Genomic DNA, 115,343 nt, shown 5'->3' with positions numbered 1-115,343 from the left:
ATTCTACCGCAAGACGCTTATGCCCAGTGGCTCTCCCCGGATGAACAGCCAGCAGATGCCCTTCAATCCCTCCTTATCCCTTATCCCGGTGAGGAGATGGAGGCGTACCCAGTATCGAGGTTCGTCAATCGTCCCACAAATGATTCGCCAGAATGTATTGCACCACTTGAGACGAATGATCTCCGACTATTTTAGATCTCACAATGCGTCGTAATCAGGCGACTTGGGAGATTGCCTAACAACTGAACGCTACAAATATGGGAAAGGAATTATGTCAAAACCGATCAAAGATCAGATGCTCTTTATGTATCGCAAGATGATAGAAATCCGTCAATTTGAAGAAGCCGCTGGAACGCTTTATCAGAGCGGTCAACTCCCCGGTTTTCTCCACCTCTATATCGGTGAAGAAGCCACAGCAGTTGGGGTCTGTGCCCATTTGCAAGATGACGATTACATCACGAGTACCCATCGCGGGCATGGCCATCTCATCGCCAAAGGGGGGAAACGCGATCGGATGATGGCGGAGTTATTCGCTCGCACAACCGGCTATTGCAAAGGCAAAGGTGGCTCAATGCACATCGCCGATAAGGAAACGGGCATTCTCGGTGCCAACGGCGTTGTCGGTGCTGGTATTCCGCTTGCAGCGGGGGCAGCACTCTCTGCCAAACTCCGCGGCACGAAGCAAGTTGCAGTGTCCTTCTTCGGTGACGGCGCAACGAACCAAGGTGTCTTCCACGAGACGCTCAATCTCGCCGCTGTCTGGGAACTTCCTGCTATCTTCGTTTGTGAAAACAACCGATTCGGTATGGGAACACCCCAACGGGAACACCAACGCGTAGAGGATATTGCTGCTGTCCGTGCCCCTGCCTACGATATGCCCGGCATCACTGTCGATGGAAACGATGTGCTTAAGGTGTATGCGGCAGCAGGTGAAGCCGTCATACGGGCCCGAGACGGCGGCGGACCGACGCTCCTCAACTGTGATACCTATAGATTCCGAGGACATCATATCGGTGATCCAGGAACCTCCTACCGAGACCGCGAAGAGGTTCAAGAGCAGGAACGGCTACGCGATCCAATTCGTCGACTCGCACAAGTTCTCATCGAAGAAGAGGGCATTAGCCAAGAAGAACTCTCAGCACTTGAGGAAGAACTCTCAAACGAACTTGACGCAGCACTTGAGTTTGCCAAAAACAGCCCTGAACCGCTTCCCGAGGATGCTTTGAACGACCTCTATGCAGGTTCCATTCAGCCATAATTAAGCGTCTACACCTTCTCAAAACAGAGAGTCGGAGGTTAAACATGCATAGCGCAACGACGACAAGCGAAATGTCTCCATCAGAACTTGCCAAATGCAGAGAAAACCTCAAACGCCAATGGGAAAACCGTCGGGTTGATGAGGCACTACTTCGACGCGCATGGGAGACAGCACATCGCGTCGCCACTGTACTCTATCAAAATTACGGTGCCGAAAAAGTGGCGGTTTTCGGCTCCCTCGCTGAGCGGGGATGGTTTACCAAGCATTCAGATATTGATATCATGGTCTGGGGACTCTCATATAACAAATGTCTGGAAGCACTCTGGCAGACAGATGATTTGGGTTCCGAGTTTAAAATTGACATTATAGACTTTGAAACGTCCAGCGGGCTTTTTCGCAAGCGGGTTATGAGCCAAGCAATTCCTATTAAGAAAGGAGAAAGGGACGTTCTCAAATTGATGAACCAAACATACTCCGCAGTATCCATGGAAACCAGAGAAATTTACCAGATGAGTCAAATCAAACTTGTCCAACGCATTTCCGATGAACGCACAAAAATAGAACGAACCGTTCAAGGCATTGCGAATGCGTTACAAGATATTGAGAAAGCACCTCCTAACTACAAGAAATATATAGAAAGGACAATCGCTACCGATCTCGCCGATGTCTACAGAGGCATTGAGCGGATCTTTGAGCGGATCGCCCGTGAAGTAGATATGCACACACCCCGAGGAAGCCGGTGGCATAATGACCTCCTCGAACAGATGGGAGAGCGACAACCAGAACGTCCGCCTGTGATCTCTCAGGAAACTTTGCCAAAATTAAAAGAACTTTTAGACTTCCGACACAAAGTCAATAACATTTATAGCGACGAACTGATTTACGAAAAAGCCGAGGAACACGCAAAACCGATTGCAGAACTTTTTGCAACCGTTTTTGAAGAACTGGATACATTTGCTGCTTTTCTAACCGAAACCCACGAGTCAGATGCGAAAAGATGAACGCCCGAAATCGCACGGGGTCACATGGAAATCTATTGCCATTACGCTCGTGCTGATTCCATTTAATTTTTACTGGATCATCGCGGGCGAAGTTGGACTCGTCGGTTACGCGCTGAATACGTACGCGGTCCCCTTCTACAACGTTGTTTTCGTCGTATGCGCTTTTACCCTCCTCAATTTCACCGCTCGTCGCCGCTTATTCACGGACGCGGAACTCCTCACGATATACATCCTCCTTAGCACAGCATGCGCTTTCCCCTCCATTACATTGATGACGATCCTCGTCACGACTGTTGGGCACGCTTTCTGGTTTGCAACCCCCGAAAATGAATGGAAGCAGCTTTTCTGGGACCATCTGCCGAGATGGCTTCTTGTGGACGATCCCAAGGTATTGGTGGGATACTATAAAGGGGAATCCAACCTCTCCACATTGGAGATCATCGGAGCATGGTTAGTGCCAACGCTCTCTTGGGCGGGATTCATGACGGTTCTGGTTCTCGTGATGCTGTGTATTAACGTCATTCTACGGAAACAGTGGGTCGAACGCGAACGCCTCGCCTACCCAATCACGCAGATTGCCTTCCACGTTACCCATAACACGAAATCACTGTTCTCACACCGCATCACTTGGCTCGGTTTTGGCATCGCGGCAGGCATTGCGATTCTCAACGGCTTCAGCTTTCTCTATCCGACACTTCCCACTTTACCCATCAAACGGATCGGTGGTTGGCGCGGATTTGGGCATCTGTTCACAGAAAAGCCGTGGAACGCTATCGGGGGTATCAGCATGTCCTATTACCCATTCGTCATCGGACTTGGACTCCTAATGCCGTTAGACCTTTCGTTCTCCAGCTGGTTCTTCTTCTTTTTCTACAAAGCACAGTTGGTAATGACGAGTGCGGTCGGACTGTCGAGTCTACCTGGGTTCCCATATATCGATCGGCAGTGCTTCGGTGCTGCGATCGGAATTTTCATCTCTGTGTTAGTGTTAAACCTCCGCCATTTTCGTGGGGTCCTCCGCATCGTACGCCACCGTACAGGTGAAGATGCTGACGAACCGATCCCATATAGATATGCACTGTGGGGGATCGTTGGTGGCTTGGCAATACTCTTTATTTTCTCCAGACGGATTGGCATGTCGTTTTGGCTAATTCCACTGTTCTTCGCAATCTATTTTATTATTGTGTTGGTACTGACACGGATGCGCGCTGAACAAGGGTTTCCCGTGCATGCCATGGAAAACATGCCGAACCATCACATCCTTGTTGACGCTTTCGGCACCCGGATGTTAGGCACAAACAACCTCGTTGCCTTGACGCTCTACCGATGGTTCAATCGGAGTTACACAAGCAATCCGATGCCGCATCAGTTAGAGGGATTCAAACTCTCAGAACGTTCCGGTATTGCGCCGAGGCGGTTATTCTTCGCACTATTAGGAATTTCAGCGTTCGCTGCCGTGATGGTATTTGGCGTTATCCTCTTCCTCTACTATACTTACGGCGCGTTAAACATGAGCGGCAGCAGCGGTTGGTCAACGGGTTTCGGCGGACGTGTTTTTAACGGACTCCAAGGTTGGCTCTATTACCCGACAGAGCCGAATTTCTACGCCACGGGCGGTATCGCATTTGGCTTACTTTTTTCGACCCTTTTGATGTTTATGCGGGCGCGTTTTTTCTGGTGGCCGTTCCATCCGATTGGATTCGTTGTCTCCAGCGATTGGGGGATGCGGTATCTATGGAGTTGTATGCTGGTGAGTTCGATTATCAAATGGAGCGTTTTGAAGATTGGTGGACCACGCGCATCGCAGCAATTAGTGATGTTCGCGATTGGGTTGATGTTAGGAGACTTTACGGTCGGCGGTATCTGGAGCCTCGTGAGTGTGGTGACGCAGCAACCGATGTATAATTTCTGGCCTTAATTTTTATTTTCTTCGTGAAATATACGTGAATATGGTTTTAACTTAACGGTATATTTTTGAGCAATTCGCCTTAAAAATGTTACACCAGTGTAACATTTTGTGTCCAGCGTGGAACGTTAGAGAACCCAGTCCCCGTAAGGGTTTGTTGATGTTTAATTTTCTGTTAGAAAAAAAATAATTTGGCGAAAAGTGTAACATTTTTGAGTTAGTGGTCAGCGGTCAGCAATCAGCAATCAGTGGTTGATAGTCAGTCAGAAACTTATGTATCTGCTGAAAACATTTGTGTCGGTTTCCGCGACAGTGTTTTGGAGATTGATACAACATTTACCTCTTTGGAAAGTATTATGATATATTATACTTTTTTTGCTAATCTATGTCAAGTTAAAAAAATAAATTAAAAGCATTAGTCTGTGCTTCTCTAATCCTGCCAATCCCAAAATCCTGATTCAGAAAACTCAGAACCCCAATTAATTGAGACAATAAGTTCCAGGGTTCTTCTGTCTCTTTTTTATTGCACGCCAAACCATTTCGTGCTATCCTATTCTTCAAGGAGATTAGGACATGCATCAACCCACAGCCCCCCATCGCACAACAAAAGATTTATCGCCCGAAGAATTAGCGGAATACCGCCAACGGCTCGATCAGCACCTTCAAAATCGGGAGGTAGATGAGGCGTTGCTGCAACGCGCATGGCAAACAGCACATCGGGTCGCAGCGATGCTCTATAAAGACTTCGGGGCAACACAAATTGCTGTGTTCGGGTCGCTTGCCGAGCGAGATTGGTTCTCAAAGTGGTCGGATATCGATATGGTTGTCTGGGGACTTTCGGGTGATACGTATCTCAGCGCGGTATGGGAAACCAGAAATTTTAGCCCTGAATTCAAAATTGATGTTATTAACTTTAGATAGTGCTAAAGGACGTTTTCGAGAGCAGATTGAGAAACAAGCTCTTCCTATTCAAGATAGGCAAACAAATTCTCACCAACAACTTGACTTTGGAGTAAAAAGTGAGTTGGACTCCGAAGCATATAAGCGGAAGTTAGGTCTGCGTATCGCTGAAAATCTTGAAGATATAGAACAGATTGTCGAGAAAATCACACAAAATTTTCAAAAAATGCAAACAGCCCCTGCTGAATATCAGGACGCTTGCAAAGCCACGCTTGACTTATACCTTTTCCGTTTCTACGCGCGGTTGGAAAACATTTTCCGACGTATTGCTCGACAAATCGATATGGATGTCATGAGGGGGCGAGGTCCACATAAAGACCTATTAGCACAAATGGCAGAAGCGAGACCATTACGTCCGTCTCTGATTTCCCAGCAAAGCGTTATAAACTTAGTGCCGTTTTTAAAATTTCGCTATCGGTTTGAGCATCTTTACCACTTTGAATTGAGCTTCAAGGAAACGGTAGAAAATGCTAAGCGGGTCCGCGCAGTATTTGATAGCCTTTCGGAAGAATTGAATGCCTTCATTGCTTGCTTAAAAAAAGAAAAAAATGACTGAACAAACTCTACTCCAACAAATCACAGACTTCTGCTCCCTGCTCCGACAGATGGGAGTCAACGTAACGACAACCAATCAACTCAGTTGGTGCCAGAGCGTCCAATTGATAGACATCGGTGATCGGGACGCGTTTTATCACACAGCGCGGACAAATCTCATCTCTCAAGACACCGACCGTGAAATATTCGATCTCGCTTTCAGTCTGTTTTGGCGATACCCGCGCACAGAATTTGAAGCCGTTGACACAGAAAGCGAAACATCTGAACCGTCAAGTCTCCAAGACCTTTCCGATATAAGCGATGAACAGGACATACTCGAACAGTGGCTGGACGCCGAAACAGAAGATGACGCGGAAGGCGAAGAAGACGACTCAACGGCTTATAGTGTGGAAGAGGTCCTGAGCCGAAAGGACTTTAGCGAGTTCACAACAGAGGATATGGAGAAAGCACGGGAGATCGTCGCGAAATTAGCCGCAATCTTGGCGACAAGACTGAGCCGCCGAAAGGTCGTCGGCAAAAAGGGCAAAATTATAGACTTCCGGCGGGGTTGGCGAAAGAGTCTCGCACACGGCGGCGAACCGCTCGAATTAATTCGGAAACAACAAAAAATTAAGAAGACAAAGATCCTGCTCCTCTGCGATGTCAGCGGCTCTATGGACTGCTACGCTAAATTTCTTATTCAATTTATATACGGCATGCAGAAAGAGTTAAAGGAAGTGGAGGTCGCAGTTTTCAGCACACATCTGACAGACATTACGGGACTCCTTCGGCGGAAAGGGTTAGCGGAGGGCTTAAATGAAGTGGCAAATGTCGTGCCAGATTGGTCGGGCGGCACAAAAATCGGTGAAAGTTTGCTGGAATTCTACCGACAGTTCGCGCCCTCCCTCTCGGCATATCGTTCAGTGGTCATCCTCATTAGCGACGGTTGGGACCGAGGCGATGTGGAAGTGCTGCGTCACTCAATGGAGATGTTGCATCGGCATGCCTATCGGTTGATTTGGCTCAATCCGTTGCTCGGTAGTGACGGCTATCAACCGATCTGTCGGGGCATCCGCACGGCGTTGCCCTATGTAGACTATTTTCTCCCAGCACACAATTTGGAAAGCCTTGCAGAACTCACAAAAATACTAATCCCTCTCTGGGCACAATAGCAGAAAGAACAGCAAAACAATCTTATATTCAAGAAAATGAGGAAATCTAACTATGCAAGTTCAAGCGGCAGTGATGCTCCAACCCGGTCAGATAGAAATCCGCGAATTTGAGAAACCGACACCTGCAGAGGATGCACTTCTGTTACAGGTCGATAGAGTCGGCATCTGTGGAAGTGATAAACACATGTATCTCGGGCACACTGCCCTGAAATTTCCGGTCATCCCAGGACATGAGGTTGTCGGGACGGTGGCAGAGATTGGTAAAGATGCAAATCAGGCTATGAACGTGATAGGTGGTCCGATCAAAGCAGGCGATCGCGTAACCGTTGTGCCGGGATCAAAAAACTGCGGTAGATGCTACTACTGCCTACACGTTCCAGGTCGTCCAACGCTGTGTTCCGGGCGGACGATCTATGGATTTAGCAACAGCGAAACCCCGCCCTATCTGAACGGCGAATTTTCTGAGTATACCTACATTCACGGAAATTCTTGGGTCTATAAGATGCCGGAAAGTATCCCTGATGCAATTCAGGTGTTGACAGAACCGGTAGCCGTAGCAACGCGCGCCGTTGAACGCGCTTGTGCGCCTGGAGTGCCACAAGTCGGCGACGGATACAGCATCGGAAATCGGGTTGCGGTTCTCGGATGCGGCCCAATCGGTCTGCTGGTTGTCGCAGTACTGCGTGATAGCGGTGCTGGTACCATCATTGCCACTGATCTCGTCGATAGTCGGTTAGAAATGGCGAAACAGATGGGGGCAGACGTTGTTATCAACGTTGGGAACACTACACCTGAAGAACGGATTGAACAGATACAAGACCTCACAAGTGGTGTCGGTGTGGATATCGCGATTGAGTGCGCTGGATTGCCGATGGTTTTCTCTGAAGCATTAGATGTCGTGCGACGCGGCGGGAAGGTTATCGAAGTTGGACACTATACAGATTCTGGGGATACCCAAGTCCGTCCGCATCAAATTTGTAATAAGGACCTGGATGTCTGCGGTGTGTGGGCATATCCACAAATCCAGTTTCAGACAGCGTTGGATTTCCTTCAGATAACACGCGCCCCGTTGGATGAACTGATAACGCATCATCTGCCGTTATACCAATTGGAAAAAGGCATTGACATGCTTGGACAAGAAGGTGTTTACAAGGTTGTGATTGAGCCACAATTGTAGCAAATAGGGCGTTCGCTACGCTTGACCGCTAACCAAAATCATAGGTAGGACGAAAAATGAAGAATCATAGAGGTATGCACATATTGATATATTGCTATATGCTGCTGTATTTCGGAATCGGGCTTAAAGTGGCTGCTTTTGCCGATAGCGAAGCATCTCCTGTCAAAGGTCTCCCTTCCTATGAGGCATCGGAGGAGCCGCCTCTCTATAAAACCATCGAAAGTGCGAAAACCTACATTGTGCAACATCAGAACCGAGATGGTGGTTGGCCCCTGGTCCCCGGCGGAGAGAGCAATGTTGAGAACACAGCGTTCGCGATTTGGGGGTTAATCGATGCCGGATGGGGGACAGGATCTCAGGTAATCAGAACTGGCGTTATGTACCTCAGGAACACCCAGTGGGACAACGGGAGTTGGAACAACAACACTGCCCATACCGTTTTTGCGCTCGTGGCTTTAGCAACAGCAGAAACCGATCCAGAAATCCGTTTTAAAGGGCTTCAATGGCTAAAAAAAGCACAAAATCCAACGGGTGCTTGGGGGAAAAAAGAACGTAGTGCTGACAATGTGCTTTATACCGCCGCTGTTTTAGCAGGTTTCAGGCGGCTCGGTTTCAAACAGAACTTTGCCCCTGTCTCCAAAGGGGCAGATTGGCTTGCAGAAAGTATCAACTATGACAGCGGTTGGGCACTACAACGCGGCACGCAGTCGGATATTTTCGTCACATCTTGGGTGATACAAGGTTTAGAACCCGTTTACGACATCGATGCCCAAATCGCGTGGCTAAAGCAGCTACAGAACAATGACGGCGGATTCGGCAGATATAAAAACAGTCCCAGCGATCCCGAAATTACCGCCATCGCGGTTATGGCACTCGCCGCCGGAAACGACCCACTTAACACCCGTCGTGTCTCTATCAACTACTTGACAAGTATCCGGCAGGAAGACGGCAGCTTCATCAGCAATACACCTATAGAACTAACAAAACCGGTTGCTAATTTGCAGTCAACCAGTTTTGTCCTTATCGCTATTCACGCGAAAACCGCAGATGAATTGGCTCTGGAGTGAGAGTGATAGACACCCCCGAAATGCAGCTACCGCGTCTCGTCAGCACCACCGGTGCCTCGCCACACCAGGGCCCCCGGCATAACATAGTGTTCACCTTTGGTTATCTGAGCGACCTGACGTTGGAAACTATCCGTCATGGAACTACTTTGCATGGAAGTGACACCGCCAATCACATAAACCTTTGCCCGGGCACCGCGACACACTGAAATCGCTTGCCCGACGCTATATCCTTTTTCGGTGCGTTTGCTCGTTGGTTCGTCTGTGACAATGATAAGGATGAGGTCTCGTCCCGGTTCTGTCTGAAGTTTCGGTACCCCTTCAATGACCGCATCCAAGAGATGCTCATCCCCAGTTTTTGGGAGGCGAAAAAGCGATCTTACCTCTTCGGAATCCAACGGCGGCTTGGTCACAACAATAGTACTTTCGCCGCCACCGACTGCCGCCCAAAACCGGATCATCCCAAACCGATAATCCAATCCTGCCGACTTAAACACAGAGACCATCTGATCCAAACCGTCACAGGCAGCATCCGTCTTGGTTTCCATACTTAGACTATAATCGAAAATGAACACAACATCCACGGTTCCTGGACGACTCTCAACAAGATTCTCCGCAATGCGCTTGAATATCCCATCCACGCGAAGTATGGCTTTATCCGCAATTGTCTCGCCACTCTGGATCCGTTGCCCATCCATCCGACGCTGGTTCGAGTCAATCGGATACCATTTTCCGTTCGTCTCATCTGTGAGTTCTGCTTGGACCCGTTCGCTAATGCCGATGAAATTGAGTTGAACGTCGTTTCGACGGGACAACTTGATAATCTGTTCTCCAATCCTGTTTTTCGCTTTTGCGTCTGTCCATGAAGTCCGCATGCGAGAGTTAGTAACCACGACAAATTGGGTTGTAACCCCATCACGGAATTCCAACTCGTTCAGACCCTTCACGACTGCATCGAGTCCATATCCAGATTGAACGTTATTTCCGGATTCAACCTGCATGTCCTGGAGTACGTTGGTAACGCTGAGATAGTCAAACGTCCACGGCTGCAGTGCCACACGCGGTTCACCTTGCACTGAGTGGAAACTCACCAGCGCGAATCTATAGTCGATCGTCTTTGCCTCTATAACAGCAAGCATATCGACAATCTTCTTTTCAAGATCAAAGAGATGTCCCGCCATCCGTTTGCTACCATCAACAACGAATACAATATCTACTTTCGGGTTTTGGGCGTGCTGTGTTGTCCGTTGCGCAATATCTTTAAGACTCGCACCTATATCTGCCTTGAGTACATCCTTTTTTTCCTTGGCACTTGGATCAACCATTATCCTGTGTCTGCGCCGGGGTGGACGAATCTGCGCTGCCGCCTGCAGTGCGCCTACTAACATACTAATTACACACAAGCAACATATCCACTGTCTTTTCATACGATCTCCAAATTAAAATTTAATAAAATAGGTAGCGACTTAAACTAATACGTATCCAAGTCAATCTCCTCCTCGCTAAACCGAAGGTGCGCCTGATTGATTAATTCAACAACAGCATCCCACTGCTTTCGCGTTTCGTCAGAAATACCTTCCCTCTCAAGTGCTTCAGCAAATTTAAGGAGCGTTTCGCTAAACTTGTCCTGCAGGTAGACATACTCTTCCGTCTGATCTGCATTTTTCGGTGGTTCAAAGTTTGAAATGCTCTTTGCATATCTGGCGAGCCGTTTCGCTGCTGCAATCGCTTTCGTCTTGCTCTCCTTTTCATCGAAGTAGTCAACGACCACGAAATAGTCATCTATCATCAACATCATGAGTGCTTTAAGGTCTTCGACTTCAGGCATATCTTGCGCTGGCGTATCAGGTTCTGGTGTCCGCTCTACCTCCGGTTCCGATTTCTTTTTTGAAAAGAGAGCATAACTCATCACCAAGGTCTTTTTAGGCAGCAAAGCGACTGCGTTTGCAGCATCCTCATGCCCGTTAATAGTCTCAACGTCCACCCCAACCTTGAAAGTGTCGTCTATACCCATACCGATGAATTGTCCGAGAGATTCTGGACTCGCAATCGCGTTGGATTCCTGATGCTCGTAGATTTCTACTTTCACCACTTTTCCCGTCATATCCAGTCCGACAGCACCTTTAATAACACCGCCTGGTCCGTCAGCATTCGCAAACAATACCAAGCCCATAGGTCTCTTTTCAGCACTGATCGGAATATAGAAAACCTGTTTCTGATCTTCCGCCAGAAGTTTAGCACCAAGTTCTTTTTCGATTACAGCAATCTGGTCCGCTGTAAGTGTAGCATTTCTCAGAACGAATTTTTCCGCTTCCGGAAAGATAGCCATTAGTTTTGGATCCGATAACTCCGCTTCATCGGCGTTACCAATCCATGGCACGCTTACTATGAAAACGACAAATGCTAACAACATATTCGCACGGAATTGGCGGTTGATTTGAAAACACATTTACAGGCTCCTTATCGGCGATTGTTACAAAAATCTGATTGCTATGCGTCGTCAGTTATACCAATTCTAATTGATAATTCCTCTTAAAAGGTTGACTATTTTTCAGCGATGCTCGGTGCGGTTAGAAACCGCACCTACCGGGTGTGGTGTGAGTGGGTTCGGTTAATGCGAGATAAACTTTTAGAAATGGTATTAGTTTGATACAAATCTTTTTTTTCTATCTCTGTAAGTCTACCAGAAATGTCTATTTTTACAAGGGTTTTTGTTAGATTTCTATTTAACCACCTACAACCCCAAGACCTCTAACCGGAAGCTGATACTATGACGACCTAACGATAACACTTCAATGTCAGGTCTGGTAGGCACACTCACCCTAGGTCTTAAATAACTGAATTGATAACTAAACGATCCATATAACTGAGCGACTCCAAAGATGCTATCAATAAGTCTTCTGTTAACTCCAATAGACACCTCCGCCCCAAAAGTATTTTGGATGTTAGCGGGCGCAGCGAACTTTTCAGTAAATGCGTAGAAATTCGTTCCGAACCCAATAAAGGGTGCCCATTTCCCACGCCCACTCAGTGTCAGCATCACCCCAACGGTCTCCACACTCAACATGCCAAACGGTAAGATATCAGCGTTTCCGCCGCGAGTATCGACAACATAACTACTAAACGGAACAGAGAACCGAAGTGCAGGCGTTAATTGAAATCCGATAGTGAATTCGTCAGTGCGCGCTATCTCCAATTCGTTATCAGTGATCGTTAATCCGCGACCAACGCTTACGACACCGCCTTTTGCGACATGCAAGTACTTTTCAAGTTCAAGTGCAGCATCAACAGTTGGCAACTCTATAAGAGCAAGGAGTAAACAGATGCTGAATGTTATTAGAAGTTTCATGATTTCTCCAATGTATCAAAATCTTCTCTATCGTTGGCGAACCCAGTGCTCAAGCGGATAGAAAAGAGAAAATAAAACAGGGGCTAAGATAAGGTTAGCCACTGTTGCAGAAACCATACCGCCAAAAGTAGGCACTGCAATGGGCTTCATCAATTCCGCCCCGGTAGTCGTGCTAATTTCTGCTAACATGATTGGTAATAACGCCAAAATTGTCGTTGCTGTGGTCATGACGATCGGACGGACGCGCAATAAGCCAGCATTAATCACGGCTTCGTCAATCGGTTCACCGCCTCGGACGCGTTCCAGTAGGTATTCAATTAAAACTATGCCATCTTCTACAGCTATGCCAAATAAGGCTATATACCCCACCCAAACTGCCGTACTGTATTTAATGGCATAACCACCGCCGAGTGCCTCTGGTATGTATTGCATCAACCACTGCATCCACATGCCACCGATAAATGCGAAAGGAATCGCAAGGAAGATTGAAAACATCGCAGAAGGCGACTTGAACTGGAGGTATAGCAATATGAAGATGACAGCAATACACACCGGGACGACAATTGCCAACCGACTGCGAGCTTCCAGTTCAGCTTCATACTGACCACTAAAAGCGTAGAAGTAGCCTTGCGGTAAAGTCGGTTTAATCTTTTCATCAAGCGTCTTTTGCGCTAACGCCACGAAGTCAACCAGCCCAATGGTGTCAACATCTACATCACAAAAGACGCGAGAAAAGAGTAGTGTATTTTCGCTTGCAATCTTCGCTGGTCCCGGTCGTCTTTCAATCGTTACAAGTTGCTCAAGCGGAATATGAAGCCCTTTCGGTGCTGGCACGAGAACACGTTTGAGTGCTTCAACATTATCCCGTAGCTCCCTCATGTAGCGGATACGAATCGGAAACCGCTCCCGCCCCTCAACGGTATAGGTTAAATTCATACCACCGATTGCTGTCATGATGATTTGCTGGACTGTTCGGATTTGGATGCCGTAGCGCGCCGCCGCCTCTCTGTTGATGTGAAATTCAAGGTGCGGCTTATTTCCAATGCGTTCGGCATAGGGACCCTGCGCCCCTTCAAGTTTAAGGAGCTCCTGCTCAATCCGTACGGCAATCTCTTCAATCTTCGCGAGGTCCTTACCAAACACTTTGATTCCGATTGGGGTTTGTATACCCGTTGCGAGCATATCCACGCGATTGCGGATGGGCTGCGTCATAATAGGTGAAACGCCCGGCATTCGGGTCGCCTCTGTCAGCTCGGTGATAAGTTCGTTGCGGTTTTTTGTACGGAAGTAAGTCTTATGCTCGAGGGTCGGCTCAATTTCCTCGGCGATCTGATGCAGTTTCACTTCAGTCTCAGATTCGCCAATCTTGACCTGTTCCAACCCCATTCCCGCCATCCGTTCTTCAGAGAGAAGCTCTTCCAAAAGGATCCGTAACAACCAGACCCGATAAAGTTTTTCGCGCTCGTCAATTGACAGATAAGAGTTGTGGTACGTTGTCGCCAAGGTATCAAATCGCTTTATGGCGGCTTTAGCAATGTTATCCGAAAAATCAGCGTTAATATGACCGGCGTGTTCCTCACTCATAAGACCGCCACGTTTTAAGCGTTGAACGAGGTGATCCACAAGCCCCGTCGTCGCGCTATGTTTAACAGCACGCCGGGGCCATTCTGCTGGATCAACTATATTGACAATGGTTTCAAACATGCCAATTGGAGCGGGATCGGTTGCTGTTGTCGCGCGCCCTAACTTTCCAACGACGAGTGAAACCTCCGGGAATCGATTCATAATCAAATCCTGTTTTGTCATCACATCTTTGGCTTGCGTAATCGAGGCACCCGGGAGCAGCACCGGCATAAATAGCAGTGCCCCTTCGTTAAGTGGCGGCATGAATTCTTGCCCAATATTCTTATAGAAAGGCGTTAGTGGTATACTCGCGATAAAAATCAACACTGCCAAAACAACAACCGCGAGTTTTGTCCAAATATTTTTTACAGCCAACTGGATAACCGGACGATAGATGGTTCTGAGCAACCAAGTAATCCCATCCGCTAACTTTCTCAGAGGCCAACCGAGCAACGCCAGAAGTTGTGACACTCGCTTGGAAACCGTCCCTGTCCGGGTCCGCGTCGGATCTGTGATTAGAAACGACGCTAAAACGGGTACAAAACTAATCGCCAAGAGGGCTGCACCGAGCATCGCAAATGTTTTTGTATAGGCAAGCGGCTTGAAAAGCTTACCCGCCTGACCCGTAAGAGAGAAAACAGGTATGAACGCAACAATAACAATAAGCATTGCAAAGAAGATAGGGGGCCCCACCTCCTTGGCAGCACGGGTTGCAACTTGCAGCTTGCTTTCACCAGGATGCGGTTCCCGCAAAAGTCTCGCGATATTTTCCGTCATCACAATACCGGCATCCACCATGACACCAATCGCGATGGCAATACCACCCATCGACATGATATTTGATGGTAGACCAATAATTCGCATGCCCACAAACGAAAGCAGAACTCCCATCGGCAAGACAAGTGCTATTATCAGGCTACTTGAAACTTGTCCCAAGAATAGCAGGATAACAATTGCCGCAACGATGATTTCCTCTGTCAGCGTTTCCTTCAGCGTGTCCGTTGCACGGTGAATGAGATCACTCCGGTCATAGAACGGAACAATTCGGACCCCCGGTGGAAGTCCAGGTGTGAGTTCTGCTATTTTCGCCTTGACGTTCTCAATAACACGCAGTGGATTATCACCGTATCGCATGAGTACGACACCACCGGTCGCTGGAATGCCCGCTTTGTCTAAAGCACCACGCCTAAAATCGGGACCTTCGCTAACTGTCCCAAGGTTTTTGACGTAGATCGGAACGCCATTGTGTTCCTTAACAACGATGTTTTCTATGTCCTCAATGCTTTTGATAAAACCCAAGCCCCGAATCAGGAATTCCATCCCGCCTTCCTCAATAACCTTAGCACCAACATCAAGGTTGCTCCCTCGGACGGCGTTGTAAACCGCCGACAGCGGCACATCATACGCTAACAAAGTGTTTGGATCGATGTCGATCTGATACTGTTTGACGTATCCACCAACCGAAGCGATCTCGGAAACGCCATCAGCAGAGGCGAGATAGTAACGAACCGTCCAGTCTTGGAGCGTCCGAAGTTCATGAAGTTCTAAATTGGAGGCGATAAGTTCCTCCCCATCTTCTGGACAGGTGCCCGGATCGGCATAGCGTTCTGTCGGATGCTTAGGGCAATAATATCCGTTCTCAACAGTGTACCAAAACACCTGTCCGACCCCCGTTGCATCGGGACCGAGGACCGGTACAACCCCCTCCGGCATGTCTTTTTGGGCGAGATTCATTCGCTCCAATACCCGTGTGCGAGCCCAATAAAAATCGACATCATCTTTAAAGATTATATTGATATAACCAAAGCTAAACATTGAAGTCGAGCGAACATCTTTGACATCGGGAATCCCAAGCATGGTAATACTCAACGGATAGATAACTTGATCCTCGATATCCCTTGGGCTTCTTCCGGGCCAATCTGCAAAGACAATAACTTGGTTTTCACCGATGTCCGGCATAGCATCAATTGGTGTGCGGTTCAATGCCCACCAACCCGCCATGGTGACAAAGACAAAGATAACCAATACCAAGAGGCGATTTTTCATGCAGATTTCAATAACTCGGTTAATCATATTGCCACCCACTTCTTATAAGCGTGCTCTGCCAATCGCATTGTCTCTTATAGTGAATGTTATAATTTTAATGAGACACTCTGTCGGGGTTACAAACCCCTCCTACAGCATGTTTTGAACCTAATGCTTTGTCAGGTCAAAGTTGAAGTATAGCAGTCGCGAGCACAGCTCGCTCCTACAAAAAACCACGACGCAGTGGGCAATCTAAGCGTGTTCTAAATAATTCTTACCCTCATTTTAGAGTGGACAGAACACTAATAGTCTGTCAACCTTCAAATAATGGGGAAACCCCGGTTCGTAGTAGTGCGATTTATCGCACGTCAGGAACGGGCAATGAATGGTTTCCCTACTACAAACTGCCTCTCAGTTTAGATGTGACAGAACACTAAAATGTCTCTTTAATGTTGATGGACAGGCGGTTTTGATTCTTCACCGCCGAGCGCGCCACCATAAGCACCTGATGCAGAACCCGTCAATTGCGTCTGTGAGTCTATCAGGAAATTGCCATGCGTAACAACCATATCGCCAGGGGTAAGCTCACTAACGATGGGATAGTATCGGCGTTTGGTTTGCGAACCATCCGATGTTCCCCAAGCTTCAGGGCCCACCTCAACTTCAATCTGTTCATAACCCGATTTGCCACGATCCACGAAGACTATCTTCCGTAAACCCGTGTTAATGACCGCACTCTTAGGAACAGTTAAGACTTCACCGGTCATAAGAAGTGGCTTTCCATCACGCGAACATAGCCCCGGTACAGTCGCATACTCATCGGGATGGTCAGGACATACATATTTGAAAATCAGTGGTGGCAGATCTGAATGGACGGTTGGTTGATGTGTATGGAAATGGGTGTCAGTTCCTGTCGCCGTCGGCTGTTTTTCAACGAGATCCATGCCACAGATAGGACATTCTCCGAATTCTTCAGACTGCACTTCAGGATGCATCGGACACGTCCAAACAGTTGCTGGAGTTTCTGCCGGTGCAGATACCTCCGCTCTTTCAACGAGATCCATACCGCAGATAGAGCATTCACTGAATTCCTCAGATTGTACCTCAGGATGCATCGGGCAGACCCACTTTCCCTCTACTTCAGACCCCATGATATCGGAATGTGTCAGCTCCAGATCCATACCACATATTTCACATTCAGTGGGATGTTCAGAAGTAATCCATGGATGCATCGGGCAGGCATACGGTGCTTGAGAGATCGCGCCATGGGTATAGATTTCTGCAAGTGTCGGTTTTATCTGAAGCGTTACATACATCCCTGGACGGAGTCGTCCAGTCGGATTAGGCACCTCTATTTGAACTTTCTGGGTCCGTGTTTGTGTGTCAAAGAATGGATAAATGTAAGTAACTTTGCCAGAAAATGTTTGCCCAGGCATTGACTGTGTCGTAATTTCAACCGCTTGCCCCATGTAAATCCACGGCAGTTCATATTCGTAAACATCCGCCATAATCCATAAACTACTGAGATCCGCAATACGGTAAAGATTCATACCTCTGTTTACATGTTGACCTTGGCTCACGTTCATGTGAACTACGGTACCAGCCATCGGAGCGAACAGTGGTAAAGTTGTACTGACTTCCCCACGGTTACGAATATCCTCAATCTGGTTTAAGGTTAATCCGTACAATTCAAGTTTGGACTTCGCAGCGACAAGTGTTTGTTCAACTGATTTGCGAAGTTGCACGTATTCTGTATTCTGAAGTTCCTCAATACTTTTAAGTGCTGTCAGATATTCTTCTTGTGCTGTGACTAATTCCGGGCTGTAGATAGACAAAAGTTCGTCCCCCTCACGCACCTTGATACCGGTAAAGTCAATGTGCAAGTCCTCAATCCATCCGGAGATTCGTGTTGAAGCATAAGCCATACGCGTCTCGTTATAATCCAAAACACCAACGGTTCGGATTTCACGCGATACCTCTCGGAAAACGACCGGCTCGGTGCGCACCGGAATTAACGCCTTCTGTTGTTCAGTGAGTTCTAACCCTGAACCTTCGTAGATAGGAATCAGATCCATCTTACAAACCGGACAACTACCGGGTTCTGGCATTTTGACCGTGGGGTGCATAACACAAGTCCAGAACCGAATCGCTTTTGCTTCATCTGAGGATGCTACCATTGACGCATGGTCAGCGTGTTCATCCATACCCGATAGGTCCTTCGATACTGAGTCATGTTCTTCACTAACACGATGCGCCATTTCAGCGTTCTCTTGCTGATTACAGCCGAATATAAAAAGCACGGTAATTATCAGTGCGGTTGCAAGGTAGAAATTTTTATACATTTTGTGAACTCCTTGTATTGTCCGTGTTTTGCTTTACGGATTAGACGCGCGTCTCTCAAAAGAAATTAGCAACGAATACACGCTAAGATTCTATACAAGAAAAGACTATTCTCGAGTCAATGGATGCTTTGGTAATATTATCCCAACTGCCTGTTCTAACTGGGCGAGATGTTGGCGATAATCGCGCAATGCTCGCTGTTCTTCAATCCTCAAATTTAATAAAGTACGTTGCGCGTCAAGAAAACTCAAAAAGTCAATTTGTGCCGCTTGGTAAGCCGTGTTCGAGGCATCCAACGCCTGCCGTGCCTGCGGCAGCAGCGTCTGTCGATAGAGCCGAATACTCCGATTTGCTGTTTCCATAGCGAAATGATGTTTTTTCACAACAAAGCGAAGATCGCTTTCGAGTTTCTCAACCTGATGCGTCATCGCTTCAATCTTGACATCCATTTCATGGATATACGAACCTCGATGTGCGAACCATGCCGTATTTGCTGGATTCAATGTACGTCTCGTGGAAAATGTCATCGGCATTTTTTCTTTGTGTTTTAAGTCTCCCATACTCCGGCTTTCAAAGTAACTCGGACCGAGAGTCGGGTCAGGATATGTCATTTGCTTCGCCATTTCCACCACCAAACCCATCTTACTGATTGTCAACTTCTGTTTTTGGATTTCCTGACGTTTCTCAACTGATAACGGATACAACTCAGCCAAAGTAGGTATAACGCTACTCTCTTCAATTAGCACTGGAACTCCTAACGGCAAATCCGCAGAAACGTTCAACAACGTATTAAGACGCGCAATAACAGTCTCCCGCTGTTGTTCGAGCGTAATAATTGTATTCGCCAATTTCGATAACTCTACCTGCGCCATAATAACGTTTGAATATTTGCCCCGTCCTACGCGAAACTTTGTCTGAGCAATAGCAATCATCTGCTCCAGCAATTTTTGATTTTCTTCGTTAATACGGATCGCCTCAGTAACAAAAAGATAATCGTAGTAAGCTAACCTGATTTCGGTCACCAGATCACGCAGAGCGATTTCAAACTCTTTTTCCGCAATTAGTACATCCTCAGTAATAATCTGTCCTTTTAATGCTAAGGTCCCCGGGAACGGAAATTTCATTGCCATCATCTCTTTATGCTGTTTCGGTCCAACTTTCGTATCCAGTTGTTTTGTGAAGGCGTTATACTGGCGTAACACGTTCTCTAAGTAAGCAGCCTGCGGATATCTTTTCAGTATCGCCCGAATTTTTTCTCGGATAGATTTCAACCCTGGGTTCCACTCGTACCCGAATGCCACAAGGAGTTCCAACGTAATCGGCTCAGCAAGCCGCGCCTGCGCTGCTTCAGGAGACGCTGCCAATTGACGATAAGCTTTCACAGGGTCTGTTGAAACATCGTAAAACAGATTTGGCATCGGTGTCTCACTTTCTAATCGCGCTTGCCACTCTTTCTGATATTTCAACACCTCTGCTTCAATTTCGCTGAGAAACGGGTCCGGTTCCACAATCGGTTCGTTCTCAGCATCAGCAATCTTCTCTTCTATCTCCGTATAGTAATATACTGGTTGCGTTAACGCAGTGTCACGCAATTCTTGGTACGTTTCCAGTTGATGATTCGCACATCCACCTACCAGAATAGTGAACATCATAAGGCTGATGAATAAGGGAACAGAACATTCCCGATAGTGAAAAAAGTAGCGATACAGTGTGCTGAAAATGGCGTTACGTTGAACGTGTCTGAACAACACAACCATTCGAGCAAATAGATATTGCAGTCTGTCTCTACTGCGTAGTCTGTGAATCATCAATCCTTCCCCCGACGAGCTGCTCTAACCGAGCGAGGTTCTGCTGATAGTCCGCAATCGCACGCAGGCGAGCGAGATTAAAATTCAACCAGACGCTCTGCGTCTCAAGAAACCCAGTAATGCTTTTGGGACCTTCTTGGTGCCATGTCTCAGCAACTTCAATAGCAGTACCTGCTTGTGGGATAAGCGTGGTCTCATAGAGTTCAACGAGCCGTCGCGCGTTCTCAAGTCGAAAATAAATCTTTCGGAGGGCAACCCGCGTTGTATCCTCAAGGGAATGCTTGTTCGCCTTAACGACCTCATGATTTTGCTGAGCTTCTCGAACCTTGCTACTATTCTTTAGATCCGACCACGGAATTGTTATACCAAAACCGATGGTGAACGGATTTTTACCACTACCAAGGGTGTCCTGCATCAAGGCTTTACCCGTTTCTATTGTCATTAAATCAAGCTTAAGCATGGGTTTGGTTTGAAGTTCTGCAAGTGCAATCCCCTCGCTAGCTTTCTCAATGCTTAATCCGGCAATCCGTAATTCCTGCCGTTTTGACAATGCTTGTTTCTCTATATCAACCAATCCTACATCAAGCGGTTCGTACGGAACAGGCATTGTCGGACCCAGTGCCGTTGCTGAAGGAATCGATAGAATTCCTGTGATGTTTGCATGTTCAACGCGTTGTAACTCCTCCAGCAGGATAAGATCATATTCCAATTGCGCGAGTTGGCTCTGTGCATTCAGGACATCATTGAGCACAGCCTTGCCTTCGGCATAACGAGTGGTGGCAATCGTGAGAATAGAGGCTACCAGTTCGTGATTCTGTCGCGTCAACTCGACTGCCCGTTGGAGATATGCCAACTCGTGGTAACCCAGTTTCAATTCAACAATAAGATCACGTATCACCTGTTCGTGCTTGACTCGCTCAATCTCAATTGCCTTCTTGATGACCTCCCCTGCCGTATCAAGCGTACCAGGGTACGGAAATGTCTGTGAAAAACTAACCCGATGACGCTGAGGCCCCACGCGCGTCTCCACGCTTCGCAAAAAGTAACCATACATGAACATCGGATCAGGCAATGCTGTTACTTGCAGGTATTGCTCAATTGTCGCCTGCCACCGCGCTTTTGCAGCTTTAACTTTTGGACTTCGCTCAACAGCAGCCCGAATTAAACTTGGCAGTTCAAGCGTCTCAGCAAACAGCGTCGTCCCATCAGTTTGCTCCGGCGTTGGCACTGTCTGCGTCATTCCGTATGCCTCCATTTGTACCAGAATACCAAACATCAGCACACTTCCAATAATGACGACTGCGACTTGGTAAAGCACACTAACTTTACGCATCATCGTCTCCTTGTTAATAGTCCTCAGCTAACAGCAATCAGCAGAGAGTGTAACTTTAACAGAAACCCTTTTACTGAAGGCTGAAAGCCGAAGACTGAAAGTCACTAAAGTGAAATTTTAACAGCAGGACTCGTCACCCGAATGCGAACCTTGTGTTCATCACCCGTTGGCATAGCGATAAACCCTTCGTAGGTGCGAGTCATTTTACCATATTTCAGCAATGTCATCTTCGTCTCCCCTTCGGCATTGGTAACCTGAAGGGCGAGCTTCACATCGCCTAACGTAGCCTCTCCGTGACCTTGTATCGGGTACACACTGAAATAGTGTGTTTTTCCCTTAATCTCATCGGCTTTTATCATGCCTCCCATTCCCATGTGAGACATCATTCCTTTATAAGCATCCGTAGTTAACACGTTGAGATCGAAAGTCAAATTTCCTACTGAAATCGTTTGGAGGAACTTATCTGGATCCGCCTTAAACATCTCTGCCTGCATGTCGTTGCAGAAATAGTAGACTTTTCCGTCCTGTTCAACTTTAACCATTGCCGAAGGCTTCATCATCATGCCATCAACTACACAACGTACTTTGTCGTCATCAGCAGCCATGTGATTACCATGCTGATGAGCCTCATGTTCTTTGTGCGCTTCCTCCGCATTAAGCGAAAAGATCGAGAACAGCAGCACAGTTAGAACTGCCAAGAAAGATGCGATGATTCGCCGCGTCAACTTCGTTTTCATACGTTACTCCTTTTTTGCGCTGCCTCAGTGGTTGTCAGACTTCTGACGGGATTAGAAGAGTGTACTGACAAACAGAAGGCTGCATTGTTTTCCGTTGAAAATTAAAATGAGTAGGTTGTGGTCAAAGAAACCAAATTGCCAAATTCAATCGCATCACCTTCATCATAAAGAGTCTCTTGCGTCAGTGGAAACATAACGTTGGCAGACACAACAATGCCATCTAATGTTGCCAAGGACATACCAAGTGCTGCCATGCTATAACGCAGTCCGGTATTAATATCACGCTCCCCATCCCAAATGGCAGCGGATTGATAAAATCCGAGATAGTTTCCATTAAATGAAAGCCAATCAAAGAGACGATACATAAAACCGGCTGTATAGCTTAACTCCACTGGACCTCGATACGTCTTGCTATTTTCATAGAACGGAAACGTGCCACGTGTCGAAGCAGTGATCATCATACCCCGATAGAGAGGTAAACTGTATCGCAAATTAACAATTGGGTTAAAGGTACCAGTGCCGAATTGGATATGGAGGTGTTCGATGCCGGCATCCCCAAGTTTCCATGGATTTTCTTCTGTTCTACCGGTTGGAATTGTCGTGCCTAACCGGGCAAACAATATATCACCTGCTTTAAAAAGCCCACGAAACTTATAGCCTAAGAACAAATCTGAATCCGCAAGCCCGGTATAGGTTTCATTCCGATGATGGATGTCTCTACTCCGCAAAATGGCTTGCTTATCTTCGGTAGTCACCGGATCAATCCACTCAATGCTTGCTCTTTGGTCTTTGACCGCATACGGAACATTTGCCTGCAACATCCATTGATCGTTAAGCAAGTATTGTAACCCAACATCAATCCGGTAAGTACTCAACGCCACACGGTGTCTATGCAAAGGAGCATCTATTATCTCTCCTGCTGCAGACAGCCCTGTTGACGCTCGATGCCCACCTCGTGCATCAGGCGAAACCAACATATTGACATTTACTTGAAATTGCTCTATCTCTTTTGAAGCCAAACTGACTTCACTCATCATACCGCTTGGCGGTAAGACGGGATTGCTTCAAGCTGGGCAACTCTCTTGTGCGAATCCGAAAGAGACAAAAACCCAACTGAACAACATCACGCAGAAAAACAAACGCATTTTCATAATTTGTAATTTATACCATCCATAAAATATTGTAGCGCAGCAAGACACAAGACTTCTCACTACAGATCTATTAGCAGTTCCCGGCACAAATTTTCACTCAAAGAGAACGCGGGAAAACGATATGTAAAAGTATTGGTAATAGTAATAAAGGATAGGTGAATGCTTCAGGAATTTTTTGGAAACTCACCTAAGACAGGATAGATGGAGGACCTCTACGGGATAGAGAGTGGTCGGGGAAAAACGTGGAAATTAAAGGTATGCGGAGCGTTTGGAGTGACTCCGACGGTGTGATAGGTAAAGTCGCTGAGATAGGAAGGATTGAGACGAGCGACCGTCCGATCAATTCACGGAATTCGGACGTGTTGTGCCTGTCATCTGGAATCACAAGTTCTAAATTGGTCGAGCAACACAATTTACCGCTTTCCGACGGTATTTCGGCTCCATCCGCTGCGCCTGTCTTGGTACTCCGGCAGCAGCTTGATTGGACTTCTACAGTTCCGGGCAGGACCTTTTGAGATCCATCGTGACAGAACTTCTGTTCAAAAGCCGAGCATAGAAGCGGGCATACCGAATAAACATACAATAGTCCTACAAGTAGAATGAGAACTTGTCGATGTCTCTGCAACATTGCTCAATCAACTCCGCTATTTCATCAGAAAGTGGGAACCAAATAAACGCTTTAGGGTATTATACACCAAAATCTCAAAAAGTTGCAAAAAAAAATCAGGCAGCCGAATGGACCTCAATTTCATTCTTTTCTCATGAGATATTAAGTTGGTCAACTTTGCCAGGATGAGCATCGTTTTTTAGAGGACCGTCACATTATGTGGAATCTCTACGGCGCGGCGCTCGAATATCCAATAAATGCCCAAATTCAAGTTGCATCGCAGAGAAAAATAAGATATACTATACCATAAGTATCTGCGCTGAGTTTGTGATATTCTCAAATGCCACTTTCTATCAGAAAAGAGAAACAGAGATCGGAATCAAGCTGGTGTAGTTTAAATCAAGACGGAGGCAATCTCATGCCGTATATTAAAATTCCAAAGGAATGGGAAATTCCTGAAAATCAGGCAACATCTGAATCAGATTATATCAATCGTCGGAAGTTCATTAAAGATTTGGGATTAGCGGGCGCGGGTGCGTTACTCTTTTCGAGTTCAAACGCCTGTGCACAGAACAAAGGGGTCGAAAAACAGTTAGAGCCGTATCGTGCACAGAAACTTAATGCTGAAAATAATCCGAACTTTACAGTAGATAGACAGATGACCGACGAAGTTGTTGCTGCTACCTATAACAACTATTATGAGTTCACCACCTCCAAGAGCGGTGTTTGGAAAGAAGTGAAGAAATTCAAAACACGGCCTTGGGAAATCGAAATATCAGGACTCGTCGAAAAACCGATGACCTTGGATATTGATGATTTAATCAAACAGATGCCGTTGGAAGAGAGAATCTATCGTTTTCGGTGCGTTGAAGCATGGGCAATGGTGGTCCCTTGGATCGGCTTCCCGATGAAAGCACTCCTTGAAAAAGTTCAGCCAACAGCGGATGCCAAATATGTGCGAATGCTCACATTCATGGATTCAGAGGTAGCACCGCAACAACGCAATTTGCGCTATCCGTGGCCCTATTATGAAGGACTCACATTGGCTGAAGCGATGAATGACTTGACAATACTCACTGTCGGCATTTACGGACACATCCTACCGCCACAGCACGGGGCACCTATCCGGCTCATCGTACCTTGGAAGTATGGGTTCAAAAGTATTAAATCTATTGTTAGCATTGAATTGACAAACAAGAAGCCACGCACTTTTTGGAATACGCTTGCACCGCGGGAGTACGACTTTGAGGCGAACGTCAATCCGAACGTGCCGCATCCGCGGTGGTCACAAGCCAGTGAGAGAATGATTGGAACCGGAGAAAGGCTCCCAACAATGATTTACAACGGTTACGGCAGCGCAGTCGCTCATCTTTATCCGTAGGTTTCGTGGTGAACCTCACGCGTGTTGGGAGGGACGGGTGACTAAATATGAAAAACCTTATTCTTTTCCTATTACTACTGCCGATACTTTCAGCATCAGCCACTTGGGAATCAGTAGAGAGCCCACATTTTCGAGTCTACTATCGAGAAGGGACAGCGGATCCAGTGTCAATTCTTCAGATTGCAGAAGAGTTTTACGCTGAAATGCCGCAGCTCACCAGTCGTATGTCGCCAGGAATAATTGACATCTGGGTCTGTGATACACAGAAAGCATTTCAGGCTTCTGTTCACGCACCCATTCAGGATTGGGCGGTCGGGTGTGCCTTTCCGCTGAGTCGCCGGATTGTTATCCAAAACCCAAAACATATAGCTCTTGCCAAACTACAGTTAGTGCAAGTCCTTCGCCACGAAATCGCACACGTCCTCTTTGGACAGTGTACACGCAAAGCCGTTAAAGAGATCCCCTTGTGGTTCGTGGAGGGTATTGCCATCTATTTTGCTGATGAATGGGTGCCGAGTCGCCACGGAACACTACTCAAACACATATTCTCGAAATCTATACTGCCACTTCAGGAATTGGAGCGAAGTTTCCCGCGTTCGCAAATGGGTGCCGATTTGGCTTACGCCGAAAGCCAAGACGCTGTCCGTTGGTTAGTTGAAGTCAAAGGTAGAGAGGCATTGTTTGACATTATTGCGAAGCTTCATGCTGGTCGTAATTTCAACACTGCTTTTGAAGACGTAGTTGGATGGAATCTCGCCACCTACGATGTCCGTTGGCGCGAATCGTTGATGGAGCGTTACCGATGGGCATCTCTTTTTTCCAACTCATACATCTTATGGGGTGGACTCGGCGGTCTCGCGCTCCTCGGCTATCTTGTCTGTTGGAGCCGCAGACGGCGTCACCTCAATAAACTCGCGCAACAGGAAGATACTGTGGACGCATTCTTTAAGGTTTAAGGATCGATGAACGCCCCTATAGTTTACACCATCCTCTGTTTTTCGCTCGCTTCAATAGCAATAGCACAACCCAAACGGCTTGCAGAATACCCTAATCAATTGACACGCGATGGACACATCGTTGTTCTACCTGATCACGGCACTGTCTATATTGTTTCTGATCTGCACGCACATTGGGACGATTTTAACCAGTGGTTACGACTCACAAACCTCATCGAGCGGATTCAAGCAGGTGAAGACGTTTACGGACTAATACTTGGAGATGCGGTCGACTATAAGCCAGATGAACCGAGGCACCCTCCTTATGGCGATATACGTATTGTTGACCGGATAACCGAACTCCGAAGGCAACTCGGCGATAATGGTAACAAGCTTATCTATGTTCGAGGAAATCATGAGTTCGCCGCAGCAGACACCTACGCAATGCTGAAAAAGATGGGGATGACCGTAGAAAACCGACCTGAAGTGATCCGGGCATTATACGCCAGTCCGTCGGGTGCTTATTATGAACAGTTCAACTTCATCGAAAGAATGACCGATGCACACTACGAATTCCTTATGAGTTTGCCAACAGTTGTTATTGGAAAAAATGGCTTCGTTGGTATTCATGCTGGACCGGCACGTCTTGTCACAAGTCTCACCGACCTCGTTGCTCCAAACCCTAAAACTTTGGAAGAACTCCTCTGGCACCGTCCAGAAATCGCATATAGTGGTGGATATACTTTAAGGCACATTGAAAAATTTCTTAAAACTGTTCAGGGAAACCTTCTTGTCGTTGGACACACACCCATCAGTTATTTCCCAAGAAAAAACGTCAGAGATGGCATAGCAACCTTCGGAGAAAGCCAACTCACCTTTTCAACGGGTTACAGCGGGCCACCGGGAGTTCCGACATATATTGAGATTGACTTGGCAGAGACCTATCCGTCTGTACACGCCTTGAAATTAGGCGTGAACATCCACCATCTTTATAACGATACTGGGAAGTGAAACGGTAGCACCAGTATACCGCCGCAGGAAAGACACCCGTCATGCGACCACTCATTTATATTATGACTCCCGTGCTGATTCTCACTATCCTTCTTGCCTCTCGTTTTGTAACATGGGACGCAATAAAAGGGGAAAATCCACAAGCACAGGAATACGTCCAAAAAGGGACCCTATCGCTCAGAACATGGAAAATTCCGCAGGCTATAGCGGCATTCACACAAGCAGTTGAAATTGAGCCACGGTATGCGGAAGCCTATGTGAAACGTGGTCTTGCCTATTACCGCGCTGGAGACTATAAAACAGCAATAGCGGATTACACCCGAACTTTAGAACTCAAACGATACCAAGCAGACGCTTATGCAAGTCGCGGCGATGCGTATCGTGCCTTGGATGACGCGCAGCGTGCTATCGCAGACTATACCGCCTCTCTAAAAAAAAGGTGGAGTCCACGTGTCATGGGGAAACGCGCACAAACCCATCTTGAACATGGCGATGTTCAAAATGCGCTCGCCGATTATGATACTGTGATTAAGCGGCAGCCCAGTGCAGTAACGTACTACTCCCGCGGTAATACCCACTTTCAACTTTTCACCCAAGGTGATAAAGACCGTTTAAAACTTGCATTGGCAGACCTGGACCGAGCCATCGCTTTGGAGCCACGGTTTGCTCGCGCTTACATGAGCCGTGGGCTAATTCGCGAACACTCACGGGCACATACATCAGCAATTGCCGACTATACACACGCCTTAGAACTTCTTACTGAAACAATCCAAACGTGGCAAGGTGATCCTAACGCCCTCATACAAGCCCACTATTGGCGTGCCTTAATCTACCAGAAACTCGGCGAAGTTGCTAAGGTAGAAAAAGAGATCCATGAGGCAAACAGACGTATTTTCAGTTTTTTTGTTGAAAAACTTCAAAAAATGTGATATATTATATAGAGTGAGGTACTTATGCATTACTGCTCAGTTTCCTCCGTTTTCATGTGGGCTCTTCCGTATTGCACACACAGAATATCTTACAGCTACTCACACGTTCATTGCTAAGTTTTCAATGGGAGGCTATTAGAATTAATATGACCGGAGATGCGTTGGGTTTAATTGAAACGAGAGGCTTGGTTGGTACTATCGAAGCCGCCGATGCGATGGTGAAAGCAGCAAATGTCCAACTTGTCGGCTATGAACAAGTTGGAGGGGGTTACGTAACCGTCATGGTTCGTGGTGATGTCGGCGCAGTAAAAGCTGCAACGGATGCTGGTGCCGAAGCCGCTGCACGTGTAGGTGAAGTTGTCTCTGTTCACGTGATTCCACGTCCGCACGCTGACGTTGAAACCATCTTAAGCAAAGCGTAAACTATTTGTTAATCGGGATTTCCTAACCAAAAAGGCGAATCACAAATGCCAGACCAAGCCCTTATTGAGTTGATTACCCGCCGTGTCGTCAATAGACTGACGACAGATCAGGCGTGTAGCGGTTGTGCTTTGCGAACCTGTGATGCGGGGAATCGCGCATGCGATGCCGTTGCACAGCAGCAGCAGATTCCAGTCGGGGTCTCCGCAAGACATGCCCATGTAACACAGGAGCACCTCGAAATCCTCTATGGTGCTGGACATCAACTCACTGTCTACGCCCCGCTCTATCAGCCTGGAGCATTCGCGGCAAATGAAACAGTAACTATCGTTGGAAAACGGATGCGGGCTATCGAAGCCGTTCGCATTCTCGGTCCCGTACGGGACTACTCTCAAGTCGAAGTTGCACAAACGGAAGCAATTCGACTCGGATTAAACCCACCTATTCGAGACTCCGGCGACCTTGCTGGTGCCGAACCGATTACGCTCATCGGTCCGGCAGGAAGCGTCTATTTGGAAGAAGGCGCGATCTGCGCAACACGACACATTCACATGACGCCTAAAGAGGCTGAGGCTCTTGGTATCCACGAGAATGATCTTCTGAAAGTACGCTTTCCCGGTGAGCGCGCTTTAACACTTGAAAACGTTCGTCCGAAGATCTCTGAGGGATATGCGCTCCAAATGCACTTGGATACCGATGACTCCAACGCCGCTGGTCTGAAAGGCGGCGAACCTGTCGAAATCGTGAGCGATGCAGGATAAAATTCGCAGATTTCCTATAGTTTTGAACTAACATGAATCATGAACTGATTGACCAGATTAGGAAAGTCGTAGAGAAGGTACTACAAGAGCAGACAACTACTACGACGCAGGCTGTACACGAAAAACAACTACTCGCTATCTTTGGTGCTACACAATTTGAATTGGATGAGCCCCTCAAGCAGCTTCAGATATGCCAGCAGAATGGGTGGAAAATTACAATAATTCTGTCCGAACTCGCAACTAAAGTCATAAATCTTGAATCGATTCATGCTGCGTTTGGTGAAGATAACACTTTGGAGGAAAATGCGCTCAGCGATATATCAGCTTTTGTGGCGACCTATCAGCAAATCGTCCTCCCTGTCTTTTCGCATCCAATGGTCGCGAAACTTGCGTTAAGATTGGTGGATACACCGTGTAGTTATCTCGTTTTTGAAGCACTCTCTAAAGGAAAGAAGGTTATAGCCGCCTCCGACGCACTTAATCAAGGTGAGACTTCTACAAAAATCGGTGCTATCGAAGCTGAATATGTAAACCTTTTGTCCGAACTTGGCGTTCAATTGGTCCCGATGATGCAAATTGCCGAATTCGTCACGGAGAAAACAGACAGTTCACCTGCCACTTCGGAAAAGTCTTTGATTAGTGCATCGACTATTTCAAATCTGGATGCGAATGTGCGCGAGTTAGTTTATCCAAACGGCGCGATCATTACGCCGCTCGCCCGGGAACATGCCAAAAAAAGAGGAATTAAACTGATTCCTAAAGATTGAAAGTGGAACGAATTAATCCTTGACAATTCTTGAAGGAAATTGTATCATTTTTGCAACACTTTGAAGATAATACTTAAAAATCCTAATGCTTTAGCTTTGGGTCAGTCCTGCGTGTTTCGTGCGGGAGTATCTAAAAGGTGATTTGAGACAAGTGTCCCTACACTGTAAGCCGAACCGAAGTCCACATTGCGATGGCAATCAACTGGCACCGTATGTGTAGCGTTAAACACCGATAGTGAGAATTGGCGGATCCCCAGAGGGACAAGTTGCGGTAAACCTGAGTCGCCCAAGAGCTATCTTCATCAGAGAACCGAGATAGAAAAAATCATGACGAAAAGAAAAGAAACCCTCGCGGTAGGGCATACCGAGAGGCTAAACGCTTCTGGAGCAGAAGTAAGACCCAAAATTACGTCAGACACTTCGGTGGGTATGGCAGGCGGGCATACTGCGTTGAAGGAAGAATCCTACTCCTTTAGGTGTGGGAGGGTCAAGATAGGAGGATTCTCATGAAGACCCGGATTTCCGTTTTTAGCGCATTATGCGTGATCAGTTGTTTTCTATTTGTTGGGTTGCTAAGCCCCATTGCTGCGGATTACGATTACTATGCAGATCGGCTCAGTCGTGAGCACCGCGTAGCAAATGAGGTCGATGAGTGGATAGAACGAGGCAGCGCGACGATTACTGCGAGTCCGCGCTTTGAAGATGGCATAAGACTCACCGCATGGGCAAATTCTGCGCAGAACACTGATGATTACGAATTCGCGATTGCAAGTGCGGTATACCTCTTTGAAATTCCAAGCGGAACACAGTATATTGAGGTTCTGGTGCGATATCGCGGAGAACCGCATCGTTTAGAGATTGAGGACTATGAAGAGCCCATCGCTGGACGTGCTTGGATTCGCAACACCAAGCGAGAGGCAACACGACGCGGCTACTATGATGAAAACGCCAGTGAGACGCGTTACGGCGACACTTTCGTTCTTCGAGCGAAAAACCGATCCGAACGCATCAAAATTCCGGCTGTGGGTCATGTCAAAGATGGATGGATGGAACTACACATCGTTGCTGAAGGGGGCGAACAGATTGACGTAGAGCATATTGAAGTATCCAGCTATCGCAGGCAGCCGAAAGTTAGAGTAATTCAACGATACACGCCGACATATCGTTGGCGCCCATGGCACCGTTATACTTATCTCTACTTTTACGATGGTCCAGTCTATTACGCGACAGACTACGACTACTACCTCCGATGGAGTTATCCGATCTACGATCATCACTATCTCTCCATTCGTTCGTATTATGGGGGATACCTCGGACGCTACCGTGGCTATTATCCGAGTTCGTATTATCGCTACTACTCCCCGTATTATGGCTCTTACCACTCGTACTACCGTGGCACACCGAAAGTTTATCAGCGACGGACTCGGTTGAATAAGTGGAGCACGCAGCATGAGTCAACGCGTCGGCAATACAGTCGGAGCCGATTGTCGGCAAACAGTCGACAGGCAGACCGTTCAGTAGTTCGGAGAAGTGTTCGCACGACACTCGAAAACCACCGGAAACAGACGCCGGCAACAACAGAGCGGGTTGCGCGTCGGACAATTATTGCGCAGAAACAGCGCGCCCTTGCCTCTGCCTCAACGCTCCGCCAAAGTAGCGTAAGACAGAGTGTTTATGCTCCAGAAAACACGGTCAGTAAACAGCGGCGTTATCCTGATGACACAACACGGAGCGTGAATCGCTACAGCAGGTCTATAGAGACGCGGCGGACAACACCGCTTTATAGACGCCCGGCTACTACATCGTCAAGCCGCTCGTACTCTTCAAGTACAAGCAGCGGCTCCGCCTCAAGGTATAGGAGCACGACTTCAAGTTCTAACACCTCACGCGCAAACACAAGCGTTAGCCGTTCAAGAACAACAAGCACATCACGTGAGAGAACAAGCGTCAGCCGCTCAGCAAGTTCGTCAAGATCACGTACATCAGCAAGTTCGTCAAGATCACGTACAAGTGTCAGCCGTTCTACTGCCACAAAGACGCGGACGCGTCCAACGACCTCAAGCTCCAGCGTATCACGCAGTAGTTCAAGTAGTAATGATGACGATGATAAACGGAGCAGTAGCAGTAGTAGCAGTCGGAGCCGTACAACAGAACGGACGAAACGCCGACGGTAAGATATTCATGGAAGTTAAGATGGACTTCGCGCAACCTCTTGGAAGCGTGAAGTCCAGACACCTACACATTAGATGCGATTTTTGCGAGTTTTTCTAATTATTTTACTACTATTTTTTACCCTTCATGCCAGTTTTGCACAGGAGGCTGAAAATAGTACGGACTCGGAGCAGAAAACAGTTGACACCGAGGAAGAGGTCGAACTTGTTTCGCCAATCGGTGCGATGGTTCGTTCCGCCGTTTTCCCAGGGTGGGGACAATTTTATAGCCGCAGCTACTTCCGAGGTAGCTTGACTGTTCTCGGAGTAGGCGGTTCTGCTATCGGTGCCTTGCTGGCACAGAGATCTTTTAATAATCGTTACAATGACTACGCAACGTATGCCAGTTTAAATCCCCATGACGAAGCCGGGGTATTAGAAAGATACGACTACGCAAATCAACGCTACAAACTCAGAACATTTTTTATGTATACCGGGATTGGTATCTGGGTCTATAGCCTCATCGACTCTTATGTGAGTTCAAACTTCTATAATGCTACCACCTTGGTCGAATCCATCCAGCAAGATGCAAAAGACATGGAAAAATTGGGGATTGAAATCGGTGCCACCCCTTCACATCTTTATTTTGGTATTGTTAAAACTTTTTAAATTTAAAGGGAGAACATCCATTATGTTCAGGAGTTTGATAAAAATCGGAGGTATACTCATTTTACTCATAGGTTTTATGGGGTGTGGGGATGCCGAAAAAGTCGGTCAGGTTCCACCTGAAGAACTCCTTCAAATTAATAAAGTCTTAGAACGGTGGCGTGAAGGTTATGAAACCGAAGATGTTAATGCTTACATCAACACCTTTTGGGAAGATGGTTTCCTTTACGTTTCCGACATGGGGACAGACGGGGACAAGACAGATGATCTGGAATTTGACGACATCCGCCAAGAACGTGATGCCGCGACTCGCGTTTTCGAGCAGTTTCAGGATATTGAGATAGAACTCTCCGCTCCGCCAGAAATTTCCATGAATGAAGATGGCAATCGAGCAGAAGTGCGGAATCACTATAGAATTCAAGGATTCGTTGCAGACGGTCAGTCGCTTGAAGGTGGATTCACCGGATGGTTCGCTGAAGGTGACAATCTTTTCATTTTTGAAAAAAGAAATGAGGAATGGCGGATAACCGAATGGCACGACGAAGCCTTTAATGACGCAGAAATTCGCGTTGCTAATAACCTATAGATGGAAGAGAAGGAGGGGTAATTTCTAGTCCATACGCGGGGCAGAAATTCTGTATATCCATGTCGCAACAGGAGGCACACCTACGTGACTATTTTCAACTCATCCGAAAACACACCTTTACATTCTGCCTAAGTATTCTGCTGGTATTAGGAACTGCCTTAGTTATTTCACTCCGTTTGCCTAAAACGTATGCTGCCTCCACTCTAATGTTGCTTGTCCAACCCAGTGCAACGCCTTCTCTTCCTTCAGCAAATCTCTTTCAAAGCGTCCTCTCTGGTGGTATTGACCGCCGGGAAATGGAAACAATCAGTGCCCGCTTCTCCACAGAATCAATGCTGAAAACAGCAATCGAGAATCTTGAAGAAAACGGGAACGCGGACGCAGTCGCTCTCCTCCCACCGATCGGCAAACTCAAACGAATGCTGAAGGCACAACTAAACCCAGATTCTGATTATATCCATCTTTCGATCGCTTTGACTGAAGCAGAAGGGGGAGAGCGCAATGCAGCACTTCTTGTCAATCAACTCGCGCAAGACATGAAAACCTTGCGGCGTGGAGATGAAGAAACGAAACTTAGAAAACGCATGGAATTTCTTGAAGAAAAACAAGGAGAAATTCAAACTCAAATAAAAAAGGACTTAGATACCCTTCTACAATTCGTTCGACAAAATGGTAGTTCAGAGACATGGGTCCCAACGTTTACCAATTTGCTGGAACGTTACGCCAATGTTCGCGAAAATATTGAAACAAATCAGCAACAAGCCTATGCAACGCGTATCCATATCGCGTATCTGCAGGAACAATTAAGCCTCCTACCCGAACAAGCACAACTCTCCGAAACCACCACCTATGACCCTATCTGGCTCTTTCAGCAAGAGAAACTTTTTAACCTCGAATCACAGCGTGTCGCTGACAAAGAAAAAGTAGGAAAGACCCCCTCGGAATTGAAAGGGCTTGACGCACAAATCGCTGATATTCAGCAGAAAAACACACAAATCTCACCTAAGACCACTACCGTTACCTCCGGTCCCTCTGCACATTATACTTATATAAAGAACCAGTTGATAACGTTCATCCCAAGCCTCTCGCGTTATGAAAATGCAGCGAAACGCCTCAAGCAAGAACTCGATACATTAGAAACTGAACTAGCGCAATTACTGGAAAAAATCCCGGAAAACCAGATTATTCTAACGCAAATGGGAGCCAAAATTCAGAAGACTAACGCCCTTGCTGAAGAAATTGCCAAACGTTCACTTGAAGCTGAGATATTATATGCCGAATCCAAGTTAACATCTTCTCGCAATCAGGTAGGAGACATCGAAATCATCGATCGTGCTGTGCCGAGGAAGATTCCTGTCAGTCCACAACTCAGATTCATTCTTGTTATTGCTGGAATCGGCGGAACGGTTCTTGGGATCACAACTGTTTTACTTCTTGAATATTTCAGTAAAACCGCTGTAAGTTGAGAGATTTAAATGAGGTGTTACGCAACATTTGTGGTTTCAGTTTCAGAATTTTGAAAAAAAAATATCATTTTTTCTCAAAATATGGTATAATATATAGTATGTCTAACACACAGTGATTTGTTAAGCCCACAGCATAGGCAAAATTTTTATGAAGTTATGCTTGGGTTTTCGATACTCTTAATCCGTACCTTAAGACAAAACGATTTCACTATTGATTCGCTGCTGTCTCAGACAACAGCAGCATTTGAAACTCTTCAAGGCTCACGATTCGTGTATTTTGATTGGCTTTGCTGGTACAATTTTTCAGAACGCTTTCTCGATATTGATTGCCTGCCTTAGAACGGATTAAAAGACGAATGTAAACAGCATTGATATATTTAAAACTTGAAAATATATTACATTTTCGGTATGATATGCAAAAATCACCCTAATGAATATATTTTTCCTGTTAAAAACTTGACAGAAATTCAAATCAGTGCTACTTTAAAAACCAAGAACAGTTTTGTGGCGTTTCACCGCGTGTTTAACTTCCGCAAGACTAACCCTTAATTTGTTGTGAAGGAGACTTGCTTTCTATACGCTTGGCGCGGGATCCAGAATTTTGAGGCGACCGTACAGCAGTAACCGAGAACCCTGAATTGAAATGCTGTTAGTTTTACTAACGATATTTTAACCTTTTCGTTTACAAGTAAAGCAGTTTTCATCCATTTTTAAGGTTTTTTGTTCGGAGACCGGGGTAGATACAGCGAAAAAGCAAGCAATGCTTATATCACTGTTTTGTTGCCCAAACTTCCGATTCACTATTTCCAAGGAGGAAAAACAAAGTAATGAACAGGCTAAAACAATCAATTGATGTTTTACTTGTAGCGACCTGTATCCTGAGTGCTTTTGTGCTTTACGGTTGTGGTGCACAGAGCCTTGGTCCACAAGAACCCCTATTACCAACGATTGAGGGGAGTTCTAAATTTTCAGCGCGGTTCCAGTTGGAAGAAGAACCCCAGTTCTTCTATGACCTGTTTGGTAAAGAGCTGCTTGAAGGTAACGAGGTCTACAACTATCGTGAGCAGAAAGAGTTCGACCAAAACGGTGAATTGTTTGTTGGTTGGACGGGTCAGCTTGATAGTGAGAGATTCTCGGCACAGTTAGATAGAACTGTTTTAACTGAAGACAGTTTCCGGGGCAGATATACCGAGTTTGCCATCGGTGATAGCATGCGTTTCAAGCCCTCTACGTTATTTCCAAACCGTTATATCCTCTATAAAACCGAGTTTGATGGACTTCGTTGGGATATCTCCTTTGCACAGGAGCGCCATCTCTTTACACTTATTAACTCTCGTATCTCCAACCCTGTCCAATTGACAGATGCAGCGGCAAACCTCGCACCGACTCTCGGACGTCGGAACGGTTTAAATGAAGACGCTGGAGTGCGGCACATTGAAAATGCACGCCTCATGGGTTTCCGGGCACAAGGTCTTTTGGGCGATATTTTCCGCGTTGGGTTTACTTATGTCAATCTTCATAAAGAACATCCAGAGCGCGTTGAAAACCCAATGATGGGTACCGTCGCAAATACGCCTCCGGAAACTATTTCTGTCGTCTTCCGCGACGATTCGCCTGAAGACAATCATGGCTCCGTTACACAATTCTCCGGATACGATGAAAACTTACACAGTGAAAACCTACAGGGTGGTGTCGGTGCAGCTTTCAAAGGCATGACAATTACTGTGGTTACACAAGAATTGGAAGATTTAACACCCGAAGAAATTGAAGAAGGTGTCAATCCGAAAGCACAACCCGCACAAACGGAAACAATTGAAGTTTTTTCCAGCGATGTCACGCCAATTGATGTGGGTGGACTTCCCTCTGACGTGCGTTCGTCTGGGGACTGGGCGATTGTTGACGGCTTTAATAAGATGAGATATGACTTGGTCTTTGCAGACCACGGTATTGAAGCTCGCACCGTTCAGTCCGTTGTTTTTGACATGGTGGTAGCAGGTGACTACAATATCGCCGTCATCGGCTTCAGTGAGGCAAACAGAGCGGCTGAAGGGGCGGATCCGTTTGCTGAAGAGTGGATTAAAACCGAAGACGGTCATATTGAAATGCCATACCGTGATGTTATTCAAGCCCCCGGTAACTACGGGCAATCTTCCGATTATACCAGTAACCGGGCAAACCTTTACGATAATCCAGATGCTTGGACAGGTGAAGGCAGACCGCGTAAAGTCAGCTACCGCTATGGTGCAGCACGTGCAGCAGTCCTCTATGGACTCGATCTTGAAGGAACCATCGGTAACGTCTTCCTTCGTGCTCACTACTCCATTAATGGGAAATATAAACAGTATCCGACAATCCCCAAAGAGCAGATTGGATTTAGTAGACTTAAACCCACTATCCTCGGCGAAGATGGTGAGGAAGAAACGGGTATCTCTATTGATCCAGCAACAGGCTTACCTTTAGATCGAAACGGGATACCTACCTATTCCGAAACCGAAGGTGAACGATTTGAAGCCAGGTTAGGCGGAGACGGAACTGATGAAGGCGGAGACGGCGAAATGGGTAGAGAATCCGCATGGTTCATCCATCTCAGGTCTCGCTTCGGAAAGTTGTACCTTGAAGGTGTCTACTATCATATTGATCCGGGGTACACCACAACCTACCTCAATTTCGGTGCCAATACCGATAGGGATCAACCCTACACCCTGGAAAGAACACCTGAGTCCCAAGCTGAAAGAGACCCGTGGGATGAAGTCAATTACGCCCTCATTGAGGATGACGATGATGATGACGACTGGCCCGATGATATCGACTTCGACGGAGTCCTGCCACGCGCTGATGACAGAGACCAGAACGGAGTCCTTGACTTCCAAGAAGATTTCCTCATCTTTGATGCTGACCCGCCAGTGTTTACTGACCTCGTTGACCTCAACAACAACGGGACTATCGACTCACTTGAGGATGACTTTGAACCACAATATGAGTACGGAATAGACAGAGAAGGATACCATGTCTTCGCTGAATATGACCTCCTTGATAACCTTTCACTCAAAGTCGGATGGCTCAATGAGAGTCAAGTCTCAAGCCGCCGGCAGAACGATTCCAGGTATCTACATGTTACCTATCAACGGGACATTCCAGATTTTGGAACCGTCCTTTTCCAAAACCGATTCGTGCGAGTTCGCGACGATATCCCGGATTACACGATTACCCTCCGTGTCGGCGAATTGGAACCTGTCCAGATTTCCGACGAGCTTGACTTCTACAACGCTCGTGTGAACACCACAACGCTTCAGTTCCTCTACACTGCTGTTCCTAACCTGACATTAGAAGCAAAGTTCCTCGTTGTGCTGCAAAAACAGTTTGAGCAGGATGAGGCAGATGCACTCTTCTTGGATGTCGAAGGTTCCGGCGACGATGACGATCCACTTACCGCTGATCAACGCGTTGACTTCATGGTGCCTGTTGAGCAGGTGCGAGCGAGTGGTGAAAGGCGGGAATTCCCCTTCTATCCAGATCACGGGATTAATGCACTTGACCCCGAGGATCCGGGCTTAATCTACGATGCTGAAAACTGGAAGAAGCGTCGTTACCCAGAACGGGATATTCGCAACCAGCAGACGATTCTCAAGGCACGGTATGAAATTCCGCTCGGAGATCTACCTTTCATTGACAGGATCGGTGAAGATTTAACCCTTACGCCAATGGTGAAATATATCTGGGATCGCGCGTTTGACCGCGGCGCAGAGGAAATTGGCGACGCACTTAACCCTCGTCTGTTTGTTCCTACTGATGACGAGCCGATCGAATACTTGCGCTTCAACCGTAGAAGTCGTGAGGATGTTCTCGGTGTACGACTCGACTATCAGTTCACACAACGGATGAACATCCTTGGTGGTTTCCAATATCGGAAGTTCACTAACCGGGATAACAACTTCAAGAATTACTTGACTAACTTCCCGGAAGACGAAGATGTACCAGTGCTTTTCCGTCCAGACCTGCGAACACGGATATTTGAAGTCCAAGCAATTAACCGTGGTGAGTGGCTTGGGTTTAACATTGTTATCCTTGCTGGTTACCGACGGACGACTATCTTGCTTGATCACACGACGAGTAACACAACCTTCGTGCGAGCAATGATGGGTTTCTAAACGACAGCTGGATCGCTGGACACGCGGAAATCGTGTCCAGCGATTTCTCCCGTCTCACTATACCATTTGGGATATTATCTTCTCTAACACTTGAATTAAGCGCGTAACTTCTTAAGCATTCAGGTGTTCTTTATGAGAACGGTGCTGTGAACGGTAGGCGCGTTTTAACACAACGATGCCGCGACCTGAAACTGTGTAATTTCTGAAATGATCAAGTACAAACAAAACCGAGTAGTTGGACAAAGGTTTACGCCTTATCCACACAATACCTTACTTTATTAAATGACTTGTAGAGACTTGCCGCCGTATTCGGCAAGTTACCCTAAGGAGGATTAGAACGAATGACTCGTTTTAGTTTAGTGTTAATGTTAATCGCTTGTATCGGCATGTCGGCTGGTACGGTTCTCGCACAAGACAGCGGCGGAACTGTTCGTGGTCAGATTGTTGATACGACGACTGCACAAAATCCGATTGACGGTGTTGAGGTTAAAATTGTTGCCCAAAGTGGAGAAGAATTTGAGGCAATGACCGATGCCAACGGCGATTATGAACGTTCTGGTATTCCAGCAGGCCGCTACCTCATCAGTATTTATAGAGAAGGATACGGCGACCGGCTTGGTAAACCTGTTACAGTTGTTAATGGCGGTGACCACTTCGTCCCCCTCAAGATGACGAAAAAAGACAATATCGTAACTTTCTTCCAGAAGTTCGGATTCGTCTTTTGGCCACTGGCACTCTGTTCTATCACCGCACTAACCTTCATTATCGAAAGGCTCTTCACTTTTGTCCGGAGTCGTTCCCGAATTGGAACTGAACAGTTTATCGCCAGTATCGCTGATTCCCTCCGGAAAGAGAACATTATGGAAGCCGTCTCGATTTGTGAAGAAGCTGGCGGGCCCCTCGCTAACGTCCTTAAAGCTGGACTGCTTCGATACAGTCAAGCGCAAATTGAAGAACGTGATATTACTAAAGAGGAAATTCAGGAAGCAATCGAAGAAGCAAGTCTCCTTGAAATTCCTGAACTCGAAAGAAACCTGCCGGTCCTCGGTACCGTCGCAGTCGTTTCTCCGCTCTTCGGCTTGCTGGGAACTGTTACAGGTATGATTAGTGCCTTTACTACAATCGCACTTGAAGGGACGGGTGACCCACAGCAGCTCGCAGGTGGTATCTCACAGGCGCTCCTTACAACTGCTGCTGGCTTGACAGTTGCTATTCCTTGCCTGATTTTCTTCCAACTCTTTGATAGCTGGGTTAACAGACACATGGTCGAAATCTCTCAGGTTTCCACCGAGATTGTGAACCAGCTGATTGTTGGTGAAGGCGAAGCCTAAGTCTTGGAACGGGCGGATAGACTACATTCCGCCCTCTCCTTACAGACTTTGTAGGGAACACAAGGTCAGCATACCTTAACCCTAATCTCATCAACGAGAAAGGAGACTTTGAAATGCAACAAAATGGTGAAGCCAAATTGAGTTTGCTTGCGACGAAAATCAGAGAACGTAAGCCGCCAACACTCAGTATGGCACCTATGATTGATTGCGTATTCCTGCTCCTGATCTTCTTCATGGTGTCAACAACTTTCTCACCCATTCCAGGGCTTCGGGTGCAGTTGCCCCCACCAGGGAAACCTTCACCTGATAAACCGAAAGGGCTGACTGTCCGAATCGCGAATCCGGAACCCGGTGAAGATAGAGGCACTATGGTGCTGAACGACACTGTCGTCCAAATTGATGAAATGTTTAACCAGTTCATCAACGCACCAGAGGAAGCGACAAGCATGCTGATTATCCAATCCGAGCGAGAAGTCCTTCATGAACAGATCGTTCAGGTGATGGATATAGCGAAACAGGCAGGTATAGACAAAATCGGGTTCGCTATCGTCGCAAGGGAGTGAACGCTCCGTGCGACGTACATAGCATGCCACCCTCTATAGAAGGAGAATTCAGATGGCTTTGAACATGAGTCGACGGAAAAAAACGGGCGATGATGATGACATCCCGATGGCACCTATGATTGATTGTGTATTCTTGCTCCTGATCTTTTTCATGGTGTCTGCTGTTATGCGGGTTCCTCCGCCTTTCACCGTCACCTTACCCGATTCCGCTACGAAGCACGAATTCACACGCAAGAAGTACAACCTTTTCATTAGTACTGACGGACGCATATCGATTGATGATCAGGAAATGTTAACTCTGGAAGATATGGAACTTTTCATTGCCGCACATGAAAACCAGATTAGCACTTTGATTATCAAGGCGGACAAACGTGCAAAACACGGTGTCGTCATTGACGTGGTAGAACGAGCGAAACAACGCTCCAGTAAAACGGAGGGGCTCGAAATCGCTTTTGCGGTATCGGAAGAAGACTGAAGGATACAACGCAGTTAAAAAAAGAAAAAGGCAGCATTCGCTGCCTTTTTCTTTTGCAAAATAACACTATTATCGACAGAACTGGAAACTCGCCTCAAGCAAGACTTTCTTCTAAACCCACCCTTGAATATATCCTTTACCGTTTCCGCGTTCTCCGCGTTGCAGCTCTCCTTTTAAGTTGGACAGGAGCTGGTGGTGGCGGTGGCGGCGGGGTCACAACCTTCCAGAAGTGTGGAAGGAAAGTCTCCCAATTCGTCAGAATATTCTCAGCATATTGGCTCCCAGTGTACGCGGCGTGATTTTGTATGAGTGCCAGCAGATTCTTAATATCCGTTTCATTGGTCACTTTCTCCAGTTTCACCCAATCCGAATTATACTTCTTCTCAAACTGTTGTTCTTCGTCAAGGACATAGGCAGTGCCGCCTGTCATTCCGGCCCCAAAGTTTCTACCAGTTTCGCCAAGAATCACAACCACCCCTGCGGTCATGTATTCACAACCGTGGTCTCCAACCCCTTCAACGACAGCGGTTGCACCACTATTTCGGACGCAGAACCGTTCACCAGCTCTCCCAGCTGCGTAAAGTGCGCCGCCTGTGGCACCATACAATACGGTATTGCCGATAATCGTATTCTCATAAGTTTGGAACGACACAGTCGGAGCAGGTTTAATAATAAGCTCACCACCTGCAATACCTTTACCTACATAGTCATTGGCTTCTCCGGTTAATACGAACTGCACACCGCTGATACAGAAGGCGCCGAAGCTCTGACCAGCACTGCCTTCAAAATTACACTGAATTGTTCTATCAGGCAGACCGGCATCGCCATAGTGTTTCGCAATCTCGCCAGATAATCGCGCCCCTACTGTTCGATTCGTATTTTGGATAGGATAAGAAAGTTGAATTGATGTTTTCTGTGTAATTGCTTTCGCTGCATCTTCCAGAATCTGATTATCAAGAGGCTTATCTTCGCGATCATTCCGCTCCTGTAGATGATAGCGTGGCTGGGTTCCCGTCGGATCAGCAGGCATCAGAATTTCGTCCAAATTCAGCATCGCTGCCTTCGGATACTCCACCAAATCAATTGGTTGGAGCAATTCTGGTCGCCCAATAACATCGTTTAAGGATCGGTGCCCAAGATTCGCGAGGATCGCTCGGACTTCGTTCGCTACACCAAGCATGAAATTGACAACCATCTCTGGTGTCCCGGGATATTTCGCACGGAGCGCGGGATCCTGAGTGGCTACGCCAACCGGACATGTATTTAAATGACACTGGCGCGCCATGACACATCCCGTTGCGACCATCGCTATCGTCCCGAAACCGTATTCTTCCGCTCCTAACATCGCAGCCATAACAATATCGCGCCCAGAGCGCATTCCGCCATCTGCCCGTAATACCACACGATCTCGTAATTCATTTTGTACGAGGGCACGCTGGGTCTCCGCGAGCCCGAGTTCCCAAGGTGTTCCTGCGTTTTTAATGGAACTAAGTGGTGACGCCCCTGTTCCGCCTTCATGTCCACTTACCTGGATCACATCAGCATAGCCCTTTGCAACCCCGGATGCAATAGTTCCAACGAGAAATTCAGATACCAACTTTACAGCAACCTTTGCCTGTGGATTTGCCTGCTTCAGATCGTAGATGAGCTGCGCCAAATCCTCAATAGAATAGATGTCGTGATGTGGTGGTGGTGAAATCAGTGGCACCCCGGGGATAGAGTGTCGAAGTGCGGCAATTTCAGCGGTCACCTTGTGCCCTGGAATTTGCCCACCCTCTCCCGGTTTCGATCCTTGTGCCATCTTGATTTCCAATTCCCGCGCCGAGGCGAGATATGTTGGCGTTACACCGAAACGTCCTGATGCTACCTGCTTAATCGCGCTGGAGGCGAGGTCCCCATTGGGTTGACGTTTGAAGCGGGTACTATTCTCGCCGCCTTCTCCGCTTCCCGATTTCGCACCAAGACGATTCATAGCAATTGCTAAGGTTTCATGCGTCTCACGACTTAATGCGCCAAAAGACATACTACCGGTTGTGAAACGTCGAACAATATCCTCTGCGGGTTCCACTTCCTCAATTGGAATAGGCGTACTCGGTCCGAACGCAAGCAGATCCCGTAAACTGGAGGGCTCTCCACTTTCAACAGCAGCAGCATATTTATCATAATCTTCCGACTCACCACCCTTAACAAACTTGTGAAGTGCTTTAAACATCGTCGGGTTGAACGCATGAAATTCCCCGTTTCGCCGAAATCGGAAGTAACCTGCTTCTTCCAGTGAAACATCGTCATCAATTTCTAAAAACGCTTTTGTGTGGAAGTGAAGCGTTTCAGCGGCGATTTCTGCAAAACCGATGCCACTTAAGCGAGAAGTAGTACCTGTAAAACACTTATTAATAACCGTCGCATTAATACCGAGCGCTTCAAAAATTTGCGCTCCCCTGTAACTTGATACCGCCGAAATACCCATCTTCGCCATAATTTTCAGGATACCTTTTTCGACAGTTTCCTTATAGGTCTCAATCGCTTTCTCTGCCGTCAGTTCTTCAAATTCACCGTCCGCGGCAAGTTGGGCAATCGTTGAAATCGCGAGGTAGGGGTTAACCGCCGCTGCGCCATAACCAAGAAGCACAGCAAAATGATGCTCTTCTCTTGCATCTCCAGTTTCAGCGATGAGACTCGCTCGCATCCGCTTTCCTTCACGGATCAGATGATGATGCACAGCACCAACAGCAAGTGCCATAGGAATTGGTGCGAAGTCAGAATTAACATCTTTGTCACTCAACACAAGGAGCGTTTTTCCAGCATCGACTGCCTTAGAGGCGCGTTGACATAACGTTTCCAGTGCATCTTCCAAGCCCTGTTTACCTGCAGCCACCGGGAAACAGACAGAAAGTGTTTCCACTTGAAAATCGGGTATATCAAGTTCCCGCAGTGCGTGTAAGCCCGTATTTGTCAAAATTGGCGAGGGTAGCCGAATGAGCCGAGCGTGCGCTGGCGTTTCCGTGAGCAAACTATGATGTCGCCCCAAGTGTGTTGTCAGCGACATTACCAAACGCTCTCGGATTGAGTCAATAGGTGGATTTGTAACTTGCGCAAAACGTTGTTTGAAGTAACTATAGAGCGAACGCGGATGCCGAGAAATCACAGCAGGTGGCGTATCATCACCCATTGAACCGACTGCCTCTTTCGCTTCCGTTATCATCGGTTTGATAAATCGCTCTATATCCTCTGTCATATATCCGAAGGCTTTCTGATATATAGGAAGCTGATCAGGAACGGTCTCCGCCGTAGCAGATGAACTGATTTTATCGGTAGGAAGGGTTACAGTGCCTTTCTGAACCCATTCAGCATAAGGTTTCTGATTGGCAATACTGTGCTTAATCTCCGAATCTTTCAACAATTTGCCTTCTGATGTATCTACAGCGATCATCTGTCCGGGGCCCAAACGACCTTTTTCAATGATCCGACTTTCATCAAGTTCAATGATGCCAACTTCGGACCCCATGACGACCGTGCCATCCTCTGTGACTTTGTAGCGTGCGGGACGTAGTCCATTTCTATCAAGACTCGCGCCGACAACAACACCATCCGTAAAGGCGACAGCCGCCGGTCCGTCCCACGGTTCACTAACACAAGAAAGATACTCGTAGCAGGTTTTCAACACATCCGGCATATCCGGAATCTGCTCATAAGCTTCTGGGATCAAGCACATCATGGCGTGCAAGATACTACGGTCAGAGTGTGTCAACAACTCTAACACGTTATCCAAGCTCATTGAATCGCTCCCTTGTTTGTTAATAATCGGAACGAGTTTTTGGATATGTTCATTCCAGAGGGGGGATTGTAAGTCGGCTTCACGCGCCCGCATCCAATTCCGATTCCCCATCAAGGTGTTAATTTCACCATTGTGTGCAAGCATGTGGAAGGGTTGGGCAAGCATCCAGGTGGAAGAGGTATTCGTGCTATAGCGCTGATGGAAAACAGCAAGTGCTGCTTGGAAATCCGAATCTTTTAGGTCAAGATAAAACGGCACCAACTGGGGTGCTACCAGCAATCCTTTGTAGACGATCGTCCGATGTGAAAAAGAGGCGATATGGAATTCGTCATCCAGCGAAGCCGCTGCAACACGGTGTTCCAGTTCTTTACATATCAAATACAACGACCGCTCAAAATCGTCGTCAGAGAGTTGCTCTGGTCGCCCTACCAATACCTGCTGAATTTCCGGCAGTGTTTCTAATGCTTTATCGCCAAGCGCAGCCGTATTAACCGGGACCGAACGCCATCCGAGAAATGGCATACCATACTGTTGCAACGTCTTTTCAACGAGTGCTCGGCTTTGTCGCTGCGCGTCCTGATCGCGCCTTGGTAGGAAAATCATTCCCACACCCAGGTCAGTTATCGCGTCCAAGCGAACTCCGAGTTTCGCCAACTGTTTTTGAAATAATTTCTCCGGAATTTGTGTTAAGATACCCGCGCCATCACCTGTCTTTGCATCAGCCGCCACCGCGCCCCGGTGTGTCAAGTTCGTAACCGCTTGCGTCGCCATCTCAATAATCTCGTGGCTCCGATTCCCAAAACGGTTCGCGACAAAACCGACACCACAGGCATCCTTTTCATTTAAATCTCTATACATCTGTCAACTGATTCTCCATACGTTCTTCTATGTTCTCTTGCATTGATATCGTAAAGCGAATTTGCTACCGCCGCTATCTTGTATTTTAATTTTTAGGGTGCGGTTCACATGCCTCAGCCCTGCCCTTTTTTATTAAGGGTACAAACAACCGGAAAACGGACTCCGTTTTAAAGATTGGATAGAATCTCTTTACGGTTTTACGGACGCTGGCTACTCGTATCCTGCCGGAGATAGCGCGCCCCAGGGCAAGAGAGAGCCATTGGAATCACATGAGTGATTCACAACCGGCTTGGCGGGCTTATGTGATTCGGTCTTCAGTTATTCTGCCAAAGTCATCTACTACCGTTAATATTATACTTTAATTCGCCCCAAAAGTCAAGAAAATTCCCTGATGCCTCAATAACCGACCGCACAACCATCACGCCTCGGATCCGAACCCGCAATGAGCGTATCAAAGGCCGGATTGACAAAAATGGCTTGTCCGCCACCAAAGAAAGTGCTGCCAGGTATGATATGATGCCCTTTTTGCGCCAACGCTGCCTGTGTATTCATCGGAATACCCGTTTCCAGTATAACCCGCGAATCATCCATCACTCGAAACCGAGGCGCGTCCAACGCATTCTGAACGTCCATATTGAAATCTACGAGATTACACACAAACTGTAAATGACCTTGTGTTTGCATCTGTCCACCCATGACTCCGAACGTAACCAGAGGTGCCCCATTTCGAGCAATCATCCCGGGAATAATTGTGTGCAGCGTCCGTTTATGCGGAGCAATACAGTTAGCATGGTCCGCGTCAAGGGAGAAACCTGCCCCTCGATTTTGCAACACAATACCTGTATCACCGGCAACTAAGTGTGAACCGAACCCAGCAAAAATACTATTAATAAAGGAGACAACGTTTCGTTCACTGTCAACTGCACAGAGATATACAGTATCACTGCCCATTGAAGGAAGCCCTGGATTCGGTGCCATATTTGCCCGTTCTGGTGAAATGCGAGCGCGTTGGCACCGCGTATAAGCGTCAGACAGTAGTCCGTCTACGGGAACATCTACAAATGTTGGATCTGTTACATATTTGTAGAGATCCGCGAATCCTAATTTCATCGCTTCAATGGCATAGTGTAGATGTTCAGGGCTATTATGTCCCATCGTTCCGAGGTCAAACCCTTCAACGATATTAAGTGCGAGTAGCGCAGCAATGCCCTGTCCATTCGGTGGAATCTCATAGATATCATAGCCGCGATAATCGGTAGAAATTGGCTCCACCCAATCAGATCTGTGTTCGGCAAAATCCTGTAAAGTCAATAAACCTCCATTTTCATCAGAGAACTTTACAATTTTTTCGGCAATCTCACCTTTATAGAATGCGTCCCGACCGCCTTCTGCAATGCGTCGAAAACTCCGCGCGAGGTTGGGTTGTCGAAATATCTCGCCCGGTGCTGGTGCTTTTCCGTTAGTAAGATAGGTCTGCGCTGTATCTGGATGCTGTGCCAACATTGCAGCACTTTCTTGCCACGCAAGCGAAATCTGAGGGCTCACTGGGAAACCTTTCTCAGCGTAGTCAATAGCAGGTTGAAGCACTTCTGCTAACGACATCGTTCCACATTCCTCTAAGAGTGTTGCCCACCCATCAATTGTACCAGGGACTGTAACGGCGTACATACTCCCGAAGGCAGGAATACTAACTAACCCCTGTTTGGTAAAGAATTCGGATTCCGCAGCGTAAGGTGCCCTCCCACTCGCGTTTAAGCCTCGGATTACGCCATCTTGAGGCTGGTAAACCAGCATAAAGGCATCCCCGCCGATACCGGTTGACATCGGTTCAACGACGTTGAGTATTGCAGCCGTGGCGACCGCTGCATCAAAAGCGTTGCCACCGTCGCGCAGAATTTGCAATCCACCTTGCGCCGCAAGTGGTTGACTCGTTGCAACAGCCCCGTGTTGGCAAATAACAGCCGAACGTCCAGGTCCGAATTGGTTCGGACGATACCCGTCAAACATCCACTTCCTCCTACCTTTGGATTGTCACCACTGTAGCATGCTTTGCTTTTTTTGTCAAATTCCGTCTATAGATACCAAACTCACATCCACTTGACAACCCTCAATCTTCGTGATAAAATTAAGGTGATTTTGCAAGATAGGAGTAGCTATGTCCACGTATGATGTCGGAATTATCGGTGGGGGACCAGGTGGGTATGTTGCAGCCATCAAAGCTGCACAACTCGGTGGGAACGTCTGCCTTATAGAAAAAGGAGAATGGGGTGGAACCTGCCTGAACCGTGGGTGCATCCCAACGAAAACCCTTTTCGCTGTCGCTAACCTCGCGACACAGATTCAAGAAGCCCCTGCTTTTGGCGTACAAGTCAACGGCGAGGCAACAATTGACTACACCCAAGTGTTGACCCACAAGACCTCGGTCGTCCAGCAGCTCGAAGGCGGTATCGCCAAACTATTGAAAGCGAACAAGGTTAACATCCTTAAAGGAACAGCAGCACTTACGAATAAAAATACGATAGTCGTTAACAAACCTGACGGCACAATTGAAGAGTTACACGCGAAAAATGTCATTATCGCTACAGGTTCAGAACCTGCGGAACCACCCGTTTTTGAAATTGACGAGGACCAAGTCCTGACAACAACAGGTATCCTCAACCTCACAGAACTTCCTGAAAGCCTACTCATCGTTGGCGGCGGGGTTTCGGGATGCGAATTCGCCTCTATCTTTAATGCATTTGGTTGCCGTGTGACTATATTAGAACTCCTACCGACAATTTTAGCGACAGAAGATACGCAAGTTATCCGACACGTCCAACTATTCATGAAACGAAAGGGTATCACTATCCATACCGGTGCAAAACTGACGAAAGTAAAAAAGTCAGATGAACATGTCACAGCAGTGCTTGAATCGGGTGAAGAACTCACCGCAGAAAAAATGCTGGTTTCCATCGGAAGACGTTATAACACAGACGGGATAGGTTTAGAAAAGGTTGGTGTCCGCACAGATAGCGGAAAAATTGTTGTTGACACGCAGATGCGGACGAATGTTCCGAGTATCTACTCAGTTGGAGATGTTGCCAGTCGGTATCTGTTGGCACACGTCGCATCGGCAGAGGGAAAAGTTGCTGCAGAAAACTGTCTCGGTGCCAACACCGAAATGGATTATCAGGTGATCCCGTGGTGTGTTTTCACCTTACCTGAAATCGGACATGCAGGTATGACAGAAGAAGAGGCAACGACTGAAGGTTATGAGGTGAAGATAGGCAGGTTCCCTTACGCAGCAAATGGGAAGGCGTTGGGACTCCGTGAGACAGACGGGTTCGTTAAGATCGTTTCTGATACAGATAGTGGGGATATTCTCGGCGTTCACATTGTCGGCGCGCACGCGTCAACACTTATCCATGAAGCCGCTGTTGCAGTCCGCCTGGGTGCTACTGCAAGGGACATTGCGCACACTATCCATGCGCATCCGACGCTTTCAGAAATGCTAATGGAATCTGCAGAGGCAGTGGATGGTAAGGCAATTCACAGCCTACACTAAAAACGGACAGCCTCCTGTAACTCACCATACCTTGAGGAGATTTCGGAAAACTTAACGCGTTTTTGCCGGTTAACGCTGAAATCTTCAATGTTAAAAGAGGCAACAACCGTGCCATAAATCATCGCGCTGCGTATCGTCTCTTCGGAAGTATCCTTAACAGATGCGATATATCCGAGCATACCACCAGCAAAACTATCACCTGCACCCGTGGGATCTGTTACTTGTGTGAGCGGATACGCTGGCGCGCTAAAGAAGGACGATTCTGTGACGCTGATGGCACCGTGCTCCCCCTTTTTAATGATAACCCGCTTTGGACCATAGCGCAGAATTGATCGTGCTGCCCGCATCAAATTAGAATCACCAGTAAATAGCAGTGCTTCACTATCATTTAGGACGAGGATATCTACACGCGCTAAGAGTACTTCTAATGCCTCTCGCTCCTCATTAATCCAAAAATCCATCGTATCACAAACAACAAGTTTGGGATCCACCGCTTGTTCAATGATGCTCAATTGCAACGCTGGGGGATTATTTGCTAAAAAGAGGTAGGGCGTGTGTCTATAGATTTCAGGCAAAACAGGACGAAAATCAGCAACAACATTTAATTCCGTAAAAAGCGTATCCCGTACGTTAAAGTCTTTGGCATAACGACCGCCCCACCGAAATGATTTGCCATCATTAATCCGCTTCAGACCTTGCAGATCAATGCCTTGCGTCTTAAGGAAATCTGTATACGCTTTCGGAAAATCGGCACCAACAACGCCAACAAGTTGGACAGCGTTTTTAAAAAAATTCGCCGCGACAGCAGCATAGACACCAGAACCCCCAAGCACATCTTCAACGCGTGTACTCGGTGTTTCCACTGTATCTAAAGTAACCGTCCCAACGACCAAAACTCCCATATTATGAACCCTGCGTGACACGCCTTGAATTATCAGTTATTTTCCTTTCTTCATATCGTGCCTCCGGCTAAAGAATTAACTAAGTGTCAGCGTTCCCCTCAACGTATGCCCGGAGGATCCTGTTAATCTGTGTTTCATAGTCCGGGGCATGTGCTTTGAACCACGCTAACAGGTCCTGATCAATAGTGATAATATTTTCTGGCATTGCCACAGTTGCATCTTTCCAGAAGACTGCATCCGTTTTGGGATCATTCTCATCAGACGCTGCAGCGGCATCAATCTCTGCATCCGTTAGAGCATCAAAGCGACTCCACTCTTTCTCATCCGACTTCGCGTCTATTTCAGAACGACTGTATTCGACGTATATATTCTGCTCTTTCATGAGTGTTTGCCTTCCTCGCTGAAATGATTCGGATACTCGAACTCCGTCGTGTATAGACGACGCGAAGAATTCGCCCTTCACTTCGCCCCAGGGCAAGCATCCGTTTTTCGCCATAGTCTCTACGGGTGTCTTCTTTTTCCAGACGTGGTCCATCAAAGATTTTTGCTGCTTTGGAAAAACTGACGTGGTGTTTTACAATGTTAATTTGGTTTTTTCTCGGATCCCAAGAAAATCGCCGTTGTACCGACATACACCCAAGTCCAGAAACAAATTTCTAATTTGTTTACAATGTTGAGGCACAAACTCTTTTTAAAATCAGAAAGGACCGGGTCTATTCCTATTCTCGCGCAACGCACGGATGACCCGTCGTAGGCGCCGAACGAAAATTACGCCAAGAACAATAACTATCGGATACTGCAAAAAACTCAGGACTTTTAACAATCCCACCGATAGTTCTATTCTCTGAGAGGATGCCATCCAAATGGGTAGCAATAACACTGCTGAGAGAAGGAGTATGGCTCCCTCCCAAATCTCAGATTTTTTCATAAGGTCCCCTCATAAACGGATAACCCCAAACGGGGCATGGAATAATTTGAAGAAAACTAAGTTCCCATTTCCCACGAGTTGAGGTACGCCTCCTGCTCTGGCGTGAGTGTATCAATCTCAACACCAAACGCCTGTAACTTCAATTCTGCCACAGTCTCATCAATAGACTTAGGGACATCGTACACGCGATTTTCAAAACTACCATGGTTCTTAGCAATGTACTCAATAGATAAGGCTTGATTCGCAAAACTCATGTCCATAACACTGGCTGGATGACCCTCTGCTGCAGCGAGATTCACCAACCTGCCTTCACCGACGAGGTAGAATTTCCTTCCATCGGCGAGTGTATACACATCTACATAGGGACGCGCACTTCCTTTATCAACGCTCAATTTCCCAAGCATCGGGATATCAATTTCAACATCAAAATGACCAGAATTCGCGATAATTGCGCCATCTTTCATCACTTCAAAATGTTCTTTGCGTAAGACATGGATATCCCCTGTAAGTGTCACAATCAAATCCGCTTCTTGAACTGCCTCCAGCATCGGCATGACCCGGAATCCATCCATTACCGCCTCCAATGCTCTCAATGGATTGACTTCGGTTACGATGACGTTCGCGCCTAAACCCCGCGCCCGACTGGCGACACCTCTACCGCACCATCCATAGCCCGCCACAACAACTGTCGCCCCAGCAATCAGGAGGTTCGTCGCCCTGATAATACCATCAAGGGTACTCTGTCCCGTACCGTATCGGTTATCAAAAAAATGTTTTGTGTCCGCATCGTTGACAGCAATAATGGGGTATCTTAGGACCCCTTCGGCTGCCATACTTCTGAGTCGTATGACTCCCGTGGTTGTCTCTTCTGTTCCAGCGACGACCTGCTCAATTAACGATGGATTAGTTTCTTCAGAGTGGAGTCTTGAGACAAGATCTGCACCATCGTCCATAGTGATTGCTGGCTGCGTATCAAGAGCAGCATCAATGTGTTTATAATACGTCTCTGTATCCACGCCGTCGATTGCGAAAACGCCGATCTTCTCATCAACAACAAGAGATGCAGCAACATCATCCTGAGTGCTAAGTGGATTTGATGCACAGACAACCGCTTCCGCGCCGCCTGCCTTCAGCGTCTTCATCAAGTTAGCTGTTTCAGTTGTAACGTGCAAGCATGCAGCTATTTTTAATCCTTCCAAGGGACGTTCATTTTTAAACCGTGCACGGATAGAACTCAGCACTGGCATGAACCGATTTGCCCAATCAATCCGTTGTTTTCCAGCCGCCGCGAGTTCTGTTGTTTTAATATCGTAGTTCATTACTGTCCTTTTTTTCACTAATATTTTTAATCTTTTTCAAACTATCGGAGTTTTTCGACGTAATCGGTTTCTTCCCAAGTAAAACCCGGTTCTTCGCGTCCGAAATGTCCGTATGCAGCAGTATTTCGATAGATAGGCTGACGCAATTTCAACCGTTCAATAATACCCAACGGGGTTAAATCGAAATGCGTGTTAACAAGTTTGGTAAGAGTTTCATCATCACCTGTGCCAAAAGTATCCACCATAACAGAGAGCGGATCTTTTCTCCCAATCGCATAAGCGATTTGAATTTCACAGCGCTCGGCGTGTCCAGCAGCAACAAGATTTTTAGCAACGTGTCGCGCTGCATAAGTCGCACTTCGATCTACTTTGGTCGGATCCTTTCCAGAGAGCGCACCCCCACCGTGCCGCCCCATGCCGCCATACGTATCGACAATAATTTTTCGACCAGTCAACCCGGCATCACCTTGCGGTCCCCCTGTTACAAAACGTCCAGTTGGATTGATATGGTATTTAATGTCCGCACTTCGGAGATTGTCAGGAATAATTTTTTTGATAACCTCTTCAATAATTGATTCTTGGAGATGGGTGTCCACAACATCAGGGTCGTGCTGTGAAGAAATCACAACTGCAGTAACAGCCTTAGGTTTGCTATCTGCGTATTCAACAGTTACTTGCGATTTTCCGTCGGGACGAATAAAGGGAAGGATGCCATCCTTACGAACTTTTGCCAAGCGTCGCGTTAATTGGTGAGCGAGCGTAATAGGCAATGGCATTAATTCGGGTGTTTCGGTGCATGCGTATCCAAACATCAAGCCCTGGTCACCCGCTCCACCTGGGTTCACACCCATTGCAATATCGGGAGACTGCTTATCAATGATGCTCAACACAGCACTGCGTTCAGCATCAAAACCGTATTCGATATCGGTGTACCCGATATCGGCAAGTACACGTCGGGCAATTTGCTTATCGTCGTAGTTTGCAGTTGTCGTAATTTCGCCAGTGATAACAGCCAGTCCGGTTGTAACCAAAGTCTCGCAGCCGACTCTACCCATTGGATCGGTTGCAAGTATAGCATCAAGCACCGCATCAGAGATCTGGTCTGCGATTTTGTCCGGGTGTCCTTCAGTGACAGATTCGGACGTAAACAGAAAATTTTTGCTCAATTCCGGGTCTCCCAGTCTATATACGTATCTCTACACCTTATCACAGTTCCTAAGCTTTTAGCATAAGAAACGGAAGGGTGGGTACGCGGCCCCACCCTATAAATAAAATGACAAAAACGTGCATGCACAAAGACCTTTCCTACTTCTAAATGTAGACATTTCTGTAGCAAGGTTTCGTTTGCACTTCCGTTTCTACGCCCAAAGCGTAATCTGATCCAAGGAGAAGATACAAAGGAAGTTAATTCTCGGAGTTCTCAGTGTCTGTAGAACTCTCAACGTTCTCAGGATTTTCAACGCTTTCGGAACTCTCAGCGTTCTCAGAACTCTCAAGATTTGATCTACCCATTTCCTCTTTAAGCAGCGTCCCTAATGTCGTGACAGTTTCCTCGTGTGCTGGCATTTGGCGTCGCGATGGCCGTTCCCGTCGTGAGCGAGACGGTTGCTCAGACCGCCTTTCACTTCCAGTTGATCGCTCCTCTTCAGGGGCTGATGCGCGCTCTTGCTCAGCAACGAGTGCTTTCAGGCTAAGCCCAATACGCCGTTCCTTTGGAAATAGGTTAATCACTTTTAAGTCCAACTCGTCTCCGACGGAAACAACCTCTTCCGGCTTTTCAATCCGCCGATCTGCCAGTTCAGAGATATGAATTAGGCCCTCTATGCCCTCCTCAAGTTTTGTGAACGCCCCGAAGCTGGTAAGATTGACGATTGTGCCTCGAACTGTAGAGCCGACTTTATATTTCTCTGGGACTTCCTCCCAAGGATCCGGCTGCGTCTGCTTGAGTCCCAACGAGACCCGGCGTTCAGCAGCATCAATTTGTAGCACAACCACCTCAATTTCACTACCTTCTTTAAGAGCCTCGTTTGCTGCACCACGTTTCGTCCACGAGAGATCCGAGGTATGAATTAAGCCGTCGATTCCTGGTTCAATTTCAACAAACACACCAAAATTTGTTAAATTCCGGACACGTCCGGTAATTTTGCTGCCTACGGGGGCACGCTCCTCTAAAAGCTCCCAAGGATTCTGTTGTAGCTGCTTGAGTCCAAGTGAGATGCGTTTATCTTCTCTTGAAATTTCAAGCACGACCGCTTCAATCTCATCGCCTTTGTTGACGATCCTCGATGGTGCTACGTTGCGGCGCGTCCATGCCATTTCAGAGACATGAATCAGACCCTCTACGCCCTCTTCAAGTTGCAAAAATGCCCCATAGTTGACAATATTCACAACCACCCCGCGAACCGTAGAGCCAATTGGGTACTTCTCCTCAATATTTTCCCATGGATCCTGCGTTTTTTGTTTCAAGCCCAACGAGATTTTCTCGTTTTCTGGATTGATACCGATGACCTGAACTTCAATCTCTTCACCAACTGAAACAACATCAGAAGGGTGATGGATGCGTCTCCAGGCCATATCCGTTTTATGGAGTAACCCGTCAACACCGCCTAAATCCACAAAGGCACCAAAAGCGGTAATATTCTTCACCACGCCCTTGATCAGTTGCCCCTCCTCAAGCGTGCTGAGAACTTCCGAACGCTTTTGTGCCAGTTCCGCCTCTAAGCACGCACGACGAGATAAAACGATGTTATGCCGCCGCTTGCTCAGACTAATAACTATCATGTCAAGCGTCTGACCGACATATTGTTCAAGGTTCTGAATAGGGCGTAATTCAACTTGTGAAGCCGGTAAAAATCCGCGTAGGGAGCCGATCGTCACCCGTAAACCACCCTTAATTCTTTCCGTGATACGACCTGCCACAGGTGCGCCAGTCTCATGGGCAGTTGCAATCTCATCCCAAATGAGGGTCTGGTCAGCTATTTTCTTTGAAAGAACGATTTGTCCTTCCGCATCCTCACGCCGAACAATATAGACATCGATTTCATCGCCAACCTGTACAGCGGGTAAATCATTTTCTCCAGTATCAAACTCCGCTGCCGGAATGTAGCCTTCCGACTTAAAGCCTATATCGATCATTACCTCATCGCGGGTAACATCCACAACGACACCTTTAACAATCTCACCATCGGTAAATGCCTTGATCGAATTGTCGTAAGCCTCTTCAAGCGATTCAGCACTCATCGGCTCCAAGGGTTCCTCGGAGACCGCTGCTTCCTCTTGGGAGGCACTGTCATCGGTAAGTTCAGCCGCTTGCTCACCATCAGCCTCACTGGCAGGAACCGTCACCGCTACCTCTTCAGTTTCAGTTCCATCTGTCTGATCAGTATCAGCCTCGCTAACAACCTCTTCCATCGTCTCCTCAGATGTGACTTCATCAGTAAGTTCAGCTGTTTGCTCACCATCAGCCTCACTAAGAGTCGTGTCCACTACTTCCTCAGGTCCGGTCTCATCTGCCTGTTCAGGCGAGGCTTCATCGGTAGATGCCGCCTGTTCAGAATCCGTATCCGCTGCAGTCGTTTCCACTTCACTGCTTAGGGCTTCCTCATGCACCTCAGCCTCTGCATCGGTTGTTGAAGCTGCCTGCACAGCTTCTGGAGTTTCTGTCTCGCTTGCTGCGTCCTGATTTACTTCAACCGAACTTTCAGTCGAGTGCTTCTCTTCTTCCACATCAACAGTAGATGTGTTTGTATTTGCCTGTTCGTTGTTCATTAAGATACCTGGTCCATTTAAAAACGCGCAACCGCGTTAATCCGCCAGTTCCTCCTTATATTCAAAGTGCTTTTGACACTTCCAAATCGGTTACGCAATAGTATACCATAAATGCATTAAGAAAGCAACAATTTTTTTAATCAGCCCAATTTCACCTTACCAAAAACATCCTCAATCCGACATCCAGAAGAAAAATTTTGTTTGACTTTTTTGCCCAATTAAGATAAAATTCAGGAAAAAATTGCTTTAGTAATTATGGCTAATTCCATTCTAAAAGAGGTAATTTCTATGGACTCAACCCAATTAATGAAACTCCGTGAGAGCTCCGGTATTAAAATCATTGAGATAAAAACAGACTTGAGCAGTTACGCAGCATCTGATTTACGGAAGGTACTCGAAGGCCTATTGGTGGAGAAAGTCGATAGAGTTGTTGTCAACCTCAGTGAGGTAAGTCATATCAACAGTACTGCCGTGGGTGCCCTTGTAGGTGTTGCCAAGCGCCTCCGTCAGAGCGGCGGGGACCTTAAAATTTGTGCGCTTGCTGACAACCTAACGCGCACCTTCAACCTCATCGGTGCTTCCAGTGTCCTTGAAATCTACGAATCAGAAAACAGTGCACTCGCTGCATTTTAAACCCATTAGATTTTAGCATATGGCGAAAGCAGATATTAAACTTAAGATTCCGAGTGCTGTCTTTTATATTGAACCCGTTCGGGCGTTCATTGGGAACCTTGCACAAAGCCTCGGGTTCCCCAGAAAACGCGTCGCAGACATTCAACTCGTGCTTGACGAAGTTTGTACCAACGCAGTACATCACGGCTCATCTAACACCGCAGTCGGCATCAAATTACGAATAGGAATTGATGCTCATGCCCTTGAAATTTTAGTGAGAGATACCGGATCGGGAGATGCCGAGGGAAAAAATTGGCTAACACATGAAAGGCTATCGGAAATCGAGGCGAACCGCTCGCCGAGCAGCGAAAGTGGACACGGCATCTTTATTGCAAAATCGCTCTCAGATACTCATGAAATGCAATCCAATGAAGCCGGGGGTACAGATGTTCGTGTTGTCTTCTACCTTTTAAAATCAAGCAATACCGGGCTTTAATCTCATCCTGCTGCTTCAATAGCAAGGAGTGTTAGATCATCGTCTTTTGGGCAGTTGGCTGTGAAGGTGTCAACCGCCTCCGAGACGCTAACAATAAGCTTTGCTGCAGGTTGAGCGGCACACTCGCTTACCAATTTTTGAAGACGCTCTATTGTAAATTCTACGCCTTGCGGACTTTTAGCTTCATAAACCCCATCGGTATAGAGAAAGATTTTGCTCAAGGGACCAAACGGATAGCGAACAATCTCATAAACCGATTCTCGCCAGATACCTAATCCATTTCCGGTGTTCTTATCTCCGATAGCGTAACAAGTCTGCTGATGTCCATCGTACAAAAGGGGAAAAGAATGCCCAGCATTTGCACAAACAAGTTCCTCTTTACCAAGATCAATGATGCCACAAAACGCCGTTGCAAACATAAACAACCGAGAACTAATCAAATCGTTGAACCGAGTATTTAGTATTTCAAGAAGGTAGCCCGGATTATCTTCAATCAGCTCTTGAAACTCCGCCAGAATCGTTTTAATAAAGACAGTTACAAAAGCCGCTGAAACACCATGCCCCATAACATCAGAGATAAAGACACCGAGTCGATTTGGGACGATCTCCCAGACATCAAAGAAGTCACCACCAACCGCCATTTCCGGACAGCACCGAGAAGCGATCCGAAATCCAGATAATTCTTGGACACCATTCTGAGGAATCAGAATCTCCTGAATACTCCGTGCCATTTGGAGCTCTTCTTCCAATCGGGCATTATGTTTCGCAAGTGTATCCTGATACTCCTTAATCCGCAAGAGAGAACGAACCCGCGCCAGGACCTCCAAGCTATCAAAAGGTTTTTCAATAAAATCATCTGCCCCCGCCTCAATAGATTTAATCCGATTTTCGCGTGTGTCGCGGAGCGCAGTTATCATCACAATTGGAATAAATTCAGTAGCCTTGTTGGCACGGATTCGCTTGACGACCTCAAAACCATCCATCTTAGGCATATTAATATCTAATAAAATGAGATCCGGAGCGTCTTTTTCAACAACATCAAGTGCCTCAACACCGTCCTCAGCTGTGTAGACAGTGTACCCTTGTGCATTGAGATGAATTTGCAGAATTCTCACATTCCTCGGCTCATCGTCAACGACAAGAATCTTTGAGACCTCTTGTGCTTCGGGTTTCGTTTCAGGATTCATCCCTCTGTCCTTTTAAGGTGAGTTTCTATGCGTTCCACCAGTACCTTGATGTCAATAGGTTTACTGAGATAATCATCGCAGCCAGCTTTGAGAATGCGTTCTTTATCACCAGACATCGCCGCAGCTGTTAACGCAATAATTGGTATATCTACCCAGGCAAGATTCGCTTTAATTCTCCGTGCTAATTCTTCACCGCTTTGTCCGGGTAACGCAATATCCATGAGGATGAGTTGAGGAATCGCATTTTCTAAACTGGCGATTGCTTCAACAGCATCAGTCGCTTCGATAACCGTATAGCCTTTTGACTGTAGTACAATCCGCACAACCTTACGATTCAACTCTTGATCTTCAATTACCAAGATCCGTTTGGGTGTTTCTGTCTGATCCTCTACCGGAGATGCGTTTAAGGTTTTCACGGGTCGCCCTCTGTTTAAGCCAGTCGTCTGAAATTAGCCTCAGTTGTGCAAAGTGAAGTTTCCATCATTCAACCCTATATTGCTTCATCAAACACATTACTGGCTTCAATTTTTAAGTGTTGCAGTGGAATTCTCAGGGTGAAACTACTTCCTTTACCTTCCTGACTTCTAACACTAATTCCACCGCCATGCAAGGCGATAAGCCTTTGTGTCAATGCTAAACCGAGCCCTGTTCCTCCGTAGCGTCGGGATTTTGATGTATCAATTTGCGTAAATGGCGCGAAGAGTTTAGCTTGATCGGCTTCGGAGATACCTATCCCTGTATCCATAACTTGAGCACACAACTCTGTTTCATTGACCTCCAACTGCGTTGTAACTTTTCCACCCTCTGGTGTAAATTTTACCGCATTGGAGAGCAAATTGTAGAAGATTTGCTTAAATTTAATCCGATCGGCTTCAATTAGGCCCTCCTGATTATAGGTCAAGGTGAGGTCCAAATCTTTTTTCACAGCAAGCGCGGTGATAATTGCATTTACCTCTTCCACTGCTTCAACAATAGAGAATTCCTCGAGATGCAACACCATCTTTCCAGCTTCGATTTTTGACAAATCAAGGATGTCGTTGATCATCTCCAGTAAATGTTGACCGCTAATATGAATATCGTTGATGCACTCTTTCTGTTCAGGGTTGATACTCCCAACGAGTTCATCTCTGAGAATTTCAGCAAAGCCGATGATAGCATTTAACGGCGTTCGCAATTCATGACTCATATTCGCGAGAAAATCACTTTTTGCGCGACTTGCATATTCAGCAGTCTCCTTCGCCTGTTGCATCGCTTTTTGGGTTTTTATCCGCTCGGTAACATTAAGTGCCATACTAATGCCTAAGCGTCTGTTGTCCGGAAGTTCCCCAAGCAACGACGAACTAAATTCCCATATCTGCTTTTCACCCGACTTGGTAAAAATTTCGTACTCTCCCTCCGCCACCCGTTCTGTGGAACGATACAACTGTGAGAGATGCCCTTTGATTGCCTCAGCTTCTTTGTTACTCGTTTGCTCAAGCCATTTTGCAACCGTTGGAATATCCGCGTGGGTATATCCAGTTAATTCCGTCCATGCTCGGCTAATCTGTAGAACTTCACCATCCTCAGAGTGGATCATAATTGGCAGCGGCGCATTCAACACAGCACGCCGAAAGCGCTCCTCACTACGCTGCAATTCAATCTCCGCTTGCTTCCGATCAGTTATATCCGTCGAAGTCATTACGAACCCTACGAGTCGTCCCTCTGGCTTGATGGGTCCCAGACACGAAGCGTACCAGTATCCACTCATCTGTCCTCGGACCTCATAGGTGGCAACCTCGCCAGTTTCGATTACCTGTGCACAAGCCTCCCTAAGCCGTTCATGATGCTCCTCCGCAAGGAAATCAAAAACACTTTTTCCGATAACATCTTGTGGTCCTAATCCGAGATTAGCCGGAAGTCTATTGACAAATGTCAGACGACAATCCAAGTCCATAGTCGAGATAATATCCGGAGCACTTTCAACCAGAGACCGCCACTTCGCCTCAGAGTCTTGAACTGCTTGTTGGGCGCGATAGTATTCGGTTATATCTCGTGAGATACCACACGTTCCTTTAATACGCCCCTCTCTATCGCGAATCGGGACTTTCGTCGTTGACACCCACGTGTCTTGCTCATTGGGCCACGTCTCTTTTTCCTGTTTAGCCTCAATGGGTGTCCCAGATTTGATAACAGTCTGCTCATCTTGATAGGCTTGCTGAGCATGTTCACGCGTAAAGAAATCAAAATCTGTTTTTAGTACTGCCTCCGCCGGATTTTTCAAACCAAATCGGTCAGCCAAAGAGCGGTTAATTCGGACAAATCGGCTTTCTGTATCCTTAAAATAGATGTGATCAGGCGTGTTTGCCATCAGGGTATGCAAGAATTCGCTTTCTTCGGTATGTTTCACTGCCAGCTGCTGGAAACGGGTTTCGTTTTCTCTCAACTTCGCTTCCAACTGCTTCTGCATCGTGATATCATTGACGACGATATAGCAGCGATCCTCTTCAGGCGGCTTCGTTGCGTGCCACCTCAACCACTTATAGGATGCGTCCTGGCACTGAAAGCGATTTTCAAAGGTAACGCGCTCATGTTCCCCTGTCTTTACGCCTTCAATTTTAGTGAGGGTTTCCTGTCTATCAGCCGGATGTATCAACAGATCCCACTGCCGATTTTGTATTTCTGGGGGGGTAAATCCGAGGGTGTCTTGCCATGCTGAGTTAAGCGCGACGAAACTACCGTCACAACGGATATACCCAAACATGTCCGAAGAGATGTGAAAAAAAGAATTAAGTTCAACGGTGTCTTCTGTTACGTTGCGCTTGCGAGTTGCGTTCTTAAGCTGCTTCATATTTCCGCTCCAGAAGGTACGAGGTAGAAACGCCTCGCGCCACACCATTGTGATGGTAGGAAGGTTACTTCGTCACCAAAACCGCGCGATTTGCCAGTTTGACAACAGTTTGCGTTGTACTTTGAAAAACCAGTTCATACAACCTACCGTGATGACTCGCACTTAGGGCGATTAAATCACAATCGTTTGCCTCCGCATTTTCCAAAATATTCGATACTGTAAAGCCGCGGGCAGTAAGGAAATTCGCTTCAACGTCATAGTAGTGCAAGTATGCTTCCATCTGCTGTTTAATTTCTGTCGCCTGAGGTTGCGTACTCGAAAGCGCGAGCCCAAGGATACCGGCTTTTGTCAACTCACCGATCTCGGCAACCCAACTCAACACATGATCGGAGTAAACGTCCCCGTGATGGACAGCAAGAATCTTTCGCAAAAGCGTACACTGTTCATGCACTACGATGATAGGTCTCGTAACATGCAACAGAACATCGTCAATCTGATTCTGAATCAGTTTCCGCCGACGCTCGCTTACATCTTCAGGAAGCCCTACAACAACGAGATCAGCGGAGCGCGCCTTTTCGCAAATCATCTGGCGAGGGTTACCAGCAATCGCTTCAACATGATAATCCAAAAAGTCGTAAAGTGAGCATTCCGCTTCTGTTCTATGGAGAATAGCCTCAGCCATCTCAGCACTTCCACCGTGATTGCTGTCTTGAAAGAAAACACACGATAGATGTGTACCCAAAAGCACCGCTAATTGTCCAGCGTACTCAAAGGCATTCTTTTCATAATCCGTATCGCCGATCGCGACGAGGATATTTTTAATCATGAGATATCCCTATATAGATAGTAAGACTTAGTATGTTGCTTGTTGGTTTTTCAAGGCACCCGCGTTGCAATAAAACCTAAATTCACCAGAACCGGTTTACGGGTGCCGCAGCAAAGCAGCAACAGCATCGTCTTCACTTTCAAAATTCCTAAAGACGGTGATCAATCGCGCCATAACGATGAGGTTTTTGACATGCTTATTCACATTAATCACCGCAATTTGCCCCCCTCGAGGGTGAATATCGGAATAAACTTTCATTAATGCGCCAAGACCAGAACTATCCATTCCCGTCACATCTTTAAAGTCAAACACAAGTCTGGGCGGAGTAGCAAGGTCTGCCAATGTCTCTGCCACAGTCTCCGAGACCTCCTTGATACCCGGGGAGATTATCCTACCCATCAACCTAAAAATCACTACCCCTTCTTTCTCCGATACGGTGATTGACATAACACACTCCTAATACACCAATCTATCTGAGTTTTGGATGCAAACCCTCTAATAGCACCGCTTAACTTTCACTTGATAACTCAGCAATCGCCTCGCTCTCGTTATCAAAATGCTCAAAGATACTAACGAGCCGGCTGCGAACAATCAAATTTTTGATGTTCCTTCCGACATTAATGACGCCAATCCGACCATTCTTACGCGTCGCAGTGACATGTGCGCCCATAAGGGTCCCGAGACCGGAACTGTCCATCATATTAACGCGCTCAAAATTAATGAGAATGCGCGGTTCGTCAGAGGCATCTATTTGCGAAACGATCGCCTCTCGTAATTCAGAAACTGCTGCTCCCATTATCTTCCCACTCGGTTCTAAAACTGCAACACCATCTTGCTGACGAATCGTAGTTGCCATGATTTTCTCCTTATTTATGCTCTTGAAACTGAAAACACCAACTTACTTTTTAATTTTACATTTTTTTTCTTTATTTGTCAACACTCAATTTAAGTGTTTAACTATTTTAACCAAGCTTTATTAGAAAAGGTTTACCTACCCAAAATTTAGTTTATCGAAAGCCCATCTGATTTTGTTTGTTTTTATCTCAAAAATCGGATATAATGTCAGCAAATTTTCTACGCTACAGAAAGGAAAGTAATGTACACTCTGAACCCACGAATCAAGGACCTGCCTAAAGATGAACGTCCACGTGAGAGGCTGCGTAAATACGGACCCGAAAATCTAAGAGACTCAGACCTTTTGGCGATTATCCTTAAGGACGGCTTTAAAGGCACAACGGCTGTCCAACTCGGTGAGCAAATCCTCATGACATTTGAAGGCGACTTGAAGCGGATGGCAGACAACAACTCCAAGCAATTTGAGAAAATCAAAGGAATTGGCGAGGCAAAGGCAGCACAGATTGTCGCGGCTTTTGAACTCGGAAAACGATTGGCACGCTTTCACGCCGATCGCGACAAGATTACATCCCCAAGCGATGTTGCAGACTTGATGATGTCGAAAATGCGCTATCTAAAAAAAGAAATTGTTTGTGTATTGTGCCTGGATACTAAAGGTGGTGTAACAACCAAAGGTGTGGCTGGAGACCTCGGCACTGAGGCATCATGGGGGAAAAAGTTGTCCGAAGGGACAGTTTTTGAAGGTACGCTAAACGCCAGTGTTTTTCACCCGCGCGAAATTTTTCGATTCGCAATTGAGGAATCCGCAAATTCAATTGTCCTCGTTCACAATCATCCATCTGGTGATCCACAGCCGAGTCAAGAAGACATTCGCGCGACAAAACAACTGATTGAGGCGGGAGATCACATCGGGATTAAAGTATTGGATCATGTCATTATCGGAGACGGCATCTTTGTCAGCCTAAAGGAAGAGGGTTTTATTTAACGAGCTTAATGACATTCTCAGGTACGTTGCCGAAGCACTTCGTATAATAGGATACCCGCTGCAACGGAAACATTTAGGGAGTCAATTCGTCCTAACATCGGTAAGTGTACGAGATAATCACATTTCTGTTTCACGAGTCTCCGAATACCCCCACCTTCACTTCCTAAAACGAGACACAGCGGAACCTTGAAATCCGCATCCGTATATGCACAGGACGCATCTCCAACAGAACCGACGACCCATATACCTGCTTTCTTCAGAAGATCTATAGTTCGCGCAATATTCGTTACCCTGGCGATAGGTACGTGCTCAGACGCACCCGCCGACGCTTTGTGTACAGCCGGCGTGATACCAACAGCGCGATTCTTTGGAATGAGGACAGCATCGGCGTTAGCAGCATCCGCAGTCCGGAGAATCGCACCAAGGTTCCTCGGATCCTGAACACCATCCAACATTACCAACAATGAATCCGTCTTATTGTTTTGTATCTTTGCGAGTATTGTTGGCAGGTCACTATAATGCGTTAGATTAACAAGTGCGATAACACCTTGATGCGGAACAGAGGGTTCGATGCTATCCAATTCACGTCGCGCGCAGCGTTTTACCGGGATACCCGCCTGTTGTGCCTTCGCGATGATGTGACGGACCCGCGAGTGGCTGCTCCCCTCAGCAACCCAAATTTTTTCGATATAACGCGCACGATGCTGTAGATATTCGATAACTGGATTTCTACCAACAATGTATTCGGACATCCTGAAATACAGACAGATAGGATTACGTGTCTCGACAGATTAATTAATCGCCGCGAGTAAACTTAATATCCGGTCCGCGCGGTGTAATCTTGATATCTGGATCTGCTTCTTGACAGTGGACACAAGTAATCTCACCGACGTTCACATTTTCCATACGCGGTGCAAGTTTTCCCAACTTAAATACGAACCCTAAAACTTCGCCCGCTGGAATTTTCTCATCACACGAACCACACTGGACAGCCTCTCCAGACTTAACGTTCTCTAAAAGTTCTGATGCTTTCACAATCTTCCTTCCATTGAAAGTTATGCTGATGCTTATAGGAAATAACGCTCTTTCCGTTTATCAGACTCGTATTCTTTATACGCCTCTTGCGCCGTGTCAACTTCGGAAACCTCTGCGATAGGCACATCCCACCAGGATTCATAGCGCGGGACCCCTTCGTAGTAGTCCACATCAATCTTTACAACGGTTGTCTGCTCCGCTTCGCGTGCCTCAGCCAGTGCAGCCTTCAGGCTTTGTAAGGTCGTCGCTTCAATCACCTTGGCACCGAGGCTGCCAGCATTCGCTGCAAGATCCACCGGTAAAAAGTCACCCGCAAGTTGACCGTTCTCTTCGTCGCGGTAACGGAAACGGGTAGCAAAACCTTGCGCGCCCGTTGCGCGAGACAGTCCTCCGATGCTGCTATGCCCCTCATTGTTCACAAGAACAATAATTAGTTTATAGCCTTCTTGGATTGATGTAATAATTTCCTGTGCTAACATCAAATATGAACCGTCCCCTACCATGACATACACATCGCGACTTGGATCCGCCATCTTGATGCCTAACCCACCGGCGATTTCATATCCCATACATGAGTAGCCATATTCCAAATGATACTGTTTCGGATTACGTGTCCGCCACAATTTGTGTAAGTCGCCAGGCAGGCTCCCTGCCGCACAAACCATGACATCTTCAGGACGCGAAAATTCGTTAACCACGCCAATCACTTCACTTTGACTCGGTAAGGGTCCGTGTCCGAGATGATAAAGCCGATCAACCTCGACTTCCCACTCATCACGATACTTCTCAATTTGTGCGGCGTAGGCTGCATCAACACGATAGTCTCCAACAGCGGTAGCAAGTTCCTCAAGTGTGACACGAGCATCGGCGACAAGCGGTAAAGCAGCGTGTTTATAGGCATCAAATTCAGCAACATTAATATTGATGAAACGGACATCCGGATTTTGGAAAGCCGTTTTGGAAGCCGTTGTGAAATCACTCAAACGGGTGCCAATCGCTATTACCAAGTCCGCTTCGCGCGCTGTGATATTTGCCCCCGGTGTGCCCGTCGCGCCAATTGCGCCGAGATTCTGTGGATGATTATAGGACAGTGAACCTTTTCCAGCGAAGGTTTCACCGACCGGGATACCGGTCTTTTCCACAAATTGGGCGAGTTGTTCCGTGGCTTCACTGTAGATAACACCCCCACCGGCAATAATCAATGGGCGTTTGCTCTCACGAATCCAGGCCGCTGCCCGATTGAACAACCCCGCATCCGCACGCGGACGAGGTATAGTGTAAACGCGTTTCTCAAAGAGTTGTGAAGGATAGTCATACGCCTCGGCTTGAACGTCTTGCGGAAGTGCCAAAGTTACAGTGCCCGTATCTGCCTGCGATGTCAAGACACGCATCACTTCCGGCAACGCTGTGATTATCTGCTCTGGACGATTAATCCGATCCCAGTAACGCGAAATCGGCTTAAAGCAATCGTTCACCGAATAATCTTGAGAACTCGACGACTCCAATTGCTGTAAAACTGGCGCAACTAAACGGGTGGAAAAGATGTCGCCCGGTAACAAGAGAACAGGCAACCGGTTAATAGTGGCACCCGCAGCACCCGTAAGCATGTTCGTCGCCCCTGGACCAATAGAAGATGTACAAGCAAATATCCGAAGACGGTTGTTCATCTTAGCAAACGCAGCGGCGGTATGCACCATAGATTGCTCATTTCGGGTCTGATAGAACCGAAATGAGTCAGAATACTGATGCAAGGCTTGTCCGATACCAGCAACATTTCCGTGACCAAAGATACCGAACATACCCGCGAAAAACTGCGTTTCGTTCCCATCTCGCTCAACATATTGTTGCTGAAGAAATTGAACGATGGCTTGTCCCATCGTAAGTTTGCGTGTTCTGACAACTTCTACACCTAAAGGCGTAGGGTTCTTTGATTCCTGTTTCATTATCCGATGCCTCCCTTGTGGAGGTCTTACTCAAACTCCACAAGCGTTTAGACTCTCCGTCTGCCCAACGGCGAGGTATTTTAGATTGATGGCGGCGTTTATATCACGATCCTGTGTATATCCACAGAAAACACAATGGTATTCTCTATTCGCCAGCGTTAAATCTTCCTTATTGTGTCCACAGCAACTACACGTCCGACTTGACGCAAAAAACTGTGGGGCTTGGATTATAGGTATACCAATCACTTCTGCTTTAGACTTGAGCTTAGACAGAAAGCCACCTAACGCACTATCTGACAACGCCTTTGCAAGCCTTTTATTTTTCAGCATGTTGGTAATCTTTAGCGTTTCAATACCAATAGCACTTGCATTGTTAACTATCTCTGTAGACGCTTTATGCTGGGCATCTTCGCGTATACACGCAATCCGATAGTGGATACGCTCGACTCTACGTTTCTGCTTATACCAGTTCTGAGATAGAAACACTTTCTTGCTGAGTTTACGCTGTTCTCGCTTGAGTTTACGCTCATAGCGTTTCAGCGGTCTTGGATTTAAATACTTTGTGCCATTATCAAGAGTTGCTAACGTGTTAATGCCTACATCTACACCGACAACAGGGAGTCCACGTGTATCTCGTGGAGCATGTGGTGTTCCTGTGTCCAACGTTATTGAGGCAAACCACCTATGTGCCATCCTTGAGATTGTTATCTTAACAATTTCTCCCTCAAACCGCAGCCCCTCAAACATGCCAACCCACCCAATTTTCGGCAACTTTATGCGATTACCTTCAACAGTGACTGAGTTCGGGTCAGTGCTATAAGACTGACGATGACTACGTTTCTTATGTTTCGGAAACCTATTTTGACCCTTTCGCCAACGAGATATAGCATTGCCAAGATTTTTTATACCAAACAACGCAGCACGTTGATCCATATTACTTGTCCACCCTATACCTCGTTTGGCGACATTAAAACGCTTGGCAAGGATTTGCCAATGACTTGGGTTTTTTTTAAAATCTGACAACGCATAGTTATAGGCAAATCGTGCATAACCACACTGTGAAGTGCCACCTTTAATTTAGACCGAAATTTCGCAAAGTTAAGAGAAGGTTTGTCTCTGAAATTCGGCAGGAGTCAGATACCCTAACGCCGAATGGAGACGTTTATGGTTATATACCTGTGTGAGAAAATGACCGATGCTTTGTCGAGCCTCGGTAATATCTTGGTAATCGTTGAGGTGGACTTCTTCTTCCTTGAGCGTGCGGATGAGCCTTTCGGCGTATCCGTTCTCCCAAGGACGCCCTCTGCGAGCTATTGAAATCTCAATAGCGTGTGCTTTGAGCAGCGAGAGATACGCCTTTGAAAGATATTGCACCCCTTGAGCGGAATGATGAATCTCCGGGACGCTTTGGTGTAATGCTTGCTCCAAGGGTTTCAATGTCAGAGTTTGGCTCAAGTGTTGACCGAGGTTCCACCCTCGAATCATACGTGTGAAGACATCCATGAGCACAGCGACATAGATGAAGCGGCTGTTGAGGCGGACGTAGGTGCTATCACCGACCCAGACCTGATCCCGATGAGAGACTTCAAGGGGTTCAAGCAGGTTGCTCCACGGTTTATCGCCTTGAAGCGATCTGGTGGTTCGACACGCACGCTTGACCGAGACCAAGAGATTCATCTCTTTCATCAACCGAGCAACGCGCTTATACCCAACGGGGGTCCCTTCAGCCACCAGCATCTTCGTGATACGTCTATACCCATATGTTGGATACGCCGCTGCCAATCGCAGTATTTCAGCGCGTAGGACGTCTTCAGAGGGGTCGCTTTTGGGTTGATAATAGAAGGTGCTCTTGTTGAAACCCAGCACCTCACAAATCTCTCGCATGGCATACTCCTTGCGCAACGTCTCAACGAGACAGCGCTGTTGAGATGGACTCAATCCAAGAGCGTCAATGCTTTTTTTTGGATTTCCATCGCCAGGGTCAACCGCCCAACAAGTTGTTCAAGTTGAGCGATCCGCTCCGCTGACTCGCTGGAGTGCTTCTCGGTTTCCGACTCAAAAAAGGTTTCAGCATGTTCAAGATATTGTCGTTTCCATGTGGAGACTTGATTTTCGCTGAGGTTATGTCGTCTACAGAGTTCTGCTTGGGAACTGTCGCCCGTAAGTGCTTCACGCACAACTGCTGCTTTAAACTTAGCAGTGAATCTTCTGCGTTTGGCCATCGGAATGCTCCTTTCAAAGTAGATCGTCATTGTAGCACAATCTTATATTAGGGAGTGGTCTAAATTTACGGTGGCAGTACAGGTCTTTGATAGCAGCTTTTGCTTCAATAACCCAGTATTCTCGCTCACTCAACTCTACAATATACTCTGGACATAGCAAACCGAGGGCTATTTTTAATTGCTCGTTATATCTAAGCTCATTTTGAGCATAAACTTGACCTCCATTTTTAGGAGACCGAGTATCCCAACCGAGTTCTTTGAGTTTATCAAGTATAAAACCATACAATCTAACTTCGCTATCTTTAGCCTTTTTCATTTCATATGCACTCCTTCAAAAACTTCCAAAAGAGGTCAGTATCATGATAGTTATAGTTGTAGCATTGTTCCGCCACGTAGAGGGGTGTATAGCCTGTCTGATAGTGATGATATAGCACATACCATGCCCGTTTTAACAATGACAAAAAACCTTCAATAGTATTGGTATGTGTTTCACCATTAACATACTACTCTCGGTGATTGATTACAGCATATTTCATTTTTTTACTAATCAATCCATACGCTCAGAACTTATCAGTTATTAACGTAGAATCCTTGAGATTCGTAACAGAACCGATAAACTTCAGAATACTTGGCCCAGTGAGTTTCGGCCAAGTAGAGCAACGACTTTACCGCCGCGTTGGATTGTTCCAATGATGGTATCTTTCTCTGTTCGGCGACCGCGCTTAGCAGGTTCGTGATCTACTCTTTTGTTAGGCTTGCAAGATTTGCCACCGAATATAAGCTTTGTCTCCTTCTATAGTCCCTTGTAGCAAAGTACCACCCTTTTTCGCTATTTCAGTCCTGATACGCGTCATCATATATAGATCCACCTTTTGATTCAGATCTAAATAGTGTGCCGATTGATGACTGGATAGGCTTTTCTTGTCCCCAAACTACTTATGGTATTATGAAGTAATATAGTGTGTAGAAACTAACGTGCAGAGCACAGTTGCACAAAGTTGGAAACCGTATTTATTACCATCCGCCATGTTCCGCGACAAACTCGTTGACCTCAGGCATCGTTGGCATAAAGTTGGCACAACCGTGCCGTGTTACGACAATCGCACCCGTAGCATTGCCAAGACGTGCTGATTTTTCCCAACTCCAATCGCTGAGGTTCCCATAGACAAAACCACTGGCAAAGGCATCTCCAGCACCAAGGGTGTTGTAAACTTCGACAGGAAACGGTGCTGCGTGAACGACCTCACCGCTTGCCAAATGGACATCTGCTCCCTCAATGCCGCGCTTCACGATCAGAGCATTTGGACCTGCCCCTAAGAGCGTCTCAATAGCCACCGCCATATCCCCTTGAATCGTAGGATTTGAAATTTGGGAGTGCTCAATTGTGAGCTGAGAAACATTCCTAAGCGTAGCTGCTTTGATTTCTTCCTCTGTCCCGATAGCGATGTCAATATAGCGCAAGGCAGACCGAATAACAATCCCAAACGCTCTTGGGTCGTGCCATTGATCTGCCCGAAAATCGAGGTCCAAAAAGACCTTCTTTCCCAATGCTTTTGCTTGCTCTGCGGCATAGATTGTTGCACTACGGCTCGGTTCTTTGCTCAAGCCAGTTCCTGATATTAGCACAGCTCGACTCTCGGCAACCGGTGCAGCAAGAACGTCATCAATTGTCAGTTCAATATCCGCACAATTATCACGATAATAAATTAATGGGAACCGATCCGGTGGTTCAATACCGAGAACAACAGCACTCGTCCGATGTTCGGGTTTGCAGGGGATAAATCGTGTCTCAACACCCTCATTATTCAAAAACTTGAGAAGAAATTCTCCAACCGGATCCTCACCGACAGCCGTAAGCAACGCAGCCCGAAGCCCAAGTCTCTGTACACCAACGCTGATGTTGGTAGGACACCCACCAACGAAGGCACCAAAACTTTTAATGTCGGTGAAGGGAGCTCCGATGTCATTTGCGTAGAGATCTATAGAACTCCGCCCGATTGTAAGAATATCGTAAGTTTCCATTTTTTTCGCGACAAGATTCGCGTTTAAGAACCCACCGCATTTCTAAATTTCTGACTTTCCTCGGCAAATTTACAGGTTAACAAAAAAGCATCATTCCCACACGCTATCAATTGCACACCATGCCTTAACCACTGTTCGCCACTTTCAAAATCGTTGACATAACAACCCAAGGGAACATTGTATCGCTGTGTAAGCGCGATGACTTTTTTTATTGCATCCAGAAGCAACGGATGTTCAAGTTCACCGGAAATCCCCATAGAGGTGGATAAGTCATAAGGTCCAATAAAGATAACATCTAGCCCACCAGTGGCGAGAATGTCCTCCAAGTTTTCAACAGCTTTGACGGTCTCAATTTGTCCTATGCTAAGGATCTCTTCGTTTGCCCGACGCACATACGCTTGGGTATCAAGTTTTGTGAAGTCACCATAGTCGGTATGTCCGATACCGAATGCGACCCCTCGGTCCCCTTCAGGTGCGTACTTCGTCCAGTTTCGGATTTTTTCGAGATCTTCACCGGATTCGACCCGTGGAATCATGACCCCTGTTGCGCCTGCGTCAAGGATGCGAGAAACAAAATGGCGTTCAAGAACCGGAACACGCACAATACACGGCAAATTCGCGCCGCGTGCGTCCCGAATTATACGTCCCATTGTTTCTATAGAAAACGAGCTATGTTCCAGATCAGCAATAATAAAATCTGCCCCAGCACTTGCCAAAAGCGTCGCAATTGCGGAGCCTCCAAATTCAAGGACAAACGTCCCTATAAGAACCTCTCCGCGCTTTAAAGATGCTTTCACGTCGTGCTCCTCTAACTCTGAACAGGGATTTCCGAGATAAGTTTTTGTGCCTCACTCACCACCTTTGTGGGTGCCGACATCTTCTCGCCTATCATCATGATTAACATGTAATAGTCATAAGCGATCTGTAATTCACGATTCAGATGCGCACTCTCAGCGGCGTTGAAATAGCAGACAGTTGCCATTCTGTGGCACTCTTCAACAAGGGCTGGCAGATTTGCGTAGCTATGATTGAAGGCGGCAAGGATATAAGATTTTCCGGCTTCTTCCCATGAGCGCTGGAGTTCAAATTGGCGTCCAAGGCGGGTGTAGTAAATCCCACCATTTTTTGCATTTTTCCTGGCAAGTCGAAATTTGTCGGCAACAGTATACGCGAATCTTGCACGCGTATAACAGTTGGCGACAAGTTCGAGATTATCCGCTTTGGCAAAGCTGCGTGCTTGCTTTTGGTAGAACTTCCCCAGTTTATTATAGAGGACGTGACACTGCCGCATCCGTCCTTGTTGCTGGTAAATCTGGATTTTTTGGAAAATATGAAACGCTTCTTCCTCGTGCGGATACTGAATATCAATATGGACTTGATCCAGCAAAAATTCTGGCGATGCTTCCTCAATTATCATCCGATAGCTGCCCGATGCTTTAACTTGGGGTTGGATAGGAACTATATCGGTCTCCGTCTCTTCACGGGTAAGTTCTTGGTTATCAAGCCATGTACGAAGCACAGCATTTTCGTTATCCGGTAATTTCTGAATGAGTGTGATAATTTCCTCAACAGTCGGACTTGCTGCCAAAGGAGGTGTCGTGATATTAAGCTGCCGGAAGAGGTTATCAACGGTTCTAAGTAACTCTTGGTCATCCAGACAAAGCCGCGTCGCTTTCTGGACTTCTTCAAAAACGCCCATGTAGTCTTGGCTCTCAATGTAGCGTGTAGCAAGTGTATAATGTTTGTAGATTTGGGCAACCAACTTCTCACGCTTATTATTTTCCTCTTTCCGCCGCTGCTCAAAAAAAAGATTTTGATTCATTCGTTCTGCGACTTCAATAGGCAGTCGGAAGGTTTTGCGGTATCGTTCAAGTGCCTCTGCTAATCTCGGATTGCTGGAATTGACGCTGGCATCAATAAGCTGCGAAGCCTGTTTGACGTACTCATCTCGGCGGATACGATCTAATTCATCGTACATTTCGGTCGCATTTTGATGACGTTCAGAGAGTTGGCGATGGAGTGCCTTTTGTAAGAAAGTGCGAAGCACCTCTGGACATCTATAGATTTCTTCTATTTCGCCGGCAGCCTTCTTTTTATCCATCTCCTTGTTCTCACCCGAAAATGGGAATCGCCCCGTCACGGCTTGGTACAAAATAAGGGCTGTGGCATACAGGTCTGCCCGATAGTCATAAGATCCATAATGTTGTTCCGGTGCCATATAGCGACGCGTTCCCGCCATCGTTTCAGCAAACTCGGTGGTTTCGCCAAAAATACGGGCAATACTGAAGTCCGCGACCTTCGCTTGTTTATCGGTCGTGAGCAATATATTTTGGGGCTTGATGTCACGATGCATAATTTTGTGAGCATGCGCTGCTTTCAGTCCGCGGCAGATATCCAAGCCAACATTGATTGTATCGGTTAGCGAAAGCGGGCCCTCCTGCATCAGTTCGTGAAGACTTTTCCCTTCAACATATTCCATCACGATCCATGCAACATAGTCATCCGTACCCGGTTCAACTGTATGAATCGAGACAATATTGGGATGTCCCCAAATCTTTGACATTGCTTGAAATTCATTTAGCAAAAACTTCATCCTACCTGCCGGATATGCTGTTTTTGCTAAGGCTTTGATGGCAACGTTTCGGTTCGTCATCTCTTCGCGAGCGCGAAAGACCGACGAGAATCCTCCTGAATTCAGATACTCCAACAATCTATATTTACCTAAAATTAATTGGTCAATCTGCATAACAGCATCTTCAAGAGTTTAGAGCAGACAATAAAAGGGATGAGATATAATTTCCTAATATTAAAATTAACAGAATTAATATTAATTGTCAACAAAAAAAACAATTTTCGTAAATTTAACCCAAACTACTGCTAAAATCGAGCGCGTTGCACCTCGGCACACAGTCTCTTAGCCCGTTCAGTAAGGGATTCAAACTCCCTTGCTGCAATGAGTTGATTATTAACCAAGGCACTACCAACCCCCAATGCTGTGGCACCAGCCCTGATAAATTCGCCAGCATTTTCAATATTGATACCACCTGTCGGCACAAGAGGAATATGAGGGAGCGGGGCTTTTACATCTTTTATATATGAGGCACCAACCCCACTTGATGGAAACACCTTGACATAATCCGCACCGGCTTCCCACGCCATCAAAATCTCTGTTGGCGTAAAAGCACCTGGAATAACGACTTTGCCGTAGCGATTACAGATCTCAATGACATCTGCCTTGGTAACGGGACTGACAATGAACTCTGCCCCCGCCAACATTACAGCGCGAGCCGTCTCCGCGTCTAAGACCGACCCGGCACCAACGAGAATGGCATCTCCATACGTTGATGATACATCACTAATTACTTGCAGCGCATTCGGGGTTGTCATTGTCACTTCAATCACGTCAACACCACCAGCGTGAATTGCCGCGGCAGCATCAATTAACTCATTTGCACTATTCGCACGAATTATAGCGACGATACCACTGGCTTCGATCCGCCGCATCTGTTCTAACTTTGTCATGAATATCCTCGATTAGGTCGCTGCGCTTTCAATTTATAGTTGTTGGTTGCTGTTAAGACGTGTGGCAGTTGCAAAAGCTTTCACCTGCCACAACGAGTGACTATAAACCATTAACTATTCGCCACATTGAATGGCAAAATTTTTTATTGCGATTTATTTGGCAATATGTTAGTATAAAAAAATCAAATAGAAATTCCAGTTCGTAAATTCTCGCTAATTTCGTATAATTGAGAGCAAGTTTCGGATCGCTAATTCTACCGAAAGATTGCTTCATAAAAAGAATGGAAGTTGTTCCACTACTCCCTTATCTGATCAGCTTGACAGGATTGCTTGCTTTGTCCGGTTTCTTTTCGGGATCCGAGACTGCTTTGTGCGTACTTACCCAAGTGCAAATTGAGCGTTTCCGTTTTGAAAAGGGCAGAACGTCTGCTATTGTCAACTTTGTTGACAACCCTCCGAGATTATTTATTACTGTCCTACTTGGTAATAACCTTGTAAACGTCTCGTTTGCAATCCTCATGCTATGGCTTATTAAGAAGCAAGTCTTGCCCGATAGTACGGAAGTGCTCCAATTTGCTGTAGCCACAGTCCTTAGTGTTGTTCTTATGCTCATCTTTGGTGAGATGGCACCAAAGACTTACGCTATTAAGCACCCTGAGACCTTTGCCAAAATAACAGCCCCACCTCTGTGGATATTTTCGATCTGCATTACGCCGCTACGAGTGTTACTGCGCCGCATCATTGACTTCCTCGTTCCCATATTTACTGGACAGACACCTGATACCGAAGACCTTACCGCTACAGATTTCAAAGAGATTGTCAATGCATACCACGAAGAAGCACTTCCCGAAGATGAACGGGCAATTGTGAGCAATATTCTTGAATTGCGCGACATTGAAGCAAGAGAGATTATGGTACCGCGGACTGAAGTCGTCGCAGTTCCTACATCTAATACGATTCAAGAAACTCTAAAACAGGCAAAGGACTCAGGGTTTTCACGCATTCCAGTCTATCGGGACCAGATTGATAATATCTGCGGAATCTTCTACGTCAAAGACTTTCCGCTGTGGCGGCACGCCTCAGTGAATTCACGCACACTTGACACTTTTCTTGAAGAACGAGATACAATTCCTAACGCCCCTTCTAACGCGCCGCTTATTCGTGACCCCATTCTGGTGCTTGAAACCCGTAAAATCGGTGTGTTACTGCTGCAACTTACCGACGAAAAAACAAAAACGGCGATTCTCTTAGATGAATATGGTGGCGTTTCGGGTATCGTTACAACTGAAGACATCGTTGAACAAGTCGTCGGCGACATCATCGACGAACATGATAGAGGCGAATCTTTACCTGATTTCGTTAAACACTCTACAGACCCATTGTTACTCGAAGTGTCCGGCAGGATGAGTATCCGAGAACTCAACCATCAATTCAACGAACTCAAATTGAGTGAAGACGACGCTGACACTGTCGGTGGGTACGCTTTTGGACTCTTCGGTAGAATCCCTTCAGTCGGGGAATCATACACTGACGAAAACGGCATCAAATTTGAAATAACCGCCACAGAGGGCAATGTCATCACAAGCCTATTTATCAAGCTGCCAGTTACGCCGAAAGTGGAGACGTAACAACCGTTCAGTAACCAATTAGGCCACTGTGCCTAACATATACAAACAATTGAAAGTTCTCTTATTATCTCTCTTTTTAATTGGTGCCAGTGGCACAGCACAAATCGCGGTGCTCAGTTCATTCGCTGTTGCAGTGCTCATCTGCCTCGTTTTATCGGCTTTCTACTCCGGCTCGGAGACGGCTCTCGTATCTGTTAATAAAATCCGACTTAATCAACTCGTTGAATCCGATGATGCCAAAGCAAGCATTATTCACCGCTTAGTTGAATCCCCGCAGCGGATGCTCGCACTCACTTTAGTTGGAACGAATCTTGCAAATGTGCTTATTGCACAACTTGGCGAAGGACTCGTTGCACGTGGGCTTCCGAACCTCGCAGTAAGTTTACAAGGATTAATCGCTACTGCTGGTATAACGGCACTGCTCCTAATTTTTGGAGAAATTTTACCGAAAACCATCTTTCGCGTTAAAGCCGATATCTTAGCACTGCGTTATGCCTACCCCTTAAAAATCTCTGAGGTGATTTTCGCACCTCTCATCTATCTCGTTCAAAATCTTACACAATTTCTCATCAAACTCATAGACAGAAGTGCTCGCAGTCAAAGTCCCGATGCTCAACGTGAAGAATTATGGATTCTTGCCATTATCGGTGAGCGTTCAGGGAACTTACTTACAGACCAACGTAGGATGATTCATAGCCTGCTCAACCTTCAAGACCGAACGGTTGCCCAAGTCATGGTGCCCCTTGTTGACATCGTTGCCATTGAAAAAAACACAAAATGCGAAGATTTTTTGCAAATCGCCGCTGACTCCGGCTTTTCGAGAATCCCAGTCTACGAAGAACACATCTATAACATTATTGGGATCATTAACCTCTTAGATGTTATTTACGATGATGTCGCATCAGATACCTCTGACAACAACTCAAGTTCCTCGGGAAAAGACAAAGAACGGACTACGACGAATCAACCCAAAAGAGAAGATACCCAACCTGAAACAGTGGAACCTTTTATCCGCACAGCCTTGCACTTTGTTCCCGAATCAAAAAATATCAATGCCCTCCTCAAAGAGATCCAAGACACACGACACACCATGGTATTCGCTGTGGATGAATATGGCGGCACCGTTGGACTTGTTACCGTTGAAGATCTTGTTGAAGAAATCGTTGGTGAATTCGCCGACGAACGTGATGAACCCGACTTCATTCGACTCATCACCCCCAAAATCCTCGAATGCGACGGCAGAACCGAAGTCAACCTGCTCAAAGAACACTACCGACTCCAAATTCCTGAAGGCGACTACGAAACAGTCGCTGGCTATATCTTAGAACGAACCGGGACTATCCCAGAAGTCGGAACAAACCTCAAACTCCATGACTCAGTCATTACAGTTATAGATGCCGATGAACGTGCTATCCGCAAAATTCGCATCTCACGGAAGGTTGGAAACTTTACCTTTTGAAGCACATTGAGTCAAAATTGTATGACTAAGACCGATACGCTTACCGACCTACACGATTAGAGTATCCCTAATGGTGGCATCACAACAATTTCCTCAGTTACCATACCCGACGGTTGTTGGCAAACCGAGACAACCGTATCCGCTACATGCTCTGGCTTAAGCATCTGTTCAAAGTCTGGATGCTGCGGAATCTCATCCCAAAATGGCGTATGCACCGACCCCGGCAGCACCGCAGTCACCCGAATATTCTGCTGGCGAACCTCGCTGGCTAAAACTTTTGTGAATGCTAACGCCCCTGCCTTCGCGGCACAATACGCGCCTGATGCCTCAAACGGAACTTTTGCAGCGATTGAAAGCACATTAATAATCTGCCCACCACCTTGTGCCAACATAGGTGAAAGCGCGGATTTTGTGCAAAGATAAATCGCCTTTAAATTAGAGTCAATTACTGCATCCCAATCACTTGGCATGAAATCGGCGACCGTCCCAAAACGACCAATCCCGGCATTGTTAATGAGAATATCTAAGCGTTGGTAAACATCCAGCGTTTTTTCGACAAGCCCTTGCACCGCCGCTGCGTCGGTTACATCCGTTGGCACAGCGAGTACGGAATCGGGGTTAGAAACCCCTCCTACTCTCAGCTCCGCTGCGGCCTGTTCAAGGGTTTCAGGTGTTCGGGCAGCAAGCACAACTTTCGCACCAGCTGCAGCCAAACCAAAGGTGATCGCTTTACCAATCCCTTTTGATCCTCCGGTAACCACTGCAACTTTCCCATCAAGTGTGCCTATATCCGCTTGATTCGGATGGGTAGGTGGAACCATGCTCGCCTCCACATTTCCATTTTGTAGTTGAACTTTATGTCAATTGGGTATCTACATGAACAAAAAAGTTTACGTTAGGATATCTGGATACACCGCAAAAATTCTGCCCGCGTTGAACTATCCTCTCGGAACGTTCCCAACATGACATTTGTTGTCATCCTCGGTGCTTGTTTCTGGACACCGCGCGCCATCATGCAGAGATGTTGTCCTTCTATCACTACAGCAACGCCCTGTGGATCAAGTGCGGTTTCCAGTGCCTCGGCGATCTCACGTGTGAGCCGTTCCTGGACCTGTAAACGCCGAGAAAACATATCTACGATACGCGGAATTTTACTCAGACCGATAATCCGATTCCGGGGAAGATATCCAACGTGGCATCTGCCCCAGAACGGAAGAATATGGTGTTCGCAAAGACTATAAAATTCAATATCTTTGACAATCACCATTTCATCATAATCTTCGTCAAAGATAGCCTTGTTCAAAATTTTATCAATATCTTGCTGGTAGCCACTGGTCAGAAACTGCATCGCTTTGGCAGCCCGACTCGGTGTCCTCACAAGCCCCTGACGACTCGGATCTTCACCTAAATTTTTAAGAAGATTGGTAAAAAGTTCCTCTAATTCTGGGTTAGAAACCCCCTCTTTAAACTCCATTATGTTAAAATGGTCTCCATTGCGCTATTTTCAGCTGCGCTTACTGGGGTAGAAAACAGATTATTCGCCGTAGTAGTCGAAATGATTCTTTGGCGTTTCTCGCAAACGTAGACGGTATAAAGCCACGGGACGCAAATTCGGTTCCAGTACATCCCATATCACTTTGACGAAGTTCTCCGAAGTCGGATTAAGTTTTTCAAATTCAGGGGTGTCGAGATTCAGGTGTTTGTAATCAAATCGTGTGTAAACCTGCTTCTGAACGACTTCATCGAGAAAATCCAGCCCCGCAACCAACCCAGTTCTTGGATCCACATCGCCCTTTACGGTAACTTCAAGAACATAGTTATGCCCATGACCTGCGGGATTGTTACACTTTCCAAAGATATCTCGGTTCTCTTCATCACTGAGAACATGACTGTGCAAACGATGGGCAGAACTAAAATCGTAAACTTTGGTAAGATAAACCACCGGTCCTTCTCCATGATAGTCAGCAAAATTCGTAGCACTTTCGTAGAGACGTACCCTATGCAACATTCCATCTGGCAGAGAAGGTTCAAGCCGTTGCCAAATCTCAATAGTGATGTTTTCACATGTCGGTTGCAAATGCGGGTTGCCTGCAAAAACCGGATGTTGCTGGTTTAGATGCTTATGATCATAATTGGCGAGTACCTCTGTCTTCAACAGCGCATCCAACGTTACCAGATTGATAACCATCCCGTTATCGGCATCCACGTCGCCTTTCACCATCACCTCAAGGACATAGTTATGCCCATGACTACTTGGATTCGCAGCGGCACCGAACAGCTTAAAGTTTTCTGCATCGCTCAATTCAGGTATACGTTTGTAATGTGATGCTTCAAACGCCGTCTGTCGGGTTAAGTAATACATCGGTTTTTGCCGTTATCTTGTATGGATGAACCCTCTAAGGGACCCGCCGCGACGGAGCCACCAACTCATCATCCATCGACTCATATTGGACTGCCATAACCCATTCACCAGTGCCGCGCAACTGGACGTTGCACTTTTTAAGCCACTCAACTAAAGTGAGACGATCGCGCGCCTCCCACTCGCAAACCATCCGGCCTGAAAATGTATCACACAAGACCCGGATATTCTTCACATCGGCATTCTCTTCTTCTTTGAAACGCTTCAGGAGGCGCGCAACATCTTGACGTGTCATACAAGCAATGACGTGGGCAGAAACAAATTTAGGCATTTTTTTATTGCCATCAGCCATCGGCTTTCAGCTGTCAGAGAGTGAGATCACAAACCTCGCGAGCGAGGGTTACTGATACCGACAGCCGAAAGCTGTGAGTTATTCCTTTAGTCGCGTGCGATGGGTGCGCCCACGAGATTACCCCACTCTGTCCAACTCCCATCGTAGTTGCGGACCTTTTCATAACCGAGTAGGTACTTTAACACAAACCACGTGTGCGATGAACGTTCACCAATACGGCAATAGGCAACGGTCTCCTTATTCTCATCAACTCCTGCACCACCGTAAATGGCTTGCAGTTCGTCGTGAGACTTAAAGGTACCATCTTCAGCCACTGCTGTTGCCCATGGGATATTTGCTGCACCGGGGATATGTCCGCCACGTTGTGCAGTTTCGCTCATGCCAGGGGGAGCAATGACTTCACCGGTAAATTCAGCAGGTGAACGAACATCAACAAGATTAACGACACCTTGCCCGAGTGTCTCACGAACGGTACCGGCTGTAGCGCGGACATTATCATCAGGAAACTTCGCCTGGTACCCTGTAGTGGCGTAGTTCGGAACATCGGTGACAAGTGCTCTGCCTTCATCAATCCATTTCTGGCGACCGCCATTCATCACCTTGAGTTTGCTTTCGTCGTGACCGTAGTAGCGGAATTGCCATAAGGCATACGTCGCGAACCAGTTGTTATTATCGCCGTAGAAGATAATCGTTGTGTCATTAGCGATACCACTGTCATTGCAGAGTGCCTCAAACTGCTCTTTCGTGAGGATATCGCGTCGAACCTGGTCGCACAACTGAGTCTCCCAATTGAGCCCGACTGCGCCAGCGATATGCCCTTCACCATACGCCTCGGTATCCACATCAACTTCAAGCAACCGAACACCATCATCACCACCGTGTGCAGCCACCCATTCCGTACTCACTAAAACATCAGGATTTGCGTAATCAGCCATTTCTGTGTTAAGCCTCCGTATTTTATTTTGGTAAGATCCTATTCATATCAGGCTATAAATTATGCCCGAATAGAATGATTCTTTATTACATTATACATCTGAAGGTATGATTTGTCAAATAGAAATGCGATTTCGCTGTACTCCTGACTATTTTTGCGAAACTTGGTAAGCTTCCGAAAAAAAGAAAAGCCGCGTCAAGAGATTGACGCGGCTTATTGTTTGCAGATAATCCTATATTACCCTTTATACAGCTCAGGACTTACGCAAAATGACTGAATTCTGCCTATTTTCACAAGATTCGGTGCGGTTGGAAACCGCACCTACCAGTGGGGTGCGTAAGTCCTAACAGCTATCACAACCGATCCGCAACATTTGGTGCTGTCTTGGGGACGCTGTCTACGTCGCCATCAGCGAGCGCATCTTCCGGGATATAGTTGCTATAATCCGAGATGTTCCCGTGGGTTACCGCATAGATAACAACGTTGATGAGTTGTCGGGCCGCAGCCGGTGCGAACTCGTCCAAAATCTTATTCCGGTCCTGATAGTGACCGAAGAACGGTTTCTGCACCGCACCATCCATTACGTGTATCATAGCTTCTGTATCCACGAGAACCGCCAATCGGTCATCAATAAACACGCCCTGTAACTGACTATAGGGACCGTGATGAAGAATCGTACTCCCAATTTTTCGGACAGGAAACCGGAGGGGTCCGTTCAACTCATAGAAACTATTGTAAATCTCATGGTCATGCGGGATGGAAACCAGATGGTATTCAGGAAGAATCTGACGCAAAACCCGTAGTGCAGGCTGCATCGCTAACTCCGTGTTTCCATGGGTGGGCATATAGATGAACCCGCCGCGGTTGATAACATATTCACGAATCCGCTGCGCTTCCCGATCGGTATAACCGAAGGAAGGACGGTCTCCGCTGACCTGCCAGACGGCATTACTCAGCAATCCATTACTCTGGTTCTTGACTGAGGAGCTGGGAACGGGTTCCATAAAGATAATCGGTGACTCAAAAAACGCAGCATCCGTAATTTGGACTGCGTCAACCATTTGGGTTTGGATACCTGTTTCTGAATTCAGAGACGTGACTAAATAGGGCAGACCTGCCCCGAATCGGAGATGTCCGATACCGCTCCCTCATATATCAAGGTTCGGATGCAATGGATCATCAAGACGGACAAGATTCAACCGCCCAATAATCTCTTTGCCGTGTCCCTGAATAATGGCACCTGGGCTGCCTTTCGGAAGCAGTGGCACTCCATTACCCAAAACCATGTTCTCTGTTACATCTGACAATGAGGCATTGATATTCGCAGCACCTGCACCTTTTACGAGTGAGTTCAGGCTGCCACGGTTGTGCGTTCGTCCTTGTTCAAAACCAGATCCGGAACCGAAAGCACCGCGACCCGTGCCGCTCCCTAAACCGTCCCCGACACCTGCACTGAGACCATCTGTAATTCCGCCTTCACTGGGCAATCCGGCAGCAGGTAGTGCATCTGATGTCGTCGGTAGTTTCGCAGCAGTTGACAAAGGTTGTGTGGTATGCTCAATAACCGGAGACGCATTTGAAACTTTGACTTGCTGCCCTCTCGGGGCGGCTGGGGCACCCCCCATTAGGGATGCTGCTGGTGCCGCCGTCACGGACGACCTCGCTGTCCGTGCAAGCGTTGCGCGACGCGGTGTGGTCTCAGTTTGTGGAACGACTGTCAAATCCGGTGGAACCGGAGTTGGAATAACCACTTCTGGCTTAGCGACAATATCCCTTTTCGCAGCCTGTGGTGGTGAAAGAATAAAAAAACTCACATCGATGGCATCTCGTGCTTTTAATGGATTCGCCGAGATCGCAATATACCCTACAACGACTGCAAGGCAGGCGTGCACGACCAGCGATACCATCCATGCAAGAGGCGTACGGCGTGATTTCATGATACGCACCTCCTATGGGGTTCAAGAGTTAATATCCTAACGTCTGTTATATCTTATTTGCTCTCATCTTAACCGAATTCAATGGTGAGAAAGTTACACAAGATCCCTTCTGCCGTTAAAGACACAATTTTGGGGTGGAAAGGGTGCATAATTTGAAAAAACTTCGATTTTAACTCCGACTATTAGGACTAACAGCTCTGATGTCACAGTGCTTGAGTCCAGCCCTACCGTTTTTTTAACTTCGCCCAAGTTGTCGTTAAGCGATTCTGGGGATGCACAGCAAAACCCTCAATTTCACTCGGTAGTTTGGGGACAGCGTTGGGGTCTATTGCCATGTAAACGGCATCCAAACGGGTATCGCCTTCCCTAGACCAAAATGTAACGGTATGTTTCCCCGGTTTCAGATCAAAGGTCAACGGATTCTTTTCGCGCCATTTTACTTTTGACCACGTCCACTCCTGATGCTGACCTGTATCCCAGATCATGTTGGCATCACCCGGTTGTGGACTTTTCTTTTCATCGACTGTGACATGGAAAGAGTCCTTCGCCGTATCTTGGGCAATCACCCGCCCCCACATCGTGTACTGACCGGGTGTTCTAACGTTAATCACGAAATCGGCTTTACCGGGGTGGCGACCACCCCCGCCCTTTCCCGCCGATATATACATACCGCCTGAAGCTTCCTTATCCTCATAAATTTCCATGATTGCTACAATTTCATCTGCGTCTTCGGCTTCAAAGCCAATCTCAGTAGCAATGCAATAACCGACCCATCCCAATACAAGCAGTACAAATTGAATCAATAATAACCCCATATATTTCATGCGTATATCCTCCTTAGGTTTGTAAATAGCGCAATCCATTGCGCGTGTTTTTCTCCTCGCTTTACCAATACAAAACACTGACTTTAGCGTCTTAGATCTCAAAGCGCACTACCGTGGACTGAAGTATTTACAAGAAACATTAAAAAGGCTTCCACAAAAACCTGAACCTATTGTTATTAACCAACTCACTGAACATCTGACTTCTATCAGGCCTGGATACGTTGGCGAAGGAATTGTTGATACTCACAATATTAACAATGCCTGCATTATTTGTCAAGAAAAAATCCATTTTTTCTTGCGTAATATAGTTATGTCATAGCAATTTTCATGCCAAAGTTAACTCAAATGTGAAATCACTTGGAAAAGAAAGTTTCCCGATAATTCCGCTTCACAAAGTGAGGTCTTGCTGTCCAATTCTTGGACAACTTTGCTCAAAAGCCGAATCCGAAAGGTTTATATACCAAACCAATACCGACATTTAATCAGGAAGATATCCTTCCCCGGATCTGTGAAACTGCTTCGCAAACGATCCACCGGACGAAACTCAAGTTCAGCGTCTCCAACATCTTCCAAACTTATTTCTCTTGACTGAGACCAGACCAAAAACAGTGTACTCCCCGGACGGAATTCCCAACGCAGAACGGTATTACCACGTAAAGACCGTATATGGAAATCCGGATTTCGCTTCAGTGGGTACGGTTTGAACTGATACGATCTCGGCTCAACTAACTCTTTGAAGTTTGAATAATCCCCGATGGTAATAAACGGCTGCACATAGAACTGAAGGCTTAGCGTCGGTGTGAAACTAATGTTCGCGCGCGTCGTGAAGTCGAGCGTTTGACTCGTCAGTTCCCCATAGACGTAGTGGTTCTTGATGTGACCATTGACGTTCTCCTCAACTAACTCGATCCACTGGGCATCGAAAATACGGTAACGATACATCGGTCCAATACTTAACTCAATGTTCGATACAGGGCGAATGTTCAGGCGGAGGCTTACTTCTTTCTCAGAACTTTTGTTATCATCGTCCCACGCGAAGATTGGATTCAGTTCAAGTTGAACCATTTTACGACTATCGGTCCTAAGTTGGGTAAAAATCCACCACCCCGCAGGATTTTTAATCAGTGTTCCACCGCGTCGGACATCTTCGTCGTTAAACGACTCCAAATTCCGACCGACCCACAGATCATACTCCCAATAGTTTTTCAGTTTACCGTACGTCCATATCTCAGAGTAGCGACCGATGCTAACGCCGTCATAATTCCATTCTCGCCACCCATAGAACCCAAGCGTAACTTCTCGAAAAATGCTAAACGGCTGCTCTTTCTTAAACATGAGGTCATAAAACCATCTCATCATATCGCCGCGCCGAACGTAACCTATATCATTTATTTCAAAGTCTGGGGAAAGAACATCAAAACTGGTATCAAGCCGCCACCATCCACCCTGTTTTTCAAATTCAATATTTGCGAGATAACCCGACTTACGTGCCGCCAATTCTCCCACTTGGCTTGCTGCGAGCATCCCGCTTATCTGGTACCGCTCTTTCGCAAGCTTCAAGTCCCAGTCAAGTCCACTGACATACGCGGCGTTGGAAGCCTGCCGGTTTACGGCTGTTGTCACCAACCCGATGTATGAATTACCTTTTAAAACATCCTGCTTGACTCTACCGACAAAATAATTTGTCAATGGCTCCACAAGGTGATCACGATTCTTACCGTTCTTTTTAATCTGCACATATTCTGGCGCAGTGACAGCTTCCATGATGCCAAAGGAGGTGTTGCTGTTGGTCCTCCCGATGATTTTGGCAGCACCCAGAATCGTCGTCGCTTCTGGACGACTCAGTTCCGTTGCACCCTCTGGAATCTCAAAATGCCCCGGCTGCCGTCCAATCCGCCGTGAATAAAAGAATTGTTTCTCCCATGCGCCGAAGTTAAAATTGGATGCGCCCTTGACAAAAAAGGGTCTACGCTCCTCGAAAAACTCTTCATAAGCAGAAAGATTTAAAGTCGCAGGATCGGCTTCTACCTGTCCAAAATCAGGGTTGATTGTGGCGTTGAGCGTGATGCCAGAAGTAATACCGTATTGAATATCACCCCCAACACTCCCCCACAAATCAGCCTCGCTATTCAAGGTTGTTCTGCCCATAGTGTATGGTATTAATTCCAGATGACGAGACGGATGGATATTCTCAATTCCTACCAGGTCCCCGAAATGTGAAATCCAGCCCGGTGTGCCTTTCTTAATCAGTCGCCAATGGGAACGCTCTTTTCTGCGACTAATCTCTCGTTCTACCTGCAGTCCCCAAATATATCTATCTTTCGGTGAGAAGCGGAACATATAAAATGGTATTTTACACTCTACTGCCCACCCATTCTCGTGGATACGGGTTTTTGCCTCCCACACGCCGTCCCATGCATTGTTCCAACCGTCCGGACCACCGCCTCCAACAATGCCATCTATTACAGAACCGGACGGATAGATAGTAAACGAGAAACCACGTTGCCGGTTGTAGTGCGGATCAAGAATAATTTGGACTTTATCGGATTCAACGAAATCGTCGCGCCTGACGAGCCGTGATACAATTTTATCAGGCTCATTGTCATAGCACATAATCCCAAAATAGACCGCCTCATCATCGTAAACGACTTGAAATGTAGTGCGTTGGGAAGCAGGTTGTCCTTCATCTGGATCGCGTTGGCGAAAGCCTTCATGAAGAGGCGCGGCCCGCCAGATGTCATCATCTAAAACGCCGTCTAATTGCGGGGGTGTCCCTTTAATACGGACAGCCGTCGCAATTCTGTGAGCGGATTCTGTTTCTGTCTCAGCCCGCACCGTGCTTGGGAATTGTAAGGCACAAAATATCAAAAACAACACCCAAACACACCAAAAGTCCGATACAATTTTCAATGATTATCTCCTCTATTCTCTTAAGTAATTGCGCAACGAATTTCTAACGAGTCACCACTCGCACCAAATGCAGCTTTGGTAGGTTAAGGCGTTTTCGCCTGAAAAATTTCCGTAGTTTCGAGTAAACGCTTTAATTTTGCGTGGCTATACTTTGTGTCCTTCCTATCATTTTGTGTTATATTTCCAAAAAACTCCAGCATCAATATAATGATAGCTCGATATCTTATGACAACTTCGGCGTAGTCCCTGTCTAACATCATGAAGCCATCAGCACAGATTTCGCTGATATTTTCCAGTAACGGAATAAAAAATCCTGGATATCGCTCGTCACCCTTCAGACCATATTTTTCTATGATTTTCTTTTTTTTTTTCTTTGCAAGGCCCCGATAAATTGATAAAAGATGTTCTCCAAAACACGACAGAAATTCTCCATAGTCATAGTACGAGTTTTTTCTGAAAAACACCCGTTCCATTTCCGTCAAATCAAAACGCCTGTCAAGCACCAATCCAAAATCTGTTAAGTAGGGTTTATTTCCATCAGTGACGATATTATTGAAATGGACATCAAAATGGATAATTCCGTTTTTTCGCAGAAACGTTAGGGTATCCAGCACTTCGTTGATGAACGCGTCCAATCGGTCTATATTTTTTCCAAACCATTTTGAAAACGAGTAAGGTATATACTCTAAAAATAGTGCCACCTCGTATGTCGCATTCGTTCTGTCAACAATGTATCTTCCAATGTCTTCATTGCCATTCCAATATCTCACATATCTGCTGTACCAATCCATATCCAAATCCACCTTTTCCCCAGAACGTGGCAGGATTCGGTAATGATACATCAAGGGGAAATTCTCAATCGCGCCTTGCAGCACCCAATTCGTCGTTTTGATGTGCATCAGAAGTTCGCGAAAAACGCCAAAGCCTGCAGAACCTACGCCATAGTTGTAGTAGGTTGGCAAATCATACAGATTCTTCGTGGAGAACATAAGTTCGCGAAAAACGCCAAAGCCTGCAGAACCTACGCCATAGTTGTAGTAGGTTGGCAAATCATACAGATTCTTCGTGGAGAACATATGATTGTATTCGAGTTCCGTGATTGGAATTTTTTTTAGGACTTAACTTAGGACTCTCCATTAGTGCCTTACACCCCGAGCCAATACCGACATTTTATCAGGAAAACATTCTTGCCTTCATCGGTGAAGCTATTACGCAGTCGGTGTAATGGACGGAATTCGAGGTCTGCTGTGCGAAGCTGCTCCAACTCCGCTTCTCGGGATTGTGTCCAGACGAGAAATAGGGTGCTGCCCGGACGGAATTCCCAGCGAAGCACAGTGTTGCCCCGTAAAGACCTACGATGGAAATCACGATTTTCGTTTAGCGCGTAAGGCTTGAACTGATAAGACTTCGGTTCAATCAACTCCTTGAAATTGGCATAGTCCCCGATAGTAACAAAGGGTTGCACGTAGAATTGGAGACTCAGCGTAGGCGTAAAACTGATGTTCGCGCGCGTTGTGAAATCCAGTGTGCGGCGCTCCAGTTCACCATAGACGTAATGTTTTTCGATGTGTCCATCGATGTTTTCTTCCACCAGATCTACCCATTGTGCATCCTGTACGCCATAATTGTACGAGGGACCGAAGCTCACCTCAATATTGGAGGCGAGTCGAATGCGTAACCAGAGCCGCACATCGTAGTCATACGAACGCCTATCATCATTCCATGCGAAAACAGGATTCAACCGCAACTGAATCATTTTACGGCTATCGGTGGAGAGTGCTGTAAAAATCCACCAGCCTGGCGGACTTTTGATCAGCGTTCCACCACGCATCGTGTCATCATCACTAAACGACTCCAAATTTCGTCCAATCCAAAGATCATAATCCCAATAGTTTTTTAGACGGCCATCTGTCCAGATTTCGGAGTAGCGACTGATACTGACTCCGTCGTAATTCCATGTTCGCCAGCCGTAGAGTCCGAAAATGACGCGTCTGAAGACACTAAAGGGTTTTCCCTTCCGCACGGTGAAGTCGTAATTCCACTCAAGCATATCCGCACGTCGCCGGAAGCCGAGGTCGTTCATTTCTAAGTCAGGCGAAAGCACTCTGAAATCGGTATCAAATTGCATCCATCCACCACGTTTGTCAAATTCAAGGTGGGCAAGGTAGCCCGATTTGCGTTCATCCATTTTACCCGCCTGACTTGCCGCTAAGGTGCCACTTATCTGGTACCGTTCCTTTGCAAACTTTAAATCCCAGTCCAAACCCCCTACATACGCGGCATTGGAAGCCTGGCGATTGACAGCTGTCCCTATCAATCCAACGTATGAATTGCCGAGGACATCCTGCTTGACCCTACCAACGAAATAGTTCGTCAAAGGTTCAACAAGGAATTTGTCATCTTTACCTGCTTCTTCGATCTGTGCGTACTCTGGAGATGTAACGGCTTCCATGATGCCGAAGGAGGTCTTGCTTTGAGTTCTACCAGCAATTTTGGCAGCCCCCAGAATCGTTGTCGCCTCCGGGCGGCTGAGTTCTTTAGCACCCTCGGGCAGGTCAAAATGCCCTGGCTGCCGCCCGATGCGCCGAGTATAAAAAAAATTATAGTCGTTGCTGCTAAAGATGGAGGCCCCTTCCACAAAGAAAGGACGACGTTCCTCAAAAAATTCCTCATACGCCGAAAGATTTAGACGCGCCGGATCCGCCTCCACCTGTCCAAAATCTGGATTGACTGTAGCATTGAGCGTTATTCCGGAGGTAATTCCATACTGAACATCACTACCAATGTTCCCCCATAAATCGGTTTTGCTATTGAGTGTTGTCCGACCCATGGTATAAGGAACTAATTCCAAATGGTGCGGCGGATGGATATTCTCAATACCTGTTAGATCGCCAAAACGGGAGACCCAACCGGGTTCATCTTTTTTAATCAAACGCCAAAGCGCATATTCTTTTTTTCTGCTAATGCTCCGTGAAACTTGGAGTCCCCATGTATATTTTTCTTTAGGTGCAAAGCGTAGGACGTGATAGGGAATTTTATATTCTGCCGCCCAGCCATTTTTGTGAATTTTTGTTTTCACTTCCCACACGCCGTTCCACGTACTATCCCACCAACCGCCGCCAGAAATAGTCCCATCTGTTACAGATCCTGAAGGATAAACGGTAAACCAGAATGCATTCTGCCGACTGTAATGCGGGTCGAGAACTACATCAAGTCTATCGGATGTAACGTAGTTATCGCGCCGAACCAAGCGAGAGAAAATCTTTTCGGGTTCTTTATCGTAGCACATCACCGCGAAGTAGATTGCCTCGTCATCGTAGGCGATTTGGAACGTAGTGCGTTCGGTTGCCAGCTCTCCTTCATCAGGGTCTTGTTGCCTAAATCCTTCATGGAGGGGTGCGGTTTTCCAGATCGCATCGTCCAAAACCCCATCTAACTGTGGCGGCGCGCTATTGATTCGGACAGCTGTTGCGGTTCTGTGCAGTGATTTTTCCTCATTTTCAGCCTTGAGACCGCCGGGGAGTTGTACAACGAAAAAAACAACGAAAAACGCCCAGACGGTCAGAAAATTCCGTTTAATTGCCACTAATTTTTCCTTCTCTTTTTTAGGTATTTTATTCAGTTAAACCCTGTTTCTGAGAAAAAAATCAGAATTTATAGGACTAAAACTTCAGAATTTTTGAGAATCAATCAGAAACATCTGCCCCACATTGCGGACAAGCATCCTTCCACGTTGAGCGTCTGCCTTCACCGCAAACAGCACAGACCCCCAGTGGGTATTCATCGGGTTTCGCACGACTCCCACCTTTCTTGTAGGTGATAATGCGCCACACCGTCTCGCCATCCTCTTCATAGCAAAGCCAGACACCTTCTTTTCTGCCATCAGCGGAGCCGCCATCATGTTTGCGGTAGGGACCACCCCATTTGCGATTGCCATTTTCATAATACGCCACATAGTCGCCTTCGTTCTTACCATCGCGGAAAAAGCCTTCGCTCGCTTTGTTTCCATTTTTATGGTACTGGATCCAAAGCCCCTCTTTTTTTTCTTCAATGTAGCCACCTTCACTCCGCTTAAAGCCATTGGCGTAGTAAGTAACCCAATACCCGTGCTTCTTGCCGTTGCGCATCTCGCCATCAGTAAGTGATTTTGCCATAGTTAAATTTGTGGGACGCCGACATCAAATACAAGCTTGCAAGTTGTGTCTTGATGACGCGTCCCTATTACCTCCTATTCGTTTGTAAAAATAAGTCTCATGCAGTGATTACTCTTGCCGTTTGATGTCCCCCCAAGTCGTTGTCAGCTTATTAATTGCAGAAACCGAGAGGGCTTTCTCAAGTCCATCTGTCATGATAGTATTCAGGTCGTCTTCACTGAGTGCAGTATTGAAGATAGCCACTTCGTCAAGAACCCCCGAAAAATCCCAACCAGGCCCCCCTTTCCAACGGGTTAACCAAATCGAACCACCGTCGTGTTGTGCGGTAAAATCTGGTTCTCCTACATCTAAATCCGCTGCAACCTCACCATCAACATAGAGGACGAGTGTCTTACCATCGTGTGTTAAAGCAACAAAACTCCACTCGTCCATCTCCCAAGTCCCGCCTCGAACAGCACTGTTGTCTATTCCGCCGTTGAAGATAAAACTACCATAAAAATCGGTCGGACCGATGAGAATATTTGGATTGTGCCAATCTCTCTCTATGAGACGAACATGGGGACCCGAAGGGTTACCCAGCGGTTTCACCCAGAGCAGATACGTAAATCCATCAAGGAAGTCATTGACCGTTTTGCTCGCTGGGATAACCACATGGTTAGTCCCGTCAAATTCTATTCCCTTGCCACTCTTTCCATCTACTCGTTCAGCGTCAACAATCTCACCATCATTTCCATTGCCGGAGGTATCCACAACCGCGTCTCCTTTTCCCTGATCAAAGAGCCACATCCCCATAAGGGATGCTGGATCAATTTCCGATATGCTTTCCTGAACCCATATCCCTGAAATAAAGATAACTATCATAGCAACCAAAGTAATTAGGACTTTCATCGTTTTTAGTCTCCTTTTTCAAATTATGTCTCCAGTTCGTTACCGCACTTCGGGCAAGTATTGCCCCAAGCCAAACGTCTTCCCTCGCCACACACAGCGCAGACACCGAGCGGATATTCATCCGGTTTCGCACGGCTCCCACCTTTCTTGTAGGTGACAATCAGCCACACCGTCTTGCCATCATCTTCGTAATTATAAAACGGCCCCTCCTTTTTGCCGTCATACGACTTACCAACATGTTTAGGAAAGACTCCACTGGATCTACGGCTTCCATTTTCATAATAGGTGACACAAAGACCTTCGTATTTTCCATCGCGGAAGGTCGCTTCACCCGCCTTGTTCCCATTCTTGTGGTAAGTGATCCAAGGTCCGTCCTTCTTACCATGAATGTAGCCACCTTCGCTACGCTTATGTCCGTTCGCATAATAAGTGACCCAATATCCATGTTTCTTACCATTGACCATTTCGCCATCAGTAAGTGATCGCGCCATAATAAAAATTCACGGGATATTATACGCTTGGTATGTGCTTGAAAGCAACATCGCAACAACACATCCCGATTCCCTCCTATTGATTTATTATTAGATGTCGCTGGTGAGGATGAACTCCCAATCCCACGCCTCCATACCGTGATGAATGACGGTAGCCGTGGCTGATGGATAAGTACCTTGATGCCTCAATATCTCAAGCAGTGGATGATCCATCGAAACACAGAACATGTGAATATAATCATCAAGCGGTTTCGGATGCCCTTGCGCCGCACACGGTCCGAACTGAACATGTAACAGTGGCATCGGCGAGCGGGTACTCTGCAAAATGATGTCCTTTTTGTCCGCCAACGACAGATAAGAAACGTCTCCAAAATAGTCTCGTAAAAACGGTTCGACTTCTCGCATTTGCTCGGCATCTAAAGAAACAATTCCTAACTTTGTCGCGATTGACATCGGCGCGAGCGGAAAACGCTTTAGCATGAGTGCAACGCGATTTGGACGTTCGCTGTCCGCATCCATAGAGATAGCATACCCACGAGGGCAAAGAGGATACAACTTTGGAAAAGCGTGGACAAATATCGAGACAGGGAGATAGCGTCCACGGTATTCTGGGTGAACCTTCAAATCACAAAGATACCACACCGTTTTCGGCTTTTTATCGCTCATTGGCGGCACACGGCGTAAGATCGCAGCGGCTACTGCTACCACCCGATCCCCGTCAAGCACGACATAGTAGCGGAGCTGACCCAGCCGCGTGAAGAACGCAAAATAATCCGCACCGTGGTCAATCTCAAACCGATCCTCACCCAACGGATAACTCGTCCCCTTCTCTAAGTCCGCGATGCGATCATGGAAAACTTTCCACTCCGCATTGCGTAATTCTTTGATATCCAAAGAACGGTTTATCCGCATCTGATACCTCAACACCGCTATGATGCCCGTGTATGGGGTCCGCGTACATCGCGATAGATACGACGCTTTCGTGCCTTGTAAAGTCCTTCATAAAGCGAATTGAAGACGCACGCCCCAAGGCGCAATCCTTGTTCAATGTAGTATCTATTTTCGACATCAGCCTCCCATGCAGGACGAAGTACATCAAAGAAATCGTCCGCATGTTTAATATCGAGGTCCTCATGGAGATTATAGTGAATCAACTTCTCCGCAGAGATCCAGCCATGACTCACAACCTGCTCTCCGAGCCAGCCTGCAATGTCCGAGAACATCCGTTCGATGATTCCCATGACCCCAGCACCAATCAAGTATTCATCCATCACACAAGCACCGACAAGCACGGTATTAAAGGCACGAACTTCAGGCCACATCGCTCGTTTCGCAATATCTTCGGGTTTAATTCCAGCTAACCGATCAAGAAACGTGAGAAATGTTTTCTCGTGCATTAGAGATGTATTGCCTTCACCGTGTTCCTCCCAAACATTGCGAATGACCTCCAAGCGCAATTCCGATGTCGGGATCTTCGCAGCAAGGGCTGCCATCGGACGGTTGAAAAACACGACAGCAAAATAGAACTGAATTTGTGTTTCAACAAAATCATCGAAATCAAAAGTGTCGTCGCGCAAAGATTGAAAATATGGGTTCATCCATACATTCGTCTCTTTCAGGATGTTGTCAATACTCCTGTTCATTCGTACTCACTTCCTTTTTCCGACATGAACGCTGGCATAAAATAAGCTGCGTTCGATTTCTTGGAACCGAATACCCAACCCTTCATTGAAGGTAAATGAATCGCCAAAATAGGTTGAAAGATCGGTGTAATTATTGAGTTGACGATACAGAACCGTCGCTCCAGATTTCATTTCGTTTTGAAGATAACCGATAAGGGAAGTAATCTCAGCTAATGGCATCCAATCCATAATGTTGGATAGAGATATGAGATCAAAACGTTGCAGCTCCGGGACCCCATCCAGTGTCCCTTCAATCATCTGAAAACAGTAATCGGTAAATGGTGCTAAGAGGTAATAAGGCAGACTTGCCGGACGTTGGAGATAGTATCCAAGAAATACATGATGAAGAAAGTAATTATCAAACGCCCCTGCAGAGGTCAAGCCTTTTTCAAATAACCTCTGAAAGTAACGCCGATAACTCCCAGTTTCAGCGTGCTGTGTAGCGTCTGGACCAAACATCGCATTCAGAAGTGAGTCGCTAAAGTACAGATCGAACGCTACTGACCAATACTTGTTCGAGAAGAGCAGCTCTGAGACATCCGCAAGTCGACCTTTCTCTTCAAATAACAGTCGGATTTCCGCTTCGTCGGCAACCAGATCGAAGATGAACTCCCGTAGACCTCGGAACAGGGACTCAAAGTTACCACACTGATTGAGTCCACTTGGATCGCTGGTCTCAATATTAAATCTTCGATGCCGTGCCGCTGCATCAACACCGTGCAGTGCTCTCATTTTGTCTCGAACTCGCTCTAACTGTGCCGGATTAAAATCGACCAGCGTGATATGCAAATCTGGAAACAACGCTTGCAATGTTAAGGCAGTACACCCGCCAGAAGCAATCAACAGCACATTGCTGGCATTTGTTAAACGAACCAGCTCCGCCTCCACCATCGGATCTTCTCTGACGACTGCAAATTGGACATCGTTATCCGGCATCTGCCCTAACTCCACAGATAATCGTTGCGTGTCCTCTGTTGAGGTAATCTAACCAGTATGTGGTTTATTCCTTATAATAAATCACGCGCCTATAACGCCTCATCAAGATACGCTTCAATCTTTTCCAACGTCTTTTTGCCGATACCGCGAAAACCCTTGAGTTTTCCTTCATCAATCGCCGCTCTGAGCGAAACAAGACTCTCTACACCGACTTCTTCATATAACCGCTTAATTGTTTTGGCGCCGAGTCCGGGTATAGGCACAAGCTCAACGACCGTTCGGGGGGTATCACCGGCGAACTCCTCCAATTTCCCGCTTGTACCCGTTTCTACGAATTCCCTGATAATTTCCGCAATGATTTCCCCGACCCCTCCAATTTCCTCTATCAACCGTCCCTGTGCGATTAAATCCGACACCGGCTCTGGAAAGCGAGAGATAGAATGCGAGAGGCGCGGGTATCGTGATGCGTGGTCTTCTGGATAGTCCGCAATAATTAGGAAGGTATGGAGCTCCAAGAGTCTTAGCGCAATTTCATCGTTTTCATGCCAACGTGTCCGTCCCTTCGCATCAACGTAAGAGCCGTCTTCTAAATTTTTCTCACCGTTCACTATTGTCCCTCCAACGTAGCATCTGAATTGTGGCATCCCAAAGTGCTACCGCTAAATAGTCGCCGTTAGGCGAGAAGGCTAACGATTGAATGCCAGTCGGATAGGTTTCCCAAATTACCGTTTCACCCTCGGAGATGTCCCACACCCGGAGATTCGCAGCTTCATCACCTGAAGCAAGATATTTACCACTTGGTGAAAAAGCAAGTGCTCGGGTCCAATACGCTTCAAACCCAGATTTTGCGAGAAGTTGCCTGCCGGTCTCAATTTCCCAAACGCGGATTCCAGACTGAGCGTTCTTCTGTGTGTCAACAGCTAACAACCTCGCATCTGCTGAGAACAACACATTCCAGACCCCTAAAATCTCGCCGGTGTCAAAAATATGCATTGGACGTCCCGCGGCAGCGTTCCAAATCTCAATAGCCGTCCGATGCCCCTCACCATCTCGGTAACTCCCTGCTGCCGCAGCAATGAACCGACCATCACGAGAAAGAGCGAGACCGTTCCGAATGGGCATTGCTGTCTCCAAAGTCTTCAATCTCTGCGGGCGGACTTGTTCTCCCTCAAGTGCTTCTGTGGTATCCGAGAACTCTATCTGCCACATCTCAATCTGCTCATCACCTTCCGATAATACCGCCAACGTGCCGTTAGCCGACAGGCTACCACTCTCATAAGCACCTTTTGTCAGTGTGAGCTCAGCGTTGGATGCAAGATGGACGACAGCAATGCTCTCATCTGCTGTTTTGATGAGGAGTTGATCCGCATCAACAGCATAGGCAAACCATCGCTTTTCGGGGACGGTACAAATAGTTCGATTCTGCCGTGTCTGGACATCCCACATCACGACGGTGCCGTCCATCTGTTTAACAATCAACCTCGTACCGTCTTTGTTGAAGGCCATCTGTCGCGCGACATCAGGCAGGAGTCTATCAAGTCGAGGGTCCTGCTTCTCACCAAGTTGAAAGGCAAATTCCAACGTCGCGCCTTGTACTGATAGGCATAACACATTAAAGAAAAAAAGTGCAAGTAAATTCTTCATAATATAAAAAAAGTAGGGCTGAGGCATTGGAACCTCGCCCTACTATATGTCCTATTCATAGAGTTCCGTCGCGGTTTCACCGCGCGCGAAACGGTGAGCCGTCTGAACAGCGGAATCATTTCCGGCGTTTCTGCGAATATCGGTTGCCCATCGCGCCAATCCAACTATCAGTTGATTTCTCCCAGGATGGGATCCACACGTTTTCCACTCCTCAGACACCATATAAATTGAACTGAGCAGATGGTGACCGTTATCATCCTTAAGAATACTCAGTCCCATTTCAGCCATCAACCGCTCCGCAGAGCATCCAGCATTAAGATACTCACGGGTACGTCGTCCGATTTCCTGAATACGGACAGACTCAATCCCATCTAAGATCTCCGAAAGCACTACATCCTCATCAAGAACAACACGATTTGTAGATGTTCTCGACGCTGTGATAGGTTGATAGCGAATGTTAAGCCATCGGTTCTCGAAAAACCGCCACGCTGCATGATAAAGTGCCTTCGCGGCGACTTTCGTTCCACCATACCGAAGCACCTTTCTCACAGTCGCTCCCAACTCCATCTCTTCTTGTAGGTCCCACCAACCTGGACTCATGTTCACCGGTGTCCGTGCCATTCTATCGCCTGCCATCATAACCATAGTTGTAGCAAGATCGTTAATCGGAACACCCGCGGCAAGCATTTCCGTTAGTGTATCAAAAACCTCATTGAGATCACCACTGACCAGAGCCGCCGAGAATTTATCTTCGTCATAATCAACAGATGTCCCCTGTGGAAGTTCATCAAAGAGAGGACTGATTTCTTCCAGTTTTTGGATCGCTTCACGATGAAGTTCACTCGGTCTGCCGCGTCCCTCACCCAGAATCTTTGCGCCGAGGTTGCAGACTAACTCCTCAGTCAACTCCCATCCAAACCGATCCAACAACTCAGCCAAGTGTCCAAGATTAATGAGATTTCTGGAATGATTGATGAAGAAGGGTTGAACGGCACATTCAAACAGGAGTGGTACAATTTTTTCATCCTGTCCGCCTAACCGTCGCGCCGTGATCAGACACTTTTCGATACCCTCCCATTCTTTATCAGCGGTGAACACCCGAATCCAGTCTTTTAGTTTCTGCCAATCAATCGGTGGGGGAAGAGGACGGCGATCGGGTCTATCTCCCAATCTACCCGCTGCACCCTCTGCCGCCAACATCAACGGGATAAGTCGATCTTCGGGTTCGTACATACGGGCGACCTTTACGCCGTTCATCAGCATCGCCAACTTTCTGCCACCATTGAACGCATCCTGATCTGTAGAGACATGTTGCCCCATGTGTTTGACCATCAATTCCAAGGTCTCTTCTTCGGAAACACCTTTCGCTAACATAATCGCAATCGCTTTAGAAAGCGTCCAGTTGTCCGTCGTTAATAAGCCCTCCTTTAGGAGCAAAAAATGGGCATCGTCGCGTTTCTTACCGCCACTGGCGACATCCACATAGATATCACCATTCCGCACCTCAACAGGAAACGTGGCGAGGTCATCACAACCCCCCGTAAAGCATCCGCCACCCTCCATGTCGTAACTCCAGCCGTGCCAATCACACGATAAAACGCCTCTCCTGACGCGCCCTCTCACCAATGGATACCCCATGTGTGGACATTGATTATCCGTCGCATAGATAGCACCCTCATGCTGAAACAGAGCGATGCTATGTCCTTCAACTCTAACTGCCCTCGGTTTCCCTTCCGCTACATCGCTGCGGGCAGCAACCTTGACGAAATTGGTATTCTCTAACACTGTCTTTCTCTCCTTTTATTCCTCAAAGACCTCAATTGTTGTTCTACCTTCAGCAAAACGCATCGCCGTTGTAGCCGCAGACCTATTATCTTTGTTTGTTCGGATATCCGTGACATAGCGCGCCAATCCGACCAAAAGTTGCGCCTGAGCGGGATGCCCTTCGGCGTACTGCCATTCCTCAAATACGGTGCGTAACGTCGGAAGTATCTGACTTCCAGTATCATCCCAGAGAACCGTATGTCCAATATCTTCAAGCAACTGTTCAGGACAATAACCGGCATTCAGATAACCGAGCACTTGCGGTCCGACCTTTTGGACATCGAGGGTCTGAATTGTACGAATGATAGACTTGATACCCTCGGCTTGATCCGGGACATCCAGTTTTTCTTGACGCAGCGGTTGACTGAGCGCGCGTGAGGGAATGTTTATCCAGCGGTTCGCGAAGATTTGCCACACAACGTGAAAAACGCCTTTCGCTGCAATTTCGTTGCCACCCACGCGTTGCGCACTTCGCAGAGATGCTGCAAGGTTGAGTTCCGTTGTCAAGTTCTCCCAACCCGCATCCACGTTTACCGGTGTATGTGCCATCCGATCCGCCGCGAGAAGCACCAGCGTTGTAATAAGACCCTCCAACTTAACACCATCAACCAAAACGGTTTGTACCGCTTCAAATGCTCGCTGGAGATTGACACTCGTCAACGCTTCAACAAAAGTATCTTCGTCAAATTCAACAGTTCGCTCCAAGTCAGCATTTTCAACACTCGGAAGTATCTGACGCATAATTTGGATTGCATCCCGTCGGTAGCGTTCTGGCTCATCTGGACGATGTCCGACAAGTCTGGCACCGAGATAGAAAAATAACTCGGATGCGTGCTCCCACCCAAATTCATCAACCACTTCTGAGAGATAACTGACATAAAGCGGAATATGGGGCAGGTCGATAAAATGTGGTTCAACGGCACACGCAAACAATAAAGGACGCAACTTATCGGCATCCCCTTTATGATATGCCGTGAACAGACACCGCTCAATGCGTCCAGATTGCCCTTCATAAGAGAAGTTACGAATCCACCGACTTATCTTTTCCCATGTGACAGGTTCTGGTAATGGAACAACTTCAAGCCGTTCGGATGCGGGTCCCGCAGCCGAGCAAGCCGCAGTCGTAACCGCAATCAGTCTATCTGCATCTGTGTATCTGCGTCCGACTTTGAGTCCGTTGACGAGCCGGGAAACGTCGCTACCGCCCTCTGCGTCGTGAGAACTCGCGATGTGTCGGCTGACGTGTGCTAAGATCGTTCCCATGACCTCTTCTTCCGGCACACCTCCCTTTAATAGAAGCGAAATCGCCTTGGACATCGTCCATCGGTCTTCACTTAAAAGTCCTTCTCGAAGCAACTGCTTGTGTTCTTCTGCACGCCGATAGATCATATCTCCCGGTTCTATCCAAATCTCGCTACCGCGGACATCAACCGGAAAAGTCCGTAAGTCGTCGCATTCAACATGGAAGCAACCACCACCTTCCAAATCGAAACTGCGGCGGTGCCAATCACATGTAAGGATGCCGTTACGGACGGTGCCGCGCGTGAGTGGATACCCCATGTGCGGACACTGATTATCCGTTGCGTAAATCCGCCCTTCAACGTTGAAGAGCGCAATACTACGCCCTTCGCCCATCCGAATCGCCTTCGATTGTCCCTCAGGAACCTCACTTAACTCAGCGACTTTCACCCAGTTTTCTGTTCGATGCTCCATGATTTCATGTTCCTCCAAATTGTGTTCCACACTATTAGTTTGTCAACCTTCAAATGATGGGGAAACCCCGGTTCGTAGTAGTGCGATTTATCGCACGTCAGAAACCGGCAATGAATTGCCCTACTACGAACTACCTCTCAATTTAGATGTGCCAGAACACTATAACGAAAACTAACCTCTACACAATTTTACTTAACTAACATTTATTATTATACTATTATAAAAAGAAAAATGTCAACCGAAAAATAAAAATATTTCATTAACAATTCACGAAAAAAATTTGATATGTGTTTCAAATTTTCTCGTCAGAATTAAGTCGGTTCCTGTGCGCGATTTGCATATTCTGTGAGGAAACTTGCAGCAGACTTTCTTTTCGCCTTCTGTGCATAATCCAGAGGCGTTTGACCCTCTGCATCGCGTATGCTAACGTTGCCGCCGTGTTTCATGAGTAACTGGATCTGGTTTTTCCCTATTCCCTTCTGTGCGATGATATGGATCGGCGTGCGTCCTTGGTCGTCAGTTATATTCGGATCTGCTCCATTCTCTAATAGACATGAAATGCCATCTGTCAGACCGCGTTGCGCCACCCAATGCAACGGTGCCCATACGCCACGCCGATGCTTCTGACGCGCATTGATATCCAAACCTTTTCCGAGAAACATCTTTACAAGTCTGTCCATATTGCGCGGCCCCTGTCCAGCAATCATATACCACTCTCGGAGCTTGATTTGATAACCACATTCCATCAGCATCTTGATGATCGCTGCCTGCTTTGCCTGTAGCGCAATCTCAAGCAGTCGCATGGTTGGTCCAACTTTATAGGCATAAACATGCGCCCCCGGAACCTCACCTATTCCTTCAGCGTCGTGGGACGCTATCGTATAACCTTCTGGAACTTTATGATCTATCCGTAAATCAAGAAGCGCAGGATTTTCCTGTAATACGGCTTTCGCCCGTTCAACGTCTCCAGTTACACAATAGAGCACCATATCGCCTTCCGCCCCTTGTTCAAGAAGATATTGACAGACTTCAGGACGACTCCCCAGTGTCCACTGTGCCGGTGTGCCGTTATGGTCGCGGTCTCGGAGATTTATATCCGCGCCGTGTGCAAGCAGCAGTTCAGCGATTCTTGGGGTCGCAGCGAAATGGAGTGGAGACATGCCATCACATCCCGGTTCGTTGACGACTTCCGGATTTTCGCGAATTAACTCAGCAAGTTTTTCGGACATATCCAAGCCCGCGGCGGCGTGCGCGTCAATTGTCGCCCCCCGTTCAATCAGATATTCAGCGAGTTCTCTGTTGTAATTCAGCATAGAACCCGTAGCGTGATGTAACGCTGAGGCACCGCCTGCCCACCAACTGCTTTTGACATCAATATCCGCCCCAGCATCGAGTAGAACATCAATAAGCTCACGGTTGCCGGAGGCAGCAGCAAACACAATCGCCGGGGCATCGAAACTGAACCACGGCGCATCAAGTTGTGCAGCGAGTGTTTCATTCGTTGCCAATAGGTTTTCAACTGTCCATGCATCGCCATTTTCGACTGCTGTAATAAACGCCTGCTTCTTTGTCATTAGTATTTTCCTTCTTAAAAATGTTACACCAGTGTAACATTTTGTGTGTGGCGTGTAACGTTAGAGAACCCAGTCCCCGTAGGGGTTTGTTGACGTTTAATTTTTTCTTATAAAAAAAATAATTTGGCGAAAAGTGTAACATTTTTTCTCGCTACTGGCTATTGGCAGTCAGCAAGAAACTTATAGGTGCTGGAAATGTGTGTCGGTTTCCGCGCCAGGGTTTTGTAGCTTGATACAATATTCACTTTTTTGGAAAGTCTTATTATATTATAATCCAAGTTCCTACTTACACGATTTTAGACATGTATACCTCGTTTTTTACGCAAAACTGTCGATGATCCAGGCATTTTGTACCGCAAACTGTTAGTTTGCGTCCTCAGATGCACAACCTAACAGGTTATGCTACAAACTAGCAACTTAGGTTACATTATACTCTATTTGCTAACTAATGTCAAGTAAAATGCATTAGCGGTTCGCGGATAGGAATTGGTAATTGCGGATTGTGTGCTTGAGACTTTAGTGTCAAAAACTTTACACCCATTAGCACGAGATTTCGACTTGAATCAAAAGACCACTTGGTATATAATAATACGGTCAAAAATAGCGAAAAAGGTGGTGTGTTGCTACAAGGTATCATTGAAGCAGACACAACCTATATCGGTCACAAATCTCATAACATTTTTGAGGTTCTTTTGTATGGAAACCACAAATATCAAACCAAAGACGATATTCACGGGTGATAATCTGCCTATCATGCGTGGGATAAATAGTGAATCCATTGATCTCATATATTTAGACCCGCCATTTAATAGCAAGACGAACTACGCAGCCCCTATAGGTTCAAAAGCTGCTGGTGCGGAATTCAAAGATACGTGGACCCTTTCAGACGTAGACAACGCTTGGCTTGATCTCATTGAGACGAAACATCCTGCGCTGAACCGAGTTATCCATGCTGCTATGACAAACAGCGATAAATCTTATCTCATTTACATGGCTGCCAGATTACTGGAAATGAAGCGTATTCTGAAAGATACTGGCAGTATCTACCTACATTGCGATACGACAATGAGTCATTATCTCAAGTTAGTTATGGATGCGGTGTTTGGGAAGGGAAACTTTCGGAATGAGGTTGTTTGGAAACGAACCGCAGCACATAATGATTCTGCAATTTATGGGAGTATTCATTGTACTGCCACCGGAAATTTAGACCACTCTCTAATATAAGATTGTGCTACAATGACAATCTATTTGAAAGGAGCATTCCGATGGCGAAACGCAGAAAATTCACTGCTAAGTTTAAAGCAGAAGTTGTGCTTGAGGCCCTTAGCGGTGAAAGTTCACAGGCGGAACTGTGTCGCCGACATAACCTCAGCGAAAACCAAGTCTCAACGTGGAAACGGCAGTTTCTTGAAAATGCCGAAACCTTTTTTGAATCTCCAGAGAAGCACTCCGATGCTTCCAGCGAGCGGATCGCTCAACTTGAGCAACTCGTTGGGAGGTTGACGCTGGCGTTGGAAATTCAAAAAAAGGCATTGACGTTGTTGGATTGAATCCATCTCAACAGCGATACGTCGTTGAGACGTTGCGCAAGGAGTATGCCATGCGAGAGATTTGTGAGGTGCTGGGTTTCAACAAGAGCACCTTCTATTATCAACCCAAAAACGACCCGTCTGAAGACATCTTACGCGCTGAAATACAGCGGTTAGCGGCAGCGTATCCGACGTATGGGTATCGGCGTATGACAAAGATGCTACTGCGTCAAGGATACACCGTCGGGTATAAACGTGTTGCCCGTTTGATGAAAGAAGAGTGCCTCTCGGTCTCGGTGAAACGCATCTGTCAAACCACGAGATCCTTTGAAGGTCAACAGCCTTGGGGCAATAGAGTTCAGACCCTTGAGATCTCTCGAGAGAATCAAGTCTGGGTAGGCGATATTACCTACGTCCGTCTCAAGAGACGCTTCATCTATGTCGCTGTGCTCATGGACATCTTCACCCGAATGATCAGGGGATGGCAGGTCAGTCCACATTTGAATACATCTCTGACGTTGAAACCGCTACAAGAGGCACTCTCGCAAAGCGGGTCTCCGGAGATCCATCACAGCGATCAAGGCGTGCAATATCTTTCAACCGCTTATATCTCGACGCTCAAAGCACACGATATTCAGATTTCAGTCGCTCGCAGCGGGTGTCCTTGGGAGAACGGATACGCCGAAAGGTTGATCCGAACGCTCAAGGAAGAAGAAGTTCACCTCAATGATTACCAAGATATTACCGAGGCTCGAGAACGCATCGGTCATTTTATCACACAGGTGTATAACTATAAACGCCCACATTCGGCGTTAGGGTATCTGACACCTATAGAATTTCAAAGACAAACCTTCTCTTAACTTTGCTAAATTTTGGTCTAAATAAACGGTGGCACTTCAATTGGTTCAACGAGAAAACCAGAATTACCCACGGCAACCTGAAGGGGGTTACGCGGTTGTTAAAATTTCTTAGGGATCACAAAGGGAACTTTTCTGTAAAATCGATCCTTCTGACAACGTTAATTGGTAATAGTGTTTATGCCAGTGACGAGTGGGGGGATCATTTTAAGGATATTCCAACCGCTTTAAAAACAGTTTCTAACCGGATAAACAGTTTTTTACAGGCGAATTTTCTAATGCCCGAGATATGCAATCCTGTCTTGGATGGAGAATCCTTCACAAGACACTGGGACCAGGATAAATATACCCATTTCCGAGAAATGTTTGACCTCTATAACAGCAGGATAAACGAGGCGTTTGAAGAAACTGAGCATAATGCAAGTGTCAAGAAATGGCGAAAGTTATTTGGTGACAATTTCGGGGAACTTAAGAGTAAAACCCAAAACAACGGAGGTGCGTCAGCAATTGCCTCCACGCGGGTAGTTACCCCTAGAAAGCCCTACGCGAGATAATTTCTATCATGAAGATAACCGATAGTGACATTAGATGGTTGAGATTACATTTTCCGAACTTATACTACGATGCAGACTCCCATAAAATTTTAGGCGAGCTGGACTTTTGCGCGGTGTATGAGAGCGAATCCGGGAAAATAACGATTGCCAATCTCCTTAAAGAAACTGACTTTTTAATTCAGGATGTTTTTGAGGTTGAGATTTACCTAGATGACCTTGATTGGAACGGATGGCCGAAAGTGTTTGAGGTCGGGGGGAAATACTGTCGAATTGTGAAAAAATGTGAGGTTCCGATCATTGACTTGCACATTTATCCCCACAATCGCGCGTGTTGCTTAGGTCTCAAATACAGAGATAGCCAGCAGCTTTGTATTGAGGATTTCCTTGATGAATTGGTAATTCCATTTTTTTATCGACTCTCCTACACAGATAAATTCGGTATTGACAGGGCTCGGAAGGACCTTTGGGGCGAATATTCTCATGGCAAGCAAGGAGAAATAGAGCACTTTTTGGAAATCATGAATATAGTGCGACATAACCCAGGTAGGAACGATCCATGTCCCTGTGGAAGCGGCAAGAAGTACAAAAAATGTCATCTTGGTGAGGTTGAATCCCCGGAAAACCCGTTAAGGAGAACATCATTAGATGCCCCAACTCGGTTAAGGCGTTGAATCAGGCACATCAGGCTCATTATCTAAGTCCTTATTCATTCTTCATCGCGTTCGTCCGGTTCAAAGATCGAATCAAACTTTATAGGTATTTTTCCTTCTTTGATTGACCGATTCAGTGCTTCAATGTCTTCATCAGTGAGATGTGGTGGTTTTTCCATCGCTTTGATGAGGCGTTGTGCGGCGGCGTTTTTTCCCTTTTCTGTAACTCCTTTTACTTGTTTATCTTTTTGAAGTTTGGCATCCGCTTTTATTTGTTCGTGAGGAAGCACTCTAAGTTGAGAGACAAGGAAACTCAGGCACTTGGACATTTGCCCGTAGGCATTGCTGAATTCAACTTCGTACGCTTCGCCGTTTGAAAGGATTTCAACAACCGTGCCGATGTCTCCACGCTTGAGATTGTGCTGCGGGACATCCTGTGTGAGCGCGACGACATCCAGAAGTTTGATTTTGCCTTTTTTTCTCAGCTCTCGATTGTGTTCAGACAAGTTATCTATGTTTGAGGTGTTGTCGGAAGATTTGTTTTTCATGGTTTATCCTGATACGTTTCATACATCAATTTTTACTTCTTCAAATCCACTTACGGTTTGATCCGATGCTTCCTGATTGCCGAACTCTAAGATGTCAGAGGCTTTTATTGCCTCAGCCTCACTTTCAGTTCGGAGAGACACTTCCGGCGTTTCATTTGCGTCTATCAAACGTTATCCGCAGGGTGTCCTTTTTAGGATTTGGCTGTGTTTTCAGCATCAACTTCGGGTTTAAGAATCAAGCCTCCCTTTTCGTCCTTTATGAAATTTCCGTGCTTATCCGTGAGAAAATCTCGTTTTTCTTGTCGCTTTATGTCTTCACATAGTGCACGTAAATCATACTGAAAAGAAGCAGCCCACTCGTCACGAATCCGATGAATTTCTTCAATAATCGGGTCTTTCAACATTTCAAGAAACCTCCCATAGGAGTTCTAACGGTGTGCAAATAGTTGTAGGCGTATAGCCTGCGGTTTCGCATACCTTGTGTATTAAAGGTAGTTTGTTTGTGTTCGCTATATGTTTAAAATTCCATGTCGCGAGATATTCTACACCATTAATAGCCGCGATAGCAATATGTAGTGCGTCTGTCTTTGCCCTTAAGGGGACCGCTCCTGCATCAACTAGACGCTCCGCAAGAGAGGACATCTCCTCAAGTGATGTTTCTAATAACGTGATTGAATTTAACACTTTGAGGCGTTGTTGTGCTGCGTCCGTGTTCCACGGCTGATCTCCTGTCTAACAATAGTAGAAGAAACAAGTTCAAATTTCCGATCCACAACGTTATCCCACCAATAGCGAGTTATTTGTTGACACATAGAGATAATAAAATCCCGGCTTGCTCTTGAAGTAAGATAACTAATGACAGAAGTTTCTATGTAAAGACGGGGTTTAAGTTTCATAAATTCGTTTCGACTACTCACTGCGGTGTTGGATCTATGCGATATAGGTCTGTGTTATCTGTTTTTTTCAGGACTTACGCAAAATTGGGGTCAGAACGCCTATTTTGATATGGTGAAGGCACTTTCTAACAGGGTTCGGTGCGGTTGGAAACCGCACCTACCAGGGGAGTGCGTAAGTCCTATTTTTGTTTCAGAAATAAAAACAAGTATAGCATTAATCAGAGTGGGTTTCAATTGAAAAATGCGCGGTTGAAAGGGTGGAGGGTGTTATGCCAAAAAGCGGTGGTAGATGAGGGTTGTGAGTATTTTGTAGCCTGCTTTGAGGGTACCGGTGAGGGTGCCGGTGATTTTGGAGGTGCCGATGCGTTTTCGATAACGAACCGGAACCTCGCAGACAGGAATTGACTGTTTCGCGGCTTTGAGTTGCATCTCTACTGTCCAGCCGAAGGTTTTGTCTTGCATGTTCAGGGCGAGGAGTTGTGGGTATCGGATCGCTCGGAAGGGTCCTAAGTCTGTATAGCGGATGCCAAAGAACCGGTGTATTAAGAGACACGCAAGCCAATTGCCGAATCGGGCTTGGGGTAATAACGCTTCTCGTGCGTTGTCTGCCTTCCTTGCGCCGATGACGAACGCGGCACTGCCTTCAAAGATGGGTTGGAGCAGCTTTGGCATGTCTGTGGGATAATCGCTATAGTCGCCATCGAGAAAAACGACGATGTCGGGTGTTGTCTCCGCGAGTGCCGTGATACCTGCCAAACAGGCAGCCCCGTAGCCTCTCTTCGGTTCGTTGATAATCCGTGCTCCATGTTGCTCTGCGATTGCAGCGGTGTTATCCGTAGAGCCGTTGTCAACAACGATAATCTCTTGGACTCTCCCACCTGTGTGTCCGTCAGAGGCGTACACCGTTTTCGGTATATCGGCGATAACTTTGGCGATGGCGTTTTCTTCGTTGAGTGCTGGAATGACGACTGATATTTTCATGGATGAGAAAGGAGAGGAATGATGGAAGACTGGAAGTATCGCCTTCTTCCATCATTCCATGCTTCCGTTTGCCTTGCTGCTGTGCCTAAGGACGTGCTGTTTATAGTCTTGCAGCGGGTTCCTGCACTGTGTCGAGCAGCCGTTGGACGACGGTATCGGAATCGACACCCTCTGCCTCGGCGTGGAAGTTGGTTAAGATTCGATGTCGTAGGACTGCCGGTGCGACGGATTTGACATCTTCACAAGAGGCGTTGTATCTGCCGCGTAGAATCGCTCGGGCTTTCGCCCCTAAGATGAGATACTGCCCCGCGCGAGGTCCTGCCCCCCATCGTATCCATTCCTTAATGAAATCGGGAGCGTCTTCCATTTTTGGACGCGTTGCGCGTGCGATTTTCACGGCGTATTGTACGACGTTATCGGCGGCGGGTACACGCCTCACAATATTATGGAGTGCTACGATAGTGTGCCCGGAGAGTGTCGTTTCAAGATCAGGGATCTCCGCCCCAGTTGTTGTCGAAACGATGTCTGTCTCCTCAGCTTCTGTCGGATAGTCGATAACAATTTTGAACATAAACCGATCCAACTGTGCTTCGGGGAGTGGATATGTACCCTCTTGCTCAATCGGATTCTGTGTTGCAAGCACGAAGAAGGGCCGTTCCAATTCAAATTCGTTGCCGCCGGCGGTGACGTGATATTCCTGCATCGCTTCCAGAAGTGCGGCTTGTGTTTTCGGGGGGGTCCTGTTAATCTCGTCGGCGAGGAGGATGTTGGCGAAGATGGGTCCCTGAATAAACCGAATCGTGCGATGCCCAGTTGTCCGATCTTCTTCGAGGACATCGGTGCCAGTGATGTCAGCAGGCATCAGATCCGGCGTGAATTGGATTCGCTTGAATTTGAGGTTCAGGATTTGCGCCAAAGTCCGAATCATGAGCGTTTTGGCGAGACCTGGCACGCCTTCTAATAGACAATGCCCCCCGGCAAAAAGTGCCATCAACATCTGATTAATGACTTCCTCTTGCCCGACTATAATCTTTTTCAGTTGTGCCAAAATGAGTTCTTGGCTTTTCATCAACTCTTCTATGGCTTGAACTTCTTCTGTTGCTGGCATTTTTTTAGCTATGTCCTCCTGGACTGCCCTCTTTACGGGCTGGGTAACCCAGCCCCTACAGTTTCGGGCAGGTTCTCGGTTAGTAACTGACTGCTGACGGCTATTGTGTTAATATAAATCGTTTTGTGCCTCGATTTGAAGCGGCTCTGACAATCTCTTTGAGATGTTCGATATCCCCTGGTGTTACAGTGGGTGACAGGAAACGGACGATCTGATGCATCTCGGCTTTGCGTTTGGATTGCGTATAACGGAGTTGAATCTCAGCGATCTCGTTTTTCAGGGTCTGCTCTTCAGGGACAGTATCTATCCTAAAGGGTGTCTCTGTGCTGACGCTGACTTTATCTTCAAGTGATAACGCCTTGCCGATAACAGCCGAATACATTCGATTTTCCTCGCTCAACAGTTCCGCATACGGGTGTTTCGCGAGGGGGAGTTCAAGAACGAATTGGCTACCGATGGCATATAAATATCCTTCACACGTCCACGTAACTTCAACTTTCAATTCCTTTTCGAGTTGGAAAAGTTTGGAAGATTTGAATTCAATTATTTTGGCGCGGTCGTCCAATTCTAATTCTTTGTGCATGAATTCAGCCCGCTTTTCGTTCGTGTCAAGACTGGCGAGTTGACTCCGCAATTTTATGTTGAAGCTGCCAGTGACTGTTAATTCTTGGCGAACGGTGACGCTCATGTCTTCCTTGACGTGTACATCGGTATGAAGGCGTTTCAGATTCGCTGTCGCGTCTAAGGAGGGACTCTTCTGGAAAAGATAAAGGTTGTTCTGTAGGTCCTGCGCGTTTTTAGATGCGAGGTCCTCTGAAGTATCTATTTTATTTTCAGTTAGAAACTGTGGGTTGATGATGAGCGTCCATCTATCTTGGTCACCAGCCGGAAAATCCCCGAAAGCACAGGTTTCCGATGTTGGGTCGAGCCAGATAAGTTCATCGTCTTTGTTCCCTTCAACTGCGAGAATCATGTGATTGAAATAGGCTAAGGACGGAACCGCCTTGACTTCCGAACCGCCGTCTGGCAGGTGGGCATTAATACCGCGTGTGTCTCCAGCGGAGATGAGGACAGGATAGGAGTTAATGCCTGCAGATGTGAGCATTGTGGACAGAAGTGTTGTTTTGTCCTTACAGTCGCCTCTGCCGTCTTTCAGCACGAGGTTAGCTGGACGGGGTTTAATCGCCCAAATTCCGAGTTCATAACCGAGATATTGGATGTTGGTTGCGACGTATTCATAGAGTCTTTTCACCTTCTCTTGTCGTGTCCAAGCCCCTTTAAGGAGTTGTTCTGTCTTTTTGGCAATTTCTGGCGTGAGGGTATCCTGTTCTCGAATCAGGGTTGCGTACCACGTCACGAGTTTGTCCCAAGAATCGATTGAGGAGATGCTGATGCTATAAGCGAGGTCTTGCGGGGCAGGCATCAGATATTCCTCTTTCAAGGGTGGAACATCTGTCACCTCAAAGGTATAGGTTCGGGCGTAGTTGCTTTCAGCGATTTCGGGTTGAATAGAGAGAAAGCGATCTGTTTGGGAAGCTGCGGGTGCCCCTGAAATTTGGTAATAGAGCTGCTTTTTCTTCGGGATGTGGACGGTAAGCCGATAATATTGCACCGGTTGTGGTGCTTGGAAATAGACTTTCCGCCAAAATTCGCCTTGCATGACGTGTCCAGCGTTGTTCGTAGAATAGGCGTAATCAATGATACATCCGTCCGTAACGCCAGGGAGCGAAAAGTACATCAAACGTGCGTCAACGTACAACCCGGCATCCACAGCACTCGGTGGGACGAGATCGGTTATCACTTCGTTTACATCGAGTTCAATAGCGTTGCCGTCCGGTGTGAGTGTTCGTGCGTGGTGGATGGTGACATCGTCTCTTCCACGCATGTAGGGGATGCTCACTTCAGCAAGGTCTTTGCCGTTTTCGTTGAAGATTTTGACGATCCGACGTGTTGAGTAGATGTATCGGCTCTTTTCATCGATATCCACATCGACGCTTTCCCAAAGTACGGCAGCCCCGTCGTCTGGATACGCTTTTTGAGAGGGAGCGTTGCTAATGGCTTCTTGAATAGTGTTTTCGTCTGCTTCGCTGATGAAGTCGTACGGAAGCGCAGATCTACCACCGCGATAGGTGTTGGCATCGCCGATTTCCGAATTCGCTTGTTCCTCCACTTCGGTAGGTGGTACGTCGGCGAGGACTTCTGGTTCCGAGGGTGGTGGCGCGGGTAGTGCCGAGCGTCTTTTGCCCAGAAATGTTTTCTCAGCGAGTGTGCCATCGTTTGCACCTTCTTCAGATTCAAGAGCGGTCGTTAGGTGCCGGGTGGCATTTCCGTCGCCGTTATCGTCGAGGTGTGGGTGTTCGGATTGAATCGTACCAAAGTCTTCGTACCACGCTTTTGTCCGCTCCTCCACGGATAGGAACGCTTCGAGAAGCGAGATCGCGCCGTCGCTATTTGTATCGGCAGCTGCTGTGGAGAAGGCATCGACGAAAACATCGCCGAACCCAGCTTGTAGTGCGTAACCCTCGTTCGGTGAACTTGAGGTCAGAATTATGCGTCCTGGTGCGCTGAGTTGGGATGCGAGCCGCCCGCTGTAAGGGAAGCCGAAGATGAGTATCTGGTTCTCAGCAGGGATGCCGTTGATAAGCGTTATATATTCTGTTTCGGTGATGTCTCGTCCCAGTAGATTAAACTTCGGTGTACTTCTACCGGTGCGGGATGCGTGTCCGATCATGAAGAGTAGAAATCGGTCTGAGGGTTGGATTTTCTCAGTGAGTTCTGCGAACGCCGTTAAGAGCGGTTCACGTCTCGATTCAGCATCAACAAGTCCGGGTTTTTCCGAATCCCCCATATCCTCGAAAAGGAAGGTGATTTGCGCTGGGTCGTAGCCGTATTCGTCGGTGAGCAATTGATGAAACCGGGAGGTGGCACTCCAGAATGCATCGTAGAAAGATTTTTCACCGGCGGCACCACCGATAATTAGGGCGTAATCTGCTGCAAAGGAGATCGGTACAAAGATTAGACAAACGGCGAGAATTATGAGAATTTTATGGTAAACCTTAGAATTAATTAGACATTCAGCACCAGTGCGGTTAGAAACCGCACCTACCGGGGTGGGGTAAAATGTCTGTTTATTTTTCAGGGTTCCCATAGTGAGTGATTGATGCATTTTCTTTCCAACCTCCTAATCCGTTTCTCTGAGAGAATTATGTATCGGAAGTCGCTATGAAATCACCACTTTTACCACCTGTCTTTTTGACAAGTCTGACATCAGCGATGACCATTTCCCTATCTACCGCTTTACACATATCGTAGACAGTCAGTGCTGCGACGGATACAGCGGTGAGTGCTTCCATTTCTACGCCTGTGCGTCCGACCGTCTGGACTTCTGCTTGAATCTCAATCCGTGGTGTTTCAGCTGCGATGACGAGTTCAACGCGGATCGAAGTCAATGCGAGCGGATGACAGAGGGGAATGAGTTCACCCGTCCGTTTTGCTGCCATGATACCTGCAAGGCGTGCAACCTCTAAAACATCGCCCTTCTTCATTTTTTCTTCAGTGATTAATCGAAGCGTTTCAGTGCGGGCGGTTATGTGTCCACGGGCGATGGCGACACGCAAGGTTTCTTGCTTGCCGCCGACGTCCACCATCCGTGTGTTGCCTTTTTCGTCAAAGTGTGTGAGTTGTTCTTTCATTTCTTGTATTCCAGAGACCAAACAACGTGCGATGAATCGCACTACTACGAACCGACCTTTAAGTTCAAAATGGATGAAGCACGATATTTGTTACATCGGATGTGCTTCCATAATTTGTTCGTATTTTTCACGGAACCGTTGGAGATATTTTCCTTCGCCGTGGTAAGCGGCGATGTCTGCGGGATTGGGCTGAATAGGTTCCCCGCGTTTCAAGACTGAAGCACTGAACGCCTCAATATCGAAGGACTCATTTTCTGTGTCAGGGTCTGCATCAAGAAATGCTTTCACGCCTGCGACAGCGGCACCGAGGGCTGCGCCCCCCTTTTCCACTGGGAGTGTAGGTCTATTCCAGATTCCGGCGACCCGTTGCATGATTCCGGGACTATCCGTTGCTCCACCCGTTACAAACAGCGGTGCTTGTGTCTGTTTTGTGAAGACAGCGGAGTAGATGTAAAGGGCGGCAAGGCTTGTTTCAATGATACCCGTATAGTCTGCTGCTAATGTGTGTTCTGGTGAGGTACGTATTAGTTCAAACGCGCCAGAGACTGGAAAGGATTCGGTTTTGGGTTGCCAAAACGTCATAAACTGCCCGGGTGCGGCGGCTTGCAACGTAGCTTCTGCGGGTGCGTATTCTTCTTTTGTGAATCCATAATTGGCTCTCACGGCATCCCAGACCATCGCGCCGTTGGTGCGGCAGCCGAACATGAAGGGTCGGTTGATGCCGTCGTACATGGCGTTAGCAAACCCTTCTGGGTCGAGTGTGTCGCCGTCCGTTGACACCATATTGACAAAACTCGTACCGAGGCTCAGGAGGTCTCCAGCAACAGGCACTTTTGCCTGTGGGTTATCGCCGGAACCTGCTATGACTGCGCATCCAGGATCGAAGCCGTATTTCTCAACGTAATACGCCGCAAGGTTACCGACGACAGAATCTGGAGGTGCGAGGGTTGGCAATTTTGATTGGAATCCTTCTACGCCTCCCGGTAAGCCGTGCGCGGTTGCTTCTAATAGTGCGGAATCCCATACCTTTTTCTTGTAGTTCATGAGCGACATTCCGCAGGCGTTGCCGTAGTCGATAGGCACGTTTGCATTACCAGTTAGCACGGCTGGAATGAAGCTGCTAATCAACTGGATTTTTGTTGTCGCCGTATAGTGTTCGGGAGACTGTTCTCCGACGCGTCGCATGACGGTACCGGTGAATCGGAGCGGTGCATCTGAACCGGAGCGCGCAATCATTTCCGCTTTCCCGCCAACCCCATCTCGGACAGCATTGGTTTGGGTGAGCGTGTTAGCGGTCATCCAGATTGGTGCGTTGGGATACGCGAAAGCGTCCGCCAATAGCACTTTTAATTCAGACGCGTTGCTTTTTGATTTTTGCAGGTTGGAGAAGATATTCGCTGCGTTTCGGTTCAGATAAACGTGTCCGTGCTGTTGTCCTGATGTATTAATCGCAACAATATCCTTTAAGGCGATACCTGCCGCTTGCATGTCAGCGAACAATGCATCGAGCGAGGCGAGATACATCAATGGCGGTTGCTCGGCTTCGCCTTCTTCTCTCGGCGGTAAGATGTAGTCCTCCCCGATACCGAATTGGTTGAGTCGTTCATCGGTGCGATAATCGAGTGCGTGTTCAAAGCGTTTTTCCGCCGTGTCTATGTCAATGACGACAGCGGAGAGGCTTTGTGTGCTGGAATCTAAGCCGAGTGTGAGACGCGGGTGTTTGCGATCAGTCACTGAAACAATTTCCTTTCAGTTAGTTGCCATTTGTGCTCAAAGTACGAGCGAATGCCTCAAAGGTTTCTGCGCGTAAAGCTTCATGATGCAACGCTTCAAGACGTTGCAGATTCTGGATACTTTCTATTGCGGGTCTAAACGCCTGCACTGCGCGTCCATCAAACTTGAACTCAAGAACATCAAAGATGGATTTGATTGCAGTTTGTAATGCGCCTTGCTCAGTGC

The 115,343-nt window shown here is 46.9% G+C and carries 98 protein-coding genes and 2 pseudogenes (1 of these 100 cut by a window edge); 35 read left to right on the top strand and 65 right to left on the bottom strand.

Features of this window, described 5'->3' with window-relative positions:
* The 9 genes from OXN25_12560 to OXN25_12520 all read left to right on the top strand — a co-directional run.
* On the top strand, positions 1–195 hold the final stretch of the coding sequence (locus OXN25_12560; GenBank protein MDE0425688.1) for an SOS response-associated peptidase. The gene continues 501 nt to the left of window position 1, outside the view; 195 of the gene's 696 nt are visible here — the last part of the coding sequence; its start codon lies beyond the left edge, outside the window; the stop codon is at positions 193–195.
* 76 nt (positions 196–271) lie between these two features.
* A complete protein-coding gene (locus tag OXN25_12555; GenBank protein MDE0425687.1) occupies positions 272–1,258 on the top strand; it encodes a thiamine pyrophosphate-dependent dehydrogenase E1 component subunit alpha in 987 nt (328 codons plus the stop codon).
* Positions 1,259–1,302: 44 nt separating this feature from the next.
* The gene (locus OXN25_12550) at positions 1,303–2,259 is read left to right on the top strand and encodes a nucleotidyltransferase domain-containing protein (GenBank protein MDE0425686.1); all 957 of its coding nucleotides are present in this window, start codon (positions 1,303–1,305) and stop codon (positions 2,257–2,259) included.
* Positions 2,246–4,177, top strand: a complete 1,932-nt coding sequence (locus OXN25_12545) for a hypothetical protein (GenBank protein MDE0425685.1) — start codon at positions 2,246–2,248, stop codon at positions 4,175–4,177. The genes OXN25_12550 and OXN25_12545 overlap by 14 nt, the downstream gene beginning before the upstream one ends.
* Before the next feature lie 561 nt (positions 4,178–4,738).
* On the top strand, positions 4,739–5,086 hold the full coding sequence (locus tag OXN25_12540; protein ID MDE0425684.1) for a nucleotidyltransferase domain-containing protein: 348 nt from the start codon (positions 4,739–4,741) through the stop codon (positions 5,084–5,086).
* Entirely contained in the window at positions 5,067–5,681 is a 615-nt protein-coding gene (locus OXN25_12535; protein ID MDE0425683.1) for a hypothetical protein, read from the top strand. Before OXN25_12540 ends, OXN25_12535 begins: the two co-directional genes overlap by 20 nt.
* A complete protein-coding gene (locus OXN25_12530) occupies positions 5,674–6,831 on the top strand; it encodes a VWA domain-containing protein (GenBank protein ID MDE0425682.1) in 1,158 nt (385 codons plus the stop codon). The genes OXN25_12535 and OXN25_12530 overlap by 8 nt, the downstream gene beginning before the upstream one ends.
* 52 nt (positions 6,832–6,883) lie before the next feature.
* Entirely contained in the window at positions 6,884–8,008 is a 1,125-nt protein-coding gene (locus OXN25_12525) for a zinc-binding dehydrogenase (GenBank protein ID MDE0425681.1), read from the top strand.
* 56 nt (positions 8,009–8,064) lie between these two features.
* Entirely contained in the window at positions 8,065–9,075 is a 1,011-nt protein-coding gene (locus OXN25_12520; protein ID MDE0425680.1) for a terpene cyclase/mutase family protein, read from the top strand.
* Positions 9,076–9,101: 26 nt separating this feature from the next.
* On the opposite strand, the gene OXN25_12515 is transcribed toward OXN25_12520, so the two are convergent.
* The 9 genes from OXN25_12515 to OXN25_12475 all read right to left on the bottom strand — a co-directional run bounded on the left by OXN25_12515 (position 9,102) and on the right by OXN25_12475 (position 23,324).
* Positions 9,102–10,499 carry a VWA domain-containing protein gene (locus OXN25_12515; protein MDE0425679.1) on the bottom strand — a complete coding sequence of 466 codons (1,398 nt, stop codon included), beginning with the start codon at positions 10,497–10,499 and terminating at the stop codon, positions 9,102–9,104.
* A gap of 44 nt (positions 10,500–10,543) precedes the next feature.
* Positions 10,544–11,521, bottom strand: coding sequence for a hypothetical protein (locus OXN25_12510; GenBank protein ID MDE0425678.1), 978 nt, complete (start codon positions 11,519–11,521; stop codon positions 10,544–10,546).
* A 285-nt stretch (positions 11,522–11,806) separates the two neighbouring features.
* The gene (locus tag OXN25_12505; protein MDE0425677.1) at positions 11,807–12,421 is read right to left on the bottom strand and encodes a hypothetical protein; all 615 of its coding nucleotides are present in this window, start codon (positions 12,419–12,421) and stop codon (positions 11,807–11,809) included.
* Between the two features lie 27 nt (positions 12,422–12,448).
* A complete protein-coding gene (locus tag OXN25_12500; GenBank protein ID MDE0425676.1) occupies positions 12,449–16,117 on the bottom strand; it encodes an efflux RND transporter permease subunit in 3,669 nt (1,222 codons plus the stop codon).
* Positions 16,118–16,515: 398 nt separating this feature from the next.
* A complete protein-coding gene (locus OXN25_12495) occupies positions 16,516–18,411 on the bottom strand; it encodes an efflux RND transporter periplasmic adaptor subunit (protein ID MDE0425675.1) in 1,896 nt (631 codons plus the stop codon).
* A 105-nt stretch (positions 18,412–18,516) separates the two neighbouring features.
* Entirely contained in the window at positions 18,517–20,217 is a 1,701-nt protein-coding gene (locus OXN25_12490; GenBank protein ID MDE0425674.1) for a TolC family protein, read from the bottom strand.
* Entirely contained in the window at positions 20,195–21,553 is a 1,359-nt protein-coding gene (locus tag OXN25_12485) for a TolC family protein (GenBank protein ID MDE0425673.1), read from the bottom strand. The genes OXN25_12490 and OXN25_12485 overlap by 23 nt, the downstream gene beginning before the upstream one ends.
* Positions 21,554–21,654: 101 nt before the next feature.
* Entirely contained in the window at positions 21,655–22,287 is a 633-nt protein-coding gene (locus tag OXN25_12480; GenBank protein ID MDE0425672.1) for a hypothetical protein, read from the bottom strand.
* A gap of 101 nt (positions 22,288–22,388) precedes the next feature.
* Entirely contained in the window at positions 22,389–23,324 is a 936-nt protein-coding gene (locus OXN25_12475; GenBank protein MDE0425671.1) for a hypothetical protein, read from the bottom strand.
* Between the two features lie 371 nt (positions 23,325–23,695).
* Here OXN25_12475 and OXN25_12470 point away from each other — a divergent pair, with 371 nt between their 5' ends.
* From OXN25_12470 to OXN25_12395, 16 genes are all read left to right on the top strand, one after another.
* Positions 23,696–23,953, top strand: coding sequence for a hypothetical protein (locus OXN25_12470; GenBank protein MDE0425670.1), 258 nt, complete (start codon positions 23,696–23,698; stop codon positions 23,951–23,953).
* A 510-nt stretch (positions 23,954–24,463) separates the two neighbouring features.
* Positions 24,464–25,426: a protein-methionine-sulfoxide reductase catalytic subunit MsrP gene (gene msrP / locus OXN25_12465; protein ID MDE0425669.1), complete on the top strand. Its 963-nt coding sequence runs from the start codon at positions 24,464–24,466 to the stop codon at positions 25,424–25,426.
* 47 nt (positions 25,427–25,473) lie between these two features.
* Positions 25,474–26,382, top strand: coding sequence for a peptidase MA family metallohydrolase (locus tag OXN25_12460; protein ID MDE0425668.1), 909 nt, complete (start codon positions 25,474–25,476; stop codon positions 26,380–26,382).
* A gap of 6 nt (positions 26,383–26,388) precedes the next feature.
* Positions 26,389–27,372, top strand: a complete 984-nt coding sequence (locus OXN25_12455) for a metallophosphoesterase (protein ID MDE0425667.1) — start codon at positions 26,389–26,391, stop codon at positions 27,370–27,372.
* 41 nt (positions 27,373–27,413) lie between these two features.
* The gene (locus OXN25_12450) at positions 27,414–28,301 is read left to right on the top strand and encodes a tetratricopeptide repeat protein (GenBank protein MDE0425666.1); all 888 of its coding nucleotides are present in this window, start codon (positions 27,414–27,416) and stop codon (positions 28,299–28,301) included.
* A gap of 146 nt (positions 28,302–28,447) precedes the next feature.
* Positions 28,448–28,723, top strand: coding sequence for a BMC domain-containing protein (locus OXN25_12445; protein ID MDE0425665.1), 276 nt, complete (start codon positions 28,448–28,450; stop codon positions 28,721–28,723).
* 45 nt (positions 28,724–28,768) lie between these two features.
* Positions 28,769–29,482: a phosphate propanoyltransferase gene (gene pduL, locus OXN25_12440; GenBank protein ID MDE0425664.1), complete on the top strand. Its 714-nt coding sequence runs from the start codon at positions 28,769–28,771 to the stop codon at positions 29,480–29,482.
* Between the two features lie 32 nt (positions 29,483–29,514).
* Positions 29,515–30,249 carry a hypothetical protein gene (locus OXN25_12435; GenBank protein MDE0425663.1) on the top strand — a complete coding sequence of 245 codons (735 nt, stop codon included), beginning with the start codon at positions 29,515–29,517 and terminating at the stop codon, positions 30,247–30,249.
* Positions 30,250–30,755: 506 nt separating this feature from the next.
* A complete protein-coding gene (locus tag OXN25_12430; protein MDE0425662.1) occupies positions 30,756–32,423 on the top strand; it encodes a hypothetical protein in 1,668 nt (555 codons plus the stop codon).
* A gap of 81 nt (positions 32,424–32,504) precedes the next feature.
* Positions 32,505–33,068: a DUF5683 domain-containing protein gene (locus OXN25_12425; protein ID MDE0425661.1), complete on the top strand. Its 564-nt coding sequence runs from the start codon at positions 32,505–32,507 to the stop codon at positions 33,066–33,068.
* 22 nt (positions 33,069–33,090) lie between these two features.
* Entirely contained in the window at positions 33,091–33,651 is a 561-nt protein-coding gene (locus OXN25_12420) for a nuclear transport factor 2 family protein (protein MDE0425660.1), read from the top strand.
* A 59-nt stretch (positions 33,652–33,710) separates the two neighbouring features.
* Positions 33,711–35,117 (top strand): hypothetical protein, encoded by a 1,407-nt coding sequence (locus OXN25_12415; GenBank protein MDE0425659.1) that lies wholly within the window; start codon positions 33,711–33,713, stop codon positions 35,115–35,117.
* 827 nt (positions 35,118–35,944) lie between these two features.
* Positions 35,945–39,265, top strand: a complete 3,321-nt coding sequence (locus OXN25_12410; GenBank protein ID MDE0425658.1) for a hypothetical protein — start codon at positions 35,945–35,947, stop codon at positions 39,263–39,265.
* Between the two features lie 341 nt (positions 39,266–39,606).
* The gene (locus tag OXN25_12405) at positions 39,607–40,596 is read left to right on the top strand and encodes a MotA/TolQ/ExbB proton channel family protein (protein MDE0425657.1); all 990 of its coding nucleotides are present in this window, start codon (positions 39,607–39,609) and stop codon (positions 40,594–40,596) included.
* Between the two features lie 113 nt (positions 40,597–40,709).
* Positions 40,710–41,159 (top strand): biopolymer transporter ExbD, encoded by a 450-nt coding sequence (locus OXN25_12400; GenBank protein MDE0425656.1) that lies wholly within the window; start codon positions 40,710–40,712, stop codon positions 41,157–41,159.
* Positions 41,160–41,211: 52 nt separating this feature from the next.
* Complete coding sequence (locus tag OXN25_12395; protein ID MDE0425655.1) at positions 41,212–41,634, top strand: biopolymer transporter ExbD; 423 nt, start codon at positions 41,212–41,214, stop codon at positions 41,632–41,634.
* A gap of 136 nt (positions 41,635–41,770) precedes the next feature.
* Here OXN25_12395 and gltB read toward each other — a convergent pair whose 3' ends face one another.
* Both gltB and ggt read right to left on the bottom strand, forming a co-directional pair.
* Positions 41,771–46,267 carry a glutamate synthase large subunit gene (gene gltB, locus OXN25_12390; GenBank protein ID MDE0425654.1) on the bottom strand — a complete coding sequence of 1,499 codons (4,497 nt, stop codon included), beginning with the start codon at positions 46,265–46,267 and terminating at the stop codon, positions 41,771–41,773.
* Between the two features lie 396 nt (positions 46,268–46,663).
* Positions 46,664–48,274 (bottom strand): gamma-glutamyltransferase, encoded by a 1,611-nt coding sequence (gene ggt / locus OXN25_12385; protein ID MDE0425653.1) that lies wholly within the window; start codon positions 48,272–48,274, stop codon positions 46,664–46,666.
* 148 nt (positions 48,275–48,422) lie between these two features.
* Between ggt and lpdA the strand changes: the two genes are divergently transcribed.
* Complete coding sequence (gene lpdA / locus OXN25_12380; protein ID MDE0425652.1) at positions 48,423–49,811, top strand: dihydrolipoyl dehydrogenase; 1,389 nt, start codon at positions 48,423–48,425, stop codon at positions 49,809–49,811.
* Here lpdA and OXN25_12375 read toward each other — a convergent pair.
* From OXN25_12375 to OXN25_12350, 6 genes are all read right to left on the bottom strand, one after another.
* Positions 49,808–50,713: a PfkB family carbohydrate kinase gene (locus OXN25_12375; GenBank protein ID MDE0425651.1), complete on the bottom strand. Its 906-nt coding sequence runs from the start codon at positions 50,711–50,713 to the stop codon at positions 49,808–49,810. The genes lpdA and OXN25_12375 overlap by 4 nt on opposite strands.
* A 79-nt stretch (positions 50,714–50,792) precedes the next feature.
* Entirely contained in the window at positions 50,793–51,095 is a 303-nt protein-coding gene (locus tag OXN25_12370; protein ID MDE0425650.1) for a BrnA antitoxin family protein, read from the bottom strand.
* Positions 51,055–51,345, bottom strand: coding sequence for a BrnT family toxin (locus OXN25_12365; GenBank protein ID MDE0425649.1), 291 nt, complete (start codon positions 51,343–51,345; stop codon positions 51,055–51,057). The genes OXN25_12370 and OXN25_12365 overlap by 41 nt, the downstream gene beginning before the upstream one ends.
* Positions 51,346–51,697: 352 nt before the next feature.
* Positions 51,698–52,960: an adenosylhomocysteinase gene (gene ahcY, locus OXN25_12360; GenBank protein MDE0425648.1), complete on the bottom strand. Its 1,263-nt coding sequence runs from the start codon at positions 52,958–52,960 to the stop codon at positions 51,698–51,700.
* A 41-nt stretch (positions 52,961–53,001) separates the two neighbouring features.
* On the bottom strand, positions 53,002–54,126 hold the full coding sequence (gene metK / locus OXN25_12355; protein ID MDE0425647.1) for a methionine adenosyltransferase: 1,125 nt from the start codon (positions 54,124–54,126) through the stop codon (positions 53,002–53,004).
* Positions 54,127–54,364: 238 nt separating this feature from the next.
* Entirely contained in the window at positions 54,365–56,728 is a 2,364-nt protein-coding gene (locus tag OXN25_12350) for a 30S ribosomal protein S1 (protein ID MDE0425646.1), read from the bottom strand.
* Positions 56,729–57,016: 288 nt separating this feature from the next.
* On the opposite strand from OXN25_12350, the gene OXN25_12345 reads away from it, so the two are divergent.
* Positions 57,017–57,361 (top strand): STAS domain-containing protein, encoded by a 345-nt coding sequence (locus OXN25_12345; protein ID MDE0425645.1) that lies wholly within the window; start codon positions 57,017–57,019, stop codon positions 57,359–57,361.
* Between the two features lie 19 nt (positions 57,362–57,380).
* Positions 57,381–57,836: an ATP-binding protein gene (locus OXN25_12340; protein MDE0425644.1), complete on the top strand. Its 456-nt coding sequence runs from the start codon at positions 57,381–57,383 to the stop codon at positions 57,834–57,836.
* A 2-nt stretch (positions 57,837–57,838) separates the two neighbouring features.
* Here OXN25_12340 and OXN25_12335 read toward each other — a convergent pair whose 3' ends face one another.
* From OXN25_12335 to OXN25_12310, 6 genes are all read right to left on the bottom strand, one after another.
* The gene (locus tag OXN25_12335; GenBank protein MDE0425643.1) at positions 57,839–59,023 is read right to left on the bottom strand and encodes a response regulator; all 1,185 of its coding nucleotides are present in this window, start codon (positions 59,021–59,023) and stop codon (positions 57,839–57,841) included.
* Positions 59,020–59,439: a response regulator gene (locus tag OXN25_12330; GenBank protein ID MDE0425642.1), complete on the bottom strand. Its 420-nt coding sequence runs from the start codon at positions 59,437–59,439 to the stop codon at positions 59,020–59,022. The genes OXN25_12335 and OXN25_12330 overlap by 4 nt, the downstream gene beginning before the upstream one ends.
* 74 nt (positions 59,440–59,513) lie before the next feature.
* Positions 59,514–61,850 (bottom strand): PAS domain S-box protein, encoded by a 2,337-nt coding sequence (locus tag OXN25_12325; protein MDE0425641.1) that lies wholly within the window; start codon positions 61,848–61,850, stop codon positions 59,514–59,516.
* 64 nt (positions 61,851–61,914) lie between these two features.
* On the bottom strand, positions 61,915–62,676 hold the full coding sequence (locus OXN25_12320) for a universal stress protein (GenBank protein ID MDE0425640.1): 762 nt from the start codon (positions 62,674–62,676) through the stop codon (positions 61,915–61,917).
* Positions 62,677–62,772: 96 nt separating this feature from the next.
* Positions 62,773–63,123 (bottom strand): STAS domain-containing protein, encoded by a 351-nt coding sequence (locus tag OXN25_12315; GenBank protein ID MDE0425639.1) that lies wholly within the window; start codon positions 63,121–63,123, stop codon positions 62,773–62,775.
* A 61-nt stretch (positions 63,124–63,184) separates the two neighbouring features.
* Positions 63,185–63,532, bottom strand: coding sequence for an STAS domain-containing protein (locus OXN25_12310; GenBank protein ID MDE0425638.1), 348 nt, complete (start codon positions 63,530–63,532; stop codon positions 63,185–63,187).
* 240 nt (positions 63,533–63,772) lie between these two features.
* Between OXN25_12310 and OXN25_12305 the strand changes: the two genes are divergently transcribed.
* A complete protein-coding gene (locus OXN25_12305) occupies positions 63,773–64,516 on the top strand; it encodes a JAB domain-containing protein (protein MDE0425637.1) in 744 nt (247 codons plus the stop codon).
* Positions 64,517–64,533: 17 nt separating this feature from the next.
* On the opposite strand, the gene rlmB is transcribed toward OXN25_12305, so the two are convergent.
* From rlmB to eda, 11 genes are all read right to left on the bottom strand, one after another.
* Positions 64,534–65,268 (bottom strand): 23S rRNA (guanosine(2251)-2'-O)-methyltransferase RlmB, encoded by a 735-nt coding sequence (gene rlmB, locus OXN25_12300; GenBank protein ID MDE0425636.1) that lies wholly within the window; start codon positions 65,266–65,268, stop codon positions 64,534–64,536.
* A gap of 43 nt (positions 65,269–65,311) precedes the next feature.
* The gene (locus OXN25_12295; GenBank protein ID MDE0425635.1) at positions 65,312–65,551 is read right to left on the bottom strand and encodes a hypothetical protein; all 240 of its coding nucleotides are present in this window, start codon (positions 65,549–65,551) and stop codon (positions 65,312–65,314) included.
* A 32-nt stretch (positions 65,552–65,583) separates the two neighbouring features.
* A complete protein-coding gene (gene iolD / locus OXN25_12290) occupies positions 65,584–67,494 on the bottom strand; it encodes a 3D-(3,5/4)-trihydroxycyclohexane-1,2-dione acylhydrolase (decyclizing) (GenBank protein ID MDE0425634.1) in 1,911 nt (636 codons plus the stop codon).
* Between the two features lie 30 nt (positions 67,495–67,524).
* Positions 67,525–68,571, bottom strand: a complete 1,047-nt coding sequence (locus tag OXN25_12285) for an RNA-guided endonuclease TnpB family protein (GenBank protein MDE0425633.1) — start codon at positions 68,569–68,571, stop codon at positions 67,525–67,527.
* 21 nt (positions 68,572–68,592) lie between these two features.
* A complete protein-coding gene (locus OXN25_12280; protein ID MDE0425632.1) occupies positions 68,593–69,378 on the bottom strand; it encodes an IS3 family transposase in 786 nt (261 codons plus the stop codon).
* Positions 69,379–69,428: 50 nt separating this feature from the next.
* Positions 69,429–69,716 carry a transposase gene (locus tag OXN25_12275; protein ID MDE0425631.1) on the bottom strand — a complete coding sequence of 96 codons (288 nt, stop codon included), beginning with the start codon at positions 69,714–69,716 and terminating at the stop codon, positions 69,429–69,431.
* 13 nt (positions 69,717–69,729) lie between these two features.
* Positions 69,730–70,032 (bottom strand): hypothetical protein, encoded by a 303-nt coding sequence (locus tag OXN25_12270; GenBank protein MDE0425630.1) that lies wholly within the window; start codon positions 70,030–70,032, stop codon positions 69,730–69,732.
* Between the two features lie 698 nt (positions 70,033–70,730).
* Positions 70,731–71,738: a 5-dehydro-2-deoxygluconokinase gene (iolC, locus tag OXN25_12265; protein MDE0425629.1), complete on the bottom strand. Its 1,008-nt coding sequence runs from the start codon at positions 71,736–71,738 to the stop codon at positions 70,731–70,733.
* 23 nt (positions 71,739–71,761) lie between these two features.
* Complete coding sequence (locus tag OXN25_12260; GenBank protein ID MDE0425628.1) at positions 71,762–72,535, bottom strand: aldolase/citrate lyase family protein; 774 nt, start codon at positions 72,533–72,535, stop codon at positions 71,762–71,764.
* 11 nt (positions 72,536–72,546) lie between these two features.
* Positions 72,547–74,484 (bottom strand): serine/threonine-protein kinase, encoded by a 1,938-nt coding sequence (locus OXN25_12255; GenBank protein ID MDE0425627.1) that lies wholly within the window; start codon positions 74,482–74,484, stop codon positions 72,547–72,549.
* A 131-nt stretch (positions 74,485–74,615) separates the two neighbouring features.
* Positions 74,616–75,260: a bifunctional 4-hydroxy-2-oxoglutarate aldolase/2-dehydro-3-deoxy-phosphogluconate aldolase gene (eda, locus tag OXN25_12250; GenBank protein MDE0425626.1), complete on the bottom strand. Its 645-nt coding sequence runs from the start codon at positions 75,258–75,260 to the stop codon at positions 74,616–74,618.
* Positions 75,261–75,541: 281 nt separating this feature from the next.
* Here eda and OXN25_12245 point away from each other — a divergent pair, with 281 nt between their 5' ends.
* Positions 75,542–76,888 (top strand): hemolysin family protein, encoded by a 1,347-nt coding sequence (locus OXN25_12245; protein MDE0425625.1) that lies wholly within the window; start codon positions 75,542–75,544, stop codon positions 76,886–76,888.
* Positions 76,889–76,937: 49 nt separating this feature from the next.
* The gene (locus OXN25_12240) at positions 76,938–78,347 is read left to right on the top strand and encodes a hemolysin family protein (protein ID MDE0425624.1); all 1,410 of its coding nucleotides are present in this window, start codon (positions 76,938–76,940) and stop codon (positions 78,345–78,347) included.
* Between the two features lie 56 nt (positions 78,348–78,403).
* Here the strand turns inward: OXN25_12240 and OXN25_12235 are convergent, their stop codons facing one another.
* From OXN25_12235 to OXN25_12130, 22 genes are all read right to left on the bottom strand, one after another.
* Entirely contained in the window at positions 78,404–79,168 is a 765-nt protein-coding gene (locus OXN25_12235; protein MDE0425623.1) for an SDR family NAD(P)-dependent oxidoreductase, read from the bottom strand.
* Positions 79,169–79,242: 74 nt separating this feature from the next.
* Positions 79,243–79,821, bottom strand: a complete 579-nt coding sequence (folE, locus tag OXN25_12230; GenBank protein ID MDE0425622.1) for a GTP cyclohydrolase I FolE — start codon at positions 79,819–79,821, stop codon at positions 79,243–79,245.
* Between the two features lie 60 nt (positions 79,822–79,881).
* The gene (locus OXN25_12225; GenBank protein MDE0425621.1) at positions 79,882–80,709 is read right to left on the bottom strand and encodes a 6-carboxytetrahydropterin synthase; all 828 of its coding nucleotides are present in this window, start codon (positions 80,707–80,709) and stop codon (positions 79,882–79,884) included.
* Between the two features lie 34 nt (positions 80,710–80,743).
* Positions 80,744–81,058, bottom strand: a complete 315-nt coding sequence (locus OXN25_12220) for a hypothetical protein (protein MDE0425620.1) — start codon at positions 81,056–81,058, stop codon at positions 80,744–80,746.
* Between the two features lie 86 nt (positions 81,059–81,144).
* The gene (locus OXN25_12215) at positions 81,145–81,993 is read right to left on the bottom strand and encodes a sulfurtransferase (GenBank protein ID MDE0425619.1); all 849 of its coding nucleotides are present in this window, start codon (positions 81,991–81,993) and stop codon (positions 81,145–81,147) included.
* Positions 81,994–82,345: 352 nt separating this feature from the next.
* Entirely contained in the window at positions 82,346–83,053 is a 708-nt protein-coding gene (locus tag OXN25_12210; protein ID MDE0425618.1) for a DUF4159 domain-containing protein, read from the bottom strand.
* A gap of 87 nt (positions 83,054–83,140) precedes the next feature.
* Positions 83,141–83,929 carry a hypothetical protein gene (locus OXN25_12205; protein ID MDE0425617.1) on the bottom strand — a complete coding sequence of 263 codons (789 nt, stop codon included), beginning with the start codon at positions 83,927–83,929 and terminating at the stop codon, positions 83,141–83,143.
* A 224-nt stretch (positions 83,930–84,153) separates the two neighbouring features.
* Positions 84,154–84,753 carry a hypothetical protein gene (locus tag OXN25_12200; GenBank protein ID MDE0425616.1) on the bottom strand — a complete coding sequence of 200 codons (600 nt, stop codon included), beginning with the start codon at positions 84,751–84,753 and terminating at the stop codon, positions 84,154–84,156.
* 453 nt (positions 84,754–85,206) lie between these two features.
* Positions 85,207–87,663 carry a DUF5916 domain-containing protein gene (locus tag OXN25_12195; protein MDE0425615.1) on the bottom strand — a complete coding sequence of 819 codons (2,457 nt, stop codon included), beginning with the start codon at positions 87,661–87,663 and terminating at the stop codon, positions 85,207–85,209.
* Between the two features lie 83 nt (positions 87,664–87,746).
* The gene (locus tag OXN25_12190) at positions 87,747–88,739 is read right to left on the bottom strand and encodes a hypothetical protein (protein MDE0425614.1); all 993 of its coding nucleotides are present in this window, start codon (positions 88,737–88,739) and stop codon (positions 87,747–87,749) included.
* Between the two features lie 68 nt (positions 88,740–88,807).
* The gene (locus OXN25_12185; protein ID MDE0425613.1) at positions 88,808–91,249 is read right to left on the bottom strand and encodes a DUF5916 domain-containing protein; all 2,442 of its coding nucleotides are present in this window, start codon (positions 91,247–91,249) and stop codon (positions 88,808–88,810) included.
* A 100-nt stretch (positions 91,250–91,349) separates the two neighbouring features.
* Positions 91,350–91,817, bottom strand: coding sequence for a hypothetical protein (locus OXN25_12180; GenBank protein ID MDE0425612.1), 468 nt, complete (start codon positions 91,815–91,817; stop codon positions 91,350–91,352).
* A gap of 108 nt (positions 91,818–91,925) precedes the next feature.
* A complete protein-coding gene (locus tag OXN25_12175; protein MDE0425611.1) occupies positions 91,926–92,705 on the bottom strand; it encodes a LamG domain-containing protein in 780 nt (259 codons plus the stop codon).
* A 23-nt stretch (positions 92,706–92,728) separates the two neighbouring features.
* A complete protein-coding gene (locus OXN25_12170; protein ID MDE0425610.1) occupies positions 92,729–93,196 on the bottom strand; it encodes a hypothetical protein in 468 nt (155 codons plus the stop codon).
* A gap of 90 nt (positions 93,197–93,286) precedes the next feature.
* On the bottom strand, positions 93,287–94,108 hold the full coding sequence (locus OXN25_12165; protein ID MDE0425609.1) for a GNAT family N-acetyltransferase: 822 nt from the start codon (positions 94,106–94,108) through the stop codon (positions 93,287–93,289).
* 17 nt (positions 94,109–94,125) lie between these two features.
* A complete protein-coding gene (locus OXN25_12160; protein MDE0425608.1) occupies positions 94,126–94,839 on the bottom strand; it encodes an iron-containing redox enzyme family protein in 714 nt (237 codons plus the stop codon).
* Positions 94,840–94,845: 6 nt separating this feature from the next.
* Positions 94,846–95,814, bottom strand: a complete 969-nt coding sequence (locus OXN25_12155; protein ID MDE0425607.1) for a DUF3419 family protein — start codon at positions 95,812–95,814, stop codon at positions 94,846–94,848.
* 89 nt (positions 95,815–95,903) lie between these two features.
* Positions 95,904–96,422, bottom strand: a complete 519-nt coding sequence (locus OXN25_12150) for a helix-hairpin-helix domain-containing protein (protein ID MDE0425606.1) — start codon at positions 96,420–96,422, stop codon at positions 95,904–95,906.
* The gene (locus tag OXN25_12145) at positions 96,412–97,458 is read right to left on the bottom strand and encodes a hypothetical protein (GenBank protein MDE0425605.1); all 1,047 of its coding nucleotides are present in this window, start codon (positions 97,456–97,458) and stop codon (positions 96,412–96,414) included. The genes OXN25_12150 and OXN25_12145 overlap by 11 nt, the downstream gene beginning before the upstream one ends.
* 51 nt (positions 97,459–97,509) lie before the next feature.
* Positions 97,510–99,243 carry a Rieske (2Fe-2S) protein gene (locus tag OXN25_12140; protein MDE0425604.1) on the bottom strand — a complete coding sequence of 578 codons (1,734 nt, stop codon included), beginning with the start codon at positions 99,241–99,243 and terminating at the stop codon, positions 97,510–97,512.
* Positions 99,244–99,258: 15 nt separating this feature from the next.
* Positions 99,259–100,995: a Rieske (2Fe-2S) protein gene (locus OXN25_12135; protein ID MDE0425603.1), complete on the bottom strand. Its 1,737-nt coding sequence runs from the start codon at positions 100,993–100,995 to the stop codon at positions 99,259–99,261.
* Positions 100,996–101,306: 311 nt separating this feature from the next.
* Positions 101,307–102,569 (bottom strand): ankyrin repeat domain-containing protein, encoded by a 1,263-nt coding sequence (locus OXN25_12130; protein ID MDE0425602.1) that lies wholly within the window; start codon positions 102,567–102,569, stop codon positions 101,307–101,309.
* A 696-nt stretch (positions 102,570–103,265) separates the two neighbouring features.
* On the opposite strand from OXN25_12130, the gene OXN25_12125 reads away from it, so the two are divergent.
* The 4 genes and pseudogenes from OXN25_12125 (at position 103,266) to OXN25_12110 (ending at position 106,180) form a co-directional block, all read left to right on the top strand.
* On the top strand, positions 103,266–103,793 hold the full coding sequence (locus tag OXN25_12125; protein MDE0425601.1) for a DNA methyltransferase: 528 nt from the start codon (positions 103,266–103,268) through the stop codon (positions 103,791–103,793).
* A gap of 41 nt (positions 103,794–103,834) precedes the next feature.
* A pseudogene (locus tag OXN25_12120) lies at positions 103,835–104,958 on the top strand (IS3 family transposase).
* Positions 104,959–105,053: 95 nt separating this feature from the next.
* Positions 105,054–105,509: a hypothetical protein gene (locus OXN25_12115; protein ID MDE0425600.1), complete on the top strand. Its 456-nt coding sequence runs from the start codon at positions 105,054–105,056 to the stop codon at positions 105,507–105,509.
* Positions 105,510–105,517: 8 nt separating this feature from the next.
* Complete coding sequence (locus OXN25_12110; protein MDE0425599.1) at positions 105,518–106,180, top strand: SEC-C metal-binding domain-containing protein; 663 nt, start codon at positions 105,518–105,520, stop codon at positions 106,178–106,180.
* A 263-nt stretch (positions 106,181–106,443) separates the two neighbouring features.
* Here the strand turns inward: OXN25_12110 and OXN25_12105 are convergent.
* From OXN25_12105 to OXN25_12065, 9 genes and pseudogenes are all read right to left on the bottom strand, one after another.
* Positions 106,444–106,644: pseudogene (locus tag OXN25_12105) on the bottom strand (DUF4926 domain-containing protein).
* A gap of 81 nt (positions 106,645–106,725) precedes the next feature.
* Positions 106,726–106,875, bottom strand: coding sequence for a hypothetical protein (locus OXN25_12100; GenBank protein MDE0425598.1), 150 nt, complete (start codon positions 106,873–106,875; stop codon positions 106,726–106,728).
* 23 nt (positions 106,876–106,898) lie between these two features.
* A complete protein-coding gene (locus tag OXN25_12095) occupies positions 106,899–107,111 on the bottom strand; it encodes a hypothetical protein (protein ID MDE0425597.1) in 213 nt (70 codons plus the stop codon).
* Between the two features lie 759 nt (positions 107,112–107,870).
* Positions 107,871–108,584, bottom strand: a complete 714-nt coding sequence (locus OXN25_12090) for a glycosyltransferase family 2 protein (GenBank protein ID MDE0425596.1) — start codon at positions 108,582–108,584, stop codon at positions 107,871–107,873.
* A gap of 100 nt (positions 108,585–108,684) precedes the next feature.
* Positions 108,685–109,692 (bottom strand): MoxR family ATPase, encoded by a 1,008-nt coding sequence (locus OXN25_12085; GenBank protein MDE0425595.1) that lies wholly within the window; start codon positions 109,690–109,692, stop codon positions 108,685–108,687.
* Between the two features lie 100 nt (positions 109,693–109,792).
* Positions 109,793–112,858, bottom strand: coding sequence for a DUF3857 and transglutaminase domain-containing protein (locus tag OXN25_12080; GenBank protein ID MDE0425594.1), 3,066 nt, complete (start codon positions 112,856–112,858; stop codon positions 109,793–109,795).
* A 37-nt stretch (positions 112,859–112,895) separates the two neighbouring features.
* Complete coding sequence (gene moaC, locus OXN25_12075) at positions 112,896–113,384, bottom strand: cyclic pyranopterin monophosphate synthase MoaC (GenBank protein MDE0425593.1); 489 nt, start codon at positions 113,382–113,384, stop codon at positions 112,896–112,898.
* 90 nt (positions 113,385–113,474) lie between these two features.
* The gene (locus OXN25_12070; protein ID MDE0425592.1) at positions 113,475–115,118 is read right to left on the bottom strand and encodes an FGGY family carbohydrate kinase; all 1,644 of its coding nucleotides are present in this window, start codon (positions 115,116–115,118) and stop codon (positions 113,475–113,477) included.
* A gap of 19 nt (positions 115,119–115,137) precedes the next feature.
* A partial coding sequence (locus OXN25_12065; GenBank protein MDE0425591.1) for a hypothetical protein occupies positions 115,138–115,343 on the bottom strand: 206 nt, incomplete at its 5' end.

This window comes from Candidatus Poribacteria bacterium (genome assembly GCA_028820845.1).
In the GTDB taxonomy this organism is placed as follows: domain Bacteria; phylum Poribacteria; class WGA-4E; order WGA-4E; family WGA-3G; genus WGA-3G.
Note: the sequence above shows the minus strand (reverse complement) of the source record. Positions and strands in the feature narration are given on the sequence as shown.

What these genes read in the sequence shown, in the direction of transcription:
- OXN25_12555 (MDE0425687.1), top strand. Translation starts at nt 272, where the DNA reads ATGTCAAAACCGATCAAAGATCAGATGCTCTTTATGTATCGCAAGATG.
- OXN25_12550 (MDE0425686.1), top strand. Translation starts at nt 1,303, where the DNA reads ATGCATAGCGCAACGACGACAAGCGAAATGTCTCCATCAGAACTTGCC.
- OXN25_12545 (MDE0425685.1), top strand. Translation starts at nt 2,246, where the DNA reads ATGCGAAAAGATGAACGCCCGAAATCGCACGGGGTCACATGGAAATCT.
- OXN25_12540 (MDE0425684.1), top strand. Translation starts at nt 4,739, where the DNA reads ATGCATCAACCCACAGCCCCCCATCGCACAACAAAAGATTTATCGCCC.
- OXN25_12535 (MDE0425683.1), top strand. Translation starts at nt 5,067, where the DNA reads ATGTTATTAACTTTAGATAGTGCTAAAGGACGTTTTCGAGAGCAGATT.
- OXN25_12530 (MDE0425682.1), top strand. Translation starts at nt 5,674, where the DNA reads ATGACTGAACAAACTCTACTCCAACAAATCACAGACTTCTGCTCCCTG.
- OXN25_12525 (MDE0425681.1), top strand. Translation starts at nt 6,884, where the DNA reads ATGCAAGTTCAAGCGGCAGTGATGCTCCAACCCGGTCAGATAGAAATC.
- OXN25_12520 (MDE0425680.1), top strand. Translation starts at nt 8,065, where the DNA reads ATGAAGAATCATAGAGGTATGCACATATTGATATATTGCTATATGCTG.
- OXN25_12515 (MDE0425679.1), bottom strand. Translation starts at nt 10,499, where the DNA reads ATGAAAAGACAGTGGATATGTTGCTTGTGTGTAATTAGTATGTTAGTA.
- OXN25_12510 (MDE0425678.1), bottom strand. Translation starts at nt 11,521, where the DNA reads ATGTGTTTTCAAATCAACCGCCAATTCCGTGCGAATATGTTGTTAGCA.
- OXN25_12505 (MDE0425677.1), bottom strand. Translation starts at nt 12,421, where the DNA reads ATGAAACTTCTAATAACATTCAGCATCTGTTTACTCCTTGCTCTTATA.
- OXN25_12500 (MDE0425676.1), bottom strand. Translation starts at nt 16,117, where the DNA reads ATGATTAACCGAGTTATTGAAATCTGCATGAAAAATCGCCTCTTGGTA.
- OXN25_12495 (MDE0425675.1), bottom strand. Translation starts at nt 18,411, where the DNA reads ATGTATAAAAATTTCTACCTTGCAACCGCACTGATAATTACCGTGCTT.
- OXN25_12490 (MDE0425674.1), bottom strand. Translation starts at nt 20,217, where the DNA reads ATGATTCACAGACTACGCAGTAGAGACAGACTGCAATATCTATTTGCT.
- OXN25_12485 (MDE0425673.1), bottom strand. Translation starts at nt 21,553, where the DNA reads ATGATGCGTAAAGTTAGTGTGCTTTACCAAGTCGCAGTCGTCATTATT.
- OXN25_12480 (MDE0425672.1), bottom strand. Translation starts at nt 22,287, where the DNA reads ATGAAAACGAAGTTGACGCGGCGAATCATCGCATCTTTCTTGGCAGTT.
- OXN25_12475 (MDE0425671.1), bottom strand. Translation starts at nt 23,324, where the DNA reads ATGATGAGTGAAGTCAGTTTGGCTTCAAAAGAGATAGAGCAATTTCAA.
- OXN25_12470 (MDE0425670.1), top strand. Translation starts at nt 23,696, where the DNA reads ATGCGGAGCGTTTGGAGTGACTCCGACGGTGTGATAGGTAAAGTCGCT.
- msrP (MDE0425669.1), top strand. Translation starts at nt 24,464, where the DNA reads ATGCCGTATATTAAAATTCCAAAGGAATGGGAAATTCCTGAAAATCAG.
- OXN25_12460 (MDE0425668.1), top strand. Translation starts at nt 25,474, where the DNA reads ATGAAAAACCTTATTCTTTTCCTATTACTACTGCCGATACTTTCAGCA.
- OXN25_12455 (MDE0425667.1), top strand. Translation starts at nt 26,389, where the DNA reads ATGAACGCCCCTATAGTTTACACCATCCTCTGTTTTTCGCTCGCTTCA.
- OXN25_12450 (MDE0425666.1), top strand. Translation starts at nt 27,414, where the DNA reads ATGCGACCACTCATTTATATTATGACTCCCGTGCTGATTCTCACTATC.
- OXN25_12445 (MDE0425665.1), top strand. Translation starts at nt 28,448, where the DNA reads ATGACCGGAGATGCGTTGGGTTTAATTGAAACGAGAGGCTTGGTTGGT.
- pduL (MDE0425664.1), top strand. Translation starts at nt 28,769, where the DNA reads ATGCCAGACCAAGCCCTTATTGAGTTGATTACCCGCCGTGTCGTCAAT.
- OXN25_12435 (MDE0425663.1), top strand. Translation starts at nt 29,515, where the DNA reads ATGAATCATGAACTGATTGACCAGATTAGGAAAGTCGTAGAGAAGGTA.
- OXN25_12430 (MDE0425662.1), top strand. Translation starts at nt 30,756, where the DNA reads ATGAAGACCCGGATTTCCGTTTTTAGCGCATTATGCGTGATCAGTTGT.
- OXN25_12420 (MDE0425660.1), top strand. Translation starts at nt 33,091, where the DNA reads ATGTTCAGGAGTTTGATAAAAATCGGAGGTATACTCATTTTACTCATA.
- OXN25_12415 (MDE0425659.1), top strand. Translation starts at nt 33,711, where the DNA reads ATGTCGCAACAGGAGGCACACCTACGTGACTATTTTCAACTCATCCGA.
- OXN25_12410 (MDE0425658.1), top strand. Translation starts at nt 35,945, where the DNA reads ATGAACAGGCTAAAACAATCAATTGATGTTTTACTTGTAGCGACCTGT.
- OXN25_12405 (MDE0425657.1), top strand. Translation starts at nt 39,607, where the DNA reads ATGACTCGTTTTAGTTTAGTGTTAATGTTAATCGCTTGTATCGGCATG.
- OXN25_12400 (MDE0425656.1), top strand. Translation starts at nt 40,710, where the DNA reads ATGCAACAAAATGGTGAAGCCAAATTGAGTTTGCTTGCGACGAAAATC.
- OXN25_12395 (MDE0425655.1), top strand. Translation starts at nt 41,212, where the DNA reads ATGGCTTTGAACATGAGTCGACGGAAAAAAACGGGCGATGATGATGAC.
- gltB (MDE0425654.1), bottom strand. Translation starts at nt 46,267, where the DNA reads ATGTATAGAGATTTAAATGAAAAGGATGCCTGTGGTGTCGGTTTTGTC.
- ggt (MDE0425653.1), bottom strand. Translation starts at nt 48,274, where the DNA reads ATGTTTGACGGGTATCGTCCGAACCAATTCGGACCTGGACGTTCGGCT.
- lpdA (MDE0425652.1), top strand. Translation starts at nt 48,423, where the DNA reads ATGTCCACGTATGATGTCGGAATTATCGGTGGGGGACCAGGTGGGTAT.
- OXN25_12375 (MDE0425651.1), bottom strand. Translation starts at nt 50,713, where the DNA reads ATGGGAGTTTTGGTCGTTGGGACGGTTACTTTAGATACAGTGGAAACA.
- OXN25_12370 (MDE0425650.1), bottom strand. Translation starts at nt 51,095, where the DNA reads ATGAAAGAGCAGAATATATACGTCGAATACAGTCGTTCTGAAATAGAC.
- OXN25_12365 (MDE0425649.1), bottom strand. Translation starts at nt 51,345, where the DNA reads ATGTCGGTACAACGGCGATTTTCTTGGGATCCGAGAAAAAACCAAATT.
- ahcY (MDE0425648.1), bottom strand. Translation starts at nt 52,960, where the DNA reads ATGAACTACGATATTAAAACAACAGAACTCGCGGCGGCTGGAAAACAA.
- OXN25_12350 (MDE0425646.1), bottom strand. Translation starts at nt 56,728, where the DNA reads ATGAACAACGAACAGGCAAATACAAACACATCTACTGTTGATGTGGAA.
- OXN25_12345 (MDE0425645.1), top strand. Translation starts at nt 57,017, where the DNA reads ATGGACTCAACCCAATTAATGAAACTCCGTGAGAGCTCCGGTATTAAA.
- OXN25_12340 (MDE0425644.1), top strand. Translation starts at nt 57,381, where the DNA reads ATGGCGAAAGCAGATATTAAACTTAAGATTCCGAGTGCTGTCTTTTAT.
- OXN25_12335 (MDE0425643.1), bottom strand. Translation starts at nt 59,023, where the DNA reads ATGAATCCTGAAACGAAACCCGAAGCACAAGAGGTCTCAAAGATTCTT.
- OXN25_12325 (MDE0425641.1), bottom strand. Translation starts at nt 61,850, where the DNA reads ATGAAGCAGCTTAAGAACGCAACTCGCAAGCGCAACGTAACAGAAGAC.
- OXN25_12320 (MDE0425640.1), bottom strand. Translation starts at nt 62,676, where the DNA reads ATGATTAAAAATATCCTCGTCGCGATCGGCGATACGGATTATGAAAAG.
- OXN25_12315 (MDE0425639.1), bottom strand. Translation starts at nt 63,123, where the DNA reads ATGTCAATCACCGTATCGGAGAAAGAAGGGGTAGTGATTTTTAGGTTG.
- OXN25_12310 (MDE0425638.1), bottom strand. Translation starts at nt 63,532, where the DNA reads ATGGCAACTACGATTCGTCAGCAAGATGGTGTTGCAGTTTTAGAACCG.
- OXN25_12305 (MDE0425637.1), top strand. Translation starts at nt 63,773, where the DNA reads ATGTACACTCTGAACCCACGAATCAAGGACCTGCCTAAAGATGAACGT.
- rlmB (MDE0425636.1), bottom strand. Translation starts at nt 65,268, where the DNA reads ATGTCCGAATACATTGTTGGTAGAAATCCAGTTATCGAATATCTACAG.
- iolD (MDE0425634.1), bottom strand. Translation starts at nt 67,494, where the DNA reads ATGAAACAGGAATCAAAGAACCCTACGCCTTTAGGTGTAGAAGTTGTC.
- OXN25_12280 (MDE0425632.1), bottom strand. Translation starts at nt 69,378, where the DNA reads ATGCGAGAGATTTGTGAGGTGCTGGGTTTCAACAAGAGCACCTTCTAT.
- OXN25_12275 (MDE0425631.1), bottom strand. Translation starts at nt 69,716, where the DNA reads ATGGCCAAACGCAGAAGATTCACTGCTAAGTTTAAAGCAGCAGTTGTG.
- OXN25_12270 (MDE0425630.1), bottom strand. Translation starts at nt 70,032, where the DNA reads ATGAAAAAGGCTAAAGATAGCGAAGTTAGATTGTATGGTTTTATACTT.
- iolC (MDE0425629.1), bottom strand. Translation starts at nt 71,738, where the DNA reads ATGGAAACTTACGATATTCTTACAATCGGGCGGAGTTCTATAGATCTC.
- OXN25_12255 (MDE0425627.1), bottom strand. Translation starts at nt 74,484, where the DNA reads ATGCAGATTGACCAATTAATTTTAGGTAAATATAGATTGTTGGAGTAT.
- eda (MDE0425626.1), bottom strand. Translation starts at nt 75,260, where the DNA reads ATGACAAAGTTAGAACAGATGCGGCGGATCGAAGCCAGTGGTATCGTC.
- OXN25_12245 (MDE0425625.1), top strand. Translation starts at nt 75,542, where the DNA reads ATGGAAGTTGTTCCACTACTCCCTTATCTGATCAGCTTGACAGGATTG.
- OXN25_12235 (MDE0425623.1), bottom strand. Translation starts at nt 79,168, where the DNA reads ATGGTTCCACCTACCCATCCGAATCAAGCGGATATAGGCACACTTGAT.
- folE (MDE0425622.1), bottom strand. Translation starts at nt 79,821, where the DNA reads ATGGAGTTTAAAGAGGGGGTTTCTAACCCAGAATTAGAGGAACTTTTT.
- OXN25_12225 (MDE0425621.1), bottom strand. Translation starts at nt 80,709, where the DNA reads ATGTATTACTTAACCCGACAGACGGCGTTTGAAGCATCACATTACAAA.
- OXN25_12220 (MDE0425620.1), bottom strand. Translation starts at nt 81,058, where the DNA reads ATGGCTGATGGCAATAAAAAAATGCCTAAATTTGTTTCTGCCCACGTC.
- OXN25_12215 (MDE0425619.1), bottom strand. Translation starts at nt 81,993, where the DNA reads ATGGCTGATTACGCAAATCCTGATGTTTTAGTGAGTACGGAATGGGTG.
- OXN25_12210 (MDE0425618.1), bottom strand. Translation starts at nt 83,053, where the DNA reads ATGGTTGACGCAGTCCAAATTACGGATGCTGCGTTTTTTGAGTCACCG.
- OXN25_12205 (MDE0425617.1), bottom strand. Translation starts at nt 83,929, where the DNA reads ATGAAATCACGCCGTACGCCTCTTGCATGGATGGTATCGCTGGTCGTG.
- OXN25_12200 (MDE0425616.1), bottom strand. Translation starts at nt 84,753, where the DNA reads ATGAAATATATGGGGTTATTATTGATTCAATTTGTACTGCTTGTATTG.
- OXN25_12190 (MDE0425614.1), bottom strand. Translation starts at nt 88,739, where the DNA reads ATGTTCTCCACGAAGAATCTGTATGATTTGCCAACCTACTACAACTAT.
- OXN25_12180 (MDE0425612.1), bottom strand. Translation starts at nt 91,817, where the DNA reads ATGGCAAAATCACTTACTGATGGCGAGATGCGCAACGGCAAGAAGCAC.
- OXN25_12175 (MDE0425611.1), bottom strand. Translation starts at nt 92,705, where the DNA reads ATGAAAGTCCTAATTACTTTGGTTGCTATGATAGTTATCTTTATTTCA.
- OXN25_12170 (MDE0425610.1), bottom strand. Translation starts at nt 93,196, where the DNA reads ATGGCGCGATCACTTACTGATGGCGAAATGGTCAATGGTAAGAAACAT.
- OXN25_12165 (MDE0425609.1), bottom strand. Translation starts at nt 94,108, where the DNA reads ATGCGGATAAACCGTTCTTTGGATATCAAAGAATTACGCAATGCGGAG.
- OXN25_12160 (MDE0425608.1), bottom strand. Translation starts at nt 94,839, where the DNA reads ATGAACAGGAGTATTGACAACATCCTGAAAGAGACGAATGTATGGATG.
- OXN25_12155 (MDE0425607.1), bottom strand. Translation starts at nt 95,814, where the DNA reads ATGCCGGATAACGATGTCCAATTTGCAGTCGTCAGAGAAGATCCGATG.
- OXN25_12145 (MDE0425605.1), bottom strand. Translation starts at nt 97,458, where the DNA reads ATGAAGAATTTACTTGCACTTTTTTTCTTTAATGTGTTATGCCTATCA.
- OXN25_12135 (MDE0425603.1), bottom strand. Translation starts at nt 100,995, where the DNA reads ATGGAGCATCGAACAGAAAACTGGGTGAAAGTCGCTGAGTTAAGTGAG.
- OXN25_12130 (MDE0425602.1), bottom strand. Translation starts at nt 102,569, where the DNA reads ATGACAAAGAAGCAGGCGTTTATTACAGCAGTCGAAAATGGCGATGCA.
- OXN25_12125 (MDE0425601.1), top strand. Translation starts at nt 103,266, where the DNA reads ATGGAAACCACAAATATCAAACCAAAGACGATATTCACGGGTGATAAT.
- OXN25_12110 (MDE0425599.1), top strand. Translation starts at nt 105,518, where the DNA reads ATGAAGATAACCGATAGTGACATTAGATGGTTGAGATTACATTTTCCG.
- OXN25_12095 (MDE0425597.1), bottom strand. Translation starts at nt 107,111, where the DNA reads ATGTTGAAAGACCCGATTATTGAAGAAATTCATCGGATTCGTGACGAG.
- OXN25_12090 (MDE0425596.1), bottom strand. Translation starts at nt 108,584, where the DNA reads ATGAAAATATCAGTCGTCATTCCAGCACTCAACGAAGAAAACGCCATC.
- OXN25_12085 (MDE0425595.1), bottom strand. Translation starts at nt 109,692, where the DNA reads ATGCCAGCAACAGAAGAAGTTCAAGCCATAGAAGAGTTGATGAAAAGC.
- OXN25_12080 (MDE0425594.1), bottom strand. Translation starts at nt 112,858, where the DNA reads ATGCATCAATCACTCACTATGGGAACCCTGAAAAATAAACAGACATTT.
- moaC (MDE0425593.1), bottom strand. Translation starts at nt 113,384, where the DNA reads ATGAAAGAACAACTCACACACTTTGACGAAAAAGGCAACACACGGATG.